Raw genomic sequence first — 106,343 nt, 5'->3', positions numbered from 1 at the left:
CATCCCGAACTCAGAAGTGAAACGATGCATCGCCGATGGTAGTGTGGGGTTTCCCCATGTGAGAGTAGGTCATCGTCAAGATTAAATTCCGAAACCCCAATTGCGAAAGCAGTTGGGGTTTTGTTTTGTCCGCAAGAAAATGGGTTGTTTGAATTCTATGCAGCGGCCCGGTGCATGGCTATTATTCGGGCCTCATTCTGAGGCGAGACCTGCATGCTGACGTTGTTGAACCTTCTGAAGGATGGTCGATTCCATTCCGGTCAGGCCCTGGGCGTTGCTCTGGGAATTAGTCGAAGTGCGGTGTGGAAGCAGCTTCAGCATCTGGAGACGGAGCTTGGGTTATCCATACATAAAGTTCGAGGGCGGGGCTATCAATTGGCTTCGCCGCTGGCGTTGCTTGACTCGCTCGCAATAGAGGAAGGTCTTGCCGGCTGGTCTGTCAGTGTCTTCGATTCCATCGACTCAACTAATGCTGAATCGTTGCGAGCGGTAGATCGAGGGCGGGTTGCGCCTTTTCTAATACTGGCTGAGCGTCAGAGTTCCGGGCGCGGGCGCAGGGGGCGTAAATGGGTAAGCCCGTTTGCTGAAAACCTTTATTACAGCCTCGTGTTGCGTATCGATGGAGGGATGCGTCAGCTCGAGGGGTTAAGTCTCGTTGTCGGTCTCGCGGTCATGCAGACCCTGCGCGCGTTTGGGGTGCCAGGTGCGGGACTGAAATGGCCCAATGATGTTTTGGTCGGGCGAAAAAAAATTGCAGGCATCCTGCTGGAGCTCGTCGGAGATCCAGCGGACGTTTGTCATGTAGTGTTGGGCGTGGGCATTAATGTGAACATGCAGGCTACAGACGAAGTCGATCAGCAATGGACTTCACTGCGTCTAGAGTCGGGTAAATCTTGTGATCGCAATATTCTGGCGGTTGAGCTGAGTAAGCAGCTGCAACTCTATCTGCGACGTCACCAGTCAGACGGCTTCTCTGCGCTTCAGGCGGAGTGGGAGGCGAGCCATTTGTGGCAGGGGCAGCAGGTTTCTCTCACTGCCGGTGTCAATCAGGTAGAGGGTGTGGTGCTGGGAATCGATAATCAAGGCGCGCTGCGGCTAAAGGTAGATGGTGTGGAAAAGGTCTTTAGTGGTGGTGAGCTCAGCTTGAGGTTGCGTCATGATTCTTGAGCTCGATTGTGGAAACAGTTTTATCAAATGGCGGGTGCTGAGTGCAGAGTTGGGCGCCTTGGTCGCAGAAGGTGTGGTCGACTCTGATGGCGCCTTGGTCGATAGTCTTCGGTCGCTTGAGAAGATATCTCTCGGTAAATGTCGCCTTGTCAGCGTAAGAACTGAAGATGAGACCAATTTGCTTATTGGCTTGCTCAGGCGCGAGTTCGGCATTTCCGTTGTCTGTGCGTCGCCCGCTCGTGAGATGTCTGGCGTAACGAACGGTTACGACGACTATGAGCGCCTCGGTCTCGATCGCTGGCTGGCGATGCTTGGTGGTTTTCACCTGGCTAAAGGTGCTTGTCTGGTTCTTGATTTCGGGACGGCGGTGACCGCGGACTTTGTCTCCGCGGACGGTGAACATCTGGGAGGCTTCATTTGTCCTGGCATGCCGCTGATGCGTAATCAGTTGCGTACGCATACTCGGAAAATTCGCTATGGGGATCTGGCGGCGGAGCGGGCATTGGCGAGTCAGGCTCCTGGGCGCAACACGGCTGAGGCTGTAGAGCGTGGCTGTTCGTTGATGCTCAGGGGGTTCGTATTGACGCAGCTGGAGATGGCGCATTCCTATTGGGGTGATGACTACAGTGTCTTCATTACGGGTGGTGATGCCGAACTGGTCTCGGATGTTGCGCCTGACGCTCGGGTTGTTTCCGATCTGGTGTTCGTGGGTTTGGCTATGGCGTGTCCTTTGTCCTGAGGTTTGTATGCGTTGGTTGTTCCTTCTGCTTCTGGTACTCAATGTTTTTTATTACGTCTGGCATCAGCAGGAGGCCCCGCTACGCGCAAAGGATGTCACGCCGCTCAGTCTTTATCGTGGATCGCAACAGGATATTCGCTTGCTGAGTGAGGCTGGTGGTGATGCTTCCCGTGAAAAAAGGACTGGAGGAAAGCCTGATGGGCAGTGCCTTTATGTGGGTGGTTTGGCGCGCCCCGAGTCCGCTCAGGCGTTGGAGCAGCGTTTGGCGGAGCTTGGTGCAAAAGTTCTTCCTTCGTCAAAAGAGTCTTCCGGCGGCTCATATTGGTTCCAGGTTACGCCCGAAACCCAGCGTTTGTTGGGTGATGCTCAGCTGCAAAACCTTTCCAAGGAATTCAATGAGTTAAAACATAAAATAATGCTGTGCGAGGGGGTTGCACCTACTGAATAGTTTGCATAGAATGGCGCCCGCTCCACAGCGAAGACCTGAAAAGGTAGCAGCAGCGGGGTGGTGTCAATGCAGCTAACCTCAGGTTTTTAAATGAGAAAATGCTTGACAGGGGTTTGGCATAGTATAGAATGCCGGCCTGATTAGGAGGGGTTCCCGAGCGGCCAAAGGGATCAGACTGTAAATCTGACGTCTACGACTTCGAAGGTTCGAATCCTTCTCCCTCCACCAGATTTTAGCGTGAGCTGCAGGCTCCGCGGGTATAGTTTAGTGGTAGAACCTCAGCCTTCCAAGCTGATGATGCGGGTTCGATTCCCGCTACCCGCTCCAAGTTTGCAGGTTGTGCAAAGTGTTACGCTCTTGTAGCTCAGTTGGTAGAGCACACCCTTGGTAAGGGTGAGGTCAGCGGTTCAAATCCGCTCAAGAGCTCCATATAACAAGGCAGATATGAAAATATCTGCCTTTGTTTTAATGGCTTGTGTTGTTTGCTCAATTTCTTCTGTTAGGGGTGATATCGATGGCTAAGGAAAAATTTGATCGTTCCCTGCCGCACGTCAACGTTGGCACCATCGGTCACGTAGACCACGGTAAAACCACGCTGACCGCTGCTCTGACTCGCGTCTGCTCCGAAGTTTTCGGTTCGGCCGTAGTTGAATTCGACAAGATCGACAGCGCTCCAGAAGAAAAGGCTCGCGGTATTACCATCAACACCGCGCACGTTGAGTACAACTCGAACATTCGTCACTACGCTCACGTTGACTGCCCAGGTCACGCTGACTACGTGAAGAACATGATCACTGGTGCTGCGCAGATGGACGGCGCGATCCTGGTTTGCTCGGCCGCTGATGGTCCGATGCCGCAAACCCGTGAGCACATCCTGCTGTCCCGTCAGGTAGGTGTTCCGTACATCGTGGTTTTCCTGAACAAGGCTGACCTGGTAGACGACGCTGAGCTGCTGGAACTGGTTGAGATGGAAGTTCGCGACCTGCTGTCCACCTATGACTTCCCAGGCGACGACACTCCGATCATCATCGGTTCTGCTCGTATGGCGCTGGAAGGCAAAGACGACAACGAAATGGGCACCACCGCTGTTAAGAAGCTGGTGGAAACTCTGGACAGCTACATCCCAGAGCCAGAGCGTGCTATCGACAAGCCGTTCCTGATGCCAATCGAAGACGTGTTCTCGATCTCGGGTCGCGGTACTGTTGTGACCGGTCGTATCGAACGCGGTATCGTTCGCGTTCAAGACGCCCTGGAAATCGTTGGTCTGCGTGACACCACCACCACCACCTGCACTGGTGTTGAGATGTTCCGCAAGCTGCTGGACGAAGGTCGTGCTGGCGAGAACTGCGGCGTTCTGCTGCGTGGCACCAAGCGTGACGACGTTGAGCGTGGTCAGGTTCTGGTTAAGCCGGGTTCGGTTAAGCCACACACCAAGTTCACCGCAGAAGTTTACGTTCTGAGCAAGGAAGAAGGCGGTCGTCACACTCCGTTCTTCAAGGGCTACCGTCCGCAGTTCTACTTCCGTACTACTGACGTGACTGGTAACTGCGAGCTGCCAGAAGGCGTTGAAATGGTAATGCCAGGTGACAACATTCAGATGACTGTTACCCTGATCAAAACCATCGCGATGGAAGACGGTCTGCGTTTCGCAATCCGTGAAGGCGGTCGTACCGTTGGTGCTGGCGTAGTGGCCAAGATCATCGAGTAAACAGTTGTAATGTCTTTTTCAGGCCGGCATAATGGTCGGCCTGATTTTGTTTTAGGTCAGTAGCTCAATTGGCAGAGCGACGGTCTCCAAAACCGTAGGTTGGGGGTTCGATTCCCTCCTGACCTGCCAGATTCACTTGGTGTGTCTGGCTTTCTTTTCACAGGATCTTCATAGATGACTCCTAAAGCTGAAGCTCAAGGCTCTCGCTTCGATTTGCTCAAGTGGCTTGTAGTAGTCGCTTTGGTAATTGTTGGCGTTGTCGGTAATCAGTATTACGCTGCTTCGCCGATCCTGTACCGTGTACTCGTATTGCTTGTCATTGCTGCTGTAGCTGCCTTTGTAGGCCTGCAGACTGCCAAGGGCAAGTCTTTCTTTGTACTGGTTAAGGAAGCTCGCACCGAGATTCGTAAAGTCGTATGGCCAACTCGCCAAGAAACCACGCAGACCACACTGATTGTTGTGGCTGTTGTCCTGGTTATGGCGTTGCTGTTGTGGGGGCTTGATTCCCTGCTCGGTTGGCTTGTTTCCTTGATTGTCGGCTAAGGGTGTCCCGTGGCTAAGCGTTGGTACGTTGTGCATGCTTACTCGGGTTACGAGAAGCATGTCATGCGTTCGTTGATCGAGCGTGTAAAGCTGGCTGGCATGGAAGATGGCTTCGGCGAAATTCTGGTTCCCACTGAAGAAGTGGTTGAAATGCGTAATGGCCAGAAACGCAAAAGCGAGCGCAAATTCTTCCCAGGTTATGTGCTGGTTCAGATGGATATGAACGAGGGTACTTGGCACTTGGTCAAGGATACTCCTCGGGTGATGGGTTTTATCGGCGGTACTGCTGATAAGCCGGCACCAATCACCGATAAAGAAGCTGAGGCGATTTTGCGTCGCGTTGCCGATGGTAGCGACAAGCCGAAGCCGAAGACGTTGTTCGAGCCAGGCGAAACCGTTCGAGTCAATGACGGGCCGTTCGCTGACTTTAACGGCGTTGTTGAAGAAGTTAACTACGAAAAGAGCCGGATCCAAGTGGCAGTGCTCATTTTCGGACGCTCTACTCCGGTAGAGTTGGAGTTCAGTCAGGTCGAAAAGGTCTAGCTGAGCAAGCATCCCAACCCCGCAGCCCTAGGCTGTGGGGTTTTGTCGTCACTGGGATAAACGCGCAAGTAACCGGGGAGCCTTTCGAGGCGTTCGAACCCGTAATTGGAGTGCCTCATGGCCAAGAAGATTACCGCTTACATCAAGCTGCAAGTGAAGGCCGCTCAGGCTAACCCAAGCCCACCTGTTGGTCCTGCTCTGGGTCAGCACGGCGTGAACATCATGGAATTCTGCAAAGCTTTCAACGCCCGTACCCAGGGTCTGGAAGCTGGTCTGCCGACTCCAGTGATCATCACTGTCTACAGCGACCGTAGCTTCACTTTCGAAACCAAATCCACCCCTGCTTCGGTTCTGCTGAAGAAGGCGGCCGGTCTGACCAGCGGTTCCGCTCGTCCGAACACCGTTAAGGTTGGCACTGTTACCCGTGCTCAGCTGGAAGAAATCGCGAAAACCAAAAACGCGGATCTGACTGCAGCTGATATGGATGCAGCCGTGCGTACTATCGCCGGTTCTGCTCGTAGCATGGGCCTTAACGTGGAGGGTGTGTAATGGCTAAGCTGACCAAGCGTCAAAAGGCTATCGCCGGCAAAATCGAAGCAGGCAAGGCCTACAACATTGTAGACGCCGCTGCACTGCTGGCCGAGCTGTCGACTGTCAAGTTCAGCGAGTCGTTCGACGTAGCTGTAAACCTGGGCGTAGACCCGCGTAAATCCGACCAGGTTGTTCGTAGCGCTACTGTGCTGCCACACGGCACTGGCAAGACTGTTCGCGTTGCTGTGTTCACCCAGGGTCCAGCTGCTGAGGCCGCTCTGGCTGCCGGCGCTGACCGTGTAGGTATGGACGACCTGGCTGCCGAAATGAAAGGCGGCGACCTGAACTATGACGTAGTGATCGCATCCCCGGATGCCATGCGCGTTGTAGGTCAACTGGGTCAGATCCTCGGTCCACGTGGTCTGATGCCTAACCCGAAAGTCGGCACTGTTACCCCAGACGTCGCTACCGCGGTTAAAAATGCCAAGGCTGGTCAGGTTCGTTATCGCACCGACAAAAACGGCATCATCCACACTTCCGTTGGCAAGATCGGCTTCGATGCCGTCAAGCTGAAGGAAAACGTTGAAGCCCTGATCGCTGATCTGAAGCGTATCAAGCCAGCTTCTTCGAAAGGTATCTACGTCAAGCGCGTTACCCTGAGCACCACTATGGGCCCAGGTCTGGTTATCGACCAGAGCTCGCTGGACGCGTAAGACAAAAATTGGCGCAGTTGACTGCGCCAATTGAAAGATTGGGGTCCCTGCCTGGCGGGGGCTATCCAAGACCGTAGGCGACGCAAGTCTTAAACCTCAAGCCTACGCAGATGGTGCTCCCGGTTCCTTACCGAATCAGACACCAAAACGACATTCGGTTTCGATCGAATGAAACGGTAACAAGCAGGAGTTAAACCCGTGGCAATTAATCTCGAAGACAAGAAGGCCATCGTCGCTGAAGTCAACGAGGCTGCCAAAGTCGCTCTGTCCGCTGTCGTGGTTGATGCCCGTGGCGTAACAGTAGGCGCAATGACCGGACTCCGTAAAGAGGCTCGTGAAGCTGGCGTTTACGTACGTGTTGTACGTAACACCCTGCTCAAGCGCGCTGTTGCTGGCACTTCGTATGAAGTGCTGAACGACGCGTTCACTGGCCCGACCCTGATCGCATTCTCCAACGAACACCCGGGCGCTGCTGCTCGTCTGTTCAAGGAATTTGCCAAGGGTCAGGATAAGTTCGAGATCAAGGCAGCATCGTTTGAGGGCAAGTTCCTCGCAGCGAATGAGATCGACGTGCTGGCAAGCCTGCCAACTCGCGACGAAGCTATTGCGAAACTGATGAGCGTGATTCAAGGCGCTACCAGCAAGCTGGCTCGTACTCTGGCGGCAATTCGCGATCAGAAAGAAGCAGCTGCAGCCTGAGGCTGAGCGTTTCCACTCTCGCGTATTTTTGTTTATTTCGACGGCCGTACAGGCTGTCCACCAAATCAGGAATTGAGTCATGTCTCTGACTAACGAACAAATCATCGAAGCAATCGGCCAGAAAACCGTTCTGGAAGTTGTTGAGCTGATCAAAGCAATGGAAGAAACCTTCGGCGTGACCGCTGCTGTTGCTGCTGCTGGTCCAGCTGCTGCTGCCGCTGTTGTTGAAGAGCAAACCGAGTTCAACGTTGTTCTGGTTGAAGCCGGCGAGAAGAAAGTAAACGTGATCAAGGCAGTTCGTGAACTGACCGGTCTGGGCCTGAAAGAAGCCAAAGAGAAAGTCGACGGCGCTCCTCAGGTTGTAGCTGAAGGCGTTTCGAAAGAAGCGGCTGAAGACGCTAAGAAGAAGCTGGAAGAAGCAGGCGCTAAAGTCGAGCTGAAGTAAGCATCGACTTTGCACCTCCAGCCCGAGCGTCAAGCGACAGGCTGATGGCTGGTGGCTCTTGCCACCGGCCTTTTTCCGTTATTGGCAGCCGACTGGGTCGGTGTCGATAACGAGCTGTAACCACCCGATGCGGTGGCGCAAACCATGGGGTTTGCACGATTTTCTGGCTGCTCCCGTCGGGAGGGGCCAAACAAGCAGGTGACCAAGCTGGGGAACGCTGATGGCTTACTCATATACTGAGAAAAAACGTATCCGCAAGGACTTTAGCAAGTTGCCGGACGTCATGGATGTGCCTTACCTCCTGGCCATCCAGCTGGATTCGTATCGTGAATTCTTGCAAGCGGGAGCGACTAAAGATCAGTTCCGCGACGTGGGCCTGCATGCGGCCTTCAAATCCGTTTTCCCGATCATCAGCTACTCCGGCAATGCTGCGCTGGAGTACGTCGGTTATCGCTTGGGCGAACCGGCATTTGATGTCAAAGAATGCGTATTGCGCGGTGTAACTTTCGCCGTACCTTTGCGGGTAAAAGTGCGCCTGATCATTTTCGACAAAGAATCGTCGAACAAAGCGATCAAGGACATCAAAGAGCAAGAAGTCTACATGGGTGAAATCCCATTGATGACTGAGAACGGTACCTTCGTAATCAACGGTACCGAGCGTGTTATCGTTTCCCAGCTGCACCGTTCCCCGGGCGTGTTCTTCGACCACGACCGTGGCAAGACGCACAGCTCCGGCAAGCTGCTGTACTCCGCGCGCATCATTCCTTACCGCGGTTCGTGGCTGGACTTCGAGTTCGACCCGAAAGACTGCGTATTCGTGCGTATCGACCGTCGTCGCAAGCTGCCGGCCTCGGTACTGCTGCGCGCGCTCGGTTATACCACCGAGGAAGTGCTGGACGCGTTCTACACCACCAACGTATTCCACGTGAAAGGCGAAGGCCTGAGCCTGGAGCTGGTGCCTCAGCGCCTGCGTGGTGAAGTTGCTGTTCTCGACATCCAGGATGACAAAGGCAAGGTGATCGTTGAGCAGGGCCGTCGTATTACTGCCCGCCACATCAACCAGCTGGAAAAAGCCGGGATCAAAGAGCTGGACGTGCCTCTGGATTACGTTCTGGGTCGTACCACCGCCAAGGCCATCGTGCACCCGGCTACCGGTGAGATCCTGGCAGAGTGCAACACCGAGCTGTCGACCGAGATCCTGGCGAAAATCGCCAAGGCCGGCGTCGTACGCATCGAAACTCTGTACACCAACGACATCGACTGCGGTCCGTTCGTCTCCGACACGCTGAAGATCGACTCCACCAGCAACCAATTGGAAGCGCTGGTCGAGATCTATCGCATGATGCGTCCAGGCGAGCCGCCAACCAAGGACGCTGCCGAGACCCTGTTCAACAACCTGTTCTTCAGCCCTGAGCGCTATGACCTGTCTGCGGTCGGCCGGATGAAGTTCAACCGTCGTATCGGTCGTACCGAGATCGAAGGTTCGGGCGTGCTGTGCAAGGAAGACATCGTCGCGGTACTGAAGACTCTGGTCGACATCCGTAACGGTAAAGGCATCGTCGACGACATCGACCACCTGGGTAACCGTCGTGTTCGCTGTGTAGGCGAGATGGCAGAGAACCAGTTCCGCGTTGGCCTGGTACGTGTTGAGCGTGCGGTCAAAGAGCGTCTGTCGATGGCTGAAAGCGAAGGCCTGATGCCGCAAGACCTGATCAACGCCAAGCCAGTGGCTGCGGCGGTGAAAGAGTTCTTCGGTTCCAGCCAGCTGTCGCAGTTCATGGACCAGAACAACCCGCTGTCCGAGATCACCCACAAGCGTCGTGTCTCTGCACTCGGCCCTGGCGGTCTGACTCGTGAGCGCGCGGGCTTCGAAGTCCGTGACGTACACCCGACTCATTACGGTCGTGTCTGCCCGATTGAAACGCCGGAAGGTCCGAACATCGGTCTGATCAACTCCCTGGCTGCTTACGCTCGCACCAACCAGTACGGCTTCCTCGAGAGCCCGTACCGCGTGGTGAAAGAGGGTGTGGTCACCGACGACATCGTGTTCCTGTCCGCCATTGAAGAAGCCGATCACGTGATCGCGCAGGCTTCGGCGACCATGAACGAGCAGAAAGTCCTGATCGACGAACTGGTAGCCGTACGTCACCTGAACGAATTCACCGTCAAGGCGCCGGAAGACGTCACCTTGATGGACGTTTCGCCGAAGCAGGTAGTTTCGGTTGCAGCGTCGCTGATTCCGTTCCTCGAGCACGACGACGCCAACCGTGCGTTGATGGGTTCGAACATGCAGCGTCAAGCTGTACCAACCCTGCGCGCTGACAAGCCGCTGGTCGGTACCGGCATGGAGCGTAACGTGGCTCGCGACTCCGGCGTTTGCGTCGTGGCTCGTCGTGGCGGCGTGATCGACTCTGTTGATGCCAGCCGTATCGTGGTTCGCGTTGCCGATGACGAAGTTGAAACCGGCGAAGCTGGTGTCGACATCTACAACCTGACCAAATACACCCGCTCGAACCAGAACACCTGCATCAACCAGCGTCCGCTGGTGAGCAAGGGTGATCGTGTTCAGCGTGGCGACATCATGGCCGACGGTCCGTCCACCGACATGGGTGAACTGGCTCTGGGTCAGAACATGCGCATCGCGTTCATGGCATGGAACGGCTTCAACTTCGAAGACTCCATCTGCCTGTCCGAGCGTGTGGTTCAGGAAGACCGTTTCACCACGATCCACATTCAGGAACTGACCTGTGTGGCTCGTGACACCAAGCTTGGCCCAGAGGAAATCACTGCGGACATCCCTAACGTGGGTGAAGCTGCGCTGAACAAGCTGGACGAAGCCGGTATCGTTTACGTAGGTGCTGAAGTCGGCGCAGGCGACATCCTGGTAGGTAAGGTCACTCCGAAAGGCGAGACCCAACTCACTCCGGAAGAAAAACTGCTGCGCGCAATCTTCGGTGAGAAAGCCAGCGACGTTAAAGACACTTCCCTGCGTGTGCCAACCGGCACCAAAGGTACTGTCATCGACGTACAGGTCTTCACTCGTGACGGCGTTGAGCGTGATGCTCGTGCCCTGTCGATCGAGAAGTCCCAGCTGGACGAGATCCGCAAGGATCTGAACGAAGAGTTCCGCATCGTTGAAGGCGCGACCTTCGAGCGTCTGCGTTCCGCTCTGGTAGGCCACAAGGCTGAAGGTGGCGCGGGCCTGAAGAAAGGTCAGGACATCACCGACGAAGTACTCGACGGTCTTGAGCATGGTCAGTGGTTCAAACTGCGCATGGCTGAAGATGCTCTGAACGAGCAGCTCGAGAAGGCCCAGGCCTACATCGTTGATCGTCGCCGTCTGCTGGACGACAAGTTCGAAGACAAGAAGCGCAAACTGCAGCAGGGCGATGACCTGGCTCCAGGTGTGCTGAAAATCGTCAAGGTTTACCTGGCAATCCGTCGTCGCATCCAGCCGGGCGACAAGATGGCCGGTCGTCACGGTAACAAAGGTGTGGTCTCCGTGATCATGCCGGTTGAAGACATGCCGCACGATGCCAATGGCACACCGGTCGACGTCGTCCTCAACCCACTGGGCGTACCTTCGCGTATGAACGTTGGTCAGATCCTTGAAACCCACCTCGGCCTCGCGGCCAAAGGTCTGGGCGAGAAGATCAACCGGATGGTCGAAGAGCAGCGTAAAGTCGCTGAACTGCGCACCTTCCTGGACGAGATCTACAACCAGATCGGCGGTCGTAACGAAGATCTGGACAGCTTCTCCGATCAGGAAATCCTGGATCTGGCTAAGAACCTGCGTGGCGGTGTTCCAATGGCCACTCCAGTGTTCGACGGTGCCAAGGAAAGCGAAATCAAGGCCATGCTGAAACTGGCAGACCTGCCAGAAAGCGGCCAGATGCAGTTGACCGACGGCCGTACCGGCAACAAGTTCGAGCGTCCAGTTACCGTTGGCTACATGTACATGCTGAAGCTGAACCACTTGGTAGACGACAAGATGCACGCGCGTTCTACCGGTTCGTACAGCCTGGTTACCCAGCAGCCGCTGGGTGGTAAGGCGCAGTTCGGTGGTCAGCGTTTCGGGGAGATGGAGGTCTGGGCACTGGAAGCATACGGTGCTGCTTACACTCTGCAAGAAATGCTCACAGTGAAGTCGGACGATGTGAACGGCCGGACCAAGATGTACAAAAACATCGTGGACGGCGATCACCGTATGGAGCCGGGCATGCCCGAGTCCTTCAACGTGTTGATCAAGGAAATTCGTTCCCTCGGCATCGATATCGATCTGGAAACCGAATAACACGTGACGCGATCGAGAGCGGGGCAGGATTGCCCGCTCTCTGCTCCGCCAGGAGGAAAGGCCTTGAAAGACCTACTGAATTTGCTGAAAAACCAGGGTCAAGTCGAAGAGTTCGACGCCATCCGTATCGGATTGGCCTCGCCTGAGATGATCCGCTCGTGGTCGTTCGGTGAAGTTAAAAAGCCGGAAACCATCAACTACCGTACGTTCAAACCTGAGCGTGACGGTCTGTTCTGCGCCAAGATCTTTGGCCCGGTAAAGGATTACGAGTGCCTGTGCGGTAAGTACAAGCGCTTGAAGCACCGTGGTGTGATCTGCGAGAAGTGCGGCGTTGAAGTTGCACTGGCCAAGGTTCGTCGTGAGCGCATGGCGCACATCGAACTGGCTTCGCCGGTTGCCCACATCTGGTTCCTGAAATCGCTGCCGTCCCGTATCGGCCTGCTGATGGACATGACCCTGCGTGATATCGAACGCGTTCTCTACTTCGAGAGCTATGTCGTTATCGATCCGGGCATGACCACTCTTGAAAAAGGTCAGCTGCTGAACGACGAGCAGTACTTCGAAGCGCTGGAAGAGTTCGGTGACGATTTCGACGCCCGCATGGGTGCCGAAGCTGTCCGCGAACTGCTGCACGCTATCGACCTGGAACACGAGATCGGCCGGCTGCGTGAAGAAATTCCGCAAACCAACTCCGAAACCAAGATCAAGAAGCTGTCCAAGCGTCTGAAGTTGATGGAAGCCTTCCAAGGCTCCGGCAACCTGCCAGAGTGGATGGTGCTGACCGTTCTGCCGGTTCTGCCGCCAGATCTGCGTCCACTGGTTCCACTGGATGGCGGTCGTTTCGCGACTTCCGACCTCAACGATCTGTATCGTCGAGTGATCAACCGTAACAACCGTTTGAAGCGCCTGCTGGATCTGTCCGCTCCGGACATCATCGTGCGCAACGAAAAGCGTATGTTGCAGGAAGCTGTCGATGCACTGCTCGACAACGGTCGTCGTGGCCGCGCTATCACAGGTTCCAACAAGCGTCCTCTGAAATCCCTGGCTGACATGATCAAGGGTAAGCAAGGTCGTTTCCGTCAGAACTTGCTCGGTAAGCGTGTTGACTACTCCGGTCGTTCGGTAATTACCGTTGGTCCGACCCTGCGTCTGCACCAGTGCGGTCTGCCGAAGAAGATGGCTCTCGAGCTGTTCAAGCCGTTCATTTTCGGCAAGCTGGAAATGCGTGGTCTGGCGACCACCATCAAAGCGGCCAAGAAAATGGTCGAGCGCGAACTGCCAGAGGTTTGGGACGTTCTCGCTGAAGTGATTCGCGAACACCCGGTTCTTCTCAACCGTGCACCGACCCTTCACCGTCTGGGTATCCAGGCGTTTGAACCGGTACTGATCGAAGGTAAGGCTATCCAGCTGCACCCTCTGGTCTGCGCCGCGTACAACGCCGACTTCGACGGCGACCAAATGGCCGTGCACGTACCGCTGACGCTGGAAGCCCAGCTCGAAGCGCGTGCGTTGATGATGTCGACCAACAACATTCTGTCGCCAGCCAACGGTGAGCCAATCATCGTTCCGTCGCAGGACGTTGTATTGGGTCTCTACTACATGACTCGTGAAGCGATCAACGCCAAGGGCGAAGGTCGTGTGTTCGCGGATCTGCAGGAAGTTGACCGTGTGTTCCGTGCCGGCGAAGCCGCACTGCACGCCAAGATCAAGGTTCGTATCAACGAAACCGTGAACGATCGTGACGGCAACAGCGTGAACAACACCCGTATCGTCGACACCACTGTCGGCCGTGCGCTGCTGTTCCAGGTTGTGCCAAAAGGTCTGTCGTTCGACGTCGTCAACCTGCCGATGAAGAAAAAGGCGATCTCCAAGCTGATCAACCAGTGCTACCGCGTGGTTGGTCTGAAAGAGACCGTGATCTTCGCTGACCAGTTGATGTACACCGGTTTTGCCTACTCGACCATTTCCGGCGTTTCCATCGGTGTTAACGACTTCGTTATCCCGGACGAAAAAGCCCGCATCATCGGTGCTGCCACCGACGAAGTGAAAGAAATCGAGAGCCAGTACGCCTCCGGCCTGGTAACCCAGGGCGAGAAGTACAACAAAGTGATCGACCTTTGGTCGAAAGCGAACGACGAAGTCTCCAAGGCGATGATGGCCAACCTCTCGAAAGAGAAAGTCATCGACCGTCACGGCGACGAAGTCGAGCAAGAATCGTTCAACTCGATGTACATGATGGCCGACTCGGGTGCGCGGGGTTCCGCAGCACAGATTCGTCAGCTGGCCGGTATGCGTGGTCTGATGGCCAAGCCGGACGGTTCCATCATTGAAACGCCGATTACTGCGAACTTCCGTGAAGGTCTGAGCGTACTCCAGTACTTCATCTCGACTCACGGTGCTCGTAAAGGTCTGGCGGATACCGCGTTGAAAACTGCGAACTCCGGTTACCTGACTCGTCGTCTGGTAGACGTGGCGCAGGATCTGGTCGTGACCGAGATCGATTGCGGCACCGAACACGGTCTGCTGATGACTCCGCACATTGAAGGCGGTGACGTTGTAGAACCGTTGGGTGAGCGCGTATTGGGTCGTGTCATCGCCCGTGACGTATTCAAGCCGGGTACCGAGGACGTTATCGTTCCTGCAGGCACTCTGGTAGACGAGAAGTGGGTTGAGTTCATCGAGCTGAACAGCATCGACGAAGTAATCGTGCGTTCGCCGATCAGCTGCGAAACCCGCTATGGCATTTGCGCCAAGTGCTACGGCCGTGACCTGGCTCGTGGTCACCAGGTGAACATCGGTGAAGCGGTCGGCGTTATCGCTGCCCAGTCCATCGGTGAGCCGGGTACCCAGCTGACGATGCGTACGTTCCACATCGGTGGTGCGGCAAGCCGTACTTCCGCAGCCGACAGCGTTCAGGTGAAGAATGGCGGTACCGTCCGTCTGCACAACCTGAAACACGTTGAGCGTGTGGATGGCAACCTGGTTGCCGTGTCTCGTTCCGGTGAGCTGGCAATCGCTGACGACTTCGGTCGTGAGCGCGAGCGTTACAAGCTGCCGTACGGTGCCGTGATTTCGGTTAAAGAAGGTGACAAGGTCGACGCTGGCGCAATCGTGGCCAAGTGGGATCCGCACACTCACCCGATCGTTACCGAAATGAAAGGTACCGTGACCTACGTGGGCATGGAAGAAGGCATCACGATCAAGCGTCAGACTGACGAATTGACCGGTATGACCAACATTGAAGTACTCGATGCCAAAGACCGTCCGGCCGCCGGCAAGGACATCCGTCCTGCGGTGAAGATGGTCGATGACAACGGCAAGGATCTGTTGCTGCCAGGCACTGACGTTATCGCTCAGTACTTCCTGCCAGCCAACGCCCTGGTCGGTGTTGCGGACGGTGCGAAGATCGCGATCGGTGACGTTATCGCTCGTATCCCGCAAGAAACTTCGAAAACCCGTGACATCACCGGTGGTCTGCCGCGTGTTGCCGACCTGTTCGAAGCCCGTCGTCCGAAAGAGGCGTCGATTCTGGCTGAAGTCAGCGGCACCATCGCGTTCGGTAAAGAGACCAAGGGCAAGCGCCGTCTGGTCATTACCCCGAACGACGGTAGCGATCCGTACGAAGAGCTGATTCCGAAGTGGCGTCACCTGAACGTGTTCGAAGGCGAACAGGTAAACCGCGGCGAAGTTATCTCCGACGGTCCGAGCGATCCGCACGACATCCTGCGTCTGCTGGGTGTAAGCGCGTTGGCCAAGTACATCGTCAACGAGATCCAGGACGTTTACCGCCTGCAAGGCGTGAAGATCAACGACAAGCACATCGAGACCATCCTGCGTCAGATGCTGCGTAAAGTTGAGATCTCCGAGTCCGGCGACTCCAGCTTCATCAAGGGCGACCAGATGGAACTGACTCACGTACTGGTTGAAAACGAGCGCTTGGCGACCGAAGATAAATTCGTGTCCAAGTTCACTCGCGTGCTGCTGGGTATCACCAAGGCGTCGTTGTCGACTGAATCGTTCATCTCGGCGGCCTCCTTCCAGGAGACCACTCGCGTACTGACCGAAGCAGCGGTAACTGGCAAGCGCGATTACCTGCGCGGCCTGAAAGAAAACGTGGTCGTGGGTCGTCTGATCCCGGCCGGTACCGGTCTGGCTTATCACAGCGAGCGCAAGCGTCGTCGTGATGCAGACAAGCCGTTGCGCGTAAGCGCCAGTGAAGTGGAAGCTGCACTGACCGAAGCGCTGAACTCGAGCGGTAACTGAGTTCTGCGAAAAAATGAGCTGAGGCCCTGATCAAGCCGTTCATCGAATCAAGACAATTTGTCGAGGTTCGACGAGCGGGGAGGTCGGGGCCTTGCCTTGACTGGGGACAAGATCCTCTTTAGACTCTTGATCCCCTAAATTTGGCGGGAATTCGTTCCTGCCATTTTGCTTTTCTTGCAAGACAATAGCGTCGCAAGACAACAGTGGAGCTAGTAGATGGCAACTATCAACCAGCTGGTACGTCAGCCGCGTAAGCGTATCGTCGAGAAATCCGACGTGCCTGCGCTGCAGAACTGCCCGCAACGTCGTGGCGTGTGCACCCGTGTGTACACCACTACGCCGAAAAAACCTAACTCGGCACTGCGTAAAGTATGCCGTGTGCGTCTGACCAACGGTTTCGAGGTTTCCTCGTACATCGGTGGTGAAGGCCACAACCTGCAAGAGCACAGCGTGGTATTGATCCGCGGCGGTCGTGTAAAAGACTTGCCAGGTGTTCGTTACCACACCGTTCGCGGCTCCTTGGATACTTCCGGCGTTAAAGGCCGTAACCAGGGTCGTTCGAAGTACGGTACCAAGCGTCCGAAGTAATCGGCCGTTTTGCAGATTTTCATTTTATTGAGTCGATAAGAGTAAGGTCGGGCGCGCATCCACTGGATCTGTCCCGAGCTAACCTGAAGACCGTTTGAGGGCTTATCAATGCCAAGACGTCGCGTAGCAGCAAAGCGTGAGATTCTGGACGATCCGAAATACGGAAGCCAAATCCTCGCCAAATTCATGAACCACGTTATGGAAAGCGGCAAGAAAGCCGTTGCCGAGCGTATCGTTTATGGTGCCCTGGAAACCGTTGCGGCTCGCAAGACCGGCACCGATCCCCTGGAACTCTTCGAAAAAGCACTCGACGCCATCGCTCCGCTGGTCGAAGTGAAGTCGCGCCGCGTTGGTGGTGCTACTTACCAGGTTCCGGTCGAGGTTCGTCCGTCCCGTCGTAACGCTCTGGCAATGCGCTGGTTGGTAGACTTCGCCCGCAAGCGTGGCGAGAAGTCTATGGCTCTGCGCTTGGCTGGCGAGCTGCTGGATGCTGCTGAAGGTAAAGGTGCTGCTGTTAAGAAGCGTGAAGACGTGCACCGTATGGCCGAAGCTAACAAAGCTTTCTCGCACTACCGCTTCTAATTTTAGCTTCACTAATTTTGCGAGGGCTTTATGGCTCGTACTACTCCGATTAGTCGCTACCGTAACATCGGTATCGTCGCTCACGTGGATGCTGGTAAAACCACCACCACCGAGCGCGTCCTTTTTTACACTGGCAAAAGTCACAAAATGGGCGAGGTGCATGATGGCGCCGCGACCACAGACTGGATGGTTCAGGAGCAGGAGCGTGGTATTACCATTACTTCTGCTGCCATTACCGCCTTCTGGAAAGGTTCCGAGAAGCAGTACCCACACGAGCATCGCTTCAACGTAATCGATACCCCGGGCCACGTAGACTTCACTATTGAAGTAGAGCGTTCCCTGCGTGTGCTCGACGGCGCTGTCGTTGTGTTCTGCGGTACTTCGGGTGTTGAGCCTCAGTCGGAAACCGTATGGCGTCAGGCCAACAAATACGGCGTTCCACGTCTTGTTTACGTAAACAAGATGGACCGTGCTGGTGCCAACTTCCTGCGCGTGATCGGTCAGATCAAACAGCGTCTGGGTCACACTCCGGTGCCGATCCAGCTGGCTATCGGTTCGGAAGATAACTTCCAGGGCCAGATCGACCTGATCAACATGCAAGCTGTCTACTGGAACGACTCTGACAAGGGTATGGTTCCGGTTCGCAAGGAAATCCCTGCGGACATGCTTGAACTGGCTGAAGAATGGCGCAACAACATGGTTGAAGCCGCCGCCGAAGCCAACGAAGACCTGATGAACAAGTACCTGGAAGGTGAAGAGCTGTCGATCGCTGAGATCAAGGCTGCTTTGCGTGCACGTACTATCGCCGGCGAAATCGTTCTGGCTGTTTGCGGTTCTTCGTTCAAGAACAAGGGCGTTCCCCTGGTTCTCGACGCCGTTATCGACTTCCTGCCTGCTCCGACCGACATTCCTGCTATCAAGGGTTCCAACCCTGATAACGAGGAAGAAGAGATGGAGCGTCATGCAAGCGACGACGAGCCGTTCGCGGCCCTGGCGTTCAAGATCGCTACCGACCCATTCGTGGGTACCTTGACCTTCGTCCGCGTTTACTCGGGCGTGTTGAACTCCGGCGACGGCGTGATCAACTCGGTTAAAGGCAAGAAAGAGCGCGTGGGTCGTATGGTGCAAATGCACGCAAACGCCCGTGAAGAGATCAAGGAAGTGCGCGCTGGCGACATCGCGGCCCTGATCGGCATGAAGGACGTCACCACTGGTGAAACCCTCTGCAACGCTGAGAAGCCAATCATCCTGGTTCGCATGGACTTCCCGGAGCCGGTTATTTCGGTTGCCGTAGAGCCTAAGACCAAGGATGACCAGGAAAAAATGGGTATCGCTCTGGGCAAGCTCGCTCAGGAAGACCCGTCTTTCCGCGTTAAGACTGATGAAGAGACTGGTCAAACGATCATCTCCGGCATGGGCGAGCTGCATCTGGACATCCTGGTTGACCGGATGCGCCGTGAGTTCAACGTCGAAGCCAACATCGGCAAGCCGCAGGTTTCGTACCGTGAGCGCATCACGAAGAACTGCGAAATCGAAGGCAAGTTCGTTCGTCAGTCCGGCGGTCGTGGCCAGTTCGGTCACTGCTGGATTCGCTTTGCTCCTGCTGACGAAGGTCAGGAAGGTCTGCAATTCCTGAACGAAGTAGTGGGTGGTGTGGTTCCTAAGGAATACATCCCGGCTATCCAGAAGGGCATCGAAGAGCAGATGAAGAACGGCGTTGTTGCCGGCTATCCGCTGATCGGCCTGAAGGCTACCGTGTTCGATGGTTCTTACCACGACGTCGACTCCAACGAGATGGCGTTTAAAGTGGCTGCTTCCATGGCGACCAAGCAACTGGCCCAGAAGGGCGGTGGTGAGTTGCTCGAGCCGATCATGGCGGTAGAGGTTGTTACGCCTGAAGACTATATGGGTGATGTGATGGGCGACCTTAACCGTCGTCGCGGCATGATCCAGGGTATGGAAGACACAGTGTCCGGCAAGGTTATCCGTGCCGAGGTTCCACTGGGTGAGATGTTCGGTTATGCGACCGACGTTCGTTCCATGTCCCAGGGTCGCGCAAGCTACTCTATGGAATTCAAAAAATACGATACGGCTCCGTCGCACATCGTCGAATCCGTTACCAAAAAACAAGGCTGATTCAGCCCCTTTAGGCTAGGAGTTAATTGTCGTGGCTAAAGAAAAATTTGATCGTTCCCTACCGCACGTAAACGTTGGCACCATCGGCCACGTTGACCACGGTAAAACCACTCTGACCGCTGCTCTGACTCGCGTCTGCTCCGAAGTTTTCGGTTCGGCCGTAGTTGAATTCGACAAGATCGACAGCGCACCAGAAGAAAAAGCTCGCGGTATCACCATCAACACCGCGCACGTTGAGTACAACTCGAACATTCGTCACTACGCTCACGTTGACTGCCCAGGTCACGCTGACTACGTGAAGAACATGATCACTGGTGCTGCGCAGATGGACGGCGCGATCCTGGTTTGCTCGGCCGCTGATGGTCCGATGCCGCAAACCCGTGAGCACATCCTGCTGTCCCGTCAGGTAGGCGTTCCGTACATCGTGGTTTTCCTGAACAAGGCTGACCTGGTAGACGACGCTGAGCTGCTGGAACTGGTTGAGATGGAAGTTCGCGACCTGCTGTCCACCTATGACTTCCCAGGCGACGACACTCCGATCATCATCGGTTCTGCTCGTATGGCGCTGGAAGGCAAAGACGACAACGAAATGGGCACCACCGCTGTTAAGAAGCTGGTGGAAACTCTGGACAGCTACATCCCAGAGCCAGAGCGTGCTATCGACAAGCCGTTCCTGATGCCAATCGAAGACGTGTTCTCGATCTCGGGTCGCGGTACTGTTGTGACCGGTCGTATCGAGCGCGGTATCGTTCGCGTTCAAGACGCCCTGGAAATCGTTGGTCTGCGTGACACCACCACCACCACCTGCACCGGTGTTGAGATGTTCCGCAAGCTGCTGGACGAAGGTCGTGCTGGCGAGAACTGCGGCGTTCTGCTGCGTGGTACCAAGCGTGACGACGTTGAGCGTGGTCAGGTTCTGGTTAAGCCGGGTTCGGTTAAGCCGCACACCAAGTTCACCGCAGAGGTTTACGTTCTGAGCAAGGAAGAAGGCGGTCGTCACACTCCGTTCTTCAAAGGCTACCGTCCACAGTTCTACTTCCGTACTACTGACGTGACTGGTAACTGCGAGCTGCCAGAAGGCGTTGAAATGGTAATGCCAGGTGACAACATTCAGATGACTGTTACCCTGATCAAAACCATCGCGATGGAAGACGGTCTGCGTTTCGCAATCCGTGAAGGCGGCCGTACCGTTGGTGCTGGCGTCGTAGCTAAAATCATCGAGTGATCTCTTTATTGAGTCAGCTTTGATGAGTTGAAAAAGCCCCCGCTTAGCGGGGGCTTTTTTATTGGGTTGACACCTATCTGGGGCGTCTATAGAATTGCGCCTCCTTTTAACGGGCGTATTGCGCCCGGTGGGAATAGCAGCCGGAGTCTGAAATCCAATGCAAAATCAGCAAATCCGTATCAGGTTGAAGGCTTTTGACCATCGCCTGATCGACCAATCAACCCAGGAAATCGTGGAAACCGCGAAACGTACTGGTGCTCAAGTGCGTGGTCCAATTCCACTGCCTACCCGTAAAGAGCGGTTCACCGTTCTGGTTTCTCCGCACGTCAACAAAGACGCGCGTGACCAGTACGAGATCCGCACTCATAAGCGCGTTCTGGACATCGTCCAGCCAACGGATAAAACCGTTGATGCACTTATGAAGCTTGATCTTGCGGCCGGTGTGGAAGTGCAGATCAGCCTCGGCTAAGACTCGGTCTTGGTCGTGTAACGCTCTGAAATGGGCGGCCATAGCGGGTGAAAGCCCCGTACACTCATGAGGTTTACAACATGACTATTGGTGTAGTCGGTCGTAAAGCGGGTATGACCCGTATTTTCACCGAAGAAGGTGTCTCCATTCCGGTCACGGTCATTGAGATCGAGCCGAATCGCGTCACCCAGTTCAAAACTGAAGAAACCGATGGCTATCGTGCAGTGCAAGTCACTGTCGGCGAGCGTCGTGCTTCCCGTGTTACAGCTGCTCAAGCTGGCCACTTCGCCAAGGCGAACGTTGCCGCTGGTCGTACCGTAATGGAATTCCGTCTTGAAGAAGGCGAGTACCAGGCCGGCGATCTGATCAACGCTGAAATCTTCGCTGCTGGTCAACTGGTTGATGTAACCGGTCAGTCCAAAGGTAAAGGCTTCCAGGGTACGATCAAGCGTTGGAACTTCCGCGGGCAAGATAACACCCACGGTAACTCCGTATCCCACCGCGTCCCAGGCTCTATCGGCCAGTGCCAGACTCCTGGTCGTGTATTCAAGGGCAAAAAAATGTCCGGTCATATGGGCGCTGAGCGCGTGACCGTGCAGTCCCTGGAAGTAGTGCGCGTGGACGCTGAACGCAATCTGTTGTTGGTCAAGGGCGCTGTACCTGGCGCTACTGGCGGCAACCTGGTTGTACGTCCGGCAGCCAAGGCTCGCGGTTAAGGGGAAGCTGACATGCAATTAAATGTAAATGACGCTCAAGCGATCGAAGTTTCCGAACTGACATTTGGCGGCGAGTTCAACGAGACGCTGGTTCACCAAGCAGTCGTGGCCTACATGGCTGGCGGCCGTCAGGGTAGCAAGCAGCAGAAGACCCGTTCCGACGTTCGTGGTGGCGGCAAGCGCCCATGGCGTCAGAAAGGTACTGGCCGTGCTCGTGCCGGTACTATCCGCAGCCCAATCTGGCGCGGCGGCGGCACCACCTTTGCAGCTCGTCCACAGGATCACTCCCAGAAGCTGAACAAGAAGATGTATCGCGCAGCAATGCGTTCCATCCTTGCTGAGCTGGTGCGTACTGATCGTCTGGTCGTGGTTCAGGATTTCGCAGTTGAAACTCCGAAAACCAAAGACCTGCTGGGCAAACTGAACAACATGAGCCTGACCGATGTTCTGATCGTGTCGGACGCTGTTGATCAGAACCTGTACCTGGCTGCTCGCAACCTGCCACACGTTGATGTACGTGACGTGCAAGGTTCCGATCCAGTTAGTCTGATCGCATACGACAAGGTGTTGATCACCGTGTCGGCCGTGAAGAAATTCGAGGAGCTGCTGGGATGAACCAGGAACGCGTATTTAAAGTTCTGCTTGGCCCGCACGTTTCCGAGAAGGCTACGGTTCTGGCAGACAAGAAAGGCCAGTTCGTTTTCAAGGTTGCTACTGATGCAACCAAGCTGGAAATCAAGAAGGCCGTCGAAAGCCTGTTCAGCGTGAAAGTTGAGCGTGTTACTACCCTGAATGTTCTGGGTAAGAGCAAGCGCACCGCTCGCGGTCTGGGCAAGCGTAATGACTGGAAGAAGGCAGTTATCTCCCTTCAGCCAGGCCAAGATCTCGATTTCAGCAGCAGTGCTGAGTAAGGAAGGGGTGCATCATGGCAATCGTTAAATGCAAACCGACTTCCCCTGGCCGCCGTTTTGTGGTCAAGGTGGTCAACCAGGAGCTGCATAAAGGCGCTCCTCACGCACCGCTGCTCGAGAAAAAATCGAAGTCTGGTGGTCGTAACAACAATGGCCGTATTACCACTCGTCACATCGGTGGTGGTCATAAGCAGCATTATCGTCTGGTCGACTTCCGTCGCAACGACAAGGATGGCATCGCTGCCACTGTCGAGCGTATCGAATACGATCCAAACCGTACTGCTCACATCGCTCTGCTGCTGTACGCAGATGGCGAGCGTCGCTACATCATCGCCCCTAAAGGCGTGAGCGCTGGCGACCAGCTGATCGCAGGTGCTCTGGCACCGATCAAGCCGGGCAACGCTCTGCAACTGCGCAACATTCCAGTTGGTAGCACCGTACACGGCATCGAACTGAAGCCAGGTAAAGGCGCGCAAATCGCTCGTTCCGCTGGCGCTTCGGCTCAGCTGATCGCTCGTGAAGGCGTTTACGTGACCCTGCGTCTGCGTTCCGGTGAAATGCGTAAAGTACTGGCTGAGTGCCGTGCGACCCTGGGCGAAGTCTCGAACTCCGAGCACAGCCTGCGTTCGCTGGGTAAAGCTGGTGCCAAGCGCTGGCGTGGCGTTCGCCCAACCGTTCGTGGTGTTGCCATGAACCCGGTTGACCACCCACATGGTGGTGGTGAAGGTCGTACCTCTGGTGGTCGTCATCCGGTATCGCCATGGGGCTTCCCGACTAAGGGCGCGAAGACTCGTGGTAATAAGCGTACCGACAAAATGATCGTCCGTCGTCGCAAGTAATTAGAGGGATACGACAGTGCCACGTTCTCTGAAAAAAGGTCCTTTTATTGATCTTCACCTACTGAAGAAGATCGAAGTGGCGGCGGAAAAGAACGATCGCAAACCAATTAAGACTTGGTCGCGTCGTTCGATGATCCTGCCACAAATGGTCGGTCTGACCATCGCAGTACACAACGGTCGTCAGCACGTCCCAGTTCTCGTTAACGAAGACATGGTCGGCCACAAACTGGGCGAGTTCGCCGGTACCCGCAACTATCGCGGGCACGTGGCAGACAAGAAAGCCAAGCGTTAAGGGGTAAGGAAATGGAAGTAGCCGCTAAGTTGTCGGGCGCTCGAATCTCCGCCCAGAAAGCCCGCTTGGTCGCCGACCAGATCCGCGGGAAGAAGGTGGGCGAAGCGCTCAACCTGTTGGCTTTCAGCAGTAAGAAAGCCGCCGAGATCATGAAAAAAGTGCTGGAGTCGGCCGTAGCCAACGCCGAGCATAACGAAGGCGCAGACGTTGATGACCTGAAGGTCAGCACCGTTTTCGTCAACGAAGGGCGTTCGCTGAAGCGCATCATGCCACGTGCCAAAGGCCGTGCTGATCGCATCGTCAAGCGGTCTTGCCATATCACTGTCAAGGTTGCTGACAAGTAACGGAGTCGAAGAGATGGGTCAGAAAGTACATCCCATTGGCATTCGCCTGGGAATCGTCAAGGAGCACACCTCCGTCTGGTACGCAGACGGTCGGACTTATGCGGACTACTTGTTCGCTGATCTGAAGGTGCGTGAATACCTCCAAGACAAACTAAAAAGCGCGTCCGTAAGCCGTATCGATATCCATCGTCCGGCCCAAACTGCACGCATCACCATCCATACCGCTCGTCCAGGTATTGTTATCGGGAAGAAAGGTGAAGATGTTGAGAAACTGCGTCAGGACCTGACCAAGCAAATGGGTGTGCCTGTGCACATCAATATCGAAGAGATCCGCAAGCCGGAGCTCGACGGTATGCTGGTTGCGCAGAGCGTAGCTCAGCAGCTGGAGCGTCGTGTAATGTTCCGTCGCGCCATGAAGCGCGCTGTACAGAACGCCATGCGCATTGGTGCCAAAGGCATCAAAATCCAAGTGAGCGGTCGTCTCGGCGGTGCTGAAATTGCACGTACTGAATGGTATCGCGAAGGTCGTGTGCCACTGCACACCCTGCGTGCCGACATCGACTATGCCAACTACGAAGCTCACACCACTTACGGTGTGATCGGTGTAAAGGTTTGGATCTTCAAAGGCGAAGTAATTGGTGGTCGCCAAGAAGAGCTGAAGCCACAAGCACCAGCGCCTCGTAAAAAAGCTGCTAAGTAAGGGGTACGCCAAATGTTGCAACCTAAGCGTACGAAGTTCCGCAAGCAGATGACCGGCCACAACCGTGGTCTGGCACTGCGCGGTAGCAAAGTCAGCTTCGGCGAGTTCGCGCTGAAGTCTGTAGCTCGTGGTCGTCTCACCGCTCGTCAGATCGAGTCAGCGCGTCGTGCACTGACCCGTCACGTAAAACGTGGCGGCAAGATCTGGATCCGTGTATTCCCGGACAAGCCGATCTCCAAGAAGCCTCTCGAGGTTCGTATGGGTAAAGGTAAGGGTAACGTGGAGTACTGGGTTGCCCAGATTCAGCCAGGCAAAGTCCTGTATGAAATCGAGGGTGTTTCTGAAGAGCTGGCGCGTGAGGCTTTCGCCCTGGCTGCTGCAAAGCTGCCGCTCGCCACCTCCTTTGTTAAACGGACGGTGATGTGATGAAAGCGAATGAACTTCGTGAAAAATCCGCACAGCAGCTGAACGAGCAACTGCTCGGCTTGCTGCGCGACCAGTTCAATCTGCGCATGCAGAAAGCAACTGGCCAGTTGGGGCAGTCTCATCTGCTCTCGCAAGTTAAGCGTGACATTGCTCGCGTGAAGACTGTGCTCAACCAGCAGGCAGGTAAGTGATCATGGCTGAAGCCGAAAAAACTGTCCGTACGCTGACTGGCCGTGTTGTCAGCGACAAGATGGACAAAACCATCACCGTTCTGATCGAGCGTCGCGTTAAGCACCCGATCTACGGTAAATACGTTAAGCGTTCGACTAAGCTGCACGCGCACGACGAAACCAATCAGTGCCACATCGGCGACAAAGTCACTATTCGTGAAACTCGTCCGATGGCCAAGACCAAGTCTTGGGCGCTGGTTGATGTTCTCGAACGCGCTGTGGAAGTCTAAGGGCTAGGGGTCGGAGAAATTATATGATTCAGACTCAATCCATGCTCGATGTGGCCGATAACAGCGGCGCTCGCCGTGTTATGTGCATCAAGGTGCTGGGTGGCTCCCATCGTCGTTACGCTGGTATCGGTGACATCATCAAAGTTACCGTGAAGGAAGCAATTCCTCGCGGTAAGGTGAAAAAAGGCCAAGTGATGACTGCTGTTGTAGTCCGCACTCGTCACGGCGTACGTCGTGCTGATGGCTCCATTATCCGCTTTGATGGCAACGCTGCTGTTCTTCTGAACAACAAGCAAGAGCCGATCGGCACCCGTATCTTTGGGCCAGTGACCCGTGAACTTCGTACTGAGAAGTTCATGAAGATCGTCTCGCTCGCCCCAGAAGTGCTGTAAGGAGATCCGACATGCAAAAGATTCGTCGTGACGACGAGATCATCGTGATCGCCGGCAAAGACAAAGGTAAGCGCGGTAAGGTGCTGAAGGTTCTTGCTGACAACCGTCTGGTTGTTGGTGGTCTGAACCTGGTCAAGCGTCATACCAAGCCTAACCCGATGTCGGGCGTACAGGGCGGTATCGTCGAGAAAGAAGCGCCACTGCACGCTTCCAACGTCGCCATCTTCAACGGCGAAACCAACAAGGCTGACCGCGTTGGTTTCAAAGTAGAAGACGGTAAGAAAATTCGTGTCTTCAAGTCGACCCAAAAAGCGGTTGATGCTTGAACACTGCTAGGTAGAAGACCATGGCACGACTAAAAGAGATTTACCGGAAGGAAATCGCTCCGAAACTTAAGGAAGAACTTAAGCTTTCGAACGTGATGGAAGTTCCGCGCGTTACCAAGATCACCCTGAACATGGGTCTGGGCGAAGCGATCGGCGACAAAAAAGTCATCGAGCACGCTGTTGCTGACCTGGAAAAGATCACCGGCCAGAAAGTCGTTGTGACCTACGCTCGCAAATCCATCGCTGGCTTTAAAGTCCGTGAAGGTTGGCCGATCGGCGTCAAAGTGACCCTGCGCCGTGAGCGTATGTACGAGTTCCTGGATCGTCTGCTGTCGATCTCCCTGCCTCGGGTTCGCGACTTCCGCGGCCTGAATGCCAAGTCCTTCGATGGTCGTGGCAACTACAGCATGGGCGTGAAAGAGCAGATCATTTTCCCGGAAATCGACTACGACAAGATCGATGCTCTCCGCGGTCTGGACATTACCCTGACCACCACTGCCAAGAACGATGATGAAGGCCGCGCTCTGCTGCGTGCTTTCAAATTCCCGTTCCGCAACTGATTGGAGTAGGAAAATGGCCAAGAAGAGCATGAAAAACCGTGAGCTGAAGCGTCAGCTCACCGTTGCCAAGTACGCCGTCAAGCGTGCAGCGCTGAAAGCTATCATCGTCGATCTGAACGCAAGTCCAGAAGCGCGTTGGGAAGCTACCGTAGCTCTGCAGAAGCAGCCACGTGACGCAAGCGCTTCGCGCATGCGTAACCGTTGCCGTCTGACCGGTCGTCCGCACGGCGTTTACCGCAAGTTCGGCCTCGGCCGTAACAAACTGCGTGAAGCGGCAATGCGTGGTGACGTTCCGGGTCTGGTTAAAGCCAGCTGGTAATGACTGTCAAAGCCTTGATGGTCGGGGTCGCAAGAACCTGACCATCGGTGGCCTTGAAGTTGAATCAAGCCCCTTTTGGGGCTTGATTCATTTCTGGGGTGTGTCTAGAATGACCGGCTCGCCTGAGCCCGTGTTTTTTACGCCCGGAGTTTCTCGGCGACAAGTAGTAGCCGCAAGGCTAATTTTTCTGTATTAGGAGCGTCTAGCCCATGAGTATGCAGGACCCGTTAGCGGACATGCTAACTCGAATCCGTAATGCCCAGATGGCTGAAAAGTCCGTCGTAAGCATGCCGTCTTCCACGTTGAAGGTGGCTGTAGCAAAAGTCCTGAAGGACGAAGGTTACATCGCGGGTTATCAGATCAGCAGCGAAACCAAGCCGCTGCTGTCCATCGAGCTGAAATACTTCGAAGGCCGTCCGGTCATCGAGGAAGTGAAGCGCGTTAGCCGTCCAGGCCTGCGTCAGTACAAGTCCGTCGAAGATCTGCCAAAAGTACGTGGCGGCCTCGGTGTGTCTATCGTCTCCACCAACAAAGGTGTGATGACTGATCGTGCTGCGCGCGCTGCCGGTGTCGGCGGCGAAGTTCTTTGCACTGTGTTCTAAGGGGGGATAAGCATGTCTCGCGTCGCTAAGAACCCCGTTAAGCTGCCAGCCGGTGTCGAAGTAAAATTCGCAGGCCAACAGCTTTCGGTGAAGGGTGCCAAGGGTACTCTTGAACTGAACGTCCATTCGTCCGTTGAAGTCGTTGAAGAAGCCGGTGAGCTGCGTTTTGCTGCTCGCAATGGCGATCAACAGACTCGCGCAATGGCCGGTACCACTCGTGCGTTGGTAAACAACATGGTCCAGGGCGTAAGCCAAGGCTTCGAGCGCAAGCTCCAGCTGGTCGGTGTTGGTTACAAAGCGCAAGCAAAAGGTCAGGTGCTGAACCTGGCTCTTGGCTTCTCGCACCCAGTGGATTACGAACTGCCGGAAGGCATCACCGCTGAGACTCCTAGCCAGACCGATATCCTGATCAAGGGCATCGACAAGCAGCTGGTAGGTCAAGTGGCCGCCGAGATCCGCGACTTCCGTCCACCAGAGCCGTACAAAGGCAAAGGTGTGCGCTACGCGGACGAAGTCGTCCGTCGTAAAGAAGCCAAGAAGAAGTAGGGCATAGCAAATGACCGACAAAAAAGTTACTCGACTGCGTCGCGCTCGCAAAGCACGCCTGAAAATGCACGAACTCGAAGTCGTGCGTCTCTGCGTGTTCCGCTCTTCGCAGCACATCTACGCCCAGGTCATTTCGGCCGACGGCAACAAAGTCCTGGCAAGCGCCTCGACTTTGGATAAAGAACTGCGTGATGGCGCCACTGGCAACATCGACGCGGCCACTAAGGTTGGCCAGCTGGTCGCTACGCGTGCTAAGGCCGCTGGCGTCTCGCAGGTGGCTTTCGACCGCTCTGGCTTCAAGTACCACGGCCGCGTTAAAGCGCTGGCTGATGCTGCTCGTGAAGCTGGGCTGGAGTTCTAAGTTATGTCAAATAACGACCAAAAGCGCGACGAAGGCTACATCGAGAAGCTGGTTCAAGTTAACCGCGTAGCCAAAACCGTTAAAGGCGGCCGTATCTTCACTTTCACCGCGTTGACCGTGGTTGGTGATGGTAAAGGGCGTGTTGGCTTCGGCCGTGGCAAGTCGCGTGAAGTGCCTGCTGCGATCCAGAAGGCAATGGAAGCTGCTCGCCGCAACATGATCCAGGTTGATCTGAACGGCACCACTCTGCAGTATGCAATGAAGTCCGCTCACGGCGCTTCGAAGGTGTACATGCAGCCTGCTTCTGAAGGTACCGGTATCATCGCTGGCGGCGCTATGCGTGCTGTCCTCGAAGTTGCTGGCGTTCAGAACGTTCTGGCCAAGTGCTACGGCTCGACTAACCCGGTAAACGTGGTTCACGCCACTTTCAAGGGTCTGAAAGCTATGCAATCTCCTGAGTCCATCGCTGCCAAGCGCGGCCTGACTGTCAAGGAGATCTTCTGATCATGGCTACCGTTAAAGTAACGCTGATCAAAAGCATGACCGGCCGCATCCCTAACCACAAACTGTGCGTTAAGGGTCTGGGTCTGCGTCGCATCGGTCACACTGTAGAAGTCCAGGATACTCCCGAGAATCGCGGGATGATCAACAAGGCTTACTACATGCTGCGTGTCGAGGGTTAATCGATGAAACTCAATGATCTGAGTCCAGCGCCGGGTTCCCGTCGCGAAAAGCATCGTCCGGGCCGTGGTATCGGTAGTGGTTTGGGTAAGACTGGTGGCCGTGGTCACAAAGGTCAGACTTCCCGCTCCGGTGGCACCATTGCTCCAGGCTTTGAAGGCGGTCAACAGCCGCTGCATCGTCGCCTGCCGAAGTTCGGTTTCGTTTCCCTGAAAGCCATGGATCGCGCAGAAGTGCGTCTGTCCGAGCTGGCTAAAGTGGAAGGCGACATCGTCACCGTGCAGTCCCTGAAAGATGCCAACGTGATCAACGTCAACGTGCAGCGTGTGAAAATCATGCTGTCCGGTGAAGTGGCTCGCGCTGTCACTATCGGCAAGGGAATCGGCGCCACCAAAGGTGCGCGTGCGGCTATCGAAGCAGCTGGCGGCAAGTTCGAGGAATAAATGGCTAAGCAAGGTGCTCTCTCTGCGCTCGGCAAAGGCGGTATGTCTGAACTTTGGGCTCGTCTGCGTTTTCTGTTCCTGGCGATTATCGTCTACCGAATAGGCGCACACATCCCGGTTCCAGGTATCAACCCGGACCGACTCGCAGACCTGTTTCGACAGAATGAGGGGACCATTCTTAGCTTGTTCAACATGTTTTCCGGCGGCGCGCTGGAGCGGATGAGCATCTTTGCACTGGGGATCATGCCGTACATTTCGGCATCGATCATCATGCAACTGATGACCGCCGTCAGTCCGCAGCTGGAGCAGTTGAAGAAGGAAGGTGAAGCTGGCCGTCGCAAGATCAGCCAGTACACCCGCTACGGCACCGTCGTCCTCGCTCTCGTTCAGGCCATTGGCATGTCCATTGGTCTGGCGGGACAGGGCGTTGCGTTCACTGGTGACTTTGGCTTCCATTTCGTCGCGGTCTCCACGTTTGTGGCTGGCGCGATGTTCATGATGTGGCTGGGTGAGCAGATTACTGAGCGTGGTGTAGGCAACGGTATCTCGATGTTGATTTTTTCGGGTATCGTCGCCGGTCTTCCGAGAGCAATCGGGCAGTCTTTCGAGTCTGCGCGTCAGGGCGATATCAATATCTTCGCCTTGGTTGCCATCGGTTTGCTGGCAGTAGCGATTATCGGTTTCGTGGTGTTCATTGAGCGTGGTCAGCGTCGTATCGCTGTTCACTACGCCAAGCGTCAGCAGGGCCGCAAGGTTTTTGCTGCGCAGACAAGCCACTTGCCGCTGAAGGTGAACATGGCCGGTGTTATTCCGGCTATTTTCGCGAGCAGCATTTTGCTGTTCCCGGCTTCGTTGGGTGCCTGGTTCGGTCAGTCTGAAGGTATGGGCTGGTTGCAGGACATCTCGCAGTCGATCGCTCCTGGTCAGCCGTTGAATATTCTGCTGTTTAGTGCAGGGATTATTTTCTTCTGCTTCTTCTATACGGCGTTGATGTTCAATCCGAAAGACGTAGCGGAAAACCTGAAGAAGTCCGGTGCCTTTATTCCGGGCATCCGTCCAGGTGAGCAGTCCGCACGCTATATTGATGGCGTTCTGACTCGCTTGACCATGTTCGGTGCTCTTTACATGACGGCCGTGTGCTTGTTGCCCCAGTTCCTGGTGGTTGCAGCAAACGTTCCGTTCTACCTTGGCGGGACCTCGTTGCTGATCGTGGTCGTGGTTGTGATGGACTTCATGTCCCAAGTACAATCGCACCTCGTTTCGCACCAGTACGAATCCCTGATGAAGAAAGCCAACCTGAAGGGTTACGGCAGCGGCATGTTGCGCTGAGTACCCATAAGGTTCGAGGAGTTGGTGATGAAAGTTCGTGCATCGGTGAAAAAGCTGTGCCGTAACTGCAAGATTATTCGCCGCGAAGGTGTTGTTCGAGTAATTTGCAGCGCGGAACCGCGTCACAAACAGCGCCAAGGCTGAGTGTGATTGTGCTTCAAGCCCGGTAGCTAGTGCGCTACCGGGTTGATTATTTGTTATTACAGCGATATTATCTCGCGCCCTATTTCTTGGCTTCCGGGGCGTAGGTAGCTGTCAATTGGAGTCCCACTGAATGGCCCGTATTGCAGGCGTTAACATTCCAGATAACAAGCATACTGTTATCTCGCTGACCTACATCTATGGTGTTGGTCGCACTACTGCACAGAAGATCTGTGCAGAGACTGGGGTAAACCCAGCCGCAAAGATCAAGGATCTGAGCGACGAGCAGATTGAACAGCTGCGTGGCGAAGTGGCGAAGTTCACCACTGAAGGTGACCTGCGTCGCGAAATCAACATGAAAATCAAGCGCTTGATGGACCTCGGTTGCTATCGCGGTCTGCGTCATCGTCGTGGTCTGCCAGTACGCGGTCAGCGTACCAAGACCAACGCGCGTACCCGTAAAGGTCCGCGTAAGCCGATCCGCAAGTAATCGCCCCAGCGAATCGACAGGAATTTAATCATGGCAAAACCTGCTGCTCGTCCTCGTAAAAAAGTTAAAAAGACAGTGGTTGATGGCATCGCCCACATCCATGCCTCTTTTAACAACACCATCGTGACCATCACCGACCGTCAAGGTAACGCTCTTTCCTGGGCTACCTCCGGTGGTTCGGGTTTCCGCGGTTCCCGCAAGTCCACCCCGTTCGCTGCTCAAGTAGCTGCTGAGCGTGCTGGTCAAGCTGCGCTGGAATACGGCCTGAAAAACCTCGACGTGAACGTCAAGGGCCCAGGTCCAGGTCGTGAATCCGCAGTCCGCGCTTTGAACGGCTGTGGCTACAAGATCGCCAGCATCACCGACGTGACGCCAATCCCGCACAACGGGTGCCGTCCGCCGAAGAAGCGCCGCGTGTAATCCAGGAGATTGTAAAGAATGGCTCGTTACATTGGTCCAAAATGCAAACTCGCTCGTCGCGAAGGCACCGATCTCTTCCTGAAGAGCGGCGTGCGCGCGATCGAATCGAAGTGCAACATTGAAGCAGCACCTGGTATCCACGGCCAACGCCGCGGTCGCCAGTCCGATTACGGCACCCAACTGCGCGAAAAGCAGAAGGTCCGTCGTATCTACGGCGTTCTCGAGCGTCAGTTCAGCGGCTACTACAAAGCTGCTGCCAGCAAGAAAGGTGCAACTGGTGAAAACCTGCTGCAACTGCTCGAATGCCGTCTGGACAACGTTGTATACCGTATGGGCTTCGGTTCGACTCGTGCCGAATCCCGTCAGCTGGTATCGCACAAGTCGATCAGCGTTAACGGCCAGACCGTAAACGTTCCGTCCTACCAGGTTCGTGCTGGTGACGTGGTTGCTGTTCGCGAGAAGGCAAAGAACCAACTTCGCATTGTCCAAGCTCTCGAGCTGTGCGCCCAACGTGGTCGCGTAGAATGGGTAGAGGTAGATGCTGAGAAGAAGTCGGGCGTTTTCAAGAACGTTCCTGCTCGCAGTGATCTGTCCGCCGACATCAACGAAAGCCTGATTGTCGAGCTCTACTCCAAGTAAGTAAGGGCTAGAAAATAGGTGCATCCATGCAGATTTCGGTAAATGAGTTCCTGACACCCCGCCACATTGATGTGCAGGTTGTCAGTCCAACCCGCGCCAAGATCACTCTCGAGCCTCTCGAGCGTGGTTTTGGCCACACCCTGGGCAACGCGCTGCGCCGCATCCTGTTGTCCTCAATGCCCGGCTGCGCAGTAGTCGAGGCCGAGATTGACGGTGTGCTCCACGAGTACAGCGCCATCGAAGGTGTACAGGAAGACGTAATTGAAATCCTGTTGAACCTTAAAGGTCTGGCCATCAAGCTGCACGGTCGTGACGAAGTTACGCTGACCTTGTCGAAGAAGGGTTCGGGGGTGGTTACCGCTGCCGATATTCAGCTGGATCATGATGTCGAGATCGTTAATCCCGATCACGTAATCGCTAACCTGGCGTCTAACGGCGCCCTGAACATGAAGCTCACTGTAGCTCGTGGTCGTGGTTATGAACCAGCCGACTCGCGTCAGAGCGATGAAGACGAAAGCCGCAGCATCGGTCGCTTGCAGCTTGACTCTTCGTTCAGCCCGGTTCGCCGTATCGCATACGTGGTGGAAAACGCCCGTGTCGAGCAGCGTACCAACCTGGACAAGCTGGTTATTGATCTGGAAACCAACGGTACCCTGGATCCTGAAGAGGCTATCCGCCGCGCTGCAACCATCCTGCAACAGCAGTTGGCTGCGTTCGTCGACCTCAAAGGTGACAGTGAGCCAGTGGTTGTCGAGCAGGAAGACGAGATCGATCCGATCCTGCTTCGCCCGGTTGACGATCTGGAACTGACTGTACGTTCGGCTAACTGCCTTAAGGCGGAAAACATCTACTACATCGGCGACCTGATTCAGCGTACCGAAGTAGAGCTGTTGAAGACTCCGAACCTGGGCAAGAAATCCTTGACTGAAATCAAGGACGTTCTGGCCTCCCGCGGTCTGTCCCTCGGCATGCGCCTCGACAACTGGCCGCCTGCAAGTCTTAAGAAGGACGACAAGGCGACTGCCTGATCGTCGTAATCACCGAACGTAGTGTTTGGTAAGGAATGAACCATGCGTCATCGTAAAAGTGGGCGTCACCTGAGCCGCACCAGCTCGCACCGCAAGGCCATGTTCCAAAACATGGCGGTGTCGCTGTTCGAGCACGAGCTGATCAAAACTACTCTGCCAAAAGCCAAAGAACTGCGCCGCGTTGCCGAGCCGCTGATCACTCTGGCCAAGACAGACAGCGTTGCTAACCGTCGTCTGGCTTTCGACCGTACTCGTTCGAAAGCTATCGTTGGTAAGCTCTTCAACGACCTGGGCAAGCGTTACGCTACCCGTGAGGGTGGCTACCTGCGCATCCTCAAGTGCGGTTTCCGCGCTGGCGACAACGCGCCTATGGCGTACGTCGAACTGGTTGATCGTGCTGTCGGCGGTGAAGCTGTATCCGCTGAGTAAGACGTCAGTCTGAAACAAAGAACCGGGCCTAGTGCCCGGTTTTTTGTGCCTGTAAGAAATGCGCTGTTCGTACAAGCTTCTACCCTGTTTGGGTCTGCACTATGTGTGCGGATTGATCGTTAGTTTTTATCTATTGATGACCATAAGTTAATGAATTTGTGGCTGTCATATTGATGATCGATACTCCCCAGCAAGCCGATTAGCCGGCAGTTCAAGACCGATAGAGGATGAAGATCGCATGAGCCAGAACAAGACGCTTACGACCGCCAGTGGCGCACCTGTCGCCGACAACCAGAACTCTCGCTCCGCTGGCCCTCGTGGCCCGTTGCTGCTCGATGACTTCCACTTGATCGAGAAGCTCGCCCACTTCAACCGGGAAAACATTCCTGAGCGTCGTGTACACGCCAAGGGGTCGGGTGCCTACGGCACTTTTACCGTCACCCGTGACATTACTCAGTACACCAGCGCCAAACTGTTTTCTGCCGTCGGCAAGCAAACCCCGACATTCCTGCGCTTCTCCACTGTAGGTGGCGAGCGTGGCTCGGCTGACACCGAGCGCGATCCACGTGGCTTCGCTCTCAAGTTCTATACCGAAGAAGGCAACTGGGACATCGTTGGCAACAATACGCCCGTGTTCTTCATTCGTGATCCACTGAAATTCCCTGACTTTATCCACACCCAGAAACGCCTGCCGCAAAGCAACCTGAAAAGCGCGCAGATGATGTGGGACTTCTGGTCGCATTCGCCTGAAGCGCTGCACCAGGTCACGATTCTGTTCTCTGATCGCGGTATTCCGGACGGATATCGCCATATGCACGGTTTCGGCAGTCACACCTACAGCCTGATCAGTGCTCAGGGCGAGCGTCACTGGGTGAAGTGGCACTACAAGACCAAGCAAGGGATCAAGAACCTTGCGCCGGCAGACGCTGCACGCCTGGCGGGCACTGATCCGGATTACGCACAGCGTGACCTGTTCGAAGCCATCGAGCGTGGTGACTTCCCGAAATGGAGCGTATGCATCCAGATCATGACCGAAGCCCAAGCCGCTGCGCACTATGAGAACCCGTTCGACGTGACCAAGACCTGGTCGCAAAAGGAGTTTCCACTGATCGAAGTGGGTGAACTGGAACTGAACCGTAACCCGCTCAACTACTTTGCCGAAGTCGAGCAAGCCGCGTTCGGCCCGAGCAACATGGTGCCTGGCGTAGGTCTGTCGCCAGATCGCATGCTGCAAGGTCGGGTATTCGCGTACGCCGATGCCCACCGCTACCGCGTAGGTACCAATCACCAGCAACTGCCAGTGAACGCTCCGCGTAGCCCGGTGAATACTTACCAGCGTGATGGTTCGATGGCTTTTGGGAGCAATGGTGGCGCAGCGCCTAACTACGAGCCGAACAGCTACGTGGAGTCGCCGAAACAAGCGCCGCACTACGCCGAGCCTGCACTGGCCCTGAGCGGCGCGGCTGATCGTTACGATCACCGTGAAGACACTGACTACTACAGTCACGCCGGTGCGCTGTTCCGCTTGATGAGTGACGAACAGAAAGCGCTGCTGGTCAGCAACATCGCCGGGGCGATGGCGGGGGTGTCGAGTGACGTCGTCGATCGTCAGCTGCAGCATTTCTACAGGGCCGATCCGGCGTACGGAGAAGCAATCGCAAAGCTGCTCAACGTACAGCTTAACGAAGTCTAAACGAGAAGCAGAACCGCCCTCATTTGGGCGGTTTTTGCGTTATTTAGGCTGCTTTTCTCGGAATATCTTCGCTTTTATTGCGTTAAGTGAGTGACCTTCCAGTCAGGTTGGTTCAAACTACAGACTTTCAAGCAGGGAGATGTAGGGCGATGCAAGGCCACCCAGACGTTATCGATTACCTCAACACGTTGCTGACCGGCGAACTGGCCGCGCGTGACCAATATTTCGTTCACTCGCGGATGTATGAGGACTGGGGATTCACCAAGCTCTACGAACGAATCAACCACGAGATGGAAGAAGAGGCCGGTCATGCCGATGCGCTGATGCGCCGGATTCTGATGCTTGAAGGCACCCCGCGCATGCGCCCGGATGATCTGGATGTCGGCACTACGGTGCAAACCATGCTCGAAGCGGATCTGCGCCTGGAGTACAAGGTGCGCGCCGCGCTGTGCAAGGGCATCGAACTGTGCGAACAGCACGGCGACTATGTCAGCCGCGAGATCCTGCGGGTTCAGCTCAATGACACCGAGGAAGATCACACCTACTGGCTGGAAAAGCAGCTCGGCCTGATCAAGCTGATCGGTATCCAGAACTACCTGCAGTCCCACGCGTCCTGATTGCAATTGATACAAAAAAAGCCCCTGTCACTGACGAAGTGACAGGGGCTTTTTCATGCCCGGCAATCAGGCCCGATCGCGAATCAACAGCGGCTTGAGATAGTGACCGGTGTGAGATTGCTTCATCTCGGCCACTTCCTCCGGCGTACCGGTGGCGATGATCTGTCCACCTTTCGAACCACCCTCGGGGCCAAGATCCACCAGCCAGTCGGCCGTCTTGATCACGTCGAGGTTGTGCTCGATCACCACCACGGTGTTGCCGTGGTCGCGCAGGCGATGCAGTACGTCGAGCAGTTGCTGGATATCCGCGAAGTGCAGACCGGTGGTCGGCTCATCGAGGATGTACAGGGTTTTGCCGGTATCGCGCTTGGACAGTTCGCGGGACAACTTGACCCGTTGGGCCTCACCACCAGACAGCGTCGTGGCCGACTGCCCGAGCTTGATGTACGACAGGCCCACATCCATCAGCGTTTGCAGCTTGCGCGCCAGCGCCGGCACCGCGTCGAAGAACTCCCGCGCTTCCTCGATAGTCATCTCGAGGGTTTCGTGGATGCTCTTGCCCTTGTATTTGATCTCCAGGGTTTCGCGGTTGTAGCGCTTGCTCTTGCACACGTCACACGGGACGTAGATGTCCGGCAGGAAGTGCATTTCCACCTTGATCAGACCGTCGCCCTGGCAGGCCTCGCAACGCCCGCCCTTGACGTTGAACGAGAAACGCCCCGGCCCGTAACCACGGGAGCGGGACTCGGGCACGCCGGCGAAGAGTTCGCGAATCGGCGTGAACAGGCCGGTGTAGGTCGCCGGGTTGGAGCGCGGCGTGCGGCCGATCGGGCTCTGGTCAATGTCGACGACCTTGTCCAGATGTTCCAGGCCCTTGATGCTGTCGTGGGCTGCCGCTTCCAGGGTAGTCGCGCCATTGAGTGCCGTGGCACTCAGCGGGAATAGCGTGTTGTTGATCAGCGTCGATTTGCCGGAGCCGGAGACGCCGGTCACGCAGGTCAGCAGGCCGATCGGGATTTCAAGGTCGACGTTGCGCAGGTTGTTGCCCCGCGCGCCCTTGAGCGACAGCACCTGTTTCTTGTTGCGCGGCGTGCGCTTGGCCGGCACCTCGATCTTGACCCGGCCCGACAGGTATTTACCGGTCAACGAATCCGGGTGCGCCATGACCTCGTCCGGCGTGCCTTCAGCGACGATCTGCCCACCATGAACACCGGCGCCCGGGCCGATATCCACTACGTAGTCGGCCAGTCGAATCGCGTCTTCGTCGTGTTCGACCACAATCACCGTGTTGCCGATGTCGCGCAGGTGCTTGAGGGTGCCGAGCAGCCGATCGTTGTCGCGCTGGTGCAGACCAATCGACGGCTCATCGAGGATGTACAGAACACCCACAAGGCCCGCGCCGATCTGGCTGGCCAGACGAATCCGCTGCGCTTCACCGCCAGACAGAGTGTCGGCACTGCGATCCAGCGACAGGTAGTCGAGACCGACGTTAACCAGAAACTGCAGGCGCTCGCGGATTTCCTTGAGAATCTTGTCGGCGATCTCGCCACGGCGGCCGGTCATCTTCAGCGCGCCGAAGTAATCGCAGGCATCGCCTATCGGCAGGTTGGTCACCGCCGGCAGGGTTTTCTCTCCGACCCACACATGCCGCGCTTCGCGACGCAGACGGGTGCCACGGCAATCCGGGCACGACTGGGTGCTGAGGAACTTCGCCAGTTCTTCACGCACGCTGGCCGATTCGGTTTCGCGGTAGCGGCGCTCAAGGTTCGGCACGATACCTTCGAACGGGTGCGAGCGTTTGACGATGTCGCCCCGGTCGTTGAGGTATTTGAAATCGACGTTCTGTGAACCGCTGCCGTGTAGGATGAACTTCTGCTGATCGGCCGGCAGCTCGTTGAACGGCTGCTCCAGACTGAAGCCGTAATGCGCGGCCAGCGAGCCGAGCATCTGGAAGTAATAGACGTTGCGCCTGTCCCAGCCACGGATCGCGCCTTCGGCCAGGGTCAAATCACCGTTGACCAGTCGCTTGATGTCGAAAAACTGCTTCACCCCCAGACCGTCGCAGGTCGGGCAGGCGCCGGCCGGGTTGTTGAAGGAAAACAGCTTGGGTTCCAGCTCGCTGATCGCGTGGCCGCAGACCGGGCAGGCGAAGCGCGCGGAGAAGATCATCTCTTCGCCCGGCTCGTCGTCCATCGGGGCAACCAAAGCGATGCCGTCGGCCAGCTTCAGCGCGGTTTCGAAGGATTCGGCCAGACGCTGCTGCAGGTCGGCGCGAACCTTGAAGCGGTCGACCACCACTTCAATCGTGTGCTTCTTCTGTTTATCCAGTTTCGGCAGTTCGTCCAGCTCGCAGAGCCGGCCGTTGACCCGGGCCCGGACGAAGCCCTGGGCACGCAGTTCTTCGAACACCGACAGGTGCTCGCCCTTGCGCTCGCGGATCACCGGCGCCAGCAGCATCAGCTTGCTGCCTTCCGGCTGAGCCAGCACCAGGTCGACCATCTGGCTGACGGTCTGCGCTTCCAGCGGAATGTCGTGATCCGGGCAGCGCGGCGTACCGACGCGCGCATAAAGCAGACGCAGATAGTCGTAGATTTCGGTGATGGTGCCGACCGTGGAACGCGGGTTGTGCGAGGTCGACTTCTGTTCGATGGAGATCGCCGGCGACAGGCCTTCGATGGTGTCGACGTCGGGTTTTTCCATCATCGACAGGAACTGCCGGGCATAGGCCGACAGGGATTCGACATAGCGGCGCTGACCTTCGGCGTACAGCGTGTCGAAAGCCAGGGAAGACTTGCCGGATCCGGACAGGCCGGTGATGACGATCAGTTTGTCCCGTGGCAGGGTCAGGTCGATGTTCTTCAGGTTGTGGGTGCGGGCCCCACGAATCAGGATCTTGTCCAAAATGGCCTCGCTCGGCGGGCGTCGAAAACACAGGAGTATACGGCCAAATACTGGATGGATGCACACTATCAAGTGAAGGGTTTTTTGCCTTACATGAAGAGAGTTTCATCTGTACGCGTCAAAGCGTCGCGATATACCCCGTCTCTCGATGGGACTGGTAGAATCGCCGCCGGTTCACACGAGGTTTTTCCATGCACGATCCCCACAGCGAACGCATGAGTGGCAGCGAGACCCGCGCGGCGAGCGGTCTGGCCCTGGTGTTCGCCTTCCGTATGCTTGGCATGTTCATGGTGTTGCCGGTACTGGCGACCTACGGCATGGATCTGGCGGGAGCGACCCCGGCCCTGATCGGGCTGGCGATCGGCGCTTACGGCCTGACCCAGGCGATTTTCCAGATTCCGTTCGGGATCATTTCCGACCGCATTGGCCGGCGTCCGGTGATTTACCTGGGGCTGATCGTTTTCGCTCTCGGCAGCGTGCTGGCGGCTCAGGCCGATTCGATCTGGGGCGTGATTGCCGGGCGGATCCTGCAGGGCGCCGGGGCGATTTCGGCGGCAGTCATGGCCTTGCTCTCCGACCTGACCCGCGAACAGCACCGCACCAAAGCCATGGCCATGATCGGCATGACCATCGGCCTGTCGTTCGCCGTGGCCATGGTGGTCGGCCCGCTGCTGACCCGTGCGTTCGGCCTGTCCGGCCTGTTTCTCGCCACCGGCGGCATGGCCCTGGTCGGGATCGTGATCGTGATGTTCATGGTGCCGAAGTCCACCGGGCCGCTGAGTCATCGCGAGTCCGGCGTTGCACGCCAGGCGTTGATGCCGACGCTCAAGCACCCGGACCTGCTGCGGCTGGACCTGGGCATTTTTGTGTTACATGCGATGTTGATGTCGAGCTTCGTCGCACTGCCCCTGGCGCTGGTCGAAAAGGCCGGTCTGCCCAAGGAGCAGCACTGGTGGGTGTACCTCACCGCACTGCTGATTTCCTTCTTCGCCATGATTCCGTTCATCATCTACGGCGAGAAGAGACGCAAAATGAAACGAGTTCTGCTCGGCGCCGTGATGACGCTGATGCTGACTGAGCTATTCTTCTGGCAGTTCGGCGACAGCCTGCGGGCTCTGGTGATCGGGACGGTGGTGTTCTTCACCGCGTTCAATCTGCTGGAGGCTTCGCTGCCGTCGCTGATCAGCAAGGTTTCACCGGCAGGTGGCAAGGGCACGGCCATGGGCGTGTACTCCACCAGTCAGTTCCTCGGTTCGGCACTCGGCGGTATTCTCGGCGGCTGGATGTTCCAGCATGGCGGTCTGTCGGTTGTGTTCCTCGGATGTGCCGGGCTGGCTGCACTTTGGCTGGCCTTTGCTGTTACCATGCGCGAACCTCCCTACGTGACGAGCCTGCGCCTGCCGTTGTCGCCCGAAGCGATCCGCGAAGCGGGTCTGGTCGAGCGTCTCAAGGCCCTCGTAGGGGTAACTGATGCAGTGATAGTCGCTGATGAAGCGGCGATCTACATCAAACTGGACACCGAATTAATGGATCGCACCACTCTCGAACGCCTGGTGAACAACCCGGCGCAGACTGCGTGCGAAGCCTAGGAGAACGTTATGGCCCGTGGGGTTAACAAAGTCATTCTGGTCGGTACTTGCGGCCAGGATCCCGAAGTACGCTACCTGCCCAACGGTAACGCCGTGACCAACCTGAGTCTGGCGACCAGCGAGCAGTGGACCGACAAGCAGACCGGTCAGAAGGTCGAGAAGACCGAGTGGCACCGCGTATCGATGTTCGGCAAGGTTGCCGAAATCGCCGGCGAATACCTGCGCAAGGGTTCGCAGGTCTACATCGAAGGCAAGCTGCAGACCCGTGAGTGGGAAAAAGACGGTATCAAGCGTTACACCACCGAGATCGTGGTCGACATGCAGGGCACCATGCAACTGCTGGGCGGCCGTCCACAACAGGGCGACCAACAAGGCGGTGGCAACAACTACCAGCAGCAGGCGCCGCGTCAGCAGGCTCCGCGTCCGCAGCAGTCGGCACCTCAGCAGCGTTCGGCCCCGGCTCCACAGCAGGCCGCACCGCAACCGGCCCCGGATTTCGACAGCTTCGATGACGACATTCCGTTCTGAGTCGCTGCTGAATTCACGCTGAATAAAAAAGGCCCGTCGCTGAACACGACGGGCCTTTTTCATGCCCGCAGGTTTTTCAGTCAAGAATCAAATGCGGCAAAAACCGGCTCGAATCCTTGGTGATCAGGCTGTTATCTTCGCGCACGCCAATCCCGGCCGCCTGGTCGCCGATCACCCACGAGCCAATCAGCGTGTAGCTGTCGTCGAACTTCGGCAAAGGGGCAAATTCCTGCAGGATGAAGGGCGCATCGGTGTAGGGCCCATCCTCTTTGACGATCAGGCCTTCAGCGGTCTGCAACTCGATGTTGGCGCCTTCCCGCGAGAAGTACGGTTTACGCACCCAGCCCTTGGGCACCGCGCTGCCCGGATTCGGGTCGAGGTGCGCGGCGAGCAGATTCGGGTGGCCCTTGTGCAACTCCCATAGAAGGGGCAGGGCACCCTTGTTGGAAAGAATCGACTTCCACGCCGGTTCGAAAAACTGGGTGTCGCATTCGGCGATCGCCGCGCCGAACGGTTCGTGGAAGATGAACTCCCAGGCGTGCAGCTTGAACAGGTGCGGGATCCAGCGATCTTCGAGATCCACGAAACGACCGTCAGCGCTCAGGCCGATGTCTTCGATGTCGATGTGCCGCGATTCGATGCCGACCTTCTCTGCGATCAGCCGCAGATAATCCGTGGTGCCCTTGTCTTCGACCGAGTCTTTCATCGAGGCGAAGTAAAACGGCCGCGTGAGTTTCAGTTCGGCGAAGGCCTCGTGCAGCCGGGTGTCGATGCTGTTGAACTGGTCCGCATGGCGCGGCAGCATCCCGCGCTCGATACATTCCTCCAGCCAGCCCCACTGAAACGCCGCCGCTTCATAAAGGCTGGTGGGCGTGTCGTAGTTGAGTTCGAGCAGCTTCGCCGGGCCCTTGCCGCTGTAGGAGAAGTCCATACGCCCGTACAGATGCGGATGACCTTCCAGCCAGGACGTTCGGATCATGTCGTAGTACGACGCCGGAATGCTCAGGCGATCCAGCAGTTCTTCGCTGTGCACGACGCGGTCGACCAGGTCCATGCACATCTCGTGCAGTTCAGTGGTCGGATCCTCCAGATCGTTTTCGATCTGTGCGAGCGTGAACTGGTAGTAGGCGCGCTCGTCCCAGTACGGCTCGTCGTCGATGGTGTGAAACAGAAAGCCGAGGCTCTCGGCGGTCTGTTTCCAGTCGTGGCGCTCGACGCAGTGGATCTTCTTCATGGTCAGCTGCTCGAACGGCCCCAGCCGCCCCAACCGCTGCGTGCGCTGGACTGGCTGCCGAAGCCGCCACGGGAGGTGGACGCAGCGACGTTGACCGGTTTGCGGTAATCGCTGTCGTAGTCCCGCTGGCTGCGGCTCGGCGCCGATTCGATGCGACGGTTCAGCGTCGAGGTGTCGTAGGTCTGGCGGGTATTGCGCTCACGATAAACCGGCCGCGAGTCGATCGCGCGGTTGTTGCTCATGGCATTGCCGATCAGCCATCCGGTGAGCCAGCCGTTGCCTGCACCGCTGGACGAGTGCGAAGTGCTGGTCTGATTGCTCTGCACGGCGGCCGCGTCGCCGGCGGGCATCTGGGCATTGGCGATCGCATCGAGGTTCTGCGCCGGCTCACCGTCCTGCGGCACTTTGAAGCCACCGAGTTTCGGTACGAAACGGCCGGCGGAATTTTTCTGACACCAGTCGGCGGCGAAGTCCGCGTCGCAGGCAGCCTTGTCGTCGTAGGCCGGGGAGATCCGCCGGTGTTCGGCCAGGGCTGCGACGTAGGCGTTCGAGCAGACATCCGGCGCCACTTCGGCGTCGACGCATTGTTCGACGCTCTGGAAGTTGCGTTGCTGCTCCTGGGCGGCCACTTCAGCGGAAATCGCCAGGGCTACCGAAGCGGCCAGCGACAGTTGAACGTACTTGCTTCGTTTCATCTCAGGCTTCCTGCCGATCAGTAGGACGGGGTCATGCACGCGGCGTTGAGCATGCCGACGCTGATCGCCACCGCCGCCACATAGATGCCGGCGGCGATTTCACCGTTAACGATGCGCTGGGACGTGCCTTTGAGCACCAGCCCGGTCGCCAGGAAAGCCAGCAATTGCACCGCGGCCGCGATCACCGCCCAGAGAACGAAGTCGAGGACGTTGATCGAATGAGCGATCACGTTGCTGGCCGGAATCGCGAAGCCGATGATTGCGCCGGACAGTGCGATCGCGGCGGCGCTGTTGCCAGCACGGATCAGCTCGAATTCCTTGTGCGGCGTGATGCGGGTGTAGACGAACTGAAACAGCATGAACAGCAGCACGGCGCCGATCAGGTAGGCGACGAAACCGACCAGTGCGGCTTTGTTCAGGGAGATGGACAACGCTTCCAGCATGGAAAACTTCCTTTTAGATGGTGCTCAAATCGGTGGTGTACAGCGAGATGCCCAGCGAAGTGCTCAGGCTGACGGTGCCTTCTTCGTCCTGCTCGACGGAGAACAGCAAGAGCTCGCGGCGATCGGTCAGGCCGGTCTCCCGGGCGTACAGCATTGAGTGATGGTTGATGGTGTAGGACTCGTCCGGGTTGACCACCTGTTCGGTGAGCGGCACCAGTTCGGTCTGGCCGCGTTCGGTGCCCCATTCACGGGTGTATTCGACACCTTCGTGGCGGTAGGTCGGCAGGCCGATCAGGCTGTTCGGCCCGGCCAGGCGCTGCAATTCGGCGTCACTGTTGACCGTCACATAGCTGACGTAATTGAACAGCGTCACCGATTCGATCTGATCGTCGCCCGTGACATGGATCTGTACCCAGAATTCTTCATCGTTCAGGTAGTAGCGATGCAGTTTGTTCGACTGACCGAGGTCGATCCAGCCGGCGCTCCAGATGGCCTGGGCGTCGGGAACCCGCACTGAAGTGCTGCCGTCGAGCAACAGGCCGAGGGTCGTGTCGAAGCGGATCGCCTTGCCCTGCGCCAGTCCGAGGGGGCCGCCGGCAGACCCGGACGCCGGCGCGGCCGACTGCCAGTTGCTGGTGCCGAGCAAATCTTTGAACCATCCCATGGGTACATTCCTTGAAGCGGGTGGAGGTATTCGTTTGCAAAAACGCCGCTAGTGTACCGGGCGCGCGGCGAACGAGCAGGCAAAAAAGAAGGGCACCCGGTGCCCTTCTTTACTCCCGCCGCCGTTACTGGGCGGACTTCTGCTTCAGACGCTCGAGGATGGCGTTGGCGCTGCCTTCGTTCGGCGTGATGCCGGCTTCGCGCAGCTTGCGATCCAGGTCGTTGCCGGTCGACGCATCGGCCAGCTCGTCGGCAGCGCTCAGCTCGGCAGCGCGTTGCTGCTGCTTGGCTTGCAGACGGTTCAGGGTGCCGACGGCGGTTTCCAGCTTGCCGTTGGCGCCGCCGCTGGCGATCGAGGCGCTGACCTGAGCCTTCTGCACGCTGTCACGGGCCTTGGCCATGTCCACTTGCTGGCGCAGGCTCTTGATCCGCGCTTCGGCCTTGTTGATGTCCTTGCGCATGTTGTCGGCGTAGGTGCCGAACTCGTCGCTTTGTTTCTTCTCGACGCCCAGGTCGTTGGTCAGGGTCGAGATCGCTTCGGCCACTTCCAACGCCAGGTCTTCGCGGCCGGCGTTCAGGGCGGAAACGGCCTTGGCTTCCAGGTCCCTGATCTTGGCTTCGTATTCGCTCACGCGGTCGGCGGAGAGTTTGTGCTTGGCCATGATGGTGACCAGTTCGCGACGGGCGTTGGACAGTGCGCTGTCGGCGTCACGGATTTCCTGATCGAGGATGCGCAGGGCCTGTTGATCGGCGATCGCTTCGCCGACTTCGTTGGCGCCGCCGCGCAGCGCGGTGAACAACTTGCTCCAGATGGACTGAGTCATTGGATATTCCCTGTTGATTACTTGAAGAAGTGTTCGAAGGCTTCGCTGGCGCGCTGCACGTTGTCGACCAGGGTTTTCACCTCGGTGACTACGTTGGTCAGGCTCGAGTCGGCACTCAGTGCACCGAACATGTTGTAGACGGTCTGGCCGTTGGGCATGGTCTCGATGCCGATCGACGACAGCGGGAACATTTCCCGGCTGCGCAGCACGGCGTCGTTGAAGGCGCGCACGTCGGTGATCGAATCGATGTCCACCAGCACGGTGTCGACGATGATCTGCTGACCGGCGAGGGCGATGTGAATCGGCAGACCGCCGAATTCGTTCATTTCCAGCTTGAGGCTGGGTTCGGAGCTCTGGATCAGAGACAGCGTGATCTCTTGCGAAGCCACCTCGTCCAGCGCCTTGAAAGCGTTGTAGAGGCTATCGATGTTCCAGTTGTTGCCTGCGCTCATGTAATTCTCCGACATGAAAGAGCCAGCCAGAATCGGTTGGCGTAGCTGTTGCTCCATTTGCTTGAGCAAGCTTCGGTTTTCCGGAAGCACCCAAGTTTCGTGTTTCACATAACCGGCGGCAGCCAGGCCCGCGCGCATCTGCTTCATGTAGAAGCTCGACGGTTTTTTCGCGGACGGTGTCGAGCGCACTCCCTTTGGGCTCTCTGACTTGGTGGCAGGGGAGCGGCTTTTCATGGCGATGACTCCGTTATGAACATCTCACGCGTGAGCCACACTACAACCAAATCAAAATGCCATCAATGGCTCACGCGTGAGATTTTCATGACCCACGGAAAAACGCCCGCAACGAGGCGGGCGCAGGTATTTCCAGTTGTATCAGAGCGGGCTCAGCGGCTGGCGGCGAGGAACTCGTCGGTGGACACCACGCTGGCGTAGGCAAAGCCCAGCGCCGACATGAACGCCGCATGCACGTGGGCGGCGGGCACGGTCAGACCGTTGAATTCCAGGTCACGGCTGGCGCAGGCATCGTGGATCACCGTAACGGTGTAACCCAGATCCGCCGCCGCACGGGTGATGCCGTCGACGCACATGTGGCTCATGCTGCCGACCACCACGAGCTCCTTGATGCCTTGTTCGTCGAGGATCGATTGCAGCTCGGTTTCGCGGAACGAGTTGACGAAGTGCTTGAGCACCACCGGCTCGTCGGTGCGGTTGAGCACTTTCGGATGCAGTTTCGCGCCTTCGGAGCCCGGGGTGAAAAACGGTGCCTCGGGCGAGGTGAATTCGTGGCGGATATGCACCACCGAATCACCGGCTTCACGGAAGGCCGCGATCAGCCGGGCGGCGTTGTCGGCGGCGGCGTCGGCACCGGCCAGCGGCCACTTGCCTTGGGGGAAGTAGTCGTTCTGGATATCGACTACGATGAGCGCTTGCTTGGCCATGGATGTGTCCTCGAAGTGTGGGTTGGCGTGGGTTCAGTATTGGCGCTGGCCACGGTTTCGAGGATTGGCCGCACCGACAATACACAGGGGAAAACTGACAATGGGTGCAGAAAGGACCGTCGCGGAACTGGGCGTGCTGATGTATCCCGGGGCGCAAATGGCGGCGGTGCATGGCCTGACCGACCTGTTCGGGGTCGCCAACCGGATCGCCGCCGAACACCAGTCCACACAGCTGCCGCTGCTGCGGATCAGCCACTGGCAGGTCGATGACGACCACCCGCCCGTGCGGGTTTACGACAGTCATCCCGGAGCCGACAACGGTTTGCTGGCGGTGTTGATCCCGCCGTCCATTGCCGGTTTTTCCGCGGCACAGATGCCGGCCGGGCTGCTGCCCTGGCTGCGTGAACAACATGCTCGTGGCGCGACGCTTGGCGGGGTTTGTGTCGGCTCGTGGCTGCTGGCGGAGAGCGGGTTGCTCGATGGTCGCAGCGCTACCACGCACTGGACTTCGGCCAAGGCCTTTGCCGAGTGTTACCCGAAGATCAGGCTCAAGGCCGACACGCCGATTGTCGACGACGGTGACCTGATAACGACGGCGGGGCTGATGGCCTGGTCAGAGCTTGGTTTGCGTCTGGTGGACCGATTGCTCGGGCCGAGCATCGCCAGCAGCACCGCGCGGTTTCTGGTGGTGGAGCACAGCGACAGCGCCAGTGCGTGCGGCAGCAATTTTGCGCCGATTCTCAATCATGGCGACGGGCCGATTCTTCAGGTTCAGCATTGGCTGCAGGGCACCGGCGCGACCGATGTCTCGCTGACGGCAATGGCCGAACGTGCGGGTCTGGAGGAGCGAACATTCCTGCGCCGGTTCCGTGCGGCGACCGGCCTGAAACCCACCGAATACTGCCAGCACCTGCGAGTCGGCAAGGCGCGAGAGATGCTGGAATTCACCAATGGCACCATCGATCACATCGCGTGGACGGTGGGCTATCAGGATCCGGGCGCCTTTCGCGCGACGTTCAAGAAAATCACCGGGCTGGCGCCGAGTGAATACCGAGCGCGATTCGGCGTGAGTCCGCAGGCGACCGTGGCGAAGTAATACGCATCTGTCGTGCAAAATGCCGGACCCTGCAGCGCGGTCGTGCAGATTGAAACGGGCGCGGTGCCAGTACGGGTTTTTCAAGTGGCTGATTTTCAGAGTGTTTCAGGCGAGCCCCGGTTGGCCTGATCTCTGCACCCTCTGACCTACATTCAACCCGCCGTTGGAGGGGGACGCATGACCCCGACATCCCGCAGGAAAGTGGTCGTCGCCCATTCGGTCCGGCCCGGCGCACCACAACATGAACTGCAGACCAACAAGGCCCTCGCGCGATGGCTGGCGCAGATCCTCGGCCTCAAGTTTGGCGGCAGTTACGACGCTGAAAAACATCGCGGCCGGGATATTTATCTGCTGCCGACCCAGACTCTCGTTGGCGCTGCGGCCCGCGAACTGGGCGTGAGCGGCCCGGACGATTTGTGGGGCGGTTTTGTCGAGCACGATTTCATCTGCACCAAAGCCATCAGCCACGGTTTGCGCAGCCATCAGGCTCATGCGCCGCAAGGCTGGTCGCCATTGTTTTCCGAACGGGTGCGCACCGTGGTGCTGGACGGGCTCAGTGTTTTTGCGCTTGAGGATGCACGGCCCGCCGCCGAACATCTGTTGTACAGCGGCCCGATCCGGATCAAGCCGATCCATGCCTGTGCCGGGCGTGGGCAGGACGTGATCAAGAGTCTCGATGCGTTCGACGAAATCCTCGCCCGACCCGAGGCTGGAGAACTGTTCAGCGATGGCGTGGTGCTGGAGCAGGATTTGAGTCAGGTGGTTACCCACAGCGTCGGCCAGTCGTTCATCGGCGGCAGGGTGCTGAGTTACTGCGGTGATCAATACTTGACCAAGGACGCCCACGGCGAAGAGGTGTACGGCGGCTCGAACCTGCTGGTGGTGCAGGGCGGTTATGAGGATCTGTTGGCGCTGGATCTGCCCGACGACGTGCGTCTGGCGATCCGGCAGGCGCAGGTGTTCGACCGGGCGGCGGACGAGGCCTATCCGCGCTTCTATGCCTCGCGCCGCAATTACGACATCGCCCAGGGCCTGGACAGCGAAGGCCGGCCGCGCAGTGGCGTGCTCGAGCAGTCCTGGCGCATGGGCGGCGCCAGCAGCGCGGAAGTGGCGGCGTTGCAAAGTTTCGTCAACGATCCTTCGATGCGCGCGATCCGCGTGTCATCGGTGGAAACCTATACCGATCAAGCCCTGCCGGCGGATGCCATTGAGGTGTATCGCGGGCCGGCCGAAAACAGCGACTTTCTTCTCAAATACGTGATGGTCAAATCCTATGACGGCTAGAAGCGAAAGCATTCAAATCGACATTGATGATGAAAAGATGAGCGGGACCTTCCTCAGTCCCAAATCGAAAGTCCCCGGCGTGTTATTCGTACACGGCTGGGGTGGCAGCCAGGAGCGGGATCTGGAACGGGCCAAAGGCATCGCCGGTCTGGGCTGTGTGTGTCTGACGTTCGACCTGCGCGGGCACACCGGCGGTACCGGCATTCCGCTGAGCCGGGTCACCCGTGAAGACAATCTGCGTGACTTGCTGGCGGCCTACGACCGGCTGCTCGCCCACCCGGCGCTGGATACTTCGGCCATCGCGGTGGTGGGCACCAGCTATGGCGGTTACCTCGCCTCGATCCTCACCTCGCTGCGCCCGGTGCGCTGGCTGGCGCTGCGGGTGCCGGCGCTGTACCGCGACGAGCAATGGCACACGCCCAAGCGCGAGCTGGACAAGGCCGACCTGCGCGATTATCGCAGCACGCTGATCCGCGCCGACAGTAACCGCGCCTTGCACGCCTGCTCGCAATTTACTGGCGACGTGCTGCTGGTGCAGTCGGAAACCGATGAGTACGTGCCCCACGCGACCATCATGAGTTACCGCGCCGCGTGCCAGCAGACCCATTCGCTGACCCACCGCATCATCGATGGCGCCGACCATGCCCTGAGCGATCCGACCTCGCAGCAGGCCTACACCTCGATCCTGGTCGACTGGATCACCGAGATGGTGGTGGGTGAGCGGTTGAGCATCATTCAGTCCACATGATTTGTGCTGTCTCTTCGGACGCCTTCGCGAGCAAGCCCGCTCCCACGTTTGGAATGCGTTCTGCCTGTGGGAGCGGGCTTGCTCGCGAAGGGGCCACCAGCCATAACAAAAAAATCAGGACGGCTTCTTCTCGATCCGCAACGCCTTGGCCTTGGCTTCTACCACCAGATACATGACCACGGTGATCAGCAGCGGCAGCAGAAAATAGATCGCCCGATACGCCAGCAGCCCCGCCACCAGACTGCCGCGCGAAGCCTCGTGTTGCAGCAGCGCCACGAACACCGCTTCCAGCACGCCGAGCCCAGCGGGAATGTGGGTGATGACCCCGGCAATCGCGCTGATCAACAGCACTCCGAGCACCAGCGGATAGTCGAGTTTGCTCGGCAGCAAGGTGAAAATCACGGCTGCCATGAGCGACCAGTTCAATGCCCCGAGCAGCAATTGCAGAACCGCCATGCGCAGCGACGGCAGGTTGATTTCCACCCCACGAATCGACCACTCGCGACGCCGGGAAAACTGGCAGGCAACCAGATAACCGACACTGACCAACAGCAGCAACACGCCAATGCCCTGCAACGCGCCGCTGCTGACTTTCCAGCCCGGTGGCATGCGCACCAGCCCGCTGGCGAACACCACGCCGGCGATGGTCATGTAGCCGAACCAGTTGGTCGCCAGGCTCAGACCGAGGATCTTGGCGATGTTGCTTTTGCTCACCCCGAGCCGCGAGTACAACCGATAACGCATGGCGATCCCGCCGACCCATGCGCTGAGGTTGAGGTTGAATGCATAGCTGATGACGCCCACCGGCAGGATCTGTTTCCACGTCAGGTCCTGACGAATATAAGTGCGGCCGATCAGGTCGAAACTGGCGTACACCAGAAAGCTCAGCAAGGTCAGGCTGGAGGCGATGATCAGCGTGCGCACCTTGAAGTCGGCGAGGGTTTGCAGCACTTCGGCCCATTCGATGCGACTGGCGAACATTGTCAGCAGGACGATCAGCGCCAGAAAAAACAGCAGGGTCAGCGGACGTTTCCAGCGACTCCAGCGGGACTTGCTCGCCGGTGCCGGATGCACCGCCGCGTGGGCTTCGGATTGGCTCATGAAGGATCGCTCCCGGCGGCATGGGAAAAGGGTTTGAGTCGTGGCTTGTGCGCCGGCAGCCAACCGGCCATGGCCGGAAAATGCCGCAGGAAGTGAAACACCAGAAAGCCCACGGTCATGTGCCAGATCCGTCCGCGTGGCGATTTCGTGGCGTCCATCGCCTTGCAGTGGTTGTGGCTGAGGTCTTCGAGGCGTTCGAACAGGTGGCGATTGAAGGCGCGGTCGCGGATCAGCACGTTGGCTTCCAGGTTCAGCGACAGGCTCAGTGGATCGAGATTGCTCGAGCCGACGGTGCTCCATTCCTCGTCCACCAGTGCCACTTTGCCGTGCAGCGGCCGCTCGCAATATTCGTGAATCTGCACCCCGGCCTTGAGCAGGTAGTCGTAGGTCATGCGCGCGGCGAGTTTGGCCACCAGCATGTCCGGCTGCCCCTGCAGAATCAGCCGCACCTCGACTCCGCGCCGGGCGGCGTTGCGGAGCTCGCGCAGCAGGCGGTAGCCAGGAAAGAAGTAGGCGTTGGCGATCACCACCCGCCGTTGGGCGCGGCGCAGCACCTGCAGATAGACGTCTTCGATATCGGTGGGGTGGCGATCGTTGTCGCGGAACACCAGACGCACCTGACCGTCGTGATCATCAAATGCCATCTCGGCGCGCCGCTGTCGACGGCGTTGCCACCAGAACCTTGCGCGTCCCGGCCGGCCGCTTTGCAGCAGGGCGAAATGATGGATGTCGGCCACCGCCGGGCCCTGAATTTCCACCGAGTAATCCTGCTTCGCTTCGGGACCGAAATCGGCCAGATGATCGCCGGAAAAATTGATCCCGCCAATGAACGCAACCAGCCCGTCGACCACCACAATCTTGCGGTGCAAACGGCGGAACCAGTTGGTGCGAATACCCAGATGCTTGGGGGCCGGATCGAAGATTTGCAAATGCACGCCGGCTTCACTCAGCGCGGCGAGATAGCCGGTGCTCAATTCGCCGCAACCGAAGCCGTCGAGGCTGACGGTGGTGCGCACGCCACGCCGGGCGGCATCGATCAGAATTTCCTGCAACTCTTTCCCGACCTTGTCTTCGAAGACGATGAAGGTCTCCAGCAGGATTTCGCTTTTCGCTGCGCGCATCGCTTCGAACACCCGGGGAAAATACTCTTCGCCGTTTTCCAGCAACTCGACGCGGTTGTTACCCTGCCAGCGATACTCGACATCGACGGTGCCGGGCTGGCGCACGGGTGGGTTGATGCTGACCGGCTCTACGGCGGATTTCTCCAGCGGTGCACTGCTCATAGTTCAATCTCCACCGATAGCGGTGCATGGTCGGAAAGGTGTGACCAGGGACGGTTCGCCAGCACTTTGGGCTGACTGGTCTTGAGGTTGCGTACGTAGATGCGGTCCAGGCGCAGCAGCGGCAGGCGCGCGGGAAAACTGCGCGCCGGTTTGCCGTGATGCGCCGCAAACACTTCACGCAGGCCACAGGGTTCAAGCAAGGCATCGGCGCGCTGGCGCCAGTCATTGAAATCGCCGGCGACGATCACCGGTGCATCCTCAGGCAGTTCGGCCAGGCGCTTTTTCAGCAGAGCCAACTGATCGTTGCGATGGCTTTCGCGCAGACCCAGATGGACGCAGATCGCGTGCACTTCACGGTCGTCTCCCGGCAGGCGCAGCACGCAATGCAACAGCCCGCGGTTTTCGTGGCCGCTGATCGACACGTCGAGGTTGTCATGGCGCACGATCTGGAATTTCGACAGCACCGCATTGCCATGATCACCCTCCGGGTACACGGCGTTGCGGCCGTAGGCGAACTGCGGCCAGAGACTGTCGGCAAGAAATTCGTACTGCGGCATCGTCGGCCAATTGTTGTAGCGCTTGGGATGATGTTCGTGGGTGCCGTGCACTTCCTGAAGAAACACCACGTCGGCGGACACGCTGCGCACCGCTTCGCGCAATTCCGGCAGGATGAAGCGCCGGTTCAGGGCGGTGAAACCCTTGTGGGTGTTCACCGTCAGCACAGTGAAACGGCGCTCGGTGGTGATGACCGTGGACTGCTCGTCGGTGAAGCCGAGCGGCTCGGGAATGCTCATGCGAGTACCCCCTCGGCAGCCGGTTCGCCGGGCACGGTTTCGAGTGTTTTATCCAGATCGAAGCGCTGCAGCAGGCTGCGGGCATCGAACGGCGCGCGGACCTTGATGTCGTTGTCGAAGTAGCAGAAAACCTCACGGGATTTACGCGCCCGAGGCTTCAGGCGCGGGGCGATCAAATGGGCGTCGCCCGGTTGCCGGCCATGGTGCCAGTCATCAATCCGCTCGGCCCAGCGTCGCAGCGCAGCTGGGGTGTAGCCGCTGGCGTAAAGTTCTTCGGCACCGTGCAGGCGCAGGTAGACGAAGTCACTGGTGAGGTCTTCGCGGTACGGCCATTTCCCGGCGGTGTCGGCGATCACCAGCGCAGTGTTGTAGCGCTTGAGCAGGCGCACGAAGTCGGGATCGATGAAACTGTCGTTGCGGATTTCCACGGCATGGCGCAGCGGTTTTTTGCCGTAGGCCTTCAGGCTCGCGTGGCCGTGCAGGTGTGAGTCGTGCTGACGGGCGAGGGCGGCAGCGGCCTGGGTGTCGTGGGGCAACTGGTCGAGAAAGGCTTCGAAACGCACGGGGTCGAAAGTGAAGTTGGGCGGGAATTGCCAAAGGACCGGCCCGAGTTTTTCCTTCAGTTCCAGCACCCCGGAGGCGAAAAAATTGGCCAGGGGTTTTTCGATATCGCGCAGACGGCGGATGTGGGTGATGAAACGGGGCGCCTTGATGCTGAACACGAAATCGTCCGGCGTTTCGGCGTACCACTGGGCATAACGTTCAGGCCGCTGCAAGGCGTAGAACGATCCGTTGATTTCGATGCTGTTGACCGCCCGAGAGGCGAACTGCAATTCGCGTTTCTGCGCCAGCCCCTTCGGGTAAAAGTCCCCGCGCCACGGGGCGTAACGCCAGCCTGAAATGCCGATATGAATCGTAGCCATGCCGCCTCCCGTCGAAAGTCCCCATACGGCCTCTGTCTGTGGATGACTGCGGGCGGTCGCGGAAAGTTTCGACGGGATTACGGACGGTATTTGTGCGGCAGCACCCTGGAAATGTGGGAGCGAGCCTGCTCGCGATAGCGGATTGTCAGGCACATCAATTTTGAATGTGCTGCCGCAATCGCGAGCAGGCTCGCTCCCACAGGGGCATTTTCCGGATCAGTGCCCGGTGACGATCCGGGCCGAGCCTTCGGCGGGTTCGGCGTACACCGGGCCCAGGCGATCAAGGCGACCGCTCCAGGCGGTCAGGGCCAGTGCCACCAGCACCACCAGGCCGCCGATCCACGCGGTGTGAATCAGGCCGATGTGCTCGACGATCAGACCACCACCCCACGCGCCACCGGCAATACCGAGGTTGAATGCGGCAATGTTCAGCCCCGAGGCCACGTCCACGGCGTGCGGTGTGTGATGTTCAGCCTGCCGCACTACGTACACCTGCAAGCCCGGCACGTTGCCGAAGGCGACCGCGCCCCAGACCAGCACGGTGGCCAGTGCCAGCCACGGGTTGGCGGCGGTTAAGGTGAGCACGAACAGCACGGCGGCGAGCAGGGCGAAGATGATTTTCAGCGCGCTGATCGGCCCGCGTTTGTCCGCCAGTTTGCCGCCCCAGAGGTTGCCCACCGCGACCGACACGCCGTACACCAGCAGCACCAGGCTGACGGTGCCGGCGCTGAAACCGGAGATGTCCTGAAGGATCGGCGCCAGGAACGTGAAGGCGATGAACGAGCCGCCGTAGCCAATGGCGGTCATGGCGTACACCAGCAACAGGCGTGGTTGCTTGAGCACCTGCAATTGCTGCAACAGCGACGCCGGTTTGCTGTGGGCAATGTTGTTCGGCACATACAGCAGGCTGCCGATAAACGCGATCACGCCCAGTGCTGACACGGCGAGGAAGGTTTCACGCCAGCCGAAATGCTGACCGATGAACGTGCCCAGCGGCACGCCGGTGACCAGCGCCACGGTCAGGCCGGTGAACATGATCGCAATCGCACTGGCGGCTTTCTCCTTGGGCACCAGGCTGGTGGCGATGGTCGAGCCGATCGAAAAGAACACGCCATGGGCCAGACCCGTGACGATCCGCGCCAATACCAGCGATTCATAACTCGGCGCCAGCCAGGCCAGCAGGTTGCCGAGGGTGAACAGCACCATCAGCGACAGCAGCAACAGTTTGCGCGGGACTTTGCCGGTGAGGGCGGTCAAGACCGGCGCACCGACGGCTACGCCGAGGGCGTAGAGACTGACCAGCAGACCGGCGGACGGCAAGCTGACGCCGAGATCGGCGCCGATGGTGGGAAGCAGGCCAACGATGACGAACTCGGTCGTCCCGATGGCGAAAGCGCTGAGGGTCAGCGCGAGCAGGGCAATGGGCATGACGGCACTCCGGTTGGGGATTGAATGGAGCGCAGTGTCGGGGTTTGGTGGGGGTGGAAAAATACAGGGATGGGCATTTGATATTTGATCTGGGCGCAAAGATCAAAAGCACCCAGTGACCCTAACCCTCTCCCGGGGGGAGAGGGGACTGATCGATGTGTCCTTTTGAGTTACGCCGACGTGATACACCGAGCCATACTCAGGTTTCGACGCAGCATAGGCCGGCTCTCGGACTTGAGAACAAAACGAACTTTGCAGGTCGATGTAACTCGTGAAAACACCTCGGTCGGCTCCCTCTCCCTCCGGGCGGTCCGACGTTTCGGGAGGGCTGGGGTGAGGGGGCTCTTGAACTTTGTCGGTCAAATGTCGATCAGTTCCTTACAGGTTCAACCAAGGGAGCTCTGCGTTTTGACCAGGTTCAGGATCGCGATTCTATTGGGGGCATTGCTGTTGTTCGGCGGCCATGCAGTGCAAGCCGCCAGCCTGCCGGGCGTTCCGGCGGCCAGTGAAGAGCCGGCCAAACCGGAACCGATCGTGCAGGGCGGACTGCTCGGCGCCATCAGTTCCAGCATTGACGACGTGCAGGACAAGCTCGACCTCAACGAACATCTGGTCGACGCCTGGCGCCTGCGCGCCGATCGGGCGGCGGATGAAGTCGACAGGCTGGTCAATCAACCTTCGAACCGCTCAGGCTGGAGCGTGGCGGGGGATTTCATGATGCTGTCCGGCGTGTGGCTGGGCACGTTTGCCGTGTTGACGGTGCTCGGCAGCGTGCTGGGCAATCGTCTGCGGGAAGGGCGCTGGCTACGCACCCGCCAGCGCAGTCAGGACCTGCTCGGTTACCTGTTGCCCTACACGCTGCCCGCGCTGATCTGCCTGCCGCTGACCCTGTACGTCAGCCATTTTCTGTCGGCCTCGGTGGGGCGAGCGCTGGCGCTGTGTTTTGCCTACGCCACCAGCAGCGGGATATTTTCCACGTCGATGCTGTTGTGCGTGGTGGTGATGTTCAACGTCGGCCACAAGCGCCGCGCCGTGCAGATCATCCGCGACTACTGCCCGAAACCGCTGTTCCTGATCGGCTTTCTCGCCGCGTTGAGTGACGCCCTGACCAGCCCGCAGATCGCCCGGCAACTGGGCGGCAACATCACCAGCAGCATTGCGGTGTTCACCGGTCTGCTGGCGTCGATCATCTTCGGCCTGCTGGTGATTCGCCTGCGTCGGCCGGTGGCGCACCTGATCCGCAATCGCCCGCTGGCCCAGCGCCTGAAACAGCCGTCGCTGCAGGAGTCCCTGAGGATTTTTTCCGGGCTCTGGTACTGGCCGATCGTGCTGATGGTGCTGGTCTCGGCGGTCAACCTGATCGGCATCGGCGAGGACAACCAGAAAGCCCTGCGCTGCGCGTTGTTCACCACGGTGCTGCTGATCGGCACGGTGTTTCTCAGCACGATTCTTCAGCATCTTTTCAAGTCGCGCAGAGCCGAGGCGATCCAGCGCAGCAGTGCCTACAAGGAACGCTTTCTCAGCCTGTTGCACGCCTTGCTGCGGATCGTCATTGCGATTGCGTTCATCGATATTCTCGGGCGGATCTGGGGGGTGTCGCTGCTCGATTTTGCGCAGAGCAGCACGGTCGGTCGGGCGATCAGCAATGCCCTGAGCAGCATCGGTCTGATCTTCCTCGTGACGTGGCTGTTGTGGGTGGTGCTCGACACGGCGATTCAGGAAGCACTCAAACCACCGGTCAGCAAACGCTCGGCGCGCCAGCCCAGCACCCGGGTGAAAACCATCCTGCCGCTGCTGCGCAATGCGATCAAAATCATCCTGGTGGTGATCTGCGCGATCACCACCATGGCCAATCTCGGGATCAACGTCGCGCCGCTGCTGGCCGGTGCCGGGGTAGTCGGCCTGGCCATCGGTTTCGGCTCGCAGCAACTTGTGCAGGACGTGATCACCGGGCTGTTCATCATCATCGAAGACACCCTGTCGATCGGCGACTGGGTGGTGCTCGATTCCGGGCACGCCGGCACGGTCGAAGGACTGACCATTCGCACTCTGCGCCTGCGCGACGGCAAGGGCTTCGTGCACTCGGTGCCGTTCGGCCAGATCAAGGCCGTGACCAATCAATCGCGACAGTTTGCGTTCGCGTTTTTCTCGGTGCAGTTCACCTATGACACTGATGTCGACAAGGCCATCGAGCTGATCCGCGAGGCGGGGGATTCGATTCGCGAAGACCCGTTCCTCAAGTACAACCTGCAGGGTCCGCTGGATGTGTTCGGCGTGGACAGGATGGACCTGAACGGCGTGGTGCTGACCGCGCAGTTCCGCACGGTCTCGGGCGGGCAATACGCGGTGAGCCGCGCGTTCAACCAGCGCCTGAAAAAGCTTGTGGATAACAGCCCGTGGGTGCATTTCGCGCAGACTTATCCACAGCAGGTTTTGCTGCCCAAGCGACATGAAGAAGAGGTGGCGCCGGTGCATTCGTCGGTGGTGTTGCCGGAGCAGGCGCGCACTCAGTGATGGGTGAGCTTGTTGCGGATTTCGCTCATGGCGGCGGAGTCCAGCTCCACCCAGAATTGCGGCTTGCCCGCGACCTCGGCAGCGACCGGCAACCCATCGCGATACACCAGCCGATTGCTCGCCAGCGCCGGCACTTTCGCCCCCGGCAACAAGGTGCCGGCGAGATTCAGCGGATCGACGCCGCACACCGCGATCAGGCTGCCGTCATGGGGGCGACGGCGGACTTCGCGCAGCAGCGGAATCGCCTCGGGCAGGGCGAATTGCTCGCCGGCCAGACCGCTGACAAAGCGCCCGCCGCGAATCTCGCCCCGCGCTTCCAGTCGATGGAACGTGCGCAGGAGTTCGCGCCAGCTCGGCAGCCAATCGGCCTCGCGTTCCAGCAGGCGCCAGAACACCACGCCATAGCGGCGTAACAGAGTCATGGCGATGTGTTCGAGGGTTTCAGGCGACGCCGTTTGACGGTTTTCCACCACCGGCCCGCGACGCAAAAGCGCCCAGCGCCCCGCATCGTCCATGCCACCGACAAACGCCCCGCGCCCGCGTCGACTGCTGCGCTGCTGGCGCTTGCTCGCCGGGGTGATCAGCGCCCGCAATCCGGCAAAGCTGTCGGCATTCACCAGCCCGGCGCCGACCAGTTCCTGCAAGGCGATTTCCAGCTCGGTGCGCAGCAGGTGTGCTTCATGAATCAGCTCATCGAAAAACAACGCACCGTGCTGGCTCAGCGCGTCGAACACCTTGCGGGTTTTGGGCGACAGTTCGCTGACCGGCGTCTGCTCGGCCAGCGCGCTCCACAAGCCGACTTGACTGCGCGGCAGCAACACGATGGGGGTGCTGCGCAATGCCGTGCCACTGCTGTTTTGCCGGGCGCTGAGGCGCGTCCATACCAGTTTGCCGCTGCGGCACAGATCATCCAGCCAGCTCGGTGAATAATCCTTGAGCCGCGCCGGAAGGAGGTCGCTGTCCCAGGCCGAAGCGGCGGCCGGGTAGCCTTCGAACTGGCCGACAATCGCCGGCAACACGGCGTTGCCCTGACCACGGGTGGACGGGGACACATGCTGCCAGTCGAACAGAAACCGCATGAAATCCTGCAACGCCACCGGCTCGATTTCCCGGCGCAGACGCTTGACCGTGTAGCGGTGAATGCGCGCCAGCAGATGGCGTTCGCACCATTCTTCAACGGTCGATCCCGGCGTGAACTGGCCGCGCAGTACATAACCTTCACGCTCCAGATGAGCGAGAGCTTGATGAACAGCGGCCGGCATCAGGGCCAGCGGCTCGGCAATCGCTGCCAGCGGTAGCGGGCCGAATGCGCCGAGCCGCGCGCGGATCACTTCGATCAGTGCGTCATCGGCTGCCCATGGTTCGTCGAAACCGGGCAACGCGGCCAGTTCAGAATGCGCCTGTGGATAAAGCGCTTGCAGACAGGTCAGGCGTTCTCTCGCCAGCCACAGTGAGTGCTCGGGATCGATCTGCAATCGGCAGGCTCGCCCGGTTTCGGCCAAAGCATTCAGCCAATCGCGCCAATGCGGATTGGCCTCGACTTCGCGGTCGCTGATGCAGGCCAGGCTCATCAGCGCTTCATGCATTTCATCGGCGCTGTTCGGCGTCGGCCAGGCTTCTTCGCGCACGGCGTTGATCGCGTCGGCGTCCAGCGCGCCGAGGTCGTCGGTGGATTGCGGATCACTCCAGCGGCGGTTGAGCACGGCCTGGGTGCGACGCTCTTCCAGCGGCGCGTCGTCGAGAAAGGTGTAAGGGCGGGCGCTGAGGATTTCCGCCGCCAACGGCGAGGGCGCCGGCAGGTCGCGGGCGATCAGGCGCACTTCGCCGCGCTCCATGCGCCGCAGCAGTTCGAGCCAGCCTTCGCTGTCCATCGCTTCGTGCAGGCAATCGTCGAGGGTTTGTTCCACCAGCGGATGCTCGGGAATTTCCCGTTCACCGGCGAGGTTTTCCAGGCAGGCGATCTGATCGGGAAACACACTGGCGATCAGGTCTTCGCTTTTCATCCGCTGCAATTGCGGCGCGACCTTGCGCCCGCCGGTGAAGCGCGGCAGGGCCAGCGCCACCCCGGCATTCCAGCGCCAGCGCACACCGAACAGCGGCGCATCCAGCACCGCTTGAATCAGGATGTGCTCGGCGCTGTTGCTGTGCAGGTAACGCCAGACCTCATCGAGTTCGAAACTGTGGCTGGTGGACAGCGACAGCACGATCGCGTCTTCGCTGGCGGCGGCCTGTAATTCGAAGTTGAAGGTGCGGCAGAAACGCTTGCGCAGGGCCAGGCCCCAGGCGCGGTTGATTCGGCTGCCGAATGGCGAATGGATGATCAACTGGGTGCCGCCGGACTCGTCGAAAAACCGCTCCATCAGCAGCGTGTCTCGCGACGGCAAGGCACCGAGGGCGAGGCGGGCGCGGGCCAGGTAATCCACCAGTTGTTCGGCGCTGTCCAGGTTCAGACCGAGGGTGTCGGTCAGCCAGTCGAGGGCCGGTTGCAGGTTGCCGGGGCTGGCGCTGAGCAGTTGATCGAGCTGCGCGTGCAGGCGCGCCACGGCCGCCGACAGTTCATCGCTGCGTCCCGGCGCCTCGCCGAGCCAGAACGGAATGGTCGGCGGCAGGCCCCGGGCGTCTTCGACCCGCACCTTGCCGGCTTCCACCCGCAGGATCCGGTAAGAGGCGTTGCCGAGCTGGAACACGTCGCCGGCGATGCTTTCCACGGCGAAGTCTTCGTTGACGCTGCCGATGTTCAGGCTCTGGGGTTCGAGAAAGACGCTGTAGTCGGCATTGTCGGGGATGGTGCCGCCGCTGGTGACTGCCGTCAGCCTTGCACCGCGCCGTCCGCGCAGGGTTCGGCTGATGGCGTCGCGGTGCAGATAAGCGCTGCGGATGCCCTGACGGCCGTTGTAGCCTTCGGCGAGCATGCCCAGCAGCGCCTGATAATGTTTTTCGTCAAGGCGGGCGTAGGGCTCGGCCCGGCGGAACAGCGCGAGCAAATCGTCTTCGGCCCATTCCTGGCAACTGACCTCGGCGATGATCTGCTGCGCCAGCACATCCAGCGGCGCTTCGGGGATGTGCAGCGTATCGAGTTCACCCCGGCGCACGCAGTCGAGCAGGGCAGCGCATTCGATCAGGTCGTCGCGGGTGGTGGCGAACAGGCGCCCCTTGGGCGTGCCGCCGACCTGGTGCCCGGAGCGGCCGACTCTTTGCAGAAAACCGGCAATTGAGCGCGGTGAAGCGATCTGGCAGACGAGGTCGACTTCGCCGATATCGATGCCCAGCTCCAGCGAGGCGGTGGCGATCAGCACTTGCAGCTCGCCACGCTTGAGCCGTTGTTCGGCGTCGAGGCGAAACTCCTTGGCCAGACTGCCGTGGTGCGCCGCCACCGCGTGTTTGCCGAGGCGTTCGCTGAGGTGTCGACTCAGGCGCTCGGCCAGACGTCGGGTGTTGACGAAAATCAGCGTGGTGCGGTGTTCACGGGCCAGTGCTGCGAGGCGGTCGTAGACCAGTTCCCAGACGTCGTTGGCCATCACCGCCGTCAGCGGCACCGGCGGCACTTCGATGCCCAGATCCCGTGGGCGCGCGTGGCCGATGTCGATGATGTCGCAGGGGCGCTCATGGCCGACCAGAAACCGCGCCACCGCATCGATCGGTTTTTGCGTGGCCGACAGGCCGATGCGGGTCAGGGGTTCAGGACACAGCGCCTGCAAGCGTTCAAGGCTCAGGGCCAGGTGACTGCCGCGTTTGCCGGCGGCAATGGAGTGGATCTCGTCGACGATTACGGTGCGCGTGGTGCCGAGCATTTTTCGCCCGGACTCGGAGCCGAGCAGCACGTAGAGCGATTCCGGGGTGGTCACCAGTATGTGCGGCGCGCTCTTGCGCATGGCCGCGCGGTCCTTCTGCGGGGTGTCGCCGGTGCGCACGGCGGTGGTGATTTCCAGCGCCGGCAGATCCATTTGGGGTAGCTGCTCAGTAATCCCGGCCAGCGGGTTCTGCAGATTGATGCGGATGTCGTTGGACAGCGCCTTGAGCGGCGAAACGTAGACCACCAGGGTTTCGTCCGGCAGACCTTCCGGGGTTTCCAGGCCGCGGTGGACCAGTTCGTCGAGCACGGCGAGGAACGCGGTGAGGGTCTTGCCGGAACCGGTGGGCGCGGCGATCAGCGTCGAACGGCGCTGGCGGATCAACGGCCATGCGCGGGCCTGGGCGGCGGTTACCGTCGGGAAGGTGCTGCTGAACCAGGCGCTGACGGCGGGGTGAAAGCCTGCCAGCGCCGCGTCCGTGGGAAGGGGCAGATTCATGGCTCCAGTTATGCGGGTGGGTGGGCGAAGTTGCAAGTACCGCTCGGGATCTACACTTTACGGGTGACGGTTGCGCACTAAACCCGCAAAATGCAACGATTCCGGCAATTATCGACGACGGTGTCACAAAGCATCGTCGCCAAAGCCATCGTTCCAATCAGACTGGGCCTGCTGACTCTATGCGAATGCGCCTTATGTTACTGGGCGGCGGAAATGCCCTTGGGCAGGCGCTGATTCGCCTCGGTGCGGAGGAAGACATCGGTTTCCTCGCCCCCCGCCCGCCCGAAGACGGCTGGGATGCCGCGAGCCTGACCCAATTGCTCGACGACACCCGTCCCGATGCATTGATCAACCTTGCCTACTATTTCGACTGGTTCCAGGCCGAGGTCGTCAGTGAAAGCCGTCTGGCCGGGCAGGAACGCGCCATCGAACGCCTGGCTGAACTGTGCCAGCACCACAACATCGTGCTGGTGCAGCCTTCCAGTTATCGAGTGTTCGACGGCTCCCGCGCCACCGCCTACAGCGAAAAGGACGAACCGGTGCCATTGGGCCTGCGCGGTCAGGCGTTGTGGCGGATCGAACAGAGCGTACGCGCCACTTGCCCGCAACATGTGCTGCTGCGCTTCGGCTGGCTGCTCGACGACAGCCCGGAAGGGATCCTCGGACGCTTCCTGGCCCGTGCCGAACAGCCGGAAGAGTTGCTGCTGGCCGATGACCGCCGTGGCAATCCGACGCCGGTCGACGATGCCGCGCGGGTGATCATTTCGGTGCTCAAGCAACTCGATTGCGCCGCGCCGCTGTGGGGCACTTACCACTACGCCGGCCACGAGGCGACCACGCCGCTGGCGCTGGGCCAGGCGATTCTCTCCGAAGCGCGCAGCCTGCACCCGCTGGCCATCGAAGCGCCGACCGCCCAGGCCCACGCCGCGCGGCCGGATGCCGCTGAAGAACCGCAACACGCGGTACTCGCCTGCAAGAAAATTCTGCACACTTTCGGGATCAAGCCGCGCGCCTGGCGTGCCGCACTCCCGGGCTTACTGGATAGGTTTTATCGTCATGGCTGAAGGCCCTGTTCTCATCACCGGCGGTGCCGGTTTCATCGGCTCGCACCTGACTGACGCGCTGCTTGCCAAGGGCCATTCGGTGCGGATCCTCGATGACCTGTCGACCGGCAAGCGCAGCAATCTGCCGCTGGACAATCCCAGGGTCGAACTGATCGTCGGCGATGTGGCCGATGCCGCATTGGTCGCACAGGCAATGCAGGGTTGCAGCGCGGTCGCACACCTCGCCGCCGTCGCTTCGGTGCAGGCATCGGTGGACGATCCGGTGAAAACCCATCAGAGCAATTTCATCGGCACGCTGAACGTCTGCGAAGCCATGCGCGAGGCCGGCGTCAAACGCGTGCTGTACGCCTCAAGCGCGGCCGTCTACGGCAACAATGGCGAAGGCGAGTCGATTGACGAAGACACGCCCAAGGCGCCGCTGACGCCTTATGCGTCGGACAAACTGGCCGGCGAGCAGTACTTCGATTTCTACCGCCGCCAGCACGGTCTGGAACCGGCGATCTTCCGCTTCTTCAACATCTTCGGCCCGCGCCAGGATCCGTCCTCGCCGTACTCCGGGGTGATCAGCATCTTCAGCGAACGCGCGCAGAAAGGCCTGCCGATCACCGTGTTCGGCGATGGCGAGCAGACCCGGGATTTCATGTACGTCGAAGACCTGGTCGACGTCCTGGTGCAGGCGATCGAGAAGCCGCAAGTGGACGTCGGTGCGGTGAACGTCGGCTGGAATCAGGCGACCAACCTCAAGCAGATGCTGGCCGCGCTCGAAGCGGTGGTCGGCGAGTTGCCGCCCGTCAGCTATGGCCCGGCGCGCTCCGGTGACATCCGCCACTCGCGGGCGAACAACAGCCGGTTGCTGGAGCGATTCAAGTGCCCGACGCCAACGCCGATGAACGTCGGCCTGGCCCGTCTGCTCGGCCGCTGAGCTTTTCGCAGACATGAAAAAGGCGCCTTTTGACAGGCGCCTTTTTCACGGCCGGAAATCGGGTTTCAAACCTGTTTCCTGTAGCGAGGGAGCTTGCTCCCCGGTCGATTGCGTAACATCGCCGTCAGTTCTGAGCTGCCCGCCACCAAGCCTCATTCACCACCACGTGAACGTTCTTTAGAACTTGTAGCCTAGACCAACCATGTAGATGAAGGGATCAACGTCCACATTCACCCGTGCACGGGTGCCCGGGGCTACGGCGTTGTTCTCGACGGTGGCGCGGGTATCGATGTCGATGTAGCGCACCTGGGCGTTGAGCATGATGTTGTCGGTCAGCATGTAGTCGGCGCCGACCTGCCAGGCCAGGCCCCAGGAGTTTTTCGCCTTGAAGTTGCTGAAGCCGTTGGACTGGGCTTCGCTGCCGACGTGCTCGTCGTAGATCCAGGTGTAGTTGATGCCGCCGCCGATGTACGGCTGGAACGGCGATTTCGCGTCCAGCGGGTAGTAGACGACGCTCAGGGTCGGCGGCAGGTGTTTGAGGGTGCCGAGTTTGCCGTTGGCGGCTGGCAGGGCGGTGCCCTTGAGCTTCACGTCATGTTCGAACGGCGAGGCGGCCAACAGCTCGATACCGATGTTGTTGGTCAGCATGTAGGCGAAGTTCAGGCCCAGTTGGGTGTCGCTGCTCATGGTCGCCTTGCCGCCCAGGTTGGCGCCGCTCAGCGGACCCTGATCGACCTTGACGCTGGAGCTGTCGGCCTTCGGGTTGACGGTGATCGCACCGGCACGAACGATGATGTCGCCGGCTTCGTGGGCGTGGGCGAGCGGGGCTGCGAGCGCGAGGGCAAACAGCGAGGCGCTGAGCAAGGACTTGTTCATGGAAGCTCCCAAAGGACGTTAAAAATGTTTGATGTCCTATGGTACGAATCCGTCTGATACGGTCTTTTGACTCAGCTCAATGAAACAGTGATGCCCCGGATTTTTGTGGAACTTTCATGGCCTCATCGCCAGCCTGCTGGCGATGGCAATCGATCAATCAACACAGAGCAACGGATTTACTCCGGCAGTTCGTACACATAAATCTTGTCCGCTTCCATCTGATACCCGGCATCGGCCAGTTCGCTGGTGGACTGCTTGACCTGCAACGGCCCTTCCACCCAGTACGGCTGGTACAGCTCGTCGAGCTTCACGCCGAGTTCGCTTTTTACGTGCACGATCTGGTTCGACGGCGGTGGCGGCACGTGGATGCAGGCGCCGAAATATGGCACCAGCAGGAAATCCGTGGTGCGACCTTCTTCGCTCACTTCCAGCGGCACGATGTAGCCCGGCAGGCGGATGTTCTGGCCATCGAGGCTTTGCACCACGGGGGCGTTGGGCATGTCCTGCTTGGCCGCTGGCGCGGACTCGGCGGACAGCGCGTCGCCCATCTTCGACAGGTCGTGCAGCGGCGTCATTTTCGGCACTTCGGGCGCGGCGTCCGGCGGGATCATTTCCGACCAGGTCAGGTCTTTTGGCGCCGCCGCCCACACGGGCAGGGCGACCAGCAACAGCAGCGCAAGCACGGCGCGGGGCATGGTGAACATCCTCATAAACGGATCGACAGGCCGTCGGCCAGAGATTGGCGATACGCGCGCCAGGCCGGCACGCTGCCCATCAGCAGCGCGGCCGCCAGAATGCCACCGAGCAGCGTCCATTCATACTCGCTTGGCCAGGCCAGCGGCAGATACAGCCCGTAATTGGCCTGCACATAACCCTGAGCGGCGGCGATGCCGAGGTACAGCAACGCCAGCCCGGCGATCACCCCGGTCAGCGCCAGAGCAAAGGCTTCCAGCACCAAAAGACTTGCGATATGCCACGGCCGCGCGCCCACCGAACGCAGGATCGCCATCTCGCGGCGGCGTTCGTTGAGGCTGGTGAGAATTGCCGTAAGCATGCCGATCAACCCGGTCAGCACCACAAACAGCGAGACCACGAACAGCGCTTTTTCAGCGGTGCTCATCAGGCTCCACAACTCCTGCAAGGCCACACCCGGCAGAATCGCCAGCATCGGCTCGCCACGGAACTCGTTGATCTCCCGTTGCAGGGCGAAGGTCGAGATCTTGCTGTTGAGGCCGAGCATGAACGCGGTGATGGCTTGCGGCGTCAGGTCCATGTTGCGCGCTTGATCGGCGCTGATCCGGCCGTTGCCACGGGCCGGGACGCCGTTGTGCCAGTCGATGTGGATCGCCTCCATGCCGCCGAGGCTGATGTGCAGCGTGCGGTCCACCGGGGTGCCGGTACGCTTGAGAATCCCGACCACGGTGAACGGTTTGTCGTCGTGCTTGACCAGACTGATCGCCGCCACACCGTGGGCCAGTACCAGTTTGTCGCCGAGCTTGTAATGCAGCGCTTCGACCACTTCGGCACCGAGCACCACTTCGAACGGATCGGTGGCGAAGGCGCGGCCATCCGCCAGTTGCAGATGCTGCTGACGCCCGTACTGGTAATGCTCGAAATAGGCTTCGGTGGTGCCCATCACCCGGTAGCCGCGATGGGAATCGCCGAGGGACATCGGGATCGCCCACTTCACCTTCGGGTTGCTGGCGAAGTGTTCGAAGCTGTCCCAGCGGATGTTGTTGGTGGCGTTGCCGATGCGAAATACCGAGTACAGCAACAGGTTCACCGAGCCCGAGCGGGCACCGACGATCAGGTCAGTGCCGCTGATAGTGCTGGCAAAACTGGCTTTGGCTTCAGTTCGCACCCGCTCGACTGCCAGCAGCAGGCAGACAGAAAGCGCGATGGCGAAAGCAGTGAGCAGGGCGGTGAAACGCCGGTTGGCGAGGCTGGCCATGGCCAGACGGAACAGATACATCTCAGACCTCGGCAGACGTGGCGGCGCGATTGAGTTCGGCCAGGGACAGGTGACGGTCGAACAGCGGCGCGAGGCTCTGGTCGTGGCTGACGAACAACAGGCTCGAGCCGGCTTCGCGGCACTCGGCGAACAGCAGGCGAATGAAGTTTTCCCGGGCGTCGTAATCCAGTGCCGAGGTCGGTTCGTCGGCGATCACCAGTTCCGGTTGCCCGATCAATGCACGGGCAGCGGCGACCCGTTGCTGCTGACCGATCGACAGCGAATCGGCGCGGCGACTCAGGAGGCTTTCGTCCTTCAAACCCAGGTGGGCGAGCAGGGTGGCGGCGGCCTGATCAACGCTGCCGTGACGCTGTTTCGCACGCTCGGCGCGCAGCTTCGAAAAGTGGCACGGCAGCTCGACGTTCTCGCGCACCGAGAGAAACGGCAGCAGGTTGAACTGCTGGAAAATGTAGCCGGTGTGATCGACGCGAAAGCGATCACGGGCGCCGGCACCCAGTTCGGTCAGTTCCTGGCCGAGCAGGCGAATGCTGCCGCGACCGGGTTTCTGCACCCCGCCAAGCAGGCCGAGCAGGGTGGTCTTGCCGCTGCCGCTGGGGCCCTTGAGGAACAGGGTTTCGCCGGCTTCCAGGCGAAACGCCGGGATGTCCAGCAGCGGCGGGTGACCGGGCCAGTTGAAGCCCAGGTCGGACAGTTCGATGAGTGCTTGGGTCATGGCGCCGTTTCGTGTCAGAACTTCAGGGCGGCGGCCTTGGCCGTCACTTCCGTGCCTTGCTGGCCGCTCGGGCCGATCAGTTGTACCTGAATTTTCTGGGTGGCCGGGAAGGTAGTGAACAGGTTCGCCAGATCCAGGGTTTTCAACGCACCCGGTGCCGCACAGCTGAACTGGTAGTGGGCGTGGATTTCGCTGTGGTCGTGATGATGCTCGTGACCGTCCTTGCCGGCTTCCTCTTCGTCGTGGTCGTCGGCATCCGGCTTGTCGCCGAACAGCGGGCTTTCCAGCTCCTGGCTGGTGACTTTGCAACCGGCGGCGGCCGGCAGACTGAACAGAGCCTGCGGTTTTTCCAGTTGCGCGCGGGCGGCGGCGACCTTGGCCTTGTCGGCATCGCTGGTGGCGACGTGTTCAAAACCCACAAGGTTCATCGCCGGGCTTTCCAGCTCCAGCTCCAGGGTCTGGCCGTCGAGCGCGGCGTTCAGGCGTCCAACGCCATGTTCGTGGGCAGCGAGGCTGCCGTGCTCATGGTCGTGATCATGCTCATCGGCAGCCTGGGCGATGGCCAGCGGCAACAGGGCAAACGGCAAAGCGAGCAGCAGACGACGCATGGCGGTCTCCGGGAAGTAAAGTGAAGAGTTTGTTATGTAATCTTATAACGAAAGTGCGCAGAGTTTGCCCGCCCGCTTGGCGTTACACAAGTCCCATGGGAGCATGCAGGTCAGAAATGTGCGGGAGAAAGCTTATGTTGCGGATACGCGGAACCGTCGGCGACTTGCCGGTGGATTTGACCCTGGAACTGGATGAAAGCGACTGGGCGCGGCTCGGTTCGCAGTTTGGCGTGCAGGTGCAGGCCGCTCAGCCACAGACCGCAGCGGCGCCAGTGGCGAAACCTGTGAATCAGGACGATGCGTTGTGGCAGGTCGCCAGGGATTTGCTGCGCAAGGCCGGGCAGCTCAGCGGCCCGGATCTGCTGGATCAGCTCGAAGGGCTGACCGGCAGCGCAGCGGCGGGCAAGCGCTTGCTGGTGCGTCTGCGTCATTCGGCAGATGTGAAGGTGGCGAGCGGCGGGGATACGCCGCTCTACAGCTGGATCGAGTAAGGGGGTTAGTACAGCGCGGCAAACACCTTGCGCCGGTAAGCGGTCACCAGCGGGTGATCGTTGCCCAGCAGTTCGAACACTTGCAGCAAGGTCTTGTGCGGCAGGCCTTCGCCGTAGCTGCGGTTGCGGATGAACAGCTTGAGCAGTGCGTCCAGCGCCGCTTCGTATTGCTGGCGGGCCAGTTGCTGGATTGCCAGTTGATACACCGCTTCATCGTCCTGCGGGTTCTGCGCCAGACGGCTTTTCAGATCGGCAGCATCTGGCAGGTCACGGGCCAGGCCGAGGAACTTGATCTGCGCCTTGGCGCCAGCCAGCGCGGCTTTGTGCTCATCGCTCTTGACCGCGTCGAGCACGGTTTGCGCTTCGCCCAGTTCACCGCGTTCGGTCAGGCAGCGAGCGTAGAGAATCAGCGCCTTGGCGTTGGTGTTGTCTTCACCTAACAGCGTAACCAGCGTCGCTTCCGCGTCGGCGTAACGGCCCTCGTCAAACAGTGCCTGAGCCTGTTCGAATGGATCGGCAGCCGACGGCGCGGGCATCTGTACATGGGGTTCGAGCAGGGCGCGCACGGCGGATTCCGGTTGCGCACCGGCAAAGCCGTCCACCGGTTGACCGTCCTTGAACAGCACCACGGTCGGCAGGCTGCGGATGCCGAAGCGGGCGACGATGTCCTGCTCGATATCGCAATTGACCTTGGCCAGCAGCAACTCGCCCTGATAGCTCTCGGCGATGCCTTGCAGCATCGGCATCAGCGCCTTGCACGGCGCACACCATTCGGCCCAGAAATCCACCAGCACCGGTTTTTGAAAGGAAGCCTCGATCACCGACTGGTCGAAGTCGGCCGTCGTGGCGTCGAAGATGTACGGCGTTTGCTGACTCATGGGGTATCTCGTAAAAGCGTGAATGGGGCAACTATACGGTCAGGCGCGGGCCGCATGGTAGAGGCTGACATGGCGAAACTCTTCCGGCTCGGCCAGATCCGGCAGGGTCATGGCTTCGAGCATTTCGATGCGCCGGTACAACGGATGACGGAAATCCCGGACCCGCGAATCTGCCACCAGCGCTTCGCGGCCACGGCTCAGGAAGGCGTCGAGCAGCGGCAGATTTTCCCGGTCGTAGAGAACGTCGGCCACCAGGATCAGATCGAAGCGATCCGCCTCGGCGAAGAAATCCGTGGAATAACTCATCTGCACATCATTGAGCTCGGCATTCGCCCGACAGGCGGCAATCGCCAGCGGGTCAAGGTCGCAGGCCACCACTTCCAGCGCGCCGGCCTTCACCGCCGCGATGCCGGCGATCCCGGAACCGGCGCCGAAATCCAGCACCCGTTTGCCCCGCACCCACTCGGGAAACTCTGCCAGATAGCGCGCCACCGCCAGACCGCTGGCCCAGCAGAAACTCCAGTACGGCGGTTCATGCAGGATGCGTTGGGTTTCTTCCTGGCTGAATTCGCGGGCCATGTTGTCGCCATCGATCAGCCACAGCTGCAAATCGGTGTCCGGCAACGTACAGGCTTTCAGTCGAGCGTCGCCGAGCAACTCGCCCAGCGACTGTTGCAGGTCTGACGGGGCATTCATGGTGCTTTGACAAATTGCAGCTGGCCCAGCGCCTGGGTGGTCGGCTGAGTGATGGTCTGCGACGGCAGGTGCAGGATCAACTGGCCGGACTGGCTGGCGCGGCCGCGCAATTCAACCCGGGCGCCAACCGGGAAGGATTCGGGGTTGAAGCGCAGGTGAAACGGCAGAATCTGGTTGTTGCCGATCAGGCTGGAACTGGCGAGCAATTGTTGCGGGCGATCCTTCTCGTCGATCACCAGCAGCGCCAGTTCGACTTCGGCACCGGCCGGCACGCCTTGCAGGGTGCCGCTCAGTTCGCGCTGATACGCCGGTAGCGGGCCGAGGTCGGCGGCTTCCCGGGCTTTTTTCTGCGCCTGTTGCGGCGCCGGGCCCGGCGTAGGCGGCTGAGGCTTGGGCGCGTCGCTGCCACAGGCCACCAGCAGGCTGAAAACACTGAGCAAAACGAGCGGTCGTAGGGACATTAGTGGCTCCAGCAAAATGAAATCCATGGATCAATCGATCATGGCAGTCTGTATACCGCAAAGCCTATGGCTTGTCTTGCCACCGGGATGCGCTACCATGGCCCTCCCTTTTTTTGTTGCCAGCCACCATGCACTGTCCCTTCTGCGGTGCCAACGACACCAAGGTCATCGACTCGCGTCTGGTCGCCGAGGGCGAACAGGTGCGCCGCCGGCGTGAATGCCTGGCCTGCGGCGAACGTTTCACGACGTTCGAGACGGCCGAACTGGTGTTACCGCGCCTGATCAAAACCGACGGCAGCCGCCAACCGTTCGACGAAGAAAAACTCCGCGCCGGCATGCAACGCGCCCTGGAGAAACGTCCGGTGAGCGTCGAGCGCCTCGAATCCTCGCTGGTCCATATCAAACACAAGCTGCGCGCTACCGGCGAGCGTGAGGTCAAATCCCTCGTGGTCGGCGAACTGGTGATGGCCGAGCTGCAAAAGCTCGATGAAGTCGCCTACATCCGTTTCGCCTCCGTGTACCGCCGCTTCCAGGACCTCAACGAATTCCGCGAAGAGATCGACCGCCTCGCCCGCGAACCGGTGAAAGAATGACCACCGCCGCCGAGCAGGCCATCCTCGACGCTCACTTCATGGCCCGGGCCCTGGAGCTGGCGCGCAAGGGGCATTACACGACGCACCCCAATCCACGGGTTGGCTGCGTGATCGTGCGCGACGGGCAGATTGTCGGCGAAGGCTGGCATGAACGCGCCGGCGAACCCCACGCCGAAGTCCACGCCCTGCGCGCCGCCGGTGAACGGGCCCGTGGCGCCACGGCTTACGTGACCCTCGAACCTTGCAGCCACCACGGCCGTACGCCGCCGTGCGCCGATGCGCTGGTTAATGCCGGTATTGGCCGGGTGGTTGCGGCGATGCGTGATCCGAATCCTCAAGTCGCCGGACGCGGTCTGCAGCGCTTGACCGATGCCGGCATCGCCACCGAAAGCGGCGTGCTGGAAGCTGAGGCGCGCAAGCTCAATCAAGGTTTTCTGAAGCGCATGGAACACGGCTTGCCGTTCGTGCGGGTCAAGTTGGCCATGAGCCTCGATGGCCGTACAGCGATGGAAAGCGGTGAGAGCCAATGGATCACCGGCCCTGCCGCGCGTTCGGCGGTGCAGCGTCTGCGCGCTCAGGCCAGCGTGGTGCTGACCGGCGCCGACACGGTGCTGGCCGATGGCGCACGCCTGACCGTTCGCGGTGACGAGCTGGGGCTGGATGCCGAACAAACCGCGCTGGCCCTGAGCCGTCCGCCGCTGCGGGTATTGATCGACGGACGTCTGCGGGTGCCGCTGGATGCGCCGTTCTTCAAGGCCGGCCCGGCGCTGGTCGCCACCTGCGTGGCCATCGAAGAACAGTACGCCCACGGCCCGGAATGCCTGATCGTGCCGGGCGATGACGGTCAGGTCGATCTGCATCAATTGCTGATCGAACTGGCCAACCGTGGCGTCAACGAAGTGCTGGTCGAGGCCGGCCCGCGACTGGCCGGCGCGTTTGCCCAGCTCGGACTGGTCGACGAGTTCGTGATCTTCATCGCCGGCAAGTTCCTCGGCTCCACGGCGCGTCCGCTTCTGGACTGGCCGCTGGCCTGTATGAAGGATGCGCCGGAGCTGAAAATCACTGAAATTCGCGCGGTTGGCGATGACTGGCGAGTCACTGCCATCCCTGTCCCATCGGCGAGCGTATAATTCCCGGCCATCGCGTTAGCGCTGGCTTCGTTCTCAAGGAGAACCCCATGTTTACCGGCATCATCGAATCCATCGGCAGTATCCGCGCACTGACCCCAAAGGGCGGTGATGTGCGGGTGCATGTCGAAACCGGCAAGCTCGACCTGAGCGACGTCAAACTCGGCGACAGCATCGCGGTCAACGGCGTGTGCCTGACCGCGGTTGAACTGCCGGGCAACGGCTTCGCCGCCGACGTCAGTCGCGAAACCCTCGACTGCACCGCCATGAATGACCTGAAAAGCGGCAGCCCGGTCAACCTGGAAAAAGCCCTGACCCCGACCACCCGTCTCGGCGGTCATCTGGTCAGCGGTCATGTCGACGGTGTCGGCGAAGTGGTTTCGCGCAGCGACAATGCCCGCGCCGTGGAATTTCGCATCCGCGCGCCGAAGGAGCTGGCCAAGTACATCGCCCATAAAGGCTCGATCACCGTTGATGGCACCAGCCTGACCGTGAACGCGGTCGATGGCGCCGAGTTCCTGCTGACGATCATCCCGCACACCCTGAGCGAAACCATCATGGCGTCCTACAAGCCAGGTCGCCGGGTGAACCTGGAAGTCGACCTGCTGGCGCGTTATCTGGAGCGTCTGCTTCTGGGCGACAGGGCCGCTGAGCCTGACTCTTCACAAAAGCCTGGCGGTGGCATCACTGAAAGCTTTCTGGCCGCCAACGGCTACCTCAAATCCTGACTGAAGGGGGTGCCTTGTGGCGCTCAATAGCATCGAAGAACTGGTTGAAGACATCCGCCAAGGCAAGATGGTCATCCTCATGGATGACGAAGACCGCGAGAACGAAGGCGACCTGATCATGGCCGCCGAATGCTGCAAGGCCGAGCACATCAACTTCATGGCCAAATACGCCCGTGGCCTGATCTGCATGCCGATGAGCCGCGAGCGCTGCGAAACCCTGAAGCTGCCGCTGATGGCTCCGCGCAACGGTTCCGGTTTCGGCACCAAGTTCACCGTTTCGATCGAAGCCGCCGAAGGCGTGACCACCGGCATTTCCGCCGCTGACCGTGCGCGCACCGTGCAAGCGGCCGCCGCGAAAGACGCCAAGGCCGAAGACATCGTCAGCCCGGGCCACATTTTTCCGCTGATGGCCCAGGCCGGTGGCACCCTGGCGCGCGCCGGCCACACCGAAGCCGCCTGCGACCTGGCGCGCATGGCCGGTTTCGAACCGAGCGGCGTGATCTGCGAAGTGATGAACGATGACGGCACCATGTCCCGTCGCGCCGAGCTGGAAGCCTTCGCCGCTGAACACAACATCAAGATCGGCACCATCGCCGACCTGATTCACTACCGGATGATCCACGAACGTACCGTTCAGCGGATTGCCGAGCAGCCGCTGGACAGCGAACTGGGCCAATTCAACCTGGTGACCTATCGTGATTCGGTGGAAGGCGACGTGCACATGGCACTGACCCTGGGCACCGTTTGCGCCGAAGAACCGACCCTGGTTCGCGTGCACAACATGGACCCGCTGCGCGATCTGCTGATGGTCAAGCAACCGGGCCGCTGGAGCCTGCGCGCCGCCATGGCTGCGGTTGCCGAGGCCGGCAGCGGTGTGGTGCTGTTGCTCGGTCACCCACTGGATGGCGACGTGTTGCTGGCGCACATCCGCGAAACCGGCGATCAGGCCGCACCGAAAAAACCGACCACCTACAGCATCGTCGGTGCCGGTTCGCAGATCCTGCGTGACCTCGGTGTGCGCAAAATGCGTTTGATGAGCGCGCCAATGAAATTTAATGCGATATCCGGTTTCGATCTGGAAGTTGTAGAATACGTGCCCTCCGAATAATGACCGGTTGTTTCCGGCCCTGTATTCGCGGCAAATAAATCACTGAGGGACGCGAAACAGACGCGTCCCGGCTCTTTAAGAGATCTGACGAATGACCCTGAAGACCATCGAAGGTACCTTCATCGCCCCTAAAGGCCGCTACGCTTTGGTAGTGGGCCGCTTCAACAGCTTCGTGGTTGAAAGCCTGGTCAGCGGTGCAGTTGATGCCCTGGTTCGCCACGGCGTGAGCGAAAGCGACATCACCATCATCCGCGCACCTGGCGCCTTCGAAATCCCGCTGGTTGCGCAGAAAGTCGCCCAGAAAGGCGAGTTCGCAGCAATCATCGCCCTGGGCGCGGTCATTCGTGGCGGTACTCCGCACTTCGAATACGTGGCGGGCGAGTGCACCAAGGGCCTGGCCCAGGTGTCCATGGAATTCGGCGTACCGGTCGCTTTCGGCGTCCTGACCGTTGATTCCATCGAGCAAGCCATCGAACGTTCCGGCACCAAGGCCGGCAACAAAGGTGCTGAAGCTGCCCTGTCCGCTCTGGAAATGGTCAGCCTGCTGGCGCAGTTGGAGGCCAAGTGATTAGCGACGAAAGCGATCGTTTCAACCCGCGCGATCCGAAACCTGCGGATGCCGGCAAGCCATCGAAGAGCGCCAAGCGCCGCGAAGCCCGTCAGCTCGCGACCCAGGCCCTGTATCAATGGCACATGGCTCGGCAATCGTTGAACGAGATCGAAGCGCAGTTCCGGGTCGATAACGATTTCACCGATGTCGACGGGGCTTACTTCCGCGAAATCCTCCACGGGGTTCCGCAATTCAAGACTGAAATCGACACCGCGCTCACGCCTTGCCTGGACCTGGCGATCGAAGAGCTGGACCCGGTTGAACTGGCAGTTCTGCGCCTGTCCACCTGGGAACTGCTCAAGCGCGTCGACGTGCCGTACCGCGTTGTGATCAACGAAGGTATCGAGCTGGCCAAGGTGTTCGGTTCGACCGACGGCCACAAGTTCGTCAACGGCGTGCTCGACAAGCTGGCTCCGCGCCTGCGTGAAGCTGAAGTGAAGGCGTTCAAGCGCTGATCGGCGCTTGAATACTTTTTCTCAGCCATGGGCGAGTTTGAGCTGATCCGCAATTTCTTCGCCGCCGCGCCTTGTGCGCAGGGCGGCGAAGGCGTTGCACTGGGGATCGGTGACGACTGCGCCTTGCTGGCGGTCCCTTCCGGGGAACAGCTGGCGGTTTCCACCGATACGCTGGTGGCCGGTGTGCATTTCGCCGACCCCTGCGATCCGTTTCTGCTCGGTCAGCGCTCGCTGGCCGTGGCGGTCAGCGACCTCGCTGCCATGGGCGCCACGCCCGTCGCCTTTACCCTTGCCCTGACCTTGCCGACGGTGACCGCCGATTGGCTGCAAGCCTATGCCCGCGGTTTGAACCGCATGGCACAGGGTTGCGGTGTGGTACTGGTCGGCGGCGACACGACCCGCGGGCCGTTGAGCCTGACCGTTACCGTGTTCGGCCGCGTCCCGGCCGGCAAAGCGCTGACCCGCAGCGGAGCCCGGCCGGGCGATCTGCTGTGTGTCGGCGGTGAGTTGGGCAATGGCGCCGGGGCCTTGCCGCTGGTGCTGGGTCAGCGTGGCGCCGAGCCTCACATTGCCCAGCCGCTGCTTGATCATTACTGGTCGCCGCAACCGCAACTCGCTCTCGGTCAGGCCCTGCGTGGCAAGGCCACTTCGGCGCTGGACATCTCCGATGGGCTGCTCGCCGATTGCGGTCACATCGCATTGGCCTCGAAGGTCCGCCTCGAAGTCGAGCGCGAGCGCGTTCCGTTGTCGGAGGCGCTGGTGGCGTTTCTCGGTCAGCGCGGCGCCGAACGTGCGGCGTTGAGCGGTGGCGATGACTACGTGCTGGCCTTCACCCTGCCGGCCGTCGAGTTGCCGGCGCTGCTCGCCGATGGCTGGTCGATCCATGTGATCGGCCGCGTGACGCAAGGGCAGGGCGTAGTGTTGCTGGATCGCGACGGGCACGACATCACCCCGCAAATCCGGGGTTATCAACATTTTCAGGAGTCACCGTGACAGATCACCCGAAACAGGTTCCGGCCGAATTCGTTCCGCCGTCGGTCTGGCGCAATCCCTGGCATTTCCTCGCGTTCGGCTTTGGCTCGGGCACCTTGCCCAAGGCGCCGGGCACTTGGGGCTCGTTAGTTGCGCTACCCTTTATCCCGTTGTGGCAGATGCTGCCGGACTGGGGTTACTGGCTGATGCTCGGGATCACTATGTTGTTCGGCTTCTGGCTGTGCGGCAAAGTGGCCGACGATCTGCGGGTGCACGACCACGAGGGCATCGTCTGGGACGAAATGGTCGGGATGTGGATCACCCTCTGGCTGGTGCCGGAAGGCTGGTACTGGTTGCTCGCCGGGTTCCTGGTGTTCCGCTTCTTCGACATTCTCAAACCGTGGCCGATCCGCTGGATCGACCGGCATGTTCACGGCGGCGTCGGCATCATGCTCGACGACGTGCTGGCCGGCGTGTTTGCCTGGCTGGCGATGCAGGGACTGGTGTGGATTTTCGCCTGATTTCCGGGCGTGGAGGAGGGACGCAGGGATGACTCGACGCTGGTTGGCGATAGTGGTTTTGACCTTGCTTGGTGCCGTGGCCCAGGCACAGGACGCATCGCCGTCGGTCATTCACCTGGCCAGCGAAGACTGGGAAGACTACACCGCCGCCGACGGCCATGGCCTGGCCTGGGATGTGTTGCGCAAAGTGTTCGAGCCGGCCGGCGTGACCCTGGATATTCGCACCGTGCCCTACACTCGTTCGGTGGGGCTGGTACAACTGAAGGAAGTCGATGCACTGGTCGGTTCCTATCGCGGCGAAGCCGAGCAGGTGCTGTACCCGAAATGGAATTTCGATTCCGACCACATCTACGCGCTCGGCCTGGCCAGCAATCCTTCGCCGACCCAGGCGACCCTGGGCAAGTACCGACTGGCCTGGGTGCGCGGCTATCGCTACGAAACCTATCTGCCGAACGTCAAACGCTTCAACCAGATCGAGCGCCGCACCGGGATCCTGTCAATGCTCAAGCAGGGGCGGGCGGATTACTACATCGATGCGCTGACGGAAATCGAAGCGGTGCTGCGAAACGCCGCCGATCCTTCGCCGTACCGTTATTCGCATCTGGCAGAGTTGCCGCTGTACCTCGGCTTCGCCGACACCCCGCAAGGCCGGGCGCTGATGTCGATCTACGACCAGCGCATGGAGCAACTGGTGAAAAGCGGCGAGTTGAAGCCGATCTTCGAGCGCTGGAAGCAGCCGTATCCCTTCGAATGAGCGCGATAAGGCCGAGCCTGTCATCAAACTTTTTGATAGTTATCCCCGATAATTCAGCCTAAGCGCCTGCGGGAACCTGCTGTTACAATGCCGCCCAGCGAATCTCGGACTTTTCAGATCAGGAGCACACCGGTGCCTGTCGTTTTTGTCGCCGCTTCCAAGCTGCCAACGCCTTTTGCGCAATTCACCATGCACGGTTTTCTCGACGAAGCCACCGGCCGCGAGCACGTCGTGCTGAGCCTTGGCGAGATTGCCGACGGTGCCCCGGTACTCGGCCGTCTGCACTCCGAATGCCTGACCGGCGATGCCTTGTTCAGCCAGCGTTGCGACTGCGGCTCGCAACTGGAAGGCGCCCTCAAGGCCATCGCTCGGGAAGGCCGTGGTGTGTTGCTGTACCTGCGTCAGGAAGGGCGCGGCATCGGTCTTTTGAACAAGATCCGTGCCTACGAATTGCAGGACGGCGGCGCCGACACCGTTGAAGCCAACGAGCGTCTGGGCTTTGCCGCCGACCAGCGTGACTATGCCATGTGCCTGCCGATGCTCGAGCATCTGGGCGTCAAATCCCTGCGCCTGATGACCAATAACCCGCGCAAGGTCAAAGCCTTGACCGACATGGGCATTGTCGTCGCCGAGCGCGTGCCGCTGCACACCGGCCACAACCCGCACAACAAACTCTATCTGGCGACCAAGGCCAGCAAGCTCGACCACATGATGGGTAACGAGCATCAGGGCGAGGTAGACCGGGCGTGACCCGCGGGCAAGTGCGGCGCCGTCTGTCGATCGCCTGGTGGAAATACCTGGCGCTGGCGCTGTTGCCGCTGTTCGTGATCAACGCTGTATTCGGTCAGGGCGAGGCAATTCTGCCGGTGCTGGCGATGCCTTTCTTTATCGCGGGCGTGGCCTCCATGTTTGTCAGCCTGAAGTTTTTCGGCCGCTACAAGCATGCGCTGATCGCCACGCAAAAAGCCCTCGATACCCCTGACGAGCCCGCCGCCTGGATCGCCCTGGCGGCCTGCCTTCGCAGTGCATTCGTGGTCGCGGCGCTGCCGGCATGGATTGGCGCGCTGGCGGTGTTTGTCGGTCTTGAAGCGGTGCCGCTGATGTTGCTGGCGCTGTCCACGGCGGTGCTGTTCTACCTCTACCGTATCCCGCGTCAACTCGCCTGATGCGTCGTCTCTGGCTGGCGGTTCTGCTGCTGGCCGTCAGCGGTGAAACGCTGGCCGCCCTACGGGTGGTCAGCCTCGCGCCATCCCTGTCTGAAATCGTGGTTGAACTGGATTCGGCCGATCTGCTGGTCGGCGTGCTGGATGCCGGTGAGCGTCCGTCTGCTATCAAGGACGTGCCTTCGGTGGGCCGTTATGGCCAGCTCGACATGGAACGGCTGCTCAGCCTCAAACCTGACTTGTTGCTGCTATGGCCCGGCAGTGTCGGCCCGGCCCAGCGTGATCAGCTCAAGCGCCTGAACATCCCGACGTTCGTTGCCGAGCCTCACAGTCTCGAACAGCTGACTGCGCAGATTGAAGCCATCGCGACACAGCTGGGTCGCCCGGAGCGTGGAGTTGAACGGGCCGCCGAGCTACGGCGCAACCTTGATGAGCTGCGCCAGCGCTACCGGCGGGAAGCGCCGCTGCGGGTGTTCTATCAAGTCTGGGACAAGCCGCTATACACCGTCGGTGGCGGGCAAATCATCAGCGATGCGCTTGAAGTGTGCGGCGCACGCAATGTGTTTGCCGACTTGAGTCTGCCGGCGCCGCAGGTGAGCATCGAGGCCGTTTTACAGCGTGATCCCGAAGTGATTCTGGCTGGCGATCAGCCGCAACTGAATGCGTGGAACGCCTGGCCACAGGTGACAGCGGTCAAACACGGGCAATTGCTGCTGGTCACCGACAAAGGCCTTGAACGCCCGAGCGGGCAGATGATCGAAGCGACCGCCAAGCTCTGCCAGCTGATCGCGCCAGATCGTTAGAGCTGCGGTGTCCAGGTTACCCCGAACATGAACGCCCGCCCCTCCTCGCGATAGCCATACTGACTGCCGTCATGGCTGTACAGCGCTCGGCTGTAACCCTTGTCCAGCAGGTTGTCGACCTTGAAATCCAGCTTGATCTCGCGGTTCAGCGCCCAGCTGCTGCGCAGTCCTAGCAGTGCATAACCGCCCAGTGGTTGCTGATTGTTCAGGTCGTCGTAGCTACTGCTGACGGCCTGCCAACTGGCGCCGAGACCGAGGCGATCAAATTGCCGATCCAGATCCCAGCTCAAGGTGCGACGGGCACGACGTGCCAGGGTGTGGCCGGTGTCGCGGTCGCGGGGATCGATGATCGCTACGCCGAGGTTGCTCTGCCAGCCCAGCAGTTCCTGTTTCAGGGTCGCTTCGAAGCCATTGATCCGCGCCGAGGCGACGTTTTCCGGGCGTGAGTTGCTGCCGAAGATGATCGCGTCTTCCAGATCGGTCCGATACAGCGAGGCTTCGAGGCGAGTGCTGTCGCTCAACTGGCTGCGCCATTGCAGCTCGTAGCTTTTCGAGGTTTCCGGTTTCAGGTCGGGGTTGCTGAAGTCCGGGTAATACAGATCGTTGAAGGTCGGTGCGCGGAAGCCTTCGCTGTAGCTGAGCAGCAGATCGTTGTCCGGGTTGACCGGCAAGGTCAGCGTGCCGCTCCAGCTGTTCTGCCCACCGAATTGCTGGTTGTCGTCACGGCGCAGGCCTAGTTCGGTGGAGAAGCTGTCGGCCTGGAAGCGATGCTGGATGAAGGCTGCGCGGTTCCAGCGGCTGTCTTCGTCGAACGCGGTGCTGCTGTTGACCCGGTCTTCGTACCAGTCGCCGCCAAGGATCAGGCTGTTGCGCGCATCGAGGGTCAGGTCGTTCTGCCAGGTCACCGAGTCGCGGTAGGTGTTGAACACCGAGCGTTCGACGCTGAGTTTGTCGAAGGACTTCTCGCGGTTTTCGCTGTGGCCGAGTTCCAGGCGCGACTTCCAGCGCTCGTTGAGCCGAGCGTCGATGTAGCTGCTGAAACTGCTGACGGTGAAATCGCTGTAAGGCTGCTGCTGGAGGGAGTCGAAGGTCTCCGGGTCGAAGCGGCCGAACGGGTTGTCGAACTCGCTTTTGCCACGGTTATCCAGCAGGTTGGCGCCGACTTCGATGTCATCGGTCAGCGCATGGCTGAGGCTCAGGCTGATGGACTTATTGCGGTAGGCGTCGTGGTCGCTGTCGCTGGGATAGGATTCGTGGGTGCGATCAAGGCCGGCGGTTTCATCGAGGCTGGCGCCGAGGTTGAAACGGGTTTTCTCATCACCTCCGGACAGACCGACACTGCGCTCCCAGGTCTGGTGGCTGCCGAAGCCCACATGCATCCGCGGCTGCAAGCCCTGTTCGCCGCCGCGTCGGGTGAAGATCTGAATCACCCCGCCAATTGCATCGCTACCGTAAATCACCGAACGCGAACCGCGCAGCACTTCCACGCGCTCGATCTGTTCGATGTTCAGGTGTTGCAGGTTGCTGTCGCCGGACGTCGAATTGCCGATGCGTTGGCCGTCGACCAGCACCAGGCTTTGCGCCGATTGCGTGCCACGAATGTAGATCCCCGGCAGACTGCCGCGCCCGCCGGTTTGCGCCACTTGCACGCCCGGCACCCGCTGCAGCAGATCGGTGACGCTGCGCGGTTGCAGGCGCTCGATGTCTTCGCGGGTGAACACGGTGTTGGCGGCGCTGCTGTCGTTGCGCGCTTCGACCTGGCGGTTGGCGCTGATCAGCACGTCCGGCAGCTTCAGGGCCTGATCGCGTTCGAAGGTGTCGGCGAGGGCGTTGGCGGTTGGCAGCAGCAGGAGGGGCAGGGCGACGCGCGAGAGGTTCATCGGTATTCCGTAGGTCTTTCAGGTGTACACAAATCAAATGTGGGAGCGGGCTTGCTCGCGAAGGCGGTTTGTCAGTCAACTCATCATCGACTGATCCGACGCTTTCGCGAGCAAGCCCGCTCCCACATGGGGTTTTGCGTGTATCCAGCGAGTTAGCGGTTAAGCAGTTCCAGGCGCTCACGCACCGCCGCTTCAATCCCGGCCTCGTCCAGCCCGCACTCGGCCAGCATCTGCGCCGGCTTGGCGTGCTCGACGTAAACGTCCGGCAAGCCCAGGTGCAGCACCGACTTGAGGATGTTCTCGCGGGCGAGGAATTCGCTGACCGCGCCACCGGCGCCGCCCATGATCGCGTTCTCTTCGAGAGTCACCAGCAGCTCGTGGCTGTCGGCGATCTCGCGTACCAGCGCTTCGTCCATCGGCTTGACGAAACGCATGTCGACCACGGTCGCGTCCAGCGTCTCGGCGACTTTCAGGGCTTCGGCCATTTGCACGCCGAACACCAGCAGGGCGACCTTGTTGCCCTGGCGACGCACCACACCCTTGCCGATCTCGATCGGTTCGAGGTCTTTCTCGATGGTTGCGTTCGGGCCGGTGCCGCGTGGGTAACGCACCGCCGCCGGGCCGTTGTAGAGGTGGCCGGTGGTGAGCATTTTGCGCAATTCGTTTTCGTCGCTCGGGGTCATGATGACCATGCCCGGGATGCAGCGCAGGAATGACAGGTCGAAGCTGCCGGCGTGGGTCGGGCCGTCTTCGCCCACCAGACCGGCGCGGTCGATGGCGAACAGCACGTCGAGGTTCTGCACCGCGACGTCATGCACCAACTGGTCGTAACCGCGTTGCAGGAACGTCGAGTAGATCGCCACCACCGGTTTCGCGCCTTCGCAAGCCATGCCGGCGGCGAGGGTCACGGCGTGTTGCTCGGCGATCGCCACGTCGAAGTAGCGCAGCGGGAAACGCTCGCTGAACGCCACCAGGTCCGAGCCTTCCTTCATCGCCGGGGTGATGCCCACCAAGCGCGGGTCGGCAGCGGCCATGTCGCACAGCCATTCACCGAACACGCCGGAATACTTCGGCCCGCCGGCCTTCTTCGGCGCAGCGGCCGGGGCGTCCAGCGGTTCGAGTTTGGTGATGGCGTGGTAACCGATCGGGTCGACTTCCGCCGGGGCGAAGCCTTTGCCTTTCTTGGTGACGATGTGCAGGAACTGCGGGCCTTTCAGATCGCGCATGTTGCGCAGGGTGGCGATCAGGGTCGGCAGATCGTGGCCGTCGATCGGGCCAATGTAGTTCCAGCCCAATTCTTCGAACAGGGTGCCGGGGACCAGCATGCCTTTTGCGTATTCTTCGGTGCGACGGGCGATTTCCCAGGCGCCGGGCAGGCGCGACAGCACTTTCTTGCTGCCTTCACGCATGCTCGCGTAAGTGCGGCTGGAAAGGATTTTCGCCAGATAGTTCGACAGCCCGCCGACGTTGCGCGAGATCGACATATCGTTGTCGTTGAGGATCACCAGCATGTTGGCGTCGACTTCCGGCGCATGGTTCAGCGCCTCGAACGCCATGCCGGCGGTCAGTGCACCGTCGCCGATCACCGCGATGGCCTTGCGATCACTGTTCTGCAGGCGGGCGGCGATGGCCATGCCCAGCGCGGCACTGATCGAGGTGCTGGAGTGGCCGACACCAAAGGTGTCGTACTCGCTCTCGGAGCGGCGCGGGAAGGCGGCGATGCCGTCCTTCTGGCGCAAGGATTCCATGCGCTCGCGACGACCGGTGAGGATCTTGTGCGGATAGGCCTGATGACCGACGTCCCACACCAGCCGGTCGTCCGGGGTGTCGAAGACGTAATGCAACGCGATGGTCAGCTCGATGACGCCCAGGCCGGCACCGAAATGCCCACCGGTCTGGCCGACCGTGTAGAGCAATTCCAGGCGCAACTCATCAGCCAGGGTTTCCAGCTCGGCTTCGCCTAACCGGCGCAGGCCGTCCGGCGTATTAGCGCGGTCGAGCAGGGGCGTGGTCGGGCGCTTGCGGGGAATCTCATGAAACGTCGTGGGCATCAGGCGAATCGTTATAGGTATAAAAGATGCGGCAGTTTACCTGATGCATCGCCCCCTGCCCACGCGTTGGTCTTTTTTGGCAGATAAGCCTTCAGTTGCGCCGGTCGACGATATACCGGGCCAGATCGCGCAACGGCTCGGCAGCCGCGTCAAACGGTCGCAGCGCGTGCAGGGCCTGATCGCGCAGTTCCAGTGCGTAAGCCTTGGCCGCGTCGAGGCCGAGCAGGGCCGGGTAGGTCGGCTTGTCACGGGCAATGTCGGCGCCCTGGCGTTTGCCGAGGGTTTCGGTATCGCTTTCGACGTCGAGAATGTCGTCCTGCACCTGGAACGCCAGGCCGATGGCCTGTGCATAAGTCTGCAGGGACTTGAGTTCATCCTTCTCGGCACGGCCGCTGGCCAGGGCGCCGAGCTTGACGCTGACTTCGATCAGCGCGCCGGTCTTGTGCCGGTGCATCTGTTCCAGGGCTTTCTGATCAAGCTTGAGGCCGACCGAACCGAGGTCGATGGCCTGACCGCCGACCATGCCGGCCGGGCCCGCCGCGTGCGCCAGCGCTGTGACCTGTTGCAGGCGGATGTCCGCGCTCAGGTCGCTCAGACGCGGGTCGAGCAGGGCGCTGAACGCCAGGCTCTGCAAGCCGTCGCCGGCCAGGATCGCGCAAGCTTCGTCGAATTTCTTGTGGGTGGTTGGCTGGCCGCGACGCAGATCGTCGTCGTCCATCGCCGGCAAATCGTCGTGCACCAGCGAATACGCGTGGATCAGCTCAACCGCACACGCCGCGCCGTTGGCCTGTTCGGCCTTGCCGCCAAGGGCTTCGCACGCCGCGTAGGCCAGCAGCGGACGCACGCGTTTGCCGCCGTTCATCACGCTGTAGCGCATGGCTTCATAAAGGCGCGCCAGTTCCGGCAGCGGGGCGTTGAACAGGGTTTCCAGTGCCGCGTTGACCCGCGCCTGGCTGGTGGCCGAATACGCTGCAATCATTCTGGCTGATCCGCGTCGAAGGGTTCCTCGGCGAGTTCGCCATCGCGCTCCAGCAACACCTGGACCTTCTGCTCGGCCTGGGCCAGCGCCGCCTGGCAGTCACGGGTCAGGCCGATGCCCTGCTCGAAAGCGGTCAGCGAGTCTTCCAGCGACAATTCACCGTTCTCCAGACGCTCCACCAGCGTTTGCAGGTCGGCGAGGGACTGTTCGAAATCCAGTGCAGCTTTTTTGCGGGCCATGGCGGCTAATTCCGGTTGACGTTAAACCGGCGCGACACTAGCAGATAGGGGGGGTATGGGCAAATGAGAGGGGCGTGGATCACTCCGCGGATTTGCCAGGAAAACTTATCTGATAGCGCGTGCTGCGCCCACCACCGGGCAGGCGTTCGAGACAACCTTTTTCCAGCAGCTCCGCCAGATGTCGGGTCGCCGTGGCCTTGGAGACTTTTGCCACGGCCTGATACTGCGCCGCACTGATACCGTGCTCGAAACCGCGTTCATCACCGTCGAGCAGGCGGTTGAGCACTTTGATCTGCTCCACCGACAGCTCGGATTCCCGGTGCGTTTGCCAGAAACGTGACTTGCCCAGAACGCCTTCAATCCGCGCGATGGCCTGTTGCAGGCTGCGCAGCAGGGTTTGCAGGAACCATGCGAGCCAGGCGGTGATGTCCATCGTGGCTTTCTGGCTGGATTCCAGAATCCGGTAATAGCCTGCACGATCATCGAGAATGCTGGCGGACATCGCATAAAAGCGAATCGCCTGCGCTTCGCCCTGGGCCAGTGCCAGATCGGTGAGGGTGCGGGTAAGACGGCCGTTGCCGTCGTCGAACGGGTGCAAGGTGACGAACCAGAAATGCGCGATGCCTGCTCGCAGCAAAGGATCGAGGCCTGCCTGATGCTGACTGGCGTCGAACCATTTGAGAAAACTGTCGAGTTGTCGCTCGAGGCCTTGTCGCGGCGGCGCCTCGAAGTGCACGGTCGGGCGGTCGATTCGCCCGGAAACCACCTGCATCGGCTCATCGCCGCGTAATGCACCGACATTGATTGCTCGCGAAAGGAAACCACTCTCCTGTTCTGGAAACAGCCATGAGTGCCATTCCAGCAATCGTTCCAGCGTCAGCGGTTCGGCAAAACGTTGAGTGGCATCGAGCATCAGTTGCGCAAGCCCCTCGCTGCGCTTGCTGACTTTGTCGCCATCCGGTGATTCCAGCCCCAGGCGTCGAGCCAATGAAGAACGCACGGATTCGACATTCAACTGCTCCCCCTCGATGGCCGAGGAGGTCACGATGTTCTGCAGCAACGCGTCCAGCTCAGTCTGAGCGCTCAGTGAATTGCCCACTGATCGCGCCATGCCCATCAATTGTCCCTGCGCCTGAACGCATTCGCGCAACAGCGCAGTGAGACGCTCTGCCTGCCAGTTGAAGTCGGGCCAATCGGGCTGCTGCCAGATCCAGTGAGTTGCCATGAAATGCCGTTCCTGAGTGCGTGAGCCGAATAGAAACGCTATTCGGCTCATTTCGTGAGCCGAATATGACGCCTATTCGGCTCATCGTCCACCCGAGGGCGTGATTCCTACCGCATTTCAAGATGTATCCGATTGTTAAAAAACTGCCGAATCGCTAACCTTCGCGCCTTCTACGACCCGACAGTCACGGGTCTTTCAGACGAAACGCAGTTTTCACCGCTGTGAAGTACCGAGGATCGGGTGCAAGGTTTCGTCAGGCATGGCAGGAGGCATCACATGCGTTCACTTCTTTTGCTGCTGATCGGGTTGGCCTGCGCGCCCGCGCTGCTGGCGGCGCCGAGCGCGGAGCTGTCGGAGCCTGTTGGCGGCTGGCGCTATCACGGGCTGCTCGATCGCACGGAAAACCCGCAGGTCGCCTATCCCACGCCGCCCATCGATCGCGGCATCCAGCGCAATCGCACAATGATCCAGGGCCAGCTCAAGGCGATCGGGCATCTGCGTCCGCCCCACAGCCTGGCAGTGAATGGCAATCCACTGAATCTGTACACCGACGACGATGGGCGTTTCGCCCGGCCGTACGCGTTCGGCGCCGGTTCCAACAGCGTCGAGGTGATCAGCGCGGACGGCCAGTCGCTCAAGCGTGTTCAATTCTACGAAGCCAACAACCTGCGCACACCGGCGCGGATCCGCGTGGTGCTCGGTTGGGACGACCCTAAAGCCGAACTCGACCTGCACGTCATTACGCCTGACGGCCAGCACGCCTTCTGGGCGCGTCCGGCGATGAGCAACGGCGGTGGCCTCGATCCGGACGGCGTCGATGGCCCCGGCCCGGAAATGTTCACCATGACTGCGCCGCTGCACGGCACCTATCTGGTTTACGTCAACTATTGGGGCAACTTCGGCAACGGCGGCTATAACTTCGAGGAGACCAGCAACCAGAACGAGGTCATCACCTCGCAAATCACGCTGGTGCTCAACGAAAACACCGTCGACGAAAAACGCGAAACGTTCATCGTGCCCCTGCGGGCCATCGGTGATCTGCTGCTGGTCAAGACTTTCAACTATTAAGCATCCCGCCACGGATGAACTCGGGTTCTGGAAAGATGAGCGATAACACTGCTGCACCGGCCGCCGTAACACCTGCCGGCAAACCTTCCCGGCGCTGGCCGTTACTGGCGGTCGGGCTGTGCCTTGTCGCCGGCGTGGCGGGCGGGCTCGGCTGGCTGATGCACAAACCCAAGGCGCCACCGGCGGAGCTGGCCAGCGACAAGCTTGGCCTGAGCCGCCCGGACGCGCTGCTGGAAACCCGCTCCCTGAGCCAGTTGCCCAAGGACCTGCTGACGGTGCCGTTCCTCAAGGCCACGCTCACCGAGGATTTCGTCTTCTATTACGAAACCCACGCCGACCGTCTCGGGTTGATCGGCAGTCTGCGGCGGATCATTTACGAGCATGACCTGAAGTTGCAGGACAGCCTGATCGAGCAGCTCTTCGATCAACCGGCAGACGTAGCGTTGTGGCGCGGCGCCGATGGTCGGCTGAAAGATTTCCTGCTGGTGATGGATCGCGGCGGCCTGGCCAAGGTGCTGGAGCCGCTGGCGAAAGTCGCGCTGGATGATTCGCAACTGAGCGTGTTCAGCACCCTGAAAGTCGGCGGTGACGAAGTGCCGCTGTATCAGCTGACCTACAACGCCGGCAAATCCCTGTTGTTCGCCTCCCGTGGCGACAAACTGGTGGTGCTGTCGAACCCGACCAAATTCTACGACCCGGAAAGTGGTGCTTCCGAGGAGTCCGGCCACGTCTCGCCGCAAGCGCTGGCGGCTTTGCTCAACGGCGAAAAACTGTTCCCCGAAGCGTTCGGGCTCGCGGCCAAAACGCCTGAAACCAAACAGCGTCTGTCGGTCAATTCCAGCGTCCTGGCCATGGGTTACCAGCGCTTCATCCCGAATTTCGCCGGCCTGCGTTTCGACATGGACGACAAGGGCTGGCACAGCTATCTCGCGATGGACGAACTGGAGAACCAGCCGGACTTCGATTTCAAACCGGTCTGGCAAGCCATGCCACTGGGCGCCAGCGCCTGCGTGACCTTGCCGGTGGCGGCCGAGCCGCAGAAACCGTTGCTGGTGAAACTCGGCGCCGAAGAAGCGGTGGCGCAAAAACTCACCGAACACGTGGCCGGCGCCGCGGGCCTGTGCTGGTACGCCGATTCGCGGCTGTACACGCCGTTGCTGGTGGCCAGTCTGAACGACGAAGACAACGGCAAACTCGACGCAGATATCGGCACGCTGTTCGATTCGATGGTCGGCGCCTACGAAGGCAAGGTCGAAGAACACGCGTTCCCGGTGGTCGAGAAACAGGAAGGCCAGAGCCACCTCTGGCAGCGTCAGGTCAGCTCCAACTTCGGCCCGTATGCGGCAAAGGATGCCGAGAATCCGGACGCGATCACCGGCCGTGCGTTCATGAAAGTCAGCCTGGCGCGCCACGGTTCGACGCTGCTGTTTTCCCTCGACGACAAACTGGTCGACAAGGCCCTCGGCACCCTCGACAAGCGCTTCCCGCCGATGGCCGACGTACTGCCCAAAGACGTGCTGATGCCGATCTACTTCGGCCCGGATTCAATGGCGCAACTGATCCAGCAGGAAACCCTCGACAGCCTGCCGCAGGATATGGAGCCGGTGTTCTACAACGCTGCGCAAACCTACCTGATCCCGAAACTGCGCACCCTCGGCGGCATGGGCAAATACGCCCTGACGTTGCCGGAAGGCAGCGAGCCTGACGGTCACTGGCAATGGCTGCCGCTGGAGTGGAAAGCGCTGTGACTGGATTGATTCGCAGCCTTGGCCTGCTGGCGTTGTTGCTCAGTGCCGGTGCCCGAGCCGTTGAGGCGCCGCCCCTCGATCCGCAGCAGTCGCAGGTGTTTCGTGCCTGGTTCGTGCGCATCGCCCAGGAACAATTGAGCAAAGGCCCGAGCCCGCGCTGGTATCAGCAGGATTGCGCCGGCCTGGTGCGGTTTGCCGCCAACGAAGCGCTGAAAGTCCACGACGACAAATGGCTGCGCAGCAATGGCGTGTCCAATCGCTACCTGCCGCCGGAGCTGGACCTGAGCGCCGACCAGCGCAAGCTCGCCCAGCAATGGCAGCAGGGCGGCGGCAAGGTCGGGCCCTACGTCAACGCGATCAAACTGATTCAGTTCAACAGCCATCTGATTGGCCGCGACGTGTCCCAGGCACGGCCCGGCGATCTGATGTTTTTCGATCAGGGCGACGACCAGCACCTGATGATCTGGATGGGCCGCTACATCGCCTATCACACCGGTACGACCACCCCAACCGACAACGGCATGCGTTCGGCAAGCCTGCAGCAACTCATGACATGGAAGGACACCCGATGGATACCCGACGCAGCCAACCCCAACTTCATCGGCGTCTATCGACTGAATTTTCTCTCCCAATGACCGGTGCCCGCATGCTGCGTTTACTGCCTTTTCTGTTGCTGTTGACCCTGCCGTTTTCGGCCGTGAATGCCGAAGACACCGTGGAGCCGAGCGGCTACACGCCGGTCTCCGGTGAGAGCTTTTTCCTGCTGGCCGACAGCAGTTTCGCCGCCGACGAACAGGCGGTGGTACGCCTCGAAGCGCCGGGCCGTGACTATCGTCGCTTCCGTATGGAGCCGTACGGCGGCGCCGATATCCGCGTGTACAAGATCGACAAGCCGCTGGACTTCCTCAAGCGCCAGAAGAACCTGCACCGCGTGGTCAGCGACGGCCAGTTCAAGGGCGAAGGCCTGTCCAACACCCTGGCGTACCTGTGGGACAACTGGTACCGCAAATCCCGTCGGGTGATGCAGCGTGCGTTCTCTTACGAGTCGCGCCAGCAAGTCACCGAGGAAGTGCCAGAGCTGAAGATGGGCAATGCCATCGCCGCGCCGACGCCGTACGACGCGCAACCGCAGTTCGCCCTGATTCCGGGTCTGCCGGTGGTCAGCCAGTTCCGTTATCCGCTGTGGCAAGCGAAGCCGATCCAGCCGCCGACCGGCGTCAATCTGGCCGGGTCTTCCAGCGAGTTCGTCAGCGTTGCGCCGGGTAACGTCTACATCCCGTTGGGCAACCTGAAACCGGGTCTGTATCTGGTCGAAGCGCTGATCGGAAAGTACCGCGCGACCACCATGGTGTTCGTTTCCAACACCGTTGCGGTGAGCAAGATTGCCGGTGATGAATTGCTGGTGTGGGCCGCGCGCAAACACGAAGGCAGCTCGGTGCCGAAGGTCAATGTATTGTGGACCGACGGCCTTGGCGTGATGAGCAGCGGTGCCACCGATACCGATGGTCTGCTGCGCCTGAAACACGTCAGCCCGGAGCGTTCGTTCGTGATCGGCGAGGACGAGGAGGGCGGCGTATTCGTTTCGGAAAACTTCTATTACGACAGCGAAATCTACGACACCAAACTCTACGCCTTCACCGACCGGCCGCTGTATCGCCCGGGTGATTGGGTGTCGCTGAAAATCGTCGGTCGCGAATTCAAGAATGCGCGGGACTCGGTGCTGCCGGGTGCAGCGGACGTCAATGTCAGCGTGCTCGATGCGACCGGCACCGAGCTGCAGCGCCTCGATCTGAAACTCGATTCCAAGGCCGGTACTCAGGGCCGTTTCCAGTTGCCGGACAACGCGGTGGCCGGTGGTTACGAGCTGCGTTTCAACTACAAGGATCAGGCCTACAGCAGCGCGTTCCGTGTGGCCGAGTACATCAAGCCGCACTTTGAAATTTCGCTGAATCTGGCCAAGCAGGATTACCGCACCGGCGAACCGGTGAAGGGCAGCCTGGTGCTGCTGTACCCGGACGGCAAACCGGTGGCCAACGCCAAGCTGACCTTGAGCCTGCGCGCCCAGCAACTGTCGATGGTCGACAACGAGCTGCAATACCTCGGGCAATTCCCGGTAGAACTGACCAGCACCGAACTGACCACCGACAGCAAGGGCAACGCGACCCTCGACCTTCCGGCCGCCGACAAACCGAGCCGCTACATGCTCACCGTGTTTGCCAGCGATGGCGCGGCGTATCGGGTCAAGACCACCAAAGAAATCCTCATCGACCGCGGCGCCGCCAGCTTCCGCCTGACCGCGCCGCAGCGCTTCAGTGCAGTCGGTGACAAGGTCGCGTTCAGCTACGCCAACGAGGGCGGCAGCCAACAGGCACAGGCCGTTGTGCCGAGCAGCTACAGCTGGGTTCGCCTCGAAGACCAGACCACCGGCGAAGGCAAGCTGGCAGCGAAAGACAAAGGCTTCAGCGTGGCCTTCGAGCGTCCGGGCACCTACAACCTGTCGCTGAAAGATCAGCATGGCCGAGTGCTCGGTGCGACCGGTCATTCGGTCACCGGCGATGGCGTCAAGGCTGTGCCGGGCACCGTGGAAATCGTCCTCGACAAACCCGAGTACAAGGCCGGCGACGAAGCGCTGGCGCTGATCACTTTCCCGGAACCGGTCAGCGATGCACTGCTGTCGCTGGAGCGTGACAAGGTCGAAGCCACCGCGCTGCTGGCCAAGGGCGGCGACTGGCTGAAACTGGAAAAACTCAGCGACACCCAATACCGCGCACGCATCCCGGTGAAGGACAACTTTGCGCCGAACCTGACGTTCTCCGTGCTGTACACCAAGGGCGGTCAGTACAGCTTCCAGAACGCCGGGATCAAGGTTGTTGCGCCGCAGATCGACGTGGCGATCAAGACTGACAAAGAGACCTATCAGCCGGGCGATACCGTGACCGTCGACCTGACCACGCAGTTCGCCGGCAAGGCTGTGCCGGCGCACCTGACGGTCAGCGTGGTCGACGAAATGGTCTATGCGCTGCAACCGGAAGTCGCGCCGACCATCGACCAGTTCTTCTACCACCCGCGTCGCAACAACGTGCGCACCAGCGCCAGCCTGTCGTTCATCAGCTACGACGTGGCGCTGCCGGGCAGCCCGGGCGCACCGGGCAAGGCCAACCGCAGCGAACGCGGGGTGAAAGTGCTGGAGCGGCCGCGCCGCGAAGACGTCGATACCGCTGCATGGCAACCGGAGCTGCTGACCGATGCCGACGGTAAAACCCGATTCACGTTCAAGATGCCGGACTCGCTGACCCGCTGGCGCATCACTGCGCGGGCGATTGCCGATGACGGTCAGGTCGGGCAGAAGAAGCAGTTTGTACGCTCGGAAAAACCGCTGTACCTGAAGTGGAGCGGGCCGAGCAAATTCCGCAAGGGCGATCAACCGCAACTCGGCGTATTCGCCTTCAGCCAGGCCGAGAAACCGGTCAAGGCTGAGCTGGTGACGCACTACGCCGGCGCCGAACAGCGCCTTCCGGTAACCCTCAACAACGGCATCAACTACCTGCCGCTACCGTCCTTCGCATTGGCCACCGGCGAATGGACCGCCGAACTGGTGCAGGACGGCAAGACCGCCGACGCCCTTGCGGTGCGCCTGACCGCGACCGGCGAAGGCTGGCAGGTGACGCAGACCCAGAGCCTCGTCGTGGCCAGCGGCGACACGCCGCTGAGCCTGCCGGCGGACGCCACCGACATTCGCCTGCGTCTGGATGACAGCCCGCAAGCGCTGTTCCGTTCGGCCCTCGATGACCTGCTCAGCTATCCGTACGGCGGCGTCGAGCAGACCGCCAGCCGTTTGCTGCCGCTGAGCATCGCCTATCCGTCGCTGGCGTCGAGCCCGCAGATCCGCGATCGCTTGCGCCTGATCATGCAGAACAGCCGTCTGCGCCTGGTGCAGATGGCCGGGCCGTCGGCGAGCTTCACCTGGTGGGGCTTTGACGGCGAACCGGATGCGTTCCTCACCGCTTACGCCTATTACGCCGACTGGAACGCCAGCCAGGTGCTCGATCTGACCTTGCCGCCGGAGCATTGGCAGCGGGTGCTGGAGGTCTACGCAAAGCAGGCGCCGAACACGCCGTTGCTGCAACGGGCGCTGATTCTGTCGTTCGCCAAGCAGATGCATCTGCCGGTCAACACGCTGCTCAGCGGTTTGCTGGAGGATCTGGCCAAGGCCGGGGAAGGCAATGCCGAAACCCTGATGGACGACGGCGAAGACAGTCTGGTGATGGGCGATCCGGATTCGGCGCTCGGTCTGGCGGCGGCGCGGGTCTTGACCGCATCGTTGGCAACCCAGTCGAAAGTTGCTTTGCCGGACGCGTTCAATCGTCAGCTGGGTGCTGCGCAACAGCGCTTGTCGGTCAGTTCGCAGCCGTTTGCCGAAGCGCTGAACCTGTCGCTGCAACCGTTCGATCAGGCTCGCGCGACAGCGTTGTTGCAACGCCTGTTGCCACAGCAGTCGACCCTTGAACGTGCGCTGGCGCTGACCTGGCTGCAACGCAGCATCGCCCAGGCTTCGCCGACCATCGCGCTGGCACCGGGCGAAGGCTGGAAGAAAAACTACGGCGCGACCGGCGAGATGTACTGGACGTGGCAGGGTGTTGCGCCGGTGCCGAGCGTGTTGTCGGTATCGGGCACTCAGGAGCGTCCGTTGCGTGCCGCGCTGAGTTACCAGACCCAGCAACCGGCGGTCGATCCGATGGCGGTGACCATCACTCGTCGCCTGTCGCGTCTGGTGCCGGGTGATGAAGCGTTCACCTTCAAACTGGAGCCGGTCGGCACTAAACCGCTGTCCAGCGACAGCCTGTATCTGGACGAGGTGATCCTCACCAGCAAAGCACCAAAACCGTTGCGCTACGGCATGCTCGAAGTGCCGTTGCCGCCGGGCGCCGATGTTGAGCGCACCACGTGGGGCATCAAGTTGCAGGGCAAGGACGGCACCGAGCCGACCGCGCTGGAGAAGGCGCGTTTCGAACCGGGCCAACTGGCCTACGCGGTGCCGGTGGATACGCTGAGCGGTGAATTGCGCCTGCGGCATCTGGTGCGCTTCTCGCAGAAGGGCCAGTTCAACCTGCCGCCGGTGCGCTTCACTCAGGTCTACGCGCCGCAGCATCAAGCCCGCGAAGCGAAAGCGGCCCTCGGTCAGGTCACGGTCAACTGACATGACCCGGCTGCTGGTCTGGCTGCTGATGTGTGTGATTCCTGCGCTGGCGACGGCGCAGGATGAGCCGTTGCGCGTGGCCTACAAGGGTGAGTTGCTGTCGCTGAACACCACGCAACTGACTGCTCGCGAGCCGTTGCCTTCTTCGCTGGAGACACCGCTGGGCAGTCTGTGGAAGGTGTTCGTTTATGCGTGGCTGGTGGATACCGGTGCGCGGGAACCGGCTTATGAATGTCGTGGGCAGTCGAAGGAAGAGGTTTATTGCTGCACGGCGGGCGGGAAGATCGAGCGTGATCAGGCGCTGGTGAAATCCTGCGGGCTGTATTTCGAGCCGGCGCGGTTGGGCATAACCGCTGGTGATTGGAGAACCTATTGGCAAGCCCGACAGGCGCCGTCGTGGTTGCTGGATTTGCCATCGGTGCAACCGGCTACTCGGGTTTCCGTGGCGGACTTGCTGAAGGTTCTGGTTTTGCTGCCGGCTCAGGATCAGATGCGTCGGGTGCTGCTCGACGTGGTGCTGAACGCGGCGGACGGCAATGTCGTCGGCGAACTCGGTGGGCGCTTGCGGGTGAAAACCTGGAGCTGGCTCGGCGATCAGGACCCGCAATCACGTCAGGGTGGATTCGCTGGGTGGACGGCGGATGGCTCGCCGATCTGGGCCGGTGGCCGGGGCACCAGTCAGATGGTTTTGCGGCATTATGGTTCGGCGTTAGCGACGGTGTTGCCCGCATCATGGCCGGCGGAAGCTGGGCGTTGTGTTGAGGTCGGGCTGTTCTCGCGTTATCCGGTTTCGCGGGTTCTGGCCGGTGATCGAGTGGTGAGCTCCGGCCCGTTGCAGGGCGATTACCGCGTCGAATTCGCCAATGGTAATGCGCTGGATATCCACAGCGACGGCGAGCTGTTTCTGCTCAACGACAAGCTTGTGGCTCGGCTGGATCGCGAAGAGTACGTCGCCCGTGTGCTGGAGCGTGAAGCCAAACCTGAACCGGCCGAAGCCGCGAAAGCGTTAGCCGTGGCGATCCGCACGTATCTGCTGCAAAACGCCACGCGCAATGGCGAATGTTTGAGCATCGACGACAGCAGCATTCGCCAGCGTGTTGCACCGCGTCCGGCCTCCGCCGAATCTCGCAGCATCGCCGCTTGGACGGCGGACCTGGTATTGGCCGGCAGCACCGTCACCTATCACTCCGATCAACCCGGCCCCGACAAACTCGCCTGGCAGCAAGCCGTCGAGCAAGCCAATGCCGGCCAGCGTTACGACGCTATTTTGCTGCACGCCTATCCGCGCGCGAGCCTCAGTCGCTGGGACAATCCGGTGGCGTCCTGTGAAGCGCTGCCCGCCGCGCAAGACTGGCTGCAAAAGCAACGTCGCGGCTGGCGTCCGACGCTTGAAAGCGAAACCGGTTACAACGAAGTCAGCACTTTCGCCGTCTGCAAACTCGCCTTCGGCCGCCCCTTCGTCGACCGCGAACGCCAGCGCATCTACGTGCGCGGCGTGCTGTCCCTGCAGGACCGCCTCGACCTGACTCACGAATACCTGCACCTGGCCTTTGAAGCTCACCCCAATGGCCAGGATGAAACCTATATCGAAGGGCTCGCCCGTCACCTTTTGCTGGAATAGACCATGACACTCCGTTATCCACAGGTCTTGCTGTTGCTCTGCGTATTTGCCGCGGTTTCGCCGGTGATCGCTGCTGACGGCGTCAAACTCGACACCCCCGTCGGCGGTTGGCGCAACGGCGCGCCCGAAGGCGAGGGCGAGAGCTTCCGCCAGACCGTCAACTATCCTGCCTCCTCGGTGAACACACCGCTCGGCCAGGCCAACACCGCGCGCATCAGCGGTGAAATCAAAGCCACACCGAAAAACAAAGAGCCCGGCCGACTGATCGTCAACGGCGTCAGCATGCCGCTGAAAATCGACGAAAGCGGCCGCTTCGACCGCCCGTTCTCGTTTCCCAACGGCAGCAACAGCGTCGAAGTCCGCAGCCCCGACGGCCAGCAACGGCATCGCACGCAGTTCCTTAATACCAGTGGCGGCGCGACTCCGGCAAAACTCCGAGTATTGCTGGCGTGGGACAGCGATGGCACCGACCTCGACCTGCACCTCATCACACCCGACGGCGCACACATCTGGTACGGCGACAGGGTCGCGCCCAACGGCGCGGCTTTGGACGTCGACGTGACCACCGGCTACGGCCCGGAAATCTTCGCCGTGCCGGCGCCGATCAAGGGGCAGTATCTGGTGTATGTGAATTATTTTGGTGGTGGGTATCGCGGGGATGACGAAGGTGGGGAAGAGGCGGTGCAGCCGCTGACTACGGCGCAGGTGACGGTGATTACGGAAGAGGGGACGCCTAGCGAGAAGATGGAGACTTTCATCGTGCCGATGCGGGCGGTGGGGGAGTTGACGTTGGTGAAGTCGTTTAGTTATCCCTGAGCAGGAGCCTGCTCAGGGTTGCATTAGAAGCCGGGTGGAATGTAGCCGGGCACGAACGGAACGTTGATGCACTTCCCGTGAATGATCTTCCCGTCTTCAATCCTGAACAGCACGATCTTCTTGGCCTTATTGACGGTGGCCTCCAGTTTGCAATCCGAACTGTGACCGACCGTCTCATAGTACTCGGTGTAAACCATGCCGTTGCCGGTATGGTTCATTGAAGTCCCGGCCGCTTCTGTAGTGGTCCAGCTGGAGGATTTGAACCAAGTGAGAACCGCCAGATTCTCACCGTTGGCACCGGTCTGTTTTTTCATCGAGTCGGGTTTGCCGAACAGGTCGAGTGCTTCCTGGACATCGCGTCCTTCCCAGCGAGACTGAGCAATCAGGTGGCAGCCATGCAGCAGCAATAGTGTGGGTGTCAGCAGCACCGCCAGTAACGTTTTAGTCCATTGATTCATCATGCGTTCCGCCGCTTACTTGTTACCGAGGATCGAATCCAGGTTGTCCATCATCTGCCCCTTCTCCTGAATCGGTGCCAGCTTGAAGAACATCTGTTGCATGCCCTGAATCATCTGCAAGGGCTCCATCTTGCCCAGCGCGATCATGTCCTTTTTAGCGGGGGAGCAAACAAACTCGGCGGCGCGTTGTACCCAGAACTCCTTCGGCTGCTGCCATTGGTTGTTAACTTTCAGGTGCCGCATCATGTAGGCAATGCGATCTATGGATTGCCCATTAAGAAAGCGGACCTTGTTCGTGGAGCACTGCACTTCGAGGTTGTAGGCATCGATCATCGGTTTGCCGGGTTCTTCATACACCAGCGTCACGGCCACCAATTTCGCACCCTTGGTATGGTTCGACGGCACGACTGAAGTGCTGTCGGCCACATACATGATGTTCTTGTTGGGAATGCCGTTGCCGTAAATGATCCACCAGTCACCGACGGGGTTCGGTTCTTCTGCCTGCGCGCAAGTAGTGGCGGTCAGAAGTGCGGTTGCTAGAACAAGGGATTGATTGAGTTTGAAAAACGACAACATAGTGTTGCTCCATTCCTTGGTGCTTTTGCAATGCACAAAAACAGAATGGAAATTTAGTGGCGAGGTTGGGTGAGCGGCAATTAGGGCGGATGTGCTAATGGCTTATTGCGATGGTTGAATAATCAAATGAAAGTGTTGGGAGGGGAAAGAGTAAACCGCTTTGTCATGGTCGCCATCAATCCGGGAAAACACCGCAAAGCGCGTTGCCTTGGTAACCGTGGACGATCGGTCCCAACATCATGAATGGGCCACAAGCGTATAGCGAAGATGGCACTTTTTGCTGTGTGTTGAGCAGAACGGCTTCGTTTCCGAACTCGTCTTTGCCGAAGGATTGCTCAAAGTACGACGTGCAAACCGGCAGCTGCAACGGCACCGGAACCACCAACGCCCAGACAGTAACTCCGCACCATTCTCGGACGGGTGTCGATTTTGATGTTCTGGTGATCTGTGGGGGAAGCGAGCGGTAACTTTGTGTTTTGTATGCGTCGGTTTTGAGTGTGGTTTTTTCAGGGAAGGAAATGCCTACTCCCACGCAAGCTGGCAGGCTGAGGCATATGGTCGAAACCAGTCCGACGTATTTCAGGCGTGAGTTCAGGGCAGATGGGAGCAATCTAGAACGTCCTTGTAGTGCTTTAAGCATCGAAATTGCCAAGAGCTTTTTTGCTGAACAATTGTGCAAGTAGCGCCTGCACGATTTGCGTACTGATCAGCCATTGGCTGAGCGGCTCTCGAAAACCACTTTTCCAATAGGCATTAAAAAGCCGGCTTGTGGCCGGCTTCTCGGGGACTGGCTTGGTTTATTTTTGGTAAACCGCGCCAGCCTTCAAAACGTACATCCGGATCTTGCGTCCGGCTGTGGGACTTGGTCAGACAGTGGTCTGCCGCGTCAGGCGTCATCTGGGCCGCTTGGCGGGTCGATGCGCGAATGTGGGGCGCAGGATACTGAGTTTTGTTGGGGATTCCCAGTGCGAAGTGCGGGATAGAGCGTTCTATCCAGGAAAAATCCCGTATTTGTACCGACTATCCGGGCCGGTTGCCCCTCACGACAGAAGCTGGCTCAGAGAAACGGCACCACCGGCCGCCGCTTGCCCAGCGTCGACCACCAGAACACCCACCCCAGCACATGAATCCGCTGCTCCTCAATCTGCGCCGCCCGGAAAATCTCGTCCGGGTATTCGGCGCTGTTGTGGCTGCGCAGGCGCAGGGCGTTGCCGGGCATGCGGTGCAGGTATTTGATGCGCAGCATGCCGTCGTGTTCGATGGCGTAGATTTCGCCGTCCACCACCTGGGTGAGGCCGCGGTCGATGGCGAGGGTTGAGCCGTCTTCGATTTTCTCGGCCATGCTGTTGCCGATCATGTGGGTGCAGATGGCATCGGTGTGACGAATTTCCAGGGCTTCGAGGTGGCTGCGGGGCAGACGGATGGTTTGGTCCGGGTCCTTGATGACGTGGGTCTTGTCGGAACCAGGGGCAGTCGGGGCTTCCTTGTAGAGCGGCAGTTCGATGTCGTTGGTTTCGAGCACCGTGTAGACGCCGCGAATGGCATGGGCATCGAGGATGTCGCCCGACTCCGTATGCAGGTGCGGGGCGTCTTTCGGGCCTTCGCCGGTCTTCAGCCATTGGCTGTTGACGGACAGCAGGCGCGCAACTTCTTCCATGCGGTACGCGGGTACGCCCCGGGTGTACCAGTTATGAACGTTTTGGGCTTCCGTGCCCCAGAACTTTGCGAATCCCGTGGTGGTGATGTTCGCAGCTTCCAGGAGTGCCTTGAATCTTGGACCGCTAGTGTTCTTTCTCATAAACACGAGTCTACGACCGGCCTAGAGCGGTTTGAATAAACCTTGCGTTCAAAATCAGGGCAAATTTTGCGACGGGATGTAAGACGCCCTTGTGGGAAATTACACACACTAAAACTTTTCTGTAGGTCGCTATAAACAAGTCGTTTAAGCACTTATCAGGCAGGCACAAAAAACCCCGGATCAACCGGGGTTTTCTTCAAGCGTGTCGCAGGTCGCGAGGCTTAGCCTTTGTAGGCAGCAACCGACTTGGTGATCGCGGCGCGGGCAGCGTCAGCGCCGTCCCAGCCTTCGATTTTCACCCATTTGCCTTTTTCGAGATCTTTGTAGTTCGCGAAGAAGTGCTCGATCTGCTGGATCAGCAGGGCTGGCAGGTCGGTGTATTCCTTCACGTCCACGTACAGCTGGGACAGCTTGTCGTGTGGAACGGCGATGACTTTGGCATCGCCGCCGCCGTCGTCGGTCATGTTCAGGATGCCGACCGGACGCGCGCGGATCACCGAACCTGGAGCAACCGGGTAAGGGGTCACGACCAGCACATCGAGGGGATCACCGTCGTCAGCCAGGGTGTTCGGGATGTAACCGTAGTTGGCCGGGTAGAACATCGGGGTGGCCATGAAACGGTCAACGAACAGGCAATCGCTGTCTTTGTCGATTTCGTATTTGATCGGCGCGTGGTTGGCCGGGATCTCGATCGCGACGTAGATGTCGTTCGGCAGGTCTTTGCCAGCCGGAATCTTGCTGTAGCTCATTGGGCTTTGCCCCCGTTAGTTGACCAAAAACACTTGGCCGGATTGACCAAAAAGTGGCGGCGATTATAGGCATATTCTGCCGTGGACGCCATGTACCGGAAGTCGTGCAGACCTTTACTCGTGAGCCTGATAGACCGGGTCGCTGGCCTGAAGTTGCTTCAGGCGCGCCAACGGATCCTGGCGATAGAAAAGCTGCAACTGCGCATACACCTGTGGGTAAGCCTCGTGCAGCAGATCCGGAGCGCTGAAGAAGTACTCGCTGGTGACGGCGAAGAATTCGGCCGGGTTCTCGGCGGCATAGGGGTCGATGGCGGTTTCGGCGTCAGGATGGCGGTCGAGCTGGCGATTGAGGTCGTCGTACGCTGCCTGCATCACTTCGGCCCAGTCTTTCACCCGCATGTCGGCATGCAGCGGGGGCAGGCCGTTGGCGTCACCGTTGAGCATGTCGAGCTTGTGCGCCAGTTCGTGGATCACCAGGTTGTAGCCTTCCCAGCCACCGCTGGCCATTACGCCGGGCCAGGCGAGGATGATCGGCCCTTGTTGCCACGCTTCGCCGCTGTGTTCGCCGTCCCACTCATGCTCGACGCCGCTGGCATCGCGATGGCGCTGGGGGCTGAGGAAGTCGTCGGGGTAGAGGACGATTTCGTGGAAACCCTGATACCAGTTCAGATCGCCGAGATGCAAAAGCGGCAATTGGGCCTGGGCGGCGAGCAGTAGGCGTTGTTCCTGGTGCAGTTCGACGCCGGGCAGGGCGGTCAGGTGTTTGTCTTCGAGGAACAGCACGCTGGCTTCACGCAGCCACTGGTCTTCAGCGGGCGTGATGCCATCGAGAAAACTCAGGTGATGGCGCACCCGCTGCCACAGTTCGTCGGCAATCGGGTGCCTGGCCAGAATGCGCCGGCGGCGCCAGGCGCTCAGCGACCACATCGGCTTAGTGCGATTGGGCTTTGGTGCCGCCGAAGCGGCTGCGAACCACACCGATGATCATCGGTACCAGCGACAGCAGAATGATGCCGACCACCAGCAGCGACAGGTTCTTCTTGATGAACGGCACGTTGCCGAAGAAATAACCCAGCGTCACCAGACCGCCAACCCACAAAACCGTGCCGAACACGCTGAAGCCGAAGAACCGCGGGTAAGGCATCTTCGCGACACCGGCGACGAACGGTGCAAAGGTGCGGATGATCGGCAGGAAGCGCGCCAGGGTCACGGTTTTTCCGCCGTGCTTGTCGTAGAAATCGTGGGTCTGTTGCAGGTAGTCGCGGCGGAAGATTTTCGAGTTCGGATTGCTGAACAGCTTTTCACCCGCGGTTCGCCCGATCACGTAGTTGGTACTGTCGCCGAGAATCGCCGCGAGCATCAGCAAGCCCGCCAGCAATACCGGGTCCATACCGCCGCCCGCAGCCACTGCGCCGGCGATGAACAGCAGGGAATCACCCGGCAGGAATGGCATCACCACCAGACCGGTCTCGCAGAAGATCACCAGAAACAGGATGGCGTAGATCCATGGCCCGTAATTATTCACCAGCAGGTCGAGGTAAACATCGAGATGCAGGATAAGGTCGAGCGGGTTGAAATCCATGGAGGCACCTGTGGTGACGGTCTGACTCGGCAGACCTGTGCGGATGACTTCGTGTAAGCCTACAAGCGGGTGTAGTTTTTCTTACAAGCCGGAAAGATCGGGATTATACGGGCTGAGGGGTGAAAAGCGCGTTGGTTTTGTAGCGGGGGATGTCGGTGTGAAGAAATGTCGGGTTGGGATTCATTTTGGGGAGGAAGTCTGCTCCCTCCCCGCAGGAAACCTCGCGATCAGAGTTCTTCGCTGATCGGCAGCACGTAGTTCTTGAACTCGGTGTCTTCCTTGAACCCGATGGATTCGTAGGTTTTCTGCGCCACTTCATTGTCGGCACTGGTGGAGACGCGCATGCGCACGGCCTGTGTTTCCTTGGCCATTTTCTTCGCGGTGCGGATCAGGTTGTCGGCCACTAGCTGGCGGCGGGCGTCTTCGGCGACATAGATGTCGTTGAGAATCCACACGCGCTTGAGCGACAGCGAGGAAAAGCTCGGGTAGAGCTGGCAGAAGCCCATGAGTTTTCTGTCGTCGTCATCGGCCAGGGCCAGGTAGATCACCGACTCCTTGCGTCGCAGGCGCTTTTCGAGAAAGGCCCGGGACGAGTCCGGATAGGGCAGGGAGCCGTAGAACTCGCGGTACTTAACGAACAACGGGGTCAGCAAATCCAGGTGTTCGAGGGTCGCTTGGATAATCCGCATGGTAGGTCTCGTCCTTCAAGTGGCTGTCTTCACGTGCTCTGACGGCGATGGGAAACCCGGGCGGCCGTGCATCGATCCTGCCTGAAACCGGCGCAGAAAGGCAATGCGGAAACGGTTCAGGCTGGGGGCGGATCGAGTAGGAAATTACTCTTCATGTCTGCACCGGCTTCCGATTCCAGCGTCTGAACCTGCGCCTCGTCCTTCAGATTGACGCCCGACAGCTGGCGCCGACAGGCTTCGCGCATCAGATACAGCAAGCGATGCGCCGCCATGCCATAGCTGAGCCCTTCCAGCCGCACATTGGAGATGCAATTGCGATAAGCATCCGTGAGGCCGACCTTGGGATTGTAGGTGAAATATAAACCCAGGCTGTCCGGCGAACTGAGGCCCGGACGCTCTCCAATCAGCATCACAACCATTCTGGCGCCCAGCAACTGGCCGATTTCATCGCCAATCGCCACTCGGCCCTGTTCCACTAAAACCACCGGCGCTAACGACCATTGGTCGGCGCTCATCTGTTCATCCAGGCGGGTGAGAAACGGCAGCGTATGCCGATGCACCGCCAGTGCCGAGAGGCCGTCCGCCACCACCATCACCAGATCCACGCCGCCCGGATGCGCCTGGGCGTATTCGCGCAGGGCTTGCGCCGATTGATCGCTCAGCTTGCGCCCCAGATCCGGGCGTTGCAGGTAGCTGTTGCGATCCACCGCCGCGCTGTGCAGCACAAGACTTTCACGTTGGCGTTCAGTCAGCTGGGCGCTGAGCCCGGCGTGATCGAACGGCAGATGCACCGCGTCCCGAGCCTGGGCGTGGGCGTACTGGAAATCCAGTTGTTCGCGGGTCGGCAGGCTGGTGCCAGTACGACCGAGGGCAATGCGCGCCGGGGTCAGACGACGCAGCTCCAGCCACGGGTTTTGCGGATCGACGGGCGGTTTTTCCATCTGACTCATCCCAATTGCGCCAAGGCCTGGCGAAAGGCCGGCGGCAGGTTGTTGCCGAAGCGGACCTTGCCGTCCGCCTGGGTGAAGATGCCCATGTTCGCCAGCCACTGCTCGAACTCCGGCGCCGGTTTCAGGCCCAGGGTCTGGCGCGCGTAGAGCGCGTCATGGAACGAAGTGGTCTGGTAGTTGAGCATGATGTCGTCGGAGCCGGGGATGCCCATGATGAAGTTGATCCCGGCCACGCCGAGCAGGGTCAGCAGGGTGTCCATGTCGTCCTGGTCGGCTTCGGCGTGGTTGGTGTAGCAGATATCGCAGCCCATCGGCACGCCGAGCAACTTGCCGCAGAAGTGGTCTTCGAGGCCGGCGCGGATAATCTGTTTGCCGTTGTAGAGGTATTCCGGGCCGATGAATCCCACGACGGTGTTCACCAGAAACGGCTTGAAATGGCGCGCCACGGCGTAGGCCCGGGTCTCGCAGGTCTGTTGATCGACGCCGTGGTGGGCGTTGGCTGACAGTGCACTGCCCTGACCGGTTTCGAAATACATCAGGTTCTGCCCGAGCGTGCCGCGATTGAGGCTCAGGCCCGCTTCATAACCTTCCTGCAAGATGTTCAGGTTGATACCGAAACTGGCGTTGGCCGCTTCGGTGCCGGCAATCGACTGGAACACCAGATCCAGCGGCACCCCACGGTTGATCGCTTCTATAGAGGTGGTGACGTGGGTCAGCACGCAGGCCTGGGTCGGAATGTCGTAGCGCTGGATGATCGCGTCGAGCATTTCCAGCATCGCGCAGATCGAGGCGATGCTGTCGGTGGCCGGGTTGATGCCGATCATCGCGTCGCCGTTGCCGTACAGCAGACCGTCGAGAATGCTCGCGGCGATGCCGGACGGTTCGTCGGTCGGGTGATTGGGTTGCAGCCTTGTGGATAACCGTCCACGCAGGCCGAGGGTGCCACGAAATTTCGTGACCACGCGGATTTTCTGCGCCACCAGCACCAGATCCTGCACGCGCATGATCTTCGACACGGCAGCGACCATTTCCGGCGTCAGGCCGGGAGCGAGGGCGCGCAGGCTGGTTTCATCGGCGGCGTCACTGAGCAGCCAGTCGCGAAAACCGCCGACGGTGAGATGGCTGACCACGGCGAAAGCCTGTTTATCGTGGGTGTCGATGATCAGTCGGGTGACTTCATCGGTTTCGTAGGGAATCAGCGCTTCCTGCAGGAAATGCGTGAGCGGGATGTCGGCCAGTGCCATTTGCGCGGCTACCCGCTCGCCATCGTTGAGCGCGGCGACGCCGGCCAGGAAATCCCCGGAGCGTGCCGGGCTGGCCTTGGCCATCACGTCCTTGAGGCTGTCGAAACGATAGGTCTGGGCGCCGACGGTATGGGCAAATGCGGTCATTGGGCGCGTTCCTCCTGATTCTGTGGATAACTCGATCCCCTGTGGGAGCGGGCTTGCTCGCGAAGGCGTCGTGTCAGGCGACATCATTGTTAAATGACGCACCGCATTCGCGAGCAAGCCCGCTCCCACATTGGATCTTTATGCACTTCTGTATAGCGGGCACCGGGCGAAAGGCGCGGTGCCGGTGCAATTCATATACCTTCGAGCATAGCGTCTGCCGGTGCTTCGGAGCGTTGCTTGGCGGTCAGCTGGAAATACAGGTAACCGGCGGCCATGAACCCGAGGAACACACAACCGATCAGCGTGTTGAACCAGGCCATCGCCACCAGGCACACCAGCGCCAGAAACAGCGCGATGGCCGGCACCACCGGGTAACCGGGCGCGCGGAAGGTGCGTTCCAGATTCGGCTCGGTTTTGCGCAGTTTGAACAGGCTGAGCATGCTGATGATGTACATCACGATGGCGCCGAACACCGACATGGTGATCATCGCCGCCGTCAGGGTCATGCCTTGCAGATTGACCAGACCGTCGCTGTAGATTGCCGCGATGCCGACCACGCCGCCCGCCAGGATCGCCCGGTGCGGCGTCTGGAAGCGCGAGAGTTTGGCCAGACCTTTGGGCAGATAACCGGCCCGGGCCAGGGCAAAGAACTGTCGCGAGTAGCCGAGGATGATCCCGTGGAAACTCGCCACCAGCCCGAACAGGCCGATCCACACCAGCATGTGCATCCAGGTCGAATTGTTGCCGACTACCGCTTTCATTGCCTGCGGCAGCGGATCGTTGATGTTCGACAGTTGACGCCAGTCGCCGACGCCGCCAGCCATCACCATCACGCCAATGGCCAGGAACACCAGGGTCAGGATGCCGCTGACGTAGGCTCGTGGAATCGTGCGTTTCGGGTCCTTGGCTTCCTCGGCCGCCATGGCGGCGCCTTCGATGGCGAGGAAGAACCAGATCGCGAAGGGAATAGCGGCGAAAATGCCAGGAATCGCGCCCATCGTGAACTCATTGGCGCCTGACCAGCCGTTCAGCACAAAGTTGCTGAAGCTGAAGCCCGGTGCGACCACGCCCATGAACACCAGCAATTCGGCGACAGCGAGCACGGTCACCACCAGCTCGAAGGTCGCGGCGATGCTGACGCCGAGGATGTTCAGGGTCATGAACACAAAATACGCGCCGACCGCCGCGAGTTTTGGATCGAGCCCCGGATATTGCACGTTCAGATAGGCGCCGATGGCCATGGCGATGGCCGGCGGGGCGAACACGAATTCGATCAGGGTGGCGA

The 106,343-nt window shown here is 59.8% G+C and carries 111 protein-coding genes, 4 tRNA genes and 1 rRNA gene (1 of these 116 only partly in view); 78 read left to right on the top strand and 38 right to left on the bottom strand.

All coding sequences use genetic code 11. From position 1 onward, the window contains the following. From rrf to bfr, 51 genes are all read left to right on the top strand, one after another. Positions 1–81, top strand: a 5S ribosomal RNA gene (gene rrf, locus L6D74_RS30345); the annotation flags it as partial. 132 nt (positions 82–213) lie between these two features. Continuing rightward, positions 214–1,167 (top strand): bifunctional biotin--[acetyl-CoA-carboxylase] ligase/biotin operon repressor BirA, encoded by a 954-nt coding sequence (gene birA, locus L6D74_RS20315; RefSeq protein ID WP_236190153.1) that lies wholly within the window; start codon positions 214–216, stop codon positions 1,165–1,167. After that, positions 1,157–1,906 carry a pantothenate kinase gene (locus L6D74_RS20310; protein WP_064599790.1) on the top strand — a complete coding sequence of 250 codons (750 nt, stop codon included), beginning with the start codon at positions 1,157–1,159 and terminating at the stop codon, positions 1,904–1,906. Before birA ends, L6D74_RS20310 begins: the two co-directional genes overlap by 11 nt. A 7-nt stretch (positions 1,907–1,913) precedes the next feature. After that, entirely contained in the window at positions 1,914–2,354 is a 441-nt protein-coding gene (locus L6D74_RS20305) for a hypothetical protein (protein ID WP_064599788.1), read from the top strand. A gap of 143 nt (positions 2,355–2,497) precedes the next feature. After that, a tRNA-Tyr gene (locus L6D74_RS20300) sits at positions 2,498–2,582 on the top strand. Between the two features lie 25 nt (positions 2,583–2,607). Then, positions 2,608–2,681 (top strand) — tRNA-Gly (locus L6D74_RS20295). A 26-nt stretch (positions 2,682–2,707) separates the two neighbouring features. Further along, positions 2,708–2,783, top strand: a tRNA-Thr gene (locus L6D74_RS20290). Positions 2,784–2,868: 85 nt separating this feature from the next. Next, complete coding sequence (tuf, locus tag L6D74_RS20285) at positions 2,869–4,062, top strand: elongation factor Tu (protein WP_010220303.1); 1,194 nt, start codon at positions 2,869–2,871, stop codon at positions 4,060–4,062. Positions 4,063–4,115: 53 nt separating this feature from the next. After that, positions 4,116–4,191: transfer RNA gene (locus L6D74_RS20280), tRNA-Trp, on the top strand. 45 nt (positions 4,192–4,236) lie between these two features. Continuing rightward, positions 4,237–4,605 carry a preprotein translocase subunit SecE gene (gene secE, locus L6D74_RS20275; RefSeq protein ID WP_064599786.1) on the top strand — a complete coding sequence of 123 codons (369 nt, stop codon included), beginning with the start codon at positions 4,237–4,239 and terminating at the stop codon, positions 4,603–4,605. Positions 4,606–4,614: 9 nt separating this feature from the next. Next, positions 4,615–5,148 (top strand): transcription termination/antitermination protein NusG, encoded by a 534-nt coding sequence (gene nusG / locus L6D74_RS20270; protein ID WP_007957598.1) that lies wholly within the window; start codon positions 4,615–4,617, stop codon positions 5,146–5,148. 117 nt (positions 5,149–5,265) lie between these two features. Then, positions 5,266–5,697: a 50S ribosomal protein L11 gene (rplK, locus tag L6D74_RS20265; RefSeq protein ID WP_003228756.1), complete on the top strand. Its 432-nt coding sequence runs from the start codon at positions 5,266–5,268 to the stop codon at positions 5,695–5,697. Further along, entirely contained in the window at positions 5,697–6,392 is a 696-nt protein-coding gene (gene rplA / locus L6D74_RS20260; protein WP_003228754.1) for a 50S ribosomal protein L1, read from the top strand. The genes rplK and rplA overlap by 1 nt, the downstream gene beginning before the upstream one ends. A gap of 198 nt (positions 6,393–6,590) precedes the next feature. Next, a complete protein-coding gene (rplJ, locus tag L6D74_RS20255; RefSeq protein ID WP_011336174.1) occupies positions 6,591–7,091 on the top strand; it encodes a 50S ribosomal protein L10 in 501 nt (166 codons plus the stop codon). A 79-nt stretch (positions 7,092–7,170) separates the two neighbouring features. Beyond that, positions 7,171–7,536, top strand: a complete 366-nt coding sequence (rplL, locus tag L6D74_RS20250; RefSeq protein WP_007957596.1) for a 50S ribosomal protein L7/L12 — start codon at positions 7,171–7,173, stop codon at positions 7,534–7,536. Between the two features lie 220 nt (positions 7,537–7,756). Then, complete coding sequence (rpoB, locus tag L6D74_RS20245; RefSeq protein WP_039772428.1) at positions 7,757–11,830, top strand: DNA-directed RNA polymerase subunit beta; 4,074 nt, start codon at positions 7,757–7,759, stop codon at positions 11,828–11,830. Positions 11,831–11,893: 63 nt separating this feature from the next. After that, positions 11,894–16,093: a DNA-directed RNA polymerase subunit beta' gene (gene rpoC / locus L6D74_RS20240; protein ID WP_064599784.1), complete on the top strand. Its 4,200-nt coding sequence runs from the start codon at positions 11,894–11,896 to the stop codon at positions 16,091–16,093. Positions 16,094–16,309: 216 nt separating this feature from the next. Then, positions 16,310–16,681: a 30S ribosomal protein S12 gene (rpsL, locus tag L6D74_RS20235; protein WP_003186084.1), complete on the top strand. Its 372-nt coding sequence runs from the start codon at positions 16,310–16,312 to the stop codon at positions 16,679–16,681. Positions 16,682–16,789: 108 nt separating this feature from the next. After that, positions 16,790–17,263, top strand: coding sequence for a 30S ribosomal protein S7 (gene rpsG / locus L6D74_RS20230; protein ID WP_007957592.1), 474 nt, complete (start codon positions 16,790–16,792; stop codon positions 17,261–17,263). A 30-nt stretch (positions 17,264–17,293) separates the two neighbouring features. Next, entirely contained in the window at positions 17,294–19,399 is a 2,106-nt protein-coding gene (fusA, locus tag L6D74_RS20225; RefSeq protein WP_236190152.1) for an elongation factor G, read from the top strand. Positions 19,400–19,430: 31 nt separating this feature from the next. After that, entirely contained in the window at positions 19,431–20,624 is a 1,194-nt protein-coding gene (gene tuf, locus L6D74_RS20220) for an elongation factor Tu (protein WP_010220303.1), read from the top strand. Between the two features lie 157 nt (positions 20,625–20,781). Next, entirely contained in the window at positions 20,782–21,093 is a 312-nt protein-coding gene (gene rpsJ / locus L6D74_RS20215; RefSeq protein ID WP_003186070.1) for a 30S ribosomal protein S10, read from the top strand. An 80-nt stretch (positions 21,094–21,173) separates the two neighbouring features. Continuing rightward, complete coding sequence (gene rplC / locus L6D74_RS20210; protein WP_007955641.1) at positions 21,174–21,809, top strand: 50S ribosomal protein L3; 636 nt, start codon at positions 21,174–21,176, stop codon at positions 21,807–21,809. Between the two features lie 12 nt (positions 21,810–21,821). Beyond that, on the top strand, positions 21,822–22,424 hold the full coding sequence (rplD, locus tag L6D74_RS20205) for a 50S ribosomal protein L4 (protein ID WP_003228735.1): 603 nt from the start codon (positions 21,822–21,824) through the stop codon (positions 22,422–22,424). Beyond that, positions 22,421–22,720: a 50S ribosomal protein L23 gene (rplW, locus tag L6D74_RS20200; RefSeq protein ID WP_002555488.1), complete on the top strand. Its 300-nt coding sequence runs from the start codon at positions 22,421–22,423 to the stop codon at positions 22,718–22,720. The genes rplD and rplW overlap by 4 nt, the downstream gene beginning before the upstream one ends. A 14-nt stretch (positions 22,721–22,734) precedes the next feature. Then, a complete protein-coding gene (gene rplB, locus L6D74_RS20195; RefSeq protein ID WP_003186055.1) occupies positions 22,735–23,559 on the top strand; it encodes a 50S ribosomal protein L2 in 825 nt (274 codons plus the stop codon). Positions 23,560–23,575: 16 nt separating this feature from the next. Further along, positions 23,576–23,851 (top strand): 30S ribosomal protein S19, encoded by a 276-nt coding sequence (rpsS, locus tag L6D74_RS20190; protein ID WP_011336172.1) that lies wholly within the window; start codon positions 23,576–23,578, stop codon positions 23,849–23,851. 11 nt (positions 23,852–23,862) lie between these two features. Further along, positions 23,863–24,195 carry a 50S ribosomal protein L22 gene (gene rplV / locus L6D74_RS20185; RefSeq protein WP_003103908.1) on the top strand — a complete coding sequence of 111 codons (333 nt, stop codon included), beginning with the start codon at positions 23,863–23,865 and terminating at the stop codon, positions 24,193–24,195. Between the two features lie 13 nt (positions 24,196–24,208). Beyond that, the gene (gene rpsC / locus L6D74_RS20180) at positions 24,209–24,895 is read left to right on the top strand and encodes a 30S ribosomal protein S3 (RefSeq protein ID WP_003176422.1); all 687 of its coding nucleotides are present in this window, start codon (positions 24,209–24,211) and stop codon (positions 24,893–24,895) included. Between the two features lie 12 nt (positions 24,896–24,907). Next, the gene (gene rplP, locus L6D74_RS20175; RefSeq protein ID WP_003228729.1) at positions 24,908–25,321 is read left to right on the top strand and encodes a 50S ribosomal protein L16; all 414 of its coding nucleotides are present in this window, start codon (positions 24,908–24,910) and stop codon (positions 25,319–25,321) included. Further along, on the top strand, positions 25,321–25,512 hold the full coding sequence (rpmC, locus tag L6D74_RS20170) for a 50S ribosomal protein L29 (RefSeq protein WP_002555481.1): 192 nt from the start codon (positions 25,321–25,323) through the stop codon (positions 25,510–25,512). Before rplP ends, rpmC begins: the two co-directional genes overlap by 1 nt. Before the next feature lie 2 nt (positions 25,513–25,514). Then, positions 25,515–25,781 (top strand): 30S ribosomal protein S17, encoded by a 267-nt coding sequence (gene rpsQ, locus L6D74_RS20165; protein ID WP_003194644.1) that lies wholly within the window; start codon positions 25,515–25,517, stop codon positions 25,779–25,781. Between the two features lie 23 nt (positions 25,782–25,804). Further along, complete coding sequence (gene rplN / locus L6D74_RS20160) at positions 25,805–26,173, top strand: 50S ribosomal protein L14 (protein WP_002555479.1); 369 nt, start codon at positions 25,805–25,807, stop codon at positions 26,171–26,173. Between the two features lie 11 nt (positions 26,174–26,184). Then, positions 26,185–26,499, top strand: a complete 315-nt coding sequence (gene rplX / locus L6D74_RS20155; protein WP_003186046.1) for a 50S ribosomal protein L24 — start codon at positions 26,185–26,187, stop codon at positions 26,497–26,499. A gap of 20 nt (positions 26,500–26,519) precedes the next feature. Beyond that, on the top strand, positions 26,520–27,059 hold the full coding sequence (gene rplE / locus L6D74_RS20150) for a 50S ribosomal protein L5 (RefSeq protein ID WP_003210069.1): 540 nt from the start codon (positions 26,520–26,522) through the stop codon (positions 27,057–27,059). Positions 27,060–27,072: 13 nt separating this feature from the next. Further along, positions 27,073–27,378: a 30S ribosomal protein S14 gene (gene rpsN / locus L6D74_RS20145; protein WP_007955639.1), complete on the top strand. Its 306-nt coding sequence runs from the start codon at positions 27,073–27,075 to the stop codon at positions 27,376–27,378. Between the two features lie 209 nt (positions 27,379–27,587). Then, entirely contained in the window at positions 27,588–27,980 is a 393-nt protein-coding gene (gene rpsH / locus L6D74_RS20140) for a 30S ribosomal protein S8 (RefSeq protein ID WP_003228724.1), read from the top strand. A gap of 12 nt (positions 27,981–27,992) precedes the next feature. Further along, entirely contained in the window at positions 27,993–28,526 is a 534-nt protein-coding gene (gene rplF / locus L6D74_RS20135; protein WP_011336170.1) for a 50S ribosomal protein L6, read from the top strand. Between the two features lie 10 nt (positions 28,527–28,536). Further along, on the top strand, positions 28,537–28,887 hold the full coding sequence (gene rplR / locus L6D74_RS20130; RefSeq protein ID WP_003186037.1) for a 50S ribosomal protein L18: 351 nt from the start codon (positions 28,537–28,539) through the stop codon (positions 28,885–28,887). A gap of 3 nt (positions 28,888–28,890) precedes the next feature. After that, on the top strand, positions 28,891–29,391 hold the full coding sequence (gene rpsE, locus L6D74_RS20125; RefSeq protein WP_003176409.1) for a 30S ribosomal protein S5: 501 nt from the start codon (positions 28,891–28,893) through the stop codon (positions 29,389–29,391). A 2-nt stretch (positions 29,392–29,393) separates the two neighbouring features. Next, positions 29,394–29,570, top strand: coding sequence for a 50S ribosomal protein L30 (gene rpmD, locus L6D74_RS20120; protein WP_003176408.1), 177 nt, complete (start codon positions 29,394–29,396; stop codon positions 29,568–29,570). 3 nt (positions 29,571–29,573) lie between these two features. Next, positions 29,574–30,011 (top strand): 50S ribosomal protein L15, encoded by a 438-nt coding sequence (rplO, locus tag L6D74_RS20115; RefSeq protein ID WP_011336169.1) that lies wholly within the window; start codon positions 29,574–29,576, stop codon positions 30,009–30,011. Beyond that, on the top strand, positions 30,012–31,340 hold the full coding sequence (gene secY / locus L6D74_RS20110) for a preprotein translocase subunit SecY (protein WP_003228718.1): 1,329 nt from the start codon (positions 30,012–30,014) through the stop codon (positions 31,338–31,340). 27 nt (positions 31,341–31,367) lie between these two features. After that, complete coding sequence (rpmJ, locus tag L6D74_RS20105) at positions 31,368–31,484, top strand: 50S ribosomal protein L36 (RefSeq protein WP_002555468.1); 117 nt, start codon at positions 31,368–31,370, stop codon at positions 31,482–31,484. Positions 31,485–31,614: 130 nt separating this feature from the next. Further along, entirely contained in the window at positions 31,615–31,971 is a 357-nt protein-coding gene (rpsM, locus tag L6D74_RS20100) for a 30S ribosomal protein S13 (RefSeq protein ID WP_009045849.1), read from the top strand. Between the two features lie 30 nt (positions 31,972–32,001). Further along, the gene (gene rpsK / locus L6D74_RS20095; protein ID WP_002555466.1) at positions 32,002–32,391 is read left to right on the top strand and encodes a 30S ribosomal protein S11; all 390 of its coding nucleotides are present in this window, start codon (positions 32,002–32,004) and stop codon (positions 32,389–32,391) included. 18 nt (positions 32,392–32,409) lie between these two features. Further along, entirely contained in the window at positions 32,410–33,030 is a 621-nt protein-coding gene (gene rpsD, locus L6D74_RS20090; protein ID WP_011336168.1) for a 30S ribosomal protein S4, read from the top strand. Between the two features lie 26 nt (positions 33,031–33,056). Next, positions 33,057–34,058, top strand: coding sequence for a DNA-directed RNA polymerase subunit alpha (locus L6D74_RS20085; protein ID WP_003186012.1), 1,002 nt, complete (start codon positions 33,057–33,059; stop codon positions 34,056–34,058). 42 nt (positions 34,059–34,100) lie between these two features. Then, positions 34,101–34,487, top strand: a complete 387-nt coding sequence (rplQ, locus tag L6D74_RS20080) for a 50S ribosomal protein L17 (protein WP_007955635.1) — start codon at positions 34,101–34,103, stop codon at positions 34,485–34,487. Positions 34,488–34,725: 238 nt separating this feature from the next. Next, on the top strand, positions 34,726–36,180 hold the full coding sequence (locus tag L6D74_RS20075) for a catalase (RefSeq protein ID WP_085613347.1): 1,455 nt from the start codon (positions 34,726–34,728) through the stop codon (positions 36,178–36,180). Between the two features lie 149 nt (positions 36,181–36,329). Then, positions 36,330–36,797, top strand: a complete 468-nt coding sequence (bfr, locus tag L6D74_RS20070) for a bacterioferritin (RefSeq protein ID WP_064382244.1) — start codon at positions 36,330–36,332, stop codon at positions 36,795–36,797. A 66-nt stretch (positions 36,798–36,863) separates the two neighbouring features. On the opposite strand, the gene uvrA is transcribed toward bfr, so the two are convergent. Continuing rightward, positions 36,864–39,698: an excinuclease ABC subunit UvrA gene (gene uvrA / locus L6D74_RS20065; RefSeq protein ID WP_064599779.1), complete on the bottom strand. Its 2,835-nt coding sequence runs from the start codon at positions 39,696–39,698 to the stop codon at positions 36,864–36,866. A 191-nt stretch (positions 39,699–39,889) separates the two neighbouring features. Here uvrA and L6D74_RS20060 point away from each other — a divergent pair, with 191 nt between their 5' ends. After that, the gene (locus tag L6D74_RS20060; RefSeq protein ID WP_039771979.1) at positions 39,890–41,287 is read left to right on the top strand and encodes an MFS transporter; all 1,398 of its coding nucleotides are present in this window, start codon (positions 39,890–39,892) and stop codon (positions 41,285–41,287) included. Between the two features lie 9 nt (positions 41,288–41,296). Next, positions 41,297–41,815 carry a single-stranded DNA-binding protein gene (locus L6D74_RS20055; protein ID WP_003228709.1) on the top strand — a complete coding sequence of 173 codons (519 nt, stop codon included), beginning with the start codon at positions 41,297–41,299 and terminating at the stop codon, positions 41,813–41,815. 76 nt (positions 41,816–41,891) lie between these two features. Here the strand turns inward: L6D74_RS20055 and L6D74_RS20050 are convergent, their stop codons facing one another. The 7 genes from L6D74_RS20050 to L6D74_RS20020 all read right to left on the bottom strand — a co-directional run bounded on the left by L6D74_RS20050 (position 41,892) and on the right by L6D74_RS20020 (position 47,067). Further along, positions 41,892–43,049, bottom strand: a complete 1,158-nt coding sequence (locus tag L6D74_RS20050) for a glutathionylspermidine synthase family protein (RefSeq protein ID WP_236190150.1) — start codon at positions 43,047–43,049, stop codon at positions 41,892–41,894. Between the two features lie 2 nt (positions 43,050–43,051). Further along, positions 43,052–43,744, bottom strand: coding sequence for a DUF1190 domain-containing protein (locus L6D74_RS20045; protein ID WP_011336163.1), 693 nt, complete (start codon positions 43,742–43,744; stop codon positions 43,052–43,054). 17 nt (positions 43,745–43,761) lie between these two features. Continuing rightward, positions 43,762–44,187 (bottom strand): DUF350 domain-containing protein, encoded by a 426-nt coding sequence (locus tag L6D74_RS20040; protein WP_064599775.1) that lies wholly within the window; start codon positions 44,185–44,187, stop codon positions 43,762–43,764. A 13-nt stretch (positions 44,188–44,200) separates the two neighbouring features. Continuing rightward, the gene (locus L6D74_RS20035; protein ID WP_064599773.1) at positions 44,201–44,851 is read right to left on the bottom strand and encodes a DUF2491 family protein; all 651 of its coding nucleotides are present in this window, start codon (positions 44,849–44,851) and stop codon (positions 44,201–44,203) included. 124 nt (positions 44,852–44,975) lie between these two features. Further along, positions 44,976–45,674, bottom strand: a complete 699-nt coding sequence (locus L6D74_RS20030; protein WP_064599771.1) for a PspA/IM30 family protein — start codon at positions 45,672–45,674, stop codon at positions 44,976–44,978. Between the two features lie 17 nt (positions 45,675–45,691). Continuing rightward, positions 45,692–46,360 carry a YjfI family protein gene (locus L6D74_RS20025; RefSeq protein ID WP_007955624.1) on the bottom strand — a complete coding sequence of 223 codons (669 nt, stop codon included), beginning with the start codon at positions 46,358–46,360 and terminating at the stop codon, positions 45,692–45,694. A gap of 152 nt (positions 46,361–46,512) precedes the next feature. Continuing rightward, positions 46,513–47,067 (bottom strand): cysteine hydrolase family protein, encoded by a 555-nt coding sequence (locus tag L6D74_RS20020; RefSeq protein ID WP_064599768.1) that lies wholly within the window; start codon positions 47,065–47,067, stop codon positions 46,513–46,515. A gap of 100 nt (positions 47,068–47,167) precedes the next feature. Between L6D74_RS20020 and L6D74_RS20015 the strand changes: the two genes are divergently transcribed. The 3 genes from L6D74_RS20015 to L6D74_RS20005 all read left to right on the top strand — a co-directional run bounded on the left by L6D74_RS20015 (position 47,168) and on the right by L6D74_RS20005 (position 50,195). Beyond that, complete coding sequence (locus L6D74_RS20015; protein ID WP_085648648.1) at positions 47,168–48,163, top strand: GlxA family transcriptional regulator; 996 nt, start codon at positions 47,168–47,170, stop codon at positions 48,161–48,163. A gap of 177 nt (positions 48,164–48,340) precedes the next feature. Further along, positions 48,341–49,447 carry a DUF3182 family protein gene (locus L6D74_RS20010; RefSeq protein WP_236190148.1) on the top strand — a complete coding sequence of 369 codons (1,107 nt, stop codon included), beginning with the start codon at positions 48,341–48,343 and terminating at the stop codon, positions 49,445–49,447. Further along, a complete protein-coding gene (locus L6D74_RS20005; protein ID WP_236190146.1) occupies positions 49,437–50,195 on the top strand; it encodes an alpha/beta hydrolase family protein in 759 nt (252 codons plus the stop codon). Before L6D74_RS20010 ends, L6D74_RS20005 begins: the two co-directional genes overlap by 11 nt. A 114-nt stretch (positions 50,196–50,309) precedes the next feature. Here the strand turns inward: L6D74_RS20005 and L6D74_RS20000 are convergent, their stop codons facing one another. The 5 genes from L6D74_RS20000 to L6D74_RS19980 all read right to left on the bottom strand — a co-directional run bounded on the left by L6D74_RS20000 (position 50,310) and on the right by L6D74_RS19980 (position 55,724). Next, positions 50,310–51,296 (bottom strand): lysylphosphatidylglycerol synthase domain-containing protein, encoded by a 987-nt coding sequence (locus L6D74_RS20000; protein ID WP_236190145.1) that lies wholly within the window; start codon positions 51,294–51,296, stop codon positions 50,310–50,312. Continuing rightward, complete coding sequence (clsB, locus tag L6D74_RS19995) at positions 51,293–52,579, bottom strand: cardiolipin synthase ClsB (RefSeq protein ID WP_236190143.1); 1,287 nt, start codon at positions 52,577–52,579, stop codon at positions 51,293–51,295. The genes L6D74_RS20000 and clsB overlap by 4 nt, the downstream gene beginning before the upstream one ends. Continuing rightward, the gene (locus L6D74_RS19990) at positions 52,576–53,373 is read right to left on the bottom strand and encodes an endonuclease/exonuclease/phosphatase family protein (RefSeq protein WP_236190141.1); all 798 of its coding nucleotides are present in this window, start codon (positions 53,371–53,373) and stop codon (positions 52,576–52,578) included. The genes clsB and L6D74_RS19990 overlap by 4 nt, the downstream gene beginning before the upstream one ends. Continuing rightward, entirely contained in the window at positions 53,370–54,296 is a 927-nt protein-coding gene (locus L6D74_RS19985) for a DUF72 domain-containing protein (protein WP_221398189.1), read from the bottom strand. Before L6D74_RS19985 ends, L6D74_RS19990 begins: the two co-directional genes overlap by 4 nt. Before the next feature lie 216 nt (positions 54,297–54,512). Then, entirely contained in the window at positions 54,513–55,724 is a 1,212-nt protein-coding gene (locus L6D74_RS19980; RefSeq protein WP_236190139.1) for an MFS transporter, read from the bottom strand. Between the two features lie 408 nt (positions 55,725–56,132). Here L6D74_RS19980 and L6D74_RS19975 point away from each other — a divergent pair, with 408 nt between their 5' ends. Continuing rightward, entirely contained in the window at positions 56,133–58,238 is a 2,106-nt protein-coding gene (locus tag L6D74_RS19975) for a mechanosensitive ion channel family protein (RefSeq protein ID WP_236190137.1), read from the top strand. Here the strand turns inward: L6D74_RS19975 and L6D74_RS19970 are convergent. Further along, positions 58,232–62,527, bottom strand: coding sequence for a DEAD/DEAH box helicase (locus L6D74_RS19970; RefSeq protein ID WP_236190136.1), 4,296 nt, complete (start codon positions 62,525–62,527; stop codon positions 58,232–58,234). The two genes, L6D74_RS19975 and L6D74_RS19970, sit on opposite strands and share 7 nt — an antisense overlap. Positions 62,528–62,706: 179 nt before the next feature. Here L6D74_RS19970 and L6D74_RS19965 point away from each other — a divergent pair, with 179 nt between their 5' ends. Together L6D74_RS19965 and L6D74_RS19960 are read left to right on the top strand one after the other, a co-directional pair. Then, on the top strand, positions 62,707–63,591 hold the full coding sequence (locus tag L6D74_RS19965) for a sugar nucleotide-binding protein (protein WP_074691645.1): 885 nt from the start codon (positions 62,707–62,709) through the stop codon (positions 63,589–63,591). Continuing rightward, positions 63,584–64,513, top strand: coding sequence for an NAD-dependent epimerase/dehydratase family protein (locus L6D74_RS19960; protein WP_064599748.1), 930 nt, complete (start codon positions 63,584–63,586; stop codon positions 64,511–64,513). Before L6D74_RS19965 ends, L6D74_RS19960 begins: the two co-directional genes overlap by 8 nt. A 177-nt stretch (positions 64,514–64,690) precedes the next feature. On the opposite strand, the gene L6D74_RS19955 is transcribed toward L6D74_RS19960, so the two are convergent. From L6D74_RS19955 to L6D74_RS19935, 5 genes are all read right to left on the bottom strand, one after another. Next, positions 64,691–65,389: an OmpW/AlkL family protein gene (locus L6D74_RS19955; RefSeq protein WP_064599746.1), complete on the bottom strand. Its 699-nt coding sequence runs from the start codon at positions 65,387–65,389 to the stop codon at positions 64,691–64,693. A 176-nt stretch (positions 65,390–65,565) separates the two neighbouring features. After that, positions 65,566–66,084, bottom strand: coding sequence for a DUF3299 domain-containing protein (locus L6D74_RS19950; protein ID WP_236190135.1), 519 nt, complete (start codon positions 66,082–66,084; stop codon positions 65,566–65,568). Positions 66,085–66,095: 11 nt separating this feature from the next. After that, the gene (locus tag L6D74_RS19945) at positions 66,096–67,361 is read right to left on the bottom strand and encodes an ABC transporter permease (protein WP_236190134.1); all 1,266 of its coding nucleotides are present in this window, start codon (positions 67,359–67,361) and stop codon (positions 66,096–66,098) included. Between the two features lies 1 nt (position 67,362). Further along, positions 67,363–68,073, bottom strand: a complete 711-nt coding sequence (locus L6D74_RS19940; RefSeq protein ID WP_064599743.1) for an ABC transporter ATP-binding protein — start codon at positions 68,071–68,073, stop codon at positions 67,363–67,365. Positions 68,074–68,087: 14 nt separating this feature from the next. Continuing rightward, positions 68,088–68,681 carry a DUF2796 domain-containing protein gene (locus L6D74_RS19935; RefSeq protein ID WP_064599741.1) on the bottom strand — a complete coding sequence of 198 codons (594 nt, stop codon included), beginning with the start codon at positions 68,679–68,681 and terminating at the stop codon, positions 68,088–68,090. 134 nt (positions 68,682–68,815) lie between these two features. Between L6D74_RS19935 and L6D74_RS19930 the strand changes: the two genes are divergently transcribed. After that, positions 68,816–69,172 (top strand): hypothetical protein, encoded by a 357-nt coding sequence (locus L6D74_RS19930; protein ID WP_085648659.1) that lies wholly within the window; start codon positions 68,816–68,818, stop codon positions 69,170–69,172. Positions 69,173–69,177: 5 nt separating this feature from the next. Here the strand turns inward: L6D74_RS19930 and trxA are convergent, their stop codons facing one another. The 3 genes from trxA to L6D74_RS19915 are packed head-to-tail and all read right to left on the bottom strand — an operon-like array spanning position 69,178 to position 71,207. Then, the gene (trxA, locus tag L6D74_RS19925; protein WP_007955581.1) at positions 69,178–70,050 is read right to left on the bottom strand and encodes a thioredoxin; all 873 of its coding nucleotides are present in this window, start codon (positions 70,048–70,050) and stop codon (positions 69,178–69,180) included. Positions 70,051–70,089: 39 nt separating this feature from the next. Next, a complete protein-coding gene (locus L6D74_RS19920; protein ID WP_064382218.1) occupies positions 70,090–70,746 on the bottom strand; it encodes a class I SAM-dependent methyltransferase in 657 nt (218 codons plus the stop codon). Beyond that, a complete protein-coding gene (locus L6D74_RS19915) occupies positions 70,743–71,207 on the bottom strand; it encodes a YbaY family lipoprotein (RefSeq protein WP_011336139.1) in 465 nt (154 codons plus the stop codon). The genes L6D74_RS19920 and L6D74_RS19915 overlap by 4 nt, the downstream gene beginning before the upstream one ends. A 128-nt stretch (positions 71,208–71,335) precedes the next feature. On the opposite strand from L6D74_RS19915, the gene nrdR reads away from it, so the two are divergent. The 12 genes from nrdR to L6D74_RS19855 all read left to right on the top strand — a co-directional run bounded on the left by nrdR (position 71,336) and on the right by L6D74_RS19855 (position 80,041). Beyond that, positions 71,336–71,800 carry a transcriptional regulator NrdR gene (nrdR, locus tag L6D74_RS19910; RefSeq protein ID WP_003228656.1) on the top strand — a complete coding sequence of 155 codons (465 nt, stop codon included), beginning with the start codon at positions 71,336–71,338 and terminating at the stop codon, positions 71,798–71,800. Then, a complete protein-coding gene (ribD, locus tag L6D74_RS19905) occupies positions 71,797–72,930 on the top strand; it encodes a bifunctional diaminohydroxyphosphoribosylaminopyrimidine deaminase/5-amino-6-(5-phosphoribosylamino)uracil reductase RibD (protein ID WP_236190133.1) in 1,134 nt (377 codons plus the stop codon). The genes nrdR and ribD overlap by 4 nt, the downstream gene beginning before the upstream one ends. 47 nt (positions 72,931–72,977) lie before the next feature. Next, on the top strand, positions 72,978–73,655 hold the full coding sequence (locus L6D74_RS19900) for a riboflavin synthase (RefSeq protein ID WP_085609113.1): 678 nt from the start codon (positions 72,978–72,980) through the stop codon (positions 73,653–73,655). Positions 73,656–73,671: 16 nt separating this feature from the next. After that, complete coding sequence (gene ribBA, locus L6D74_RS19895) at positions 73,672–74,763, top strand: bifunctional 3,4-dihydroxy-2-butanone-4-phosphate synthase/GTP cyclohydrolase II (protein WP_039771922.1); 1,092 nt, start codon at positions 73,672–73,674, stop codon at positions 74,761–74,763. 91 nt (positions 74,764–74,854) lie between these two features. Next, on the top strand, positions 74,855–75,331 hold the full coding sequence (gene ribH, locus L6D74_RS19890) for a 6,7-dimethyl-8-ribityllumazine synthase (protein WP_003228649.1): 477 nt from the start codon (positions 74,855–74,857) through the stop codon (positions 75,329–75,331). Next, positions 75,328–75,828 (top strand): transcription antitermination factor NusB, encoded by a 501-nt coding sequence (gene nusB, locus L6D74_RS19885; protein ID WP_024014489.1) that lies wholly within the window; start codon positions 75,328–75,330, stop codon positions 75,826–75,828. Before ribH ends, nusB begins: the two co-directional genes overlap by 4 nt. 27 nt (positions 75,829–75,855) lie before the next feature. Continuing rightward, positions 75,856–76,821 (top strand): thiamine-phosphate kinase, encoded by a 966-nt coding sequence (thiL, locus tag L6D74_RS19880; protein WP_236190132.1) that lies wholly within the window; start codon positions 75,856–75,858, stop codon positions 76,819–76,821. Beyond that, complete coding sequence (locus L6D74_RS19875; RefSeq protein ID WP_007910933.1) at positions 76,818–77,321, top strand: phosphatidylglycerophosphatase A family protein; 504 nt, start codon at positions 76,818–76,820, stop codon at positions 77,319–77,321. The genes thiL and L6D74_RS19875 overlap by 4 nt, the downstream gene beginning before the upstream one ends. 28 nt (positions 77,322–77,349) lie before the next feature. Then, on the top strand, positions 77,350–78,075 hold the full coding sequence (locus L6D74_RS19870) for a substrate-binding periplasmic protein (protein WP_064599730.1): 726 nt from the start codon (positions 77,350–77,352) through the stop codon (positions 78,073–78,075). 132 nt (positions 78,076–78,207) lie between these two features. Next, a complete protein-coding gene (gene ribA, locus L6D74_RS19865) occupies positions 78,208–78,825 on the top strand; it encodes a GTP cyclohydrolase II (protein WP_007955551.1) in 618 nt (205 codons plus the stop codon). Next, positions 78,822–79,241, top strand: a complete 420-nt coding sequence (locus L6D74_RS19860; protein WP_064599728.1) for a hypothetical protein — start codon at positions 78,822–78,824, stop codon at positions 79,239–79,241. Before ribA ends, L6D74_RS19860 begins: the two co-directional genes overlap by 4 nt. Next, positions 79,241–80,041 carry a cobalamin-binding protein gene (locus L6D74_RS19855; RefSeq protein ID WP_236190131.1) on the top strand — a complete coding sequence of 267 codons (801 nt, stop codon included), beginning with the start codon at positions 79,241–79,243 and terminating at the stop codon, positions 80,039–80,041. Before L6D74_RS19860 ends, L6D74_RS19855 begins: the two co-directional genes overlap by 1 nt. On the opposite strand, the gene L6D74_RS19850 is transcribed toward L6D74_RS19855, so the two are convergent. The 5 genes from L6D74_RS19850 to L6D74_RS19830 all read right to left on the bottom strand — a co-directional run bounded on the left by L6D74_RS19850 (position 80,038) and on the right by L6D74_RS19830 (position 86,415). After that, on the bottom strand, positions 80,038–81,921 hold the full coding sequence (locus tag L6D74_RS19850; protein ID WP_236190130.1) for a TonB-dependent receptor domain-containing protein: 1,884 nt from the start codon (positions 81,919–81,921) through the stop codon (positions 80,038–80,040). The genes L6D74_RS19855 and L6D74_RS19850 overlap by 4 nt on opposite strands. Before the next feature lie 152 nt (positions 81,922–82,073). After that, complete coding sequence (dxs, locus tag L6D74_RS19845; RefSeq protein ID WP_236190129.1) at positions 82,074–83,972, bottom strand: 1-deoxy-D-xylulose-5-phosphate synthase; 1,899 nt, start codon at positions 83,970–83,972, stop codon at positions 82,074–82,076. Positions 83,973–84,063: 91 nt separating this feature from the next. Next, the gene (gene ispA / locus L6D74_RS19840) at positions 84,064–84,951 is read right to left on the bottom strand and encodes a (2E,6E)-farnesyl diphosphate synthase (RefSeq protein ID WP_064599720.1); all 888 of its coding nucleotides are present in this window, start codon (positions 84,949–84,951) and stop codon (positions 84,064–84,066) included. Further along, positions 84,948–85,190, bottom strand: a complete 243-nt coding sequence (locus L6D74_RS19835) for an exodeoxyribonuclease VII small subunit (RefSeq protein WP_007894317.1) — start codon at positions 85,188–85,190, stop codon at positions 84,948–84,950. The genes ispA and L6D74_RS19835 overlap by 4 nt, the downstream gene beginning before the upstream one ends. 79 nt (positions 85,191–85,269) lie before the next feature. Continuing rightward, the gene (locus L6D74_RS19830; protein ID WP_236190127.1) at positions 85,270–86,415 is read right to left on the bottom strand and encodes a Fic family protein; all 1,146 of its coding nucleotides are present in this window, start codon (positions 86,413–86,415) and stop codon (positions 85,270–85,272) included. Positions 86,416–86,691: 276 nt separating this feature from the next. Between L6D74_RS19830 and L6D74_RS19825 the strand changes: the two genes are divergently transcribed. From L6D74_RS19825 to L6D74_RS19800, 6 genes are read left to right on the top strand one after another with little or no spacing between them, the layout of a single operon-like run. Continuing rightward, complete coding sequence (locus tag L6D74_RS19825) at positions 86,692–87,483, top strand: YfaP family protein (RefSeq protein WP_064599718.1); 792 nt, start codon at positions 86,692–86,694, stop codon at positions 87,481–87,483. A 35-nt stretch (positions 87,484–87,518) separates the two neighbouring features. After that, positions 87,519–89,231 carry a DUF2138 domain-containing protein gene (locus L6D74_RS19820; RefSeq protein WP_236190126.1) on the top strand — a complete coding sequence of 571 codons (1,713 nt, stop codon included), beginning with the start codon at positions 87,519–87,521 and terminating at the stop codon, positions 89,229–89,231. Next, positions 89,201–89,866, top strand: coding sequence for a DUF1175 domain-containing protein (locus L6D74_RS19815; RefSeq protein WP_236190125.1), 666 nt, complete (start codon positions 89,201–89,203; stop codon positions 89,864–89,866). Before L6D74_RS19820 ends, L6D74_RS19815 begins: the two co-directional genes overlap by 31 nt. Then, positions 89,863–94,428: an alpha-2-macroglobulin family protein gene (locus tag L6D74_RS19810; RefSeq protein ID WP_236190124.1), complete on the top strand. Its 4,566-nt coding sequence runs from the start codon at positions 89,863–89,865 to the stop codon at positions 94,426–94,428. Before L6D74_RS19815 ends, L6D74_RS19810 begins: the two co-directional genes overlap by 4 nt. 1 nt (position 94,429) lies before the next feature. Beyond that, positions 94,430–96,049, top strand: coding sequence for a DUF2300 domain-containing protein (locus L6D74_RS19805; RefSeq protein WP_236190123.1), 1,620 nt, complete (start codon positions 94,430–94,432; stop codon positions 96,047–96,049). A gap of 3 nt (positions 96,050–96,052) precedes the next feature. Continuing rightward, a complete protein-coding gene (locus L6D74_RS19800) occupies positions 96,053–96,865 on the top strand; it encodes a YfaP family protein (RefSeq protein ID WP_236190122.1) in 813 nt (270 codons plus the stop codon). 23 nt (positions 96,866–96,888) lie between these two features. Here the strand turns inward: L6D74_RS19800 and L6D74_RS19795 are convergent, their stop codons facing one another. From L6D74_RS19795 to eat, 11 genes are all read right to left on the bottom strand, one after another. Beyond that, the gene (locus L6D74_RS19795) at positions 96,889–97,323 is read right to left on the bottom strand and encodes a hypothetical protein (protein ID WP_039772002.1); all 435 of its coding nucleotides are present in this window, start codon (positions 97,321–97,323) and stop codon (positions 96,889–96,891) included. Between the two features lie 15 nt (positions 97,324–97,338). Further along, positions 97,339–97,899, bottom strand: coding sequence for a hypothetical protein (locus tag L6D74_RS19790; protein WP_236190121.1), 561 nt, complete (start codon positions 97,897–97,899; stop codon positions 97,339–97,341). A gap of 175 nt (positions 97,900–98,074) precedes the next feature. After that, on the bottom strand, positions 98,075–98,509 hold the full coding sequence (locus L6D74_RS19785) for a hypothetical protein (RefSeq protein WP_236190120.1): 435 nt from the start codon (positions 98,507–98,509) through the stop codon (positions 98,075–98,077). A 447-nt stretch (positions 98,510–98,956) separates the two neighbouring features. Beyond that, complete coding sequence (locus L6D74_RS19780; RefSeq protein WP_085648674.1) at positions 98,957–99,697, bottom strand: S24 family peptidase; 741 nt, start codon at positions 99,695–99,697, stop codon at positions 98,957–98,959. Positions 99,698–99,918: 221 nt separating this feature from the next. After that, positions 99,919–100,446: an inorganic diphosphatase gene (ppa, locus tag L6D74_RS19775; protein WP_007933577.1), complete on the bottom strand. Its 528-nt coding sequence runs from the start codon at positions 100,444–100,446 to the stop codon at positions 99,919–99,921. Between the two features lie 114 nt (positions 100,447–100,560). Continuing rightward, positions 100,561–101,373, bottom strand: coding sequence for a M90 family metallopeptidase (locus tag L6D74_RS19770; RefSeq protein ID WP_236190119.1), 813 nt, complete (start codon positions 101,371–101,373; stop codon positions 100,561–100,563). Positions 101,374–101,377: 4 nt separating this feature from the next. Next, positions 101,378–102,028, bottom strand: a complete 651-nt coding sequence (locus L6D74_RS19765) for a DedA family protein (RefSeq protein WP_115079342.1) — start codon at positions 102,026–102,028, stop codon at positions 101,378–101,380. A 227-nt stretch (positions 102,029–102,255) separates the two neighbouring features. Next, on the bottom strand, positions 102,256–102,717 hold the full coding sequence (locus L6D74_RS19760) for a GNAT family N-acetyltransferase (protein ID WP_039771887.1): 462 nt from the start codon (positions 102,715–102,717) through the stop codon (positions 102,256–102,258). A gap of 116 nt (positions 102,718–102,833) precedes the next feature. After that, positions 102,834–103,667 carry an ethanolamine ammonia-lyase subunit EutC gene (eutC, locus tag L6D74_RS19755; RefSeq protein ID WP_373874478.1) on the bottom strand — a complete coding sequence of 278 codons (834 nt, stop codon included), beginning with the start codon at positions 103,665–103,667 and terminating at the stop codon, positions 102,834–102,836. Beyond that, entirely contained in the window at positions 103,664–105,058 is a 1,395-nt protein-coding gene (locus L6D74_RS19750; RefSeq protein ID WP_236190116.1) for an ethanolamine ammonia-lyase subunit EutB, read from the bottom strand. Before L6D74_RS19750 ends, eutC begins: the two co-directional genes overlap by 4 nt. A 191-nt stretch (positions 105,059–105,249) precedes the next feature. Then, positions 105,250–106,343, bottom strand: the 3' portion of a protein-coding gene (gene eat / locus L6D74_RS19745) for an ethanolamine permease (RefSeq protein WP_039771884.1). Its footprint extends 277 nt past the window's final position; only the last 1,094 of its 1,371 coding nucleotides appear in the window; its start codon lies off the right edge, out of view; it ends in the stop codon at positions 105,250–105,252.

The organism is Pseudomonas pharyngis (assembly GCF_021602345.1).
Lineage (GTDB): Bacteria > Pseudomonadota > Gammaproteobacteria > Pseudomonadales > Pseudomonadaceae > Aquipseudomonas > Aquipseudomonas pharyngis.
This window is presented reverse-complemented; position numbering and strand designations above follow the sequence as displayed.

What these genes read in the sequence shown, in the direction of transcription:
- birA (WP_236190153.1), top strand. Translation starts at nt 214, where the DNA reads ATGCTGACGTTGTTGAACCTTCTGAAGGATGGTCGATTCCATTCCGGT.
- L6D74_RS20310 (WP_064599790.1), top strand. Translation starts at nt 1,157, where the DNA reads ATGATTCTTGAGCTCGATTGTGGAAACAGTTTTATCAAATGGCGGGTG.
- L6D74_RS20305 (WP_064599788.1), top strand. Translation starts at nt 1,914, where the DNA reads ATGCGTTGGTTGTTCCTTCTGCTTCTGGTACTCAATGTTTTTTATTAC.
- tuf (WP_010220303.1), top strand. Translation starts at nt 2,869, where the DNA reads ATGGCTAAGGAAAAATTTGATCGTTCCCTGCCGCACGTCAACGTTGGC.
- secE (WP_064599786.1), top strand. Translation starts at nt 4,237, where the DNA reads ATGACTCCTAAAGCTGAAGCTCAAGGCTCTCGCTTCGATTTGCTCAAG.
- rplK (WP_003228756.1), top strand. Translation starts at nt 5,266, where the DNA reads ATGGCCAAGAAGATTACCGCTTACATCAAGCTGCAAGTGAAGGCCGCT.
- rplA (WP_003228754.1), top strand. Translation starts at nt 5,697, where the DNA reads ATGGCTAAGCTGACCAAGCGTCAAAAGGCTATCGCCGGCAAAATCGAA.
- rplL (WP_007957596.1), top strand. Translation starts at nt 7,171, where the DNA reads ATGTCTCTGACTAACGAACAAATCATCGAAGCAATCGGCCAGAAAACC.
- rpoB (WP_039772428.1), top strand. Translation starts at nt 7,757, where the DNA reads ATGGCTTACTCATATACTGAGAAAAAACGTATCCGCAAGGACTTTAGC.
- rpsL (WP_003186084.1), top strand. Translation starts at nt 16,310, where the DNA reads ATGGCAACTATCAACCAGCTGGTACGTCAGCCGCGTAAGCGTATCGTC.
- rpsG (WP_007957592.1), top strand. Translation starts at nt 16,790, where the DNA reads ATGCCAAGACGTCGCGTAGCAGCAAAGCGTGAGATTCTGGACGATCCG.
- fusA (WP_236190152.1), top strand. Translation starts at nt 17,294, where the DNA reads ATGGCTCGTACTACTCCGATTAGTCGCTACCGTAACATCGGTATCGTC.
- rpsJ (WP_003186070.1), top strand. Translation starts at nt 20,782, where the DNA reads ATGCAAAATCAGCAAATCCGTATCAGGTTGAAGGCTTTTGACCATCGC.
- rplC (WP_007955641.1), top strand. Translation starts at nt 21,174, where the DNA reads ATGACTATTGGTGTAGTCGGTCGTAAAGCGGGTATGACCCGTATTTTC.
- rplD (WP_003228735.1), top strand. Translation starts at nt 21,822, where the DNA reads ATGCAATTAAATGTAAATGACGCTCAAGCGATCGAAGTTTCCGAACTG.
- rplW (WP_002555488.1), top strand. Translation starts at nt 22,421, where the DNA reads ATGAACCAGGAACGCGTATTTAAAGTTCTGCTTGGCCCGCACGTTTCC.
- rplB (WP_003186055.1), top strand. Translation starts at nt 22,735, where the DNA reads ATGGCAATCGTTAAATGCAAACCGACTTCCCCTGGCCGCCGTTTTGTG.
- rplV (WP_003103908.1), top strand. Translation starts at nt 23,863, where the DNA reads ATGGAAGTAGCCGCTAAGTTGTCGGGCGCTCGAATCTCCGCCCAGAAA.
- rpsC (WP_003176422.1), top strand. Translation starts at nt 24,209, where the DNA reads ATGGGTCAGAAAGTACATCCCATTGGCATTCGCCTGGGAATCGTCAAG.
- rplP (WP_003228729.1), top strand. Translation starts at nt 24,908, where the DNA reads ATGTTGCAACCTAAGCGTACGAAGTTCCGCAAGCAGATGACCGGCCAC.
- rpmC (WP_002555481.1), top strand. Translation starts at nt 25,321, where the DNA reads ATGAAAGCGAATGAACTTCGTGAAAAATCCGCACAGCAGCTGAACGAG.
- rpsQ (WP_003194644.1), top strand. Translation starts at nt 25,515, where the DNA reads ATGGCTGAAGCCGAAAAAACTGTCCGTACGCTGACTGGCCGTGTTGTC.
- rplN (WP_002555479.1), top strand. Translation starts at nt 25,805, where the DNA reads ATGATTCAGACTCAATCCATGCTCGATGTGGCCGATAACAGCGGCGCT.
- rplX (WP_003186046.1), top strand. Translation starts at nt 26,185, where the DNA reads ATGCAAAAGATTCGTCGTGACGACGAGATCATCGTGATCGCCGGCAAA.
- rplE (WP_003210069.1), top strand. Translation starts at nt 26,520, where the DNA reads ATGGCACGACTAAAAGAGATTTACCGGAAGGAAATCGCTCCGAAACTT.
- rpsN (WP_007955639.1), top strand. Translation starts at nt 27,073, where the DNA reads ATGGCCAAGAAGAGCATGAAAAACCGTGAGCTGAAGCGTCAGCTCACC.
- rpsH (WP_003228724.1), top strand. Translation starts at nt 27,588, where the DNA reads ATGAGTATGCAGGACCCGTTAGCGGACATGCTAACTCGAATCCGTAAT.
- rplF (WP_011336170.1), top strand. Translation starts at nt 27,993, where the DNA reads ATGTCTCGCGTCGCTAAGAACCCCGTTAAGCTGCCAGCCGGTGTCGAA.
- rplR (WP_003186037.1), top strand. Translation starts at nt 28,537, where the DNA reads ATGACCGACAAAAAAGTTACTCGACTGCGTCGCGCTCGCAAAGCACGC.
- rpsE (WP_003176409.1), top strand. Translation starts at nt 28,891, where the DNA reads ATGTCAAATAACGACCAAAAGCGCGACGAAGGCTACATCGAGAAGCTG.
- rpmD (WP_003176408.1), top strand. Translation starts at nt 29,394, where the DNA reads ATGGCTACCGTTAAAGTAACGCTGATCAAAAGCATGACCGGCCGCATC.
- rplO (WP_011336169.1), top strand. Translation starts at nt 29,574, where the DNA reads ATGAAACTCAATGATCTGAGTCCAGCGCCGGGTTCCCGTCGCGAAAAG.
- secY (WP_003228718.1), top strand. Translation starts at nt 30,012, where the DNA reads ATGGCTAAGCAAGGTGCTCTCTCTGCGCTCGGCAAAGGCGGTATGTCT.
- rpmJ (WP_002555468.1), top strand. Translation starts at nt 31,368, where the DNA reads ATGAAAGTTCGTGCATCGGTGAAAAAGCTGTGCCGTAACTGCAAGATT.
- rpsM (WP_009045849.1), top strand. Translation starts at nt 31,615, where the DNA reads ATGGCCCGTATTGCAGGCGTTAACATTCCAGATAACAAGCATACTGTT.
- rpsK (WP_002555466.1), top strand. Translation starts at nt 32,002, where the DNA reads ATGGCAAAACCTGCTGCTCGTCCTCGTAAAAAAGTTAAAAAGACAGTG.
- rpsD (WP_011336168.1), top strand. Translation starts at nt 32,410, where the DNA reads ATGGCTCGTTACATTGGTCCAAAATGCAAACTCGCTCGTCGCGAAGGC.
- L6D74_RS20085 (WP_003186012.1), top strand. Translation starts at nt 33,057, where the DNA reads ATGCAGATTTCGGTAAATGAGTTCCTGACACCCCGCCACATTGATGTG.
- rplQ (WP_007955635.1), top strand. Translation starts at nt 34,101, where the DNA reads ATGCGTCATCGTAAAAGTGGGCGTCACCTGAGCCGCACCAGCTCGCAC.
- L6D74_RS20075 (WP_085613347.1), top strand. Translation starts at nt 34,726, where the DNA reads ATGAGCCAGAACAAGACGCTTACGACCGCCAGTGGCGCACCTGTCGCC.
- bfr (WP_064382244.1), top strand. Translation starts at nt 36,330, where the DNA reads ATGCAAGGCCACCCAGACGTTATCGATTACCTCAACACGTTGCTGACC.
- L6D74_RS20060 (WP_039771979.1), top strand. Translation starts at nt 39,890, where the DNA reads ATGCACGATCCCCACAGCGAACGCATGAGTGGCAGCGAGACCCGCGCG.
- L6D74_RS20055 (WP_003228709.1), top strand. Translation starts at nt 41,297, where the DNA reads ATGGCCCGTGGGGTTAACAAAGTCATTCTGGTCGGTACTTGCGGCCAG.
- L6D74_RS20050 (WP_236190150.1), bottom strand. Translation starts at nt 43,049, where the DNA reads ATGAAGAAGATCCACTGCGTCGAGCGCCACGACTGGAAACAGACCGCC.
- L6D74_RS20045 (WP_011336163.1), bottom strand. Translation starts at nt 43,744, where the DNA reads ATGAAACGAAGCAAGTACGTTCAACTGTCGCTGGCCGCTTCGGTAGCC.
- L6D74_RS20040 (WP_064599775.1), bottom strand. Translation starts at nt 44,187, where the DNA reads ATGCTGGAAGCGTTGTCCATCTCCCTGAACAAAGCCGCACTGGTCGGT.
- L6D74_RS20035 (WP_064599773.1), bottom strand. Translation starts at nt 44,851, where the DNA reads ATGGGATGGTTCAAAGATTTGCTCGGCACCAGCAACTGGCAGTCGGCC.
- L6D74_RS20030 (WP_064599771.1), bottom strand. Translation starts at nt 45,674, where the DNA reads ATGACTCAGTCCATCTGGAGCAAGTTGTTCACCGCGCTGCGCGGCGGC.
- L6D74_RS20025 (WP_007955624.1), bottom strand. Translation starts at nt 46,360, where the DNA reads ATGAAAAGCCGCTCCCCTGCCACCAAGTCAGAGAGCCCAAAGGGAGTG.
- L6D74_RS20020 (WP_064599768.1), bottom strand. Translation starts at nt 47,067, where the DNA reads ATGGCCAAGCAAGCGCTCATCGTAGTCGATATCCAGAACGACTACTTC.
- L6D74_RS20015 (WP_085648648.1), top strand. Translation starts at nt 47,168, where the DNA reads ATGGGTGCAGAAAGGACCGTCGCGGAACTGGGCGTGCTGATGTATCCC.
- L6D74_RS20010 (WP_236190148.1), top strand. Translation starts at nt 48,341, where the DNA reads ATGACCCCGACATCCCGCAGGAAAGTGGTCGTCGCCCATTCGGTCCGG.
- L6D74_RS20005 (WP_236190146.1), top strand. Translation starts at nt 49,437, where the DNA reads ATGACGGCTAGAAGCGAAAGCATTCAAATCGACATTGATGATGAAAAG.
- L6D74_RS20000 (WP_236190145.1), bottom strand. Translation starts at nt 51,296, where the DNA reads ATGAGCCAATCCGAAGCCCACGCGGCGGTGCATCCGGCACCGGCGAGC.
- clsB (WP_236190143.1), bottom strand. Translation starts at nt 52,579, where the DNA reads ATGAGCAGTGCACCGCTGGAGAAATCCGCCGTAGAGCCGGTCAGCATC.
- L6D74_RS19990 (WP_236190141.1), bottom strand. Translation starts at nt 53,373, where the DNA reads ATGAGCATTCCCGAGCCGCTCGGCTTCACCGACGAGCAGTCCACGGTC.
- L6D74_RS19985 (WP_221398189.1), bottom strand. Translation starts at nt 54,296, where the DNA reads ATGGCTACGATTCATATCGGCATTTCAGGCTGGCGTTACGCCCCGTGG.
- L6D74_RS19980 (WP_236190139.1), bottom strand. Translation starts at nt 55,724, where the DNA reads ATGCCCATTGCCCTGCTCGCGCTGACCCTCAGCGCTTTCGCCATCGGG.
- L6D74_RS19970 (WP_236190136.1), bottom strand. Translation starts at nt 62,527, where the DNA reads ATGAATCTGCCCCTTCCCACGGACGCGGCGCTGGCAGGCTTTCACCCC.
- L6D74_RS19965 (WP_074691645.1), top strand. Translation starts at nt 62,707, where the DNA reads ATGCGAATGCGCCTTATGTTACTGGGCGGCGGAAATGCCCTTGGGCAG.
- L6D74_RS19960 (WP_064599748.1), top strand. Translation starts at nt 63,584, where the DNA reads ATGGCTGAAGGCCCTGTTCTCATCACCGGCGGTGCCGGTTTCATCGGC.
- L6D74_RS19955 (WP_064599746.1), bottom strand. Translation starts at nt 65,389, where the DNA reads ATGAACAAGTCCTTGCTCAGCGCCTCGCTGTTTGCCCTCGCGCTCGCA.
- L6D74_RS19950 (WP_236190135.1), bottom strand. Translation starts at nt 66,084, where the DNA reads ATGCCCCGCGCCGTGCTTGCGCTGCTGTTGCTGGTCGCCCTGCCCGTG.
- L6D74_RS19945 (WP_236190134.1), bottom strand. Translation starts at nt 67,361, where the DNA reads ATGTATCTGTTCCGTCTGGCCATGGCCAGCCTCGCCAACCGGCGTTTC.
- L6D74_RS19940 (WP_064599743.1), bottom strand. Translation starts at nt 68,073, where the DNA reads ATGACCCAAGCACTCATCGAACTGTCCGACCTGGGCTTCAACTGGCCC.
- L6D74_RS19935 (WP_064599741.1), bottom strand. Translation starts at nt 68,681, where the DNA reads ATGCGTCGTCTGCTGCTCGCTTTGCCGTTTGCCCTGTTGCCGCTGGCC.
- L6D74_RS19930 (WP_085648659.1), top strand. Translation starts at nt 68,816, where the DNA reads ATGTTGCGGATACGCGGAACCGTCGGCGACTTGCCGGTGGATTTGACC.
- trxA (WP_007955581.1), bottom strand. Translation starts at nt 70,050, where the DNA reads ATGAGTCAGCAAACGCCGTACATCTTCGACGCCACGACGGCCGACTTC.
- L6D74_RS19920 (WP_064382218.1), bottom strand. Translation starts at nt 70,746, where the DNA reads ATGAATGCCCCGTCAGACCTGCAACAGTCGCTGGGCGAGTTGCTCGGC.
- L6D74_RS19915 (WP_011336139.1), bottom strand. Translation starts at nt 71,207, where the DNA reads ATGTCCCTACGACCGCTCGTTTTGCTCAGTGTTTTCAGCCTGCTGGTG.
- nrdR (WP_003228656.1), top strand. Translation starts at nt 71,336, where the DNA reads ATGCACTGTCCCTTCTGCGGTGCCAACGACACCAAGGTCATCGACTCG.
- ribD (WP_236190133.1), top strand. Translation starts at nt 71,797, where the DNA reads ATGACCACCGCCGCCGAGCAGGCCATCCTCGACGCTCACTTCATGGCC.
- L6D74_RS19900 (WP_085609113.1), top strand. Translation starts at nt 72,978, where the DNA reads ATGTTTACCGGCATCATCGAATCCATCGGCAGTATCCGCGCACTGACC.
- ribH (WP_003228649.1), top strand. Translation starts at nt 74,855, where the DNA reads ATGACCCTGAAGACCATCGAAGGTACCTTCATCGCCCCTAAAGGCCGC.
- thiL (WP_236190132.1), top strand. Translation starts at nt 75,856, where the DNA reads ATGGGCGAGTTTGAGCTGATCCGCAATTTCTTCGCCGCCGCGCCTTGT.
- L6D74_RS19870 (WP_064599730.1), top strand. Translation starts at nt 77,350, where the DNA reads ATGACTCGACGCTGGTTGGCGATAGTGGTTTTGACCTTGCTTGGTGCC.
- L6D74_RS19855 (WP_236190131.1), top strand. Translation starts at nt 79,241, where the DNA reads ATGCGTCGTCTCTGGCTGGCGGTTCTGCTGCTGGCCGTCAGCGGTGAA.
- L6D74_RS19850 (WP_236190130.1), bottom strand. Translation starts at nt 81,921, where the DNA reads ATGAACCTCTCGCGCGTCGCCCTGCCCCTCCTGCTGCTGCCAACCGCC.
- dxs (WP_236190129.1), bottom strand. Translation starts at nt 83,972, where the DNA reads ATGCCCACGACGTTTCATGAGATTCCCCGCAAGCGCCCGACCACGCCC.
- ispA (WP_064599720.1), bottom strand. Translation starts at nt 84,951, where the DNA reads ATGATTGCAGCGTATTCGGCCACCAGCCAGGCGCGGGTCAACGCGGCA.
- L6D74_RS19835 (WP_007894317.1), bottom strand. Translation starts at nt 85,190, where the DNA reads ATGGCCCGCAAAAAAGCTGCACTGGATTTCGAACAGTCCCTCGCCGAC.
- L6D74_RS19830 (WP_236190127.1), bottom strand. Translation starts at nt 86,415, where the DNA reads ATGGCAACTCACTGGATCTGGCAGCAGCCCGATTGGCCCGACTTCAAC.
- L6D74_RS19825 (WP_064599718.1), top strand. Translation starts at nt 86,692, where the DNA reads ATGCGTTCACTTCTTTTGCTGCTGATCGGGTTGGCCTGCGCGCCCGCG.
- L6D74_RS19820 (WP_236190126.1), top strand. Translation starts at nt 87,519, where the DNA reads ATGAGCGATAACACTGCTGCACCGGCCGCCGTAACACCTGCCGGCAAA.
- L6D74_RS19815 (WP_236190125.1), top strand. Translation starts at nt 89,201, where the DNA reads ATGGCTGCCGCTGGAGTGGAAAGCGCTGTGACTGGATTGATTCGCAGC.
- L6D74_RS19810 (WP_236190124.1), top strand. Translation starts at nt 89,863, where the DNA reads ATGACCGGTGCCCGCATGCTGCGTTTACTGCCTTTTCTGTTGCTGTTG.
- L6D74_RS19805 (WP_236190123.1), top strand. Translation starts at nt 94,430, where the DNA reads ATGACCCGGCTGCTGGTCTGGCTGCTGATGTGTGTGATTCCTGCGCTG.
- L6D74_RS19800 (WP_236190122.1), top strand. Translation starts at nt 96,053, where the DNA reads ATGACACTCCGTTATCCACAGGTCTTGCTGTTGCTCTGCGTATTTGCC.
- L6D74_RS19795 (WP_039772002.1), bottom strand. Translation starts at nt 97,323, where the DNA reads ATGAATCAATGGACTAAAACGTTACTGGCGGTGCTGCTGACACCCACA.
- L6D74_RS19790 (WP_236190121.1), bottom strand. Translation starts at nt 97,899, where the DNA reads ATGTTGTCGTTTTTCAAACTCAATCAATCCCTTGTTCTAGCAACCGCA.
- L6D74_RS19780 (WP_085648674.1), bottom strand. Translation starts at nt 99,697, where the DNA reads ATGAGAAAGAACACTAGCGGTCCAAGATTCAAGGCACTCCTGGAAGCT.
- ppa (WP_007933577.1), bottom strand. Translation starts at nt 100,446, where the DNA reads ATGAGCTACAGCAAGATTCCGGCTGGCAAAGACCTGCCGAACGACATC.
- L6D74_RS19770 (WP_236190119.1), bottom strand. Translation starts at nt 101,373, where the DNA reads ATGTGGTCGCTGAGCGCCTGGCGCCGCCGGCGCATTCTGGCCAGGCAC.
- L6D74_RS19765 (WP_115079342.1), bottom strand. Translation starts at nt 102,028, where the DNA reads ATGGATTTCAACCCGCTCGACCTTATCCTGCATCTCGATGTTTACCTC.
- L6D74_RS19760 (WP_039771887.1), bottom strand. Translation starts at nt 102,717, where the DNA reads ATGCGGATTATCCAAGCGACCCTCGAACACCTGGATTTGCTGACCCCG.
- eutC (WP_373874478.1), bottom strand. Translation starts at nt 103,667, where the DNA reads ATGAGTCAGATGGAAAAACCGCCCGTCGATCCGCAAAACCCGTGGCTG.
- L6D74_RS19750 (WP_236190116.1), bottom strand. Translation starts at nt 105,058, where the DNA reads ATGACCGCATTTGCCCATACCGTCGGCGCCCAGACCTATCGTTTCGAC.